Here is a 115059-nt window from a genome sequence, read left to right as displayed (position 1 = left end):
CGCTTGGGTCGCATCGGCCTCGGGCATCGCCTGCGCCTGGACGCCGGGCGCATGTGTCTCCGGCGCCTCGGGCTCGTTGCGCTGCGGCTGCGGCGTCAAAAGCTGTTCTTCATGCTCGGGATGCAGTGCCTGGTAACCGGCCATGAACTCGCGCACACGATGAGCAGCGGGGCGTTCCTGATCGGCGCCCAGTGCCATGCCCTGTTGTTGCCAGCGCGGTTGCGCGTCGACAGCCGCCGCTGATGCTCCCGATGCCGGCGTTTCATCACCAGCGCTACCAACGCTCACGGTCGCCGCGTCTGACGAAGAGGCCTCGTTGGGACGCACATCGGCCAGCGCACGGTGTAGGCTCGAGAACAGGAAGTCGTGCACCAGACGTCCATCGCGAAAGCGGACTTCATGCTTGGTGGGATGCACATTGACATCGACCACGTGCGGATCGAGTTCCAGGTAGAGCACGAAAACCGGATGGCGACCGTGAAACAGCACATCACGATAGGCTTGACGCACGGCATGGGCGACCAGCCGGTCACGCACGACGCGGCCATTGACGAAGAAATACTGCTGGTCCGCCTGCGCTCGGGAATGCGTCGGCAACCCGACCCAGCCCCACAGGCGTAAACCGGTCGCTTCGATATCCACATGCAGGGCATTGTCGAGGAAATTGCGACCCAGCAGCGCCCCAACACGTCGCTCCATCGCCGCCGGCTCATCACCCGCCCGCAGTTGGTGCACGACCTTCTGATTGTGCCGCAGCACCCAGGCGATGTCGTAGCGCGATAGCACCAGCCGCCGAAACGTCTCTTCGACATGGCCGAACTCGGTCTTCTCGGTACGCAGGAACTTGCGGCGTGCGGGCGTATTGAAGAACAGGTCGCGAACCACGACCGAGCTGCCACGCGGATGTGGCGCAGGGCTAACACGCGGCTCCATCTGACGCCCTTCGGCGACCACACGCCAACCCTCGCTCGGCTCATCCTGCGTGTTGGAAACCAGCTCGAGGCGCGAGACCGAACTTATCGAGGCCAGCGCCTCGCCGCGAAAGCCGAGACTATCTACGCCTTCGAGATCGTCCAGCGAGGCAATCTTGCTGGTGGCATGCCGTGACAGTGCCAGCGGCAGATCGTCCTCGGCGATGCCACGCCCATCGTCACGCACACGAATCAAGCGGGCGCCGCCAGCTTCGAGGTCGATCTCAATACGCTGGCTACCGGCATCGATGGCGTTTTCGGCCAACTCCTTCAATACCGAAGCGGGTCGCTCGACGACCTCGCCGGCCGCGATCTGGTTGGCGAGCCGGGGGTCAAGAATATGAATGCGTCGGGATTCAGTCATAACCGCCATTGTGCCTCGCGCATAGGGCTCACGTCATGTCGACGCTCAAGAATGAGGTATCTTCAACACTTGGCCCACGCGCAGAATATCGCCGCTAAGATCGTTGGCCTGCTTGAGAGCCAGCATCGTCACATCATGACGCGCCGCCACCTGAGACAAGGTATCGCCCCTTTGCACGCGATATTCGCCAGGGCCGCCGCCCCGCCCCTGATCGCGCTGCCAGGCCAGCAGACTGCTAGGCGGTGGATGGCGGCGAAAATGCGCGATGATTCCGTCGCCGATGGCATCCGCAATCTGCTCTTGAAACGCCGACGAGCGCAGCCTCTTTTCTTCGCCAGGATTGGAGATAAACCCGGTTTCGACCAACAAGGACGGGATATCAGGTGACTTCAGCACCACGAAGCCCGCCTGCTCGACTTGTGAGCGATGCAGATGATTGACGCGCCCCAGTTTATCGAGCACCTGTCCGCCAACGCTTAGAGAGTCATTCATCGTCGCGGTCATGGTCAGGTCGAGCAAGACACCACGCAGCACTTCGTCCTTGTCAGACAGATCGAGATTGCCATCGACACCGCCAATCAGGTCGGACCGGTTTTCCGTCTCGGCCAGCCAACGCGCACTCTCCGAGGTAGCCCCGTTCTTGGACAGCGCATAGACGGAGCTACCGGTGGGCCCTCGGCTCTTGACCGCATCGGCATGCACCGAGACGAAGAAATCGGCTTTCTGCTCGCGTGCCAGCAACGTCCTTTTGCGAAGGCCCACGTAGTAATCGCTATCTCGCGTCAGGAAGGCCTTGAACCCCGAGGTGGCACTAATATGTGCTTTGAGCTTGCGAGCGATGGCCAAGACGACGTCTTTTTCGTACGTACCGCTAGGCCCGATCGCGCCCGGATCTTCGCCCCCATGGCCGGGGTCGACGGCCACGATGATATCGCGCTTGGGATGAGGTTTCGCTTGGCTGTCGCGCTTGGCCAACGCCACGCTTGGAGACGTCCCTTCGGCCTCAGCCTGCATCAGCTCTCGCTCGGCATCCATTTCCTGATCGCGAATCATGGCTGCGATGGGGTCGACGGGCTCGTCCAGCGCGCCCTCGCCCGGGTAGTCGAGATCGACCACGAGGCGGTAACTATACTGATCGGTGGGCGGCAACAAGAAATGGTGCGGCTCTATCTTCCTATTGAGGTCGAAGACCACGCGCAAGTCATCGCCGTTGCGCCTCCCGGTGCGCAACGCCTCTATCGCACTGTCGCCCGTGTCGATATCGTCCGGATCGAAGGCCAGTTGCGCGTCCTTCAAGTCGACGACCAGCCGGCGCGGATCGTCGAGCTTGAACACGGAACTGTCCACCTCGTCGGACAAATCGAAGACCACGCGCACATGATCGGGCGCCGCCCAGAGACGGATATTGTCGACGTCAACGTCGGCGGCCTGCACAGGCGCCACATGACTTATCGCAAGCATCATCAGCACGGCAAGGCTCATCAGATGCCGGACGGCATTCAGGTGGCATCGCGTCTGCCAGGGCTTATCATGAAACGGCTTCAAACGTCGATTTCCTTGTCCTGACGAGTGGCGTGTAGTGCGGCGATCACGGCCTGGCCGTGCGGACTGAGTCCTTCGAGCGTGACGTGGCGGCCTTCACCTTCCAGGGCCAAGTGCACTACGAGATCGGCCCGGGGCAGCCATCCAGCACCTCGAGAAGGCCATTCGATGAGGCTCAGGCCATCCTCACCGAGCATGTCGCGTGCGCCCATGAACTCGAGTTCTTCGGGATCGCCCAATCGATAGAGGTCGAAATGATAGAGGCAGAGCCCATGCAACATGTAGGGCTCCACCAGGGTATAAGTGGGACTCTTGACGGCCCCCTCATGGCCATAGGCACGCAAGATGCCACGCGTCAGCGTCGTTTTGCCGGCCCCCAGCTCACCCTCGAGGTGTACTTGGCCGTGGCCATCCAGAGCATGCCCCAGCGCTTCACCGAAAGCGACATGGGTGGTTTCGTTGGGCAGAAAGCGTTGCATCTATCGTGGTATCTCGCGTTATCGCATGGCATCAAAGGGCCGTGGGTTGGCAATCGCGCGCACATAGGATGCCAGATCCGTAGCAACCAGACCACGCTCCCCCCCGTCTCGCGCCGCTGCATCAGCGGCCAGGGCATGCAGTAGAACACCATGCCGCGCCGCTTCGCCCGGCGTTTGGCCCTGTGCCAACAACGCCCCGATGATCCCGGAGAGCACATCGCCCATGCCGCCACTCGCCATGCCGGGGTTACCATACGGACACACGGCGACGCCGTGCGCGTCGGCGACGAGGGTGCCCGCCCCCTTGAGCACCACACTGCCCCCATAGCGCTCATGCAACGCCAGTGCCGCCGCGCGCCGGTCGGCCTGAATCTCGGCGCCGGACACACCCAGCAAGCGCGCGGCTTCGCCGGGATGCGGGGTCAGCACCCAGTCCTCGCGGCGCCGAGGCGCTTCTTCAGCCAGCCAGTTGAGCGCATCGGCGTCGAGAACGCTGGGCACGCCTGCGGCGAGCGCAGCTTGCCACAGTGCGTGTCCCCAGGCCTGACGTCCAAGCCCCGGCCCAACCACCAGGACAGTGGCTTGATCGAGCAGCTCGCGAATGTCCTCTGCCTTCCCCACGCCGCGCGCCATGACTTCCGGGTTGCGCACCAGACTTGCCGCAACATGCGCGGCATCAGTCGCCAGACTGACCTTCCCCGCCCCGCTACGCAGCGCGGCCTCGCTGGCCATCAACGTCGCGCCTCCGAAACCGGCGGCGCCGCCGATCACCAACACATGCCCGAAGTCGCCCTTATGGCTCCCCCGCAATCGAGGCGGGAGAGCCTGTTGCAACATGTCAGCCGCCTGCAGCTCCCCCAGTGGCACGAGATCATCATGCCCTTGGGGCGTCACCCCAAGCGTCTCGACACGCAGATCGCCGACATGATCCGCGCTGGCGCCGGTGTGCAAGCCAAATTTATCGGCGATGAAGGTGACGGTCAGACTGGCTTTTACTGCCACACCGCCGATACTCCCGGTCTGTGCCGAAAGCCCCGAAGGCATATCCACCGCCAGCACCGGGCGCGGCGCCGCATTGAGCGTCTCGATGGCAGTACGCATCGGTTCGCGAACGTCCCCCGTCGCACCGGTACCCAACAGCGCATCGATCACAACATCGCCGTTGATCACCGTCTCGGGGCGCCATTCGATGACATCCAGCCCCGCCTGCCAGGCCATTTCGTAAGCACGAGCCGCGTCACCGCTCAGCGTCGCGGGATCACGCAAGGCGACGAGCTGCACGTCGAGACCATCGCCCGACGCCAGGGCTGCCATCACATAGCCATCGCCGGCGTTATTGCCACCGCCACACAAGATGCTCAAGCGATGCGCTTCCGGCCAGCGCAAGCGCAGGGCAGCATACGCCGCCTGCGCGGCGCGCTGCATCAATTCGAACCCTGCCACTCCCTCGGCCATGAGGCGACGGTCCAGCGCCTGGACCTGAGCAGCGCCATACAAGGGATGCGGTGCTCTGCATGTCGTTGTCATGAATTGCCTCCTGTCTCACACTCGCTGGCGACAAGCATTTATTCCACGTAGCGATTGCGCTAGGGTGGCGCCCTCGCTTCACGGGGGTCTCGTCATGTCCTCATCTTCGCCCATCGATTATGCCGCGCTGGCCGATCGCATCCATACCTGGGGACGCGAACTCGGCTTCCAGCAGGTTGGCATCACCGACACCGACCTCGAGGCGCATGAGCGCTATCTCGAGCGTTGGCTCGCGGCCGGCTACCACGGCGAAATGCATTTCATGGCCAAACATGGCCATAAGCGCACGCGACCCGAGGAGCTCATACCCGGCACCTTGCGCGTCATCAGCGTGCGCATGGACTACCTGCCCCCCGAGGTGGAAACCACCAAGGTCCTCGGACAACCCGAGCGCGCCTATGTTTCACGCTATGCGCTGGGACGCGATTACCACAAGCTGATCCGCAAGCGCCTTGCGACCCTGGCCAAGCGCATCGAGGACGAAGTTGGCGCTTACGGCTACCGTGCCTTCGTCGATTCGGCCCCGGTCATGGAGCGCGCCCTGGCACAGAAAGCCGGCCTCGGCTGGTTCGGCAAGAATGCCATGCTGCTCAACCCCCAGGCCGGTTCGCTGTTCTTTCTCGGCGAGCTTTACACCGACCTGCCGCTACCGATGGACGCGCCCTTCGAGAGCGAGCATTGCGGGAAGTGCTCGAGCTGTCAGACGGCTTGCCCTACAGGCGCCATTGTCGATGACAAGGTCATCGACTCGCGGCGCTGCATCTCGTATCTGACCATCGAACTCGCCGGTTCGATCCCCGAAGAATACCGCAAGGCGATGGGTAACCGGGTATACGGCTGCGACGACTGCCAGTTGGTATGCCCTTTTACGCGCTTCACGCGTGCCTCGAAGGAAGAAGACTTCGCACCGCGCCACGACCTCGACCGCGCCTCGCTCATCCGCCTCTTCGCCTGGAGCGAAGAAGAGTTCCTGATGCGCACCGAAGGCAGCGCGATTCGCCGCATCGGCTACGAGCGCTGGTTGCGCAACCTTGCCGTCGGCCTGGGCAACGCGCCCTGGAGCGAACGCGTCGAAGGCGCCTTGCGTGCACGCCTAGCCTACCCTTCTGATCTGGTCCGCGAACACGTGCGCTGGGGGCTCGAGCAGCAGCGCCACAAGCGCGAGCAGTTGATCGTCAGCCAGGTCGAAGTCTAACTAGCAGCCTGCTCAGACGCGCAAAAATGTCTTGCGATAATGCGCCAGCTCGGCCAACGACTCGCGGATATCGTCCAGCGCCTGGTGCGTATTGCGCTTCTCGAAGCCGGCCAGGGCCTGCGGATTCCAGCGCTTGGCCAATTCCTTGAGCGTCGACACATCGAGATTGCGGTAATGGAAGAACTCGGCCAGCTCGGGCATTTCCCGCAGCATGAAACGACGATCCTGGTGCACGCTGTTGCCGCACATGGGTGAGCTGTTGGGCGTCACATAGGTCTTGAGAAACGCCAGCGTCTGGCGCTCGGCCTCGGCGGTATCGATATCACTCTCGCGGACGCGTTGCGTCAGCCCCGAGGCGCCATGCGTGCGCGTGTTCCACTCGTCCATCGCCTCGAGCAGCGCGTCCGGCTGATGCACCGCCAACACCGGCCCTTCGGCAATCAGATTCAGGTCGCCATCGGTGATCAAGGTTGCCACCTCGATGATACGCTCACAGGTGGGGTCGAGCCCGGTCATTTCCAGGTCGATCCAGATCAGCAGGTCGTTACGCGGGGCTTGCGGAGTGTCACTTGCCATGGGGGTCTCCATCGGGGCGCCACCTAGGGACAAGGGGACGCAATGAACGCTACAATAACGGGCATTGTACCCTGTCCCGAGAGCGCATGAGCAAACGCAAACTCAGCCGCCAGCAACGTTGGCGGGTCGAAAAGATTCAAGCCCAGCGCGCCGAGCGTGCCGAACGCCGCACCCAGCGCGACGACACCGCACTCGAGGCCGGCGATTACGGACCTGAGCGCCTGGGACGTGTCACCGCGCATTTCGGACGCACTCTGGAGGTGGAGGCCGAGGATGAACACGGCGACCTTCAGCGCCACCGTTGCCATCTGCGCGCCAATCTCGAGGGACTGGTCACCGGCGACGATGTGGTATGGCGTACGGCGAGCGACGGCAGTGGCGTGGTCGTGGCGCGCCAGCCACGCCGTAGCGTGCTCGAACGTCCCGACGCGCGCGGCCAGCTCAAGCCCGTGGCCGCCAATATCGCGCAGATTCTTATCGTCTTCGCCGTGGAGCCCGCACCGCATCCCAATCTCATCGACCGCTATCTCGTCGCCGCCGAGGCCACCGGCATTGCCCCGGTGCTGGTGCTCAACAAGACCGATCTGCTGCCCGACGAAGGCGGCGAGCTGCGAACTCTTCTGGCACGCTATCGCGAGTTGGGATATCGCGTGGTCAGCGCCTCCACCCAATGCGAGAACGGGCTCGATGCCCTGCATGCCTGCCTTACCGAACGCACCTCGGTGTTCGTGGGCCAAAGCGGGGTCGGCAAGTCATCCTTGATCGACCGCCTGCTGCCCGATAGGCAACTGCGCGTCGGTGCGCTCTCGGTGGACTCGCGCAAGGGCACGCACACCACCACCACGGCCACGCTCTATCATCTACCGGCGGGCGGCGAACTGATCGACTCGCCGGGCATTCGCGAATTCGGCCTCAGCCATCTTGACGAGCGCGACGTGGAACGCGGCTTCATCGAATTTCAGCCCTATCTGGGCCACTGCCGGTTCCGCGATTGTCGCCACCGCCAGGAACCGGGGTGCGCCTTGCGTGAAGCCGTGGAACGCGGCGACATTCTCGCTTCACGGTTCAATAGCTACCGACACATCGTCGATAGCCTGGAACTCGACCGTTCTCCATGAAGAACGCCCCATGAAAAACGCCTCGCCCCAAAAGGGAGCGAGGCGTCATGCGAACGGCAACCGAGCGCACCGGCAGGCTGGAAGGCGGCTCAACCGAGCGTATCGAGTCCACGTCGAATATCGCGCTTGAGGTCGTCCAGCGCTTCCAAGCCCACGGCGATACGCACCAAGCCTTCACTGATCCCCGCAGCGGCCTTCTGCTCGTCACTCAAGCGCGCATGCGTCGTCGTCGCCGGGTGCGTGACGGTGGTTTTCACATCCCCTAGATTGCCGGTGATCGACATCAGGCGAGAATGATCGATAAGCGCCCAGGCGCCGTCGCGACCGCCCTTCACCTCCACGCCCAGCACGGCACCGAAGCCGCTTTGCTGCTGCTTGGCCAGCACATGCTGCGGATGGCTTTCCAGGCCGCTGTAATGCACGCGGGCAATTTCCGGCTGCGCCTCCAGCCACTCCGCTAGAGCCAGAGTATTCTCGCAATGCGCCTTCATACGTAGCCACAGGGTTTCCAACCCCTTGAGGAAGATCCACGCATTGAAGGGACTCATGCAGGGACCGCAGGTGCGCACGACACCCACCAATTCCTTGAGCATCTCCTCGGGCCCTACCACGGCACCGCCGATGGCACGTCCCTGGCCGTCCAGATACTTGGTCGCCGAATGAATCACCAGGTCGGCACCCAGATCGAGCGGGCGCTGCAACACCGGAGTCAGAAAGCAGTTGTCGATGGCGAGCCAGGCGTCATGGCGATGCGCCAAATCAGCCAATGCGGCGATATCGACGACCTCGGAAAGCGGATTGGAAGGCGTCTCGGCGAACAGCAAGCGCGTCTGCGGCGTGATCGCGGCCTGCCAGGCGTCCAAATCGCCCAGCTCCACATAGCGGGTCACGATGCCTAGCTTGCCGAGATACTTGTCGAACAGGCTGACCGTGGAACCGAACAACGAACGCGAGGCGACGATTTCGTCGCCGGCCTGCAGGAAGGCCAGCGCCGTGGCGAGAATCGCCGCCATGCCGGAGCTGGTCGCCACGCACTGCTCACCCCCCTCGAGCGCCGCCAGGCGATGCTCGAAGGTGCGCACCGTGGGATTGGTGAAACGCGAATAGATGTTACCCGGTTCTTCACCGGAGAACTTGCGTGCCGCCTCGGCGGCACTGCCATAGACGAAGCTCGACGTGGGGAAGATCGGCTCGCCATGTTCCTGCTCGTGCGTGCGGTCGTGGCCGGCACGGATCGCCAGCGTGTCGAGCGCGAAGGCGTCGTCATGATCGTCATGCATGTCCCACCTCCTCAGTCTTCTTCTTCGACATCGTTATGCAGGTCGACCACGGCATGTACCGTATTGTCCTGATGTTTGGCCATATCGCTACGTGCGGCCTCGAGATCGGCCAGATAGGCGGCATCGATATCGCCGGTCACGTACTCACCATCGAAAACCGAGCAGTCGAACTCCTCGAGCGAAGGGTTGACCTCGCGACATGCCGCCTTGAGGTCCTCGAGTTGCTGATAGACGATACGATCGGCGCCAATCAGTTCCCCGACTTCCTCTTCGCTGCGCCCATGTGCGATCAATTCCGATGCCACCGGCATATCGATGCCGTATACGTTGGGATAGCGCACCGGCGGCGCGGCGGAGGCGAAATAAACCTTGCGCGCACCAGCCTCACGGGCCATCTGGATGATCTGTTTACACGTGGTACCGCGCACGATGGAATCGTCGACCAACAGCACGTTCTTGCCGGCGAACTCGACGTCGATGGCATTGAGCTTCTGACGGACCGATTTCTTGCGCTGCGTCTGCCCGGGCATGATGAAGGTCCGCCCGATATAGCGATTCTTCATGAAGCCTTCACGATACGTCACCCCCAGATGCTGGGCCAACTCCAGCGCCGAGGTCCGCGAGGTATCGGGGATCGGGATTACCACGTCGATGTCATGTTCCGGCCAGTCACGCTGGATGCGATCGCCCAGCTTGCGCCCCATCTCCATGCGCGTGCCGTAGACATAGGCGCCATCGAGGATCGAGTCGGGGCGCGCCAGATAGACATGTTCGAAGATACACGGCGTCAACTGTGGGCGGTCGACACACTGCTGGGTATGCACCCGATTGCCCTCGGTCTCGATGAAGATCGCCTCACCCGGTGCCAGGTCACGACACAGCTCGAAGCCGCCGACATCCAGTGCCACCGACTCGGAGGCAATCATCACCTCCTGCCCTTCTTCCGTGTCGCGGGTACCGTAGACCACCGGTCGAATCCCGTGGGGATCGCGAAACGCCACCATGCCGAAGCCATTGATGAACGCAACCGCAGCATAACCGCCCTGGCAGCGACGATGGACGCGACGTACGGCATCGAAGATGTCATCTGGCGAGAGGTCGTGCCCCTGCTTGCCCAGCTCGTGCGCGAACACGTTGAGCAGAACTTCCGAGTCGGAGCTGGTATTGATGTGGCGCAGGTCGGAAAAGAACAGCTCACGCTTGAGCTGTTCGGAATTGGTCAGATTGCCGTTATGCGCCAGCGAGATACCATAGGGCGAGTTGACATAAAACGGCTGCGACTCCGCTTCGCTCGACGAACCGGCAGTCGGGTAACGAATATGCCCAATCCCCATATTGCCGCGCAGACGCGTCATGTGGCGCGTATGGAACACATCACGCACCAGGCCATTGCTCTTGCGCAGCAGGAAGCGTCCCTCATGCCATGTCATCATCCCGGCGGCATCCTGGCCACGGTGTTGGAGCACTGTCAGCGCGTCATACAGCGACTGATTGACCGCCTGATTGGCCATGAGGCCCACGATACCGCACATTGTGCCTTTCCTCGCTTGCCTTGAGAGTAGCGAACGGCATGCGATGAATGCCGTTCGCGGTTAAAGCCTGTCACGCATCAAGACGCCTTCAGGGCGCCGTCGTATCCGATGATGCGTTCGATGCAGGTGCCTCGGGCGACGTTTCCAGCACTTGGCCAGCCGCCTCACGCCCCGTGTCACGCAAGGCACGTTCGGCACCCGAGGTGTCGATTTCCCACGCCTCCAGGCGGTCCACCGACCAGTCGCGCAATTGCTCGAAGGCCGGACGCAACTGCGCATTCTGCCATGCGGCGATCCCTGACAAGGGCGTCAACGTCAAGATGACCGTCGCCAGCACCAGGATCAAGGCACCGCGCGCAGCGCCGAACGTCGCGCCGGCCACACGATTGAAGAATCCCATGCCGACCCATTCGATGGCGGCGTTGATCATGCGGATCAAAAACCCGCAGAGCATGACGATGACGAAAATGACCAGCACGAAGCCCAGCACCAGGCGAATCTCGGGATGATCGATATAGGGCGCCATCATCTCGGCTACCGCCGGGGCGAACATCCGCGCGCCCAACAATGCCGCTACCCAGGCCGCCAGTCCCAACGCTTCGCGCACCAGACCCCGCATGAAACCGGCCAGCATGGAGACGGTCAATACCGCCAGGAAGGCCCAGTCGAGCCAGGTCAGCGTCATCACTCCTCCTGCACGCGAATCAACAGTCCCTGGATATTGGCGTCTTCCTTGAGCTCGGTGCGCACGCGCTCACCTTCATCGGAGGTTCCGAACGGACCGACGTACACCGTCGTCAAGTCATTGTCCCGCGGGCGCTGGTAGGCATCGAACCCTTGTGACGTGAGCTTTTCGACGAGCCGTGAGGCATTGTCCGGTTGCCCGAAACTCCCGACTTGAACCGCCCAGCCGTCTTGCACCTCGGACGTCGCTGGCGCCCCGTCGGTATCATCCTCTTGCGCTTGCGACGATGCAGATTGCTCGGCAATGGCGGCAATGGGATCGTCGTTCGTGGATCTCTCCTCGCCGGATGCCTCGCCGTCATTGGAGGCCGCTGGCTGAGAAGAAGCAGGCTGCGAAGAAGAATCGACATCGGATTGACCGAGCTGGGCGCCGGTCGCCGGCTCGACGACCTGGTCATTGCCGGCGTCTTCCTCGAGATTGGCGGGCGGCGCGGGAGAGTCGACATCGCGCTGATCCACAGGAATCGGCTGCTCGATGGTCAGTACCGGCTCGGGACGCTCGCTCCGCGGAGTCGGCTCATCGAGCAGCATGGGTAGGAAAATCACTGCCAACGCGACGAGGATGATCGCGCCACTGATGCGCTCACGCATTCCATATTTCATGACACACTCCTTGGGCTCGCCACGACCCCGAGTGATTCAAGGGTGGTCAAAGCCTCGGCGACGGTCCAGAACGAGCCGCAGACCAGCGCCTCGTCGCCATTGTCCATATTGGTGTGCAACCAGCGCACGCCAGCATCCGGCGACGCGGCGCAATGCAGCACCTGAGCGTCGCATGTCTTCAGAAAAGCGGCCAACTGCTCGGCATCGCGCGCGCGATCACCGCTCAATGATACCGCGACCCAGGCATCGATCTGCGGCGCCAACGCCTCGATCACACCCTTGGCATCCTTATCCGCCAGCATGCCCAGAAGACAAAGACGCCGCCCGCGCGGCGGGCGCTGCGCCAAGGCAGTAGCGACATAGGCGGCGGCATGCGGATTATGACCGACATCCAGACACCAGGGGCCCTGCCATTGCAGTCGCCCAGGCAGTACGGCTCGGTCAAAAGCCCGCTGGCATGCCGCCCCCTCCAGGGAAATGCCGGCCAGCGCCAATGCTTGTAATGCCGTCGCGGCATTGTCCAATGGCAGGTGGGGATCGGGAAGCGCACGCAGACTCAGGGCCTCGCCGGTGGCGGTTTCGCCCTGCCACTGCCAGCCATCGGCTGTGGCTTGCCAGTCGAAACGCTCGTCCAACGCGAAGACCGGCGCCGCCAGACTCTCGGCATACTGGCGCACACTCGCCGGCAAGGCGGTACTACCTAGCACTGCCGGGCGACCCGGACGCATGATGCCGGCCTTTTCCTGGCCGATGGTCTCGAGATGAGTGCCCAGAAAGGCGGCGTGATCTTGAGCCACGGTGGTGACCACCGCCACGTCCGGATCGATGACGTTGACTGCGTCCAACCGGCCGCCTAGCCCCACTTCGAGCAACGCGATGTCTGGTTGCTGGCGCATAATCAACCACAAGGCGGCCAAGGTGCCGACTTCGAAGTAGGTAAGGCTGATCTCTTCACCCGCAAGGCGCGCCGCGTCGACGGCCTCAAAGGCCTCGACCAAGGCGGCATCCTCGACCTCTTGTCCATCGAAGCACAGGCGTTCGTTGTAACGCTGTAGATGCGGTGATGTATAAGCGGCGCTGCGCCAGCCATGCTCACGTGCCAGCGCATCGAGCATGGCCACGGTCGAACCCTTGCCGTTGGTGCCGGCCACGGTAATGATACGTCCCGCCAGCGCTCTGGCATTGAGTCCCAGGCGCGTGGCAACCGCAGTGACCCGCTCGAGGCCCAGGTCGATGGCCACAGGATGCTGGCGCTCGAGGTGCGCCAGCCAAGCCTCCAGAGTGGTCGTGTCAGACATTCAGTGATCGGCCTGGGAGAACTCGTCCAGTGTACTTTGGGCCGGCGCCTCATCGGCCTCGCTGTCCTGGCCGAGACGCGACTGATGGGTCAGCTTGCGCATAACACCGCCCAGACGCTCTCGCATGTCATGACGATGCACGATCATGTCCACGGTGCCGTGTTCGAGCAGGAACTCGCTGCGCTGGAAGCCTTCCGGCAATTGCTCGCGCACGGTCTGCTCGATGACACGCGGCCCCGCGAACCCGATCAAGGCGTTGGGCTCGGCGATATTGAGATCGCCCAGCATCGCCAACGACGCGGACACCCCACCGAAGACAGGATCGGTCAACACCGACATGTAGGGCACACCCGCCTGCTTGAGCTTTTCCAAGGCCGCGGATGTCTTGGCCATCTGCATCAGCGAGAAAAGCGCTTCCTGCATGCGGGCACCGCCGGATGCGGCGAAGCAGACAAGCGGTACGCCTTCTTCCAGCGCTTGGGTCGCGGCACGCACGAACTTCTCGCCCACCACGGCCCCCATGGAGCCGCCCATGAAGCTGAACTCGAACGCCACCGCGACTACTGGCAAGCCATCGAGCTTACCGCGCATGGCAATCAAGGCATCGTTTTCGTCGGTGGCTTTCTGGGCCGCCGCCAAACGATCCTTGTACTTCTTGGAGTCGCGGAATTTGAGGCGATCACTGGGCTGCAGGTCGGCAGCGATTTCCTCGCGACCTTCCGTATCCAGGAACCAGTTGAGTCGTTTGCGTGCCGTCAGGCGCAGATGGTGATCGCACTTGGGACACACGCTTTGATGGCGCTCCAGCTCGGGAAGATAGAGCACCGCCTCGCAATTGGGGCACTTACGCCACAGGCCATCCGGCACGCTTTTCCGGCGATCGGTTCGCTGGGTACGGCTCATCGACGGCACAATTTTGTCTAGCCAGCTCATGGTTCTGAGACGCTTCCGTGTTGCTTGTCTGACGCATCGAGCCACGTCCGTGGCCCAATGCAGCGAATAATAGGGGCTCGCATGACCGGCTCAGCGATCCAGCGCATCGCGCATGTCGCCAAGCACAGCCTTGAGCGCCGCTGGTATGGCCTCGGGGCGTTCGGCGTTTTCGGCGATACGCGACACCAATGCACTGCCGACGATGACGCCATCGGCTACCCGGCCGACCGCCGCAGCGGTCTCGCCATCACGAATGCCGAAGCCGACACATAACGGCAAATCGGTCATCTCGCGTAGCGGCGCCAACTGCCGCGCCACGGCTTCAACATCCAACGACGCGGCACCAGTCACACCCTTGAGTGATACATAGTACAAATAACCCTCGCCGTGCGCACATATTGTAGCTGCCCGGGTGGACGAGGTGGTAGGGGCCAGCAGGAAGATCGACTGCAGACCATACTCGGCAAACAATGGCGCTATCGCCGTGGCTTCTTCAGGCGGCATGTCGACCATCAGCACGCCGTCGACGCCCGCGTCCCGCGCGCGCCGTACGAACGCTTCGTAGCCCATGCGCTCGATGGGATTGAGATATCCCATCAACACCACCGGCGTTGTCGAGTCGGTCTCGCGAAACGACGCGACCATGTCGAGCACATCGGCCAGACGCGTCCCATGCTTGAGCGCGCGCTCGCAAGCTTTCTGGATCACCGGGCCATCGGCCATGGGATCGGAAAACGGCACGCCCAATTCCAGCACATCGGCGCCCGCCTCGACGCAGGCGTGCATGAAGCCGACGGTATACTGCGGCGCGGGGTCACCGGCAGTGATATACGGAATCAAGGCGCGGCGCGACTGAGCCTTGAGCGCCGCAAAACGTTGATCGATACGATTCATAGTCATGCTCAAAATTCCAGGCCGTCGAGCTTGGCCACCGTGTGAATGTCCTTGTCACCACGCCCGGAAAGATTGACGACGATGTGCTGATCGGGGCGCATGGAGGCCGCCATCACCTTGGCATGGGCCAGCGCATGAGCCGATTCCAGCGCGGGCATGATGCCCTCGACGCGGGTCAACTCACGAAACGCCTCGAGCACCGCATCGTCGTTGGCGGCCACGTAGCTGACGCGACCGACGTCCTTCCACAGTGCGTGCTCGGGGCCGACGCCAGGATAATCGAGACCGGCGGAGATCGAGTGCGTATCCGACACCTGGCCACTCGCGTCGGACATCAGGTAAGTCCGATTGCCATGTAGCACACCGCTGGGCGCATTGGCCGTCAACGGTGCGGCGTGGCGCCCAGTTTCGACACCGTCGCCACCGGCCTCGACGCCGACCATGGCCACGTCTTCATCCTCGAGGAACGGATAGAAAAGGCCGATGGCGTTGGAGCCGCCCCCTACGCAGGCCACCAGGGCATCGGGCAGGCGACCGATCTGCGCCAAGCTCTGCTCGCGCGCCTCGCGACCGATCACCGCGGTGAAATCGCGAACCATGGCGGGATAGGGATGCGGCCCGGCCACGGTGCCGATGATGTAGAAGGTATCGTCGACATTGGTCACCCAGTCGCGCAGCGCCTCGTTCATGGCGTCCTTGAGGGTACGCGACCCGGACTCGACCGGGTGCACTTCGGCCCCCAGCAGACGCATGCGATAGACGTTGAGCTTTTGGCGCTCGACGTCCTCGGCACCCATGTAGATCTCGCACTTGAGGCCTAGTCGCGCCGCCACGGTGGCGGTGGCCACGCCATGCTGGCCGGCACCGGTCTCGGCGATGACGCGCGGCTTGCCGCTCTTCTTGGCGAGCAACGCCTGGCCGATGGTGTTGTTCACCTTGTGGGCGCCGGTGTGGTTGAGATCTTCGCGCTTGAGCCAGATCTGCGCACCACCGATCTTCTCGGACCATCGTTCAGCGTGGTACAGCGGAGACGGGCGGCCCACATAATGGGCCAGATCACGGTCGAATTCGGCCTGGAAATCGGCATCGTCACGAAGGCTCATGTAAACCTTCTCCAACTCTTCCAGGGCGAAGCTCAGAGTCTCCGAGACGAACCGGCCACCGTAAGGGCCAAAATGGCCTTGGGCGTCCGGCAGTCGGGTCAGGTCGCTGAACTTGGTCACGAATGACACCTCTATGGGGCTTGGGTATGGGACACTTGGGACAGAAATGCCCGGATGCTCGCGGGATCCTTGATGCCCTTGGCCGCCTCGACGCCTCCCGAGACATCGACGGCGTAGGGCCGCACCCGCTGAATGGCTTCGGCAACATTGGCTGCCGTCAAGCCTCCTGCGAGAATAACAGGTTTTGCCAGGTTTGCGGGGATTCGCGACCAGTCGAAGGTCTCGCCCGTCCCTCCCGGCATGCCGGGGCGATAGGCGTCCAGCAGCAGGCCGCGCGCGCCGGCATAACGCACAGCCTCAGCGTGCAAGTCGAGTCCGTCGCGCATGCGCAAGGCCTTGATCCAAGGGAGATCCAGATGCGCACACGCCTCGGCGGTCTCGTCACCATGCAACTGCACCAAATCAAGATGCCGCGCGCAACGCCGAATCTCGTCCAGCGGCTGGTCGACGAACAACCCCACGCGTGTCACGAAGGGCGGCACGCACGCCGCTAGCCGCGCCAGGCGCGCTTCGTCGATCGCCCGCACGCTGCCAGGCCACATCACGAAGCCCAGCGCATCGGCGCCCGCTGCCACAGCCGCTTCGATGTCTTCCTCACGCGTCAGGCCGCATATCTTGACGCGAGTTCGCTGCATCGGCGTCTTCATGACGACACCTCCCGACGCGGTGGATAGACGCGGCGCTGGCGACGCGCACGCGCCCACTCGCTATCCGGCAGCGTGCGCTCGCCGCTCCATTCCCCGACGAACGCCAGCAAATTCGGGCCAAGTGGCTCTTGTGGCAATTCGAAGCGCTCATCGTAGTACACGTCGACGAAGTGCAGCCCGCAACCCGGCGCCGTGACATTGCCCTGCGTTCGGTCGCGCAGCGCCAACAACTCGCCAGGATAGGTCGTCGGGTGATCGCCGCGCCCGACCGCCACCAGTGCGCCGGCGATATTGCGGATCATGTGATGCAAGAACGCGTTGGCCTGAATGTCGATGACGATCATCGGCCCATAACGCCGCACCTCGATGAAGTGCACATGGCGATGGGTGCTTTTCGACTGGCAGCCCGCGGCGCGGAAACTCGAAAAATCTTGCTCGCCGATCAACGCCTGGGCGGCGGTATGCATGCGCTCGGCGTCCAGTGGCTCACGGCACCAGGTCGCATTGGCGCGCTCGAGCACCGGCCGCGATGGCTGATTGAGAATCACGTAACGGTAGCGCCGCGCCAAGGCCGAGAGCCGCGCATGAAAATCATCGGCGACCGGCACCACCCAGCGCACCGCAATATCGCGCGGCAATTTGGCATTGGTGCCGAACAGCCAGGCTTTTTGTGTGCGGGACACCGGTGCATCGAAGTGCACCACCTGGCGCGTGGCATGCACACCGGTATCGGTGCGCCCGCTGCACAGCGCTTGCACCGGCGTATTGGCAATCTTCGAAAGCGCCGTTTCCAGCGCTGCCTGCACCGAAGGCGCTTGTGTGAGGCGCTGCCAACCACAGTACGCACTGCCATCGTACTCGACACCGAGTGCAATGCGCCCTTCCAGCGGCTGGCGGTCATCCTGGAATTCGAAGAAGGCCATCGATATCCGTCACGTTGAGTCTGGGGTATGTCGTGCAAACGTCTGCGTATAGCGCTCAGACGCCGTCGTATTCACGCATCAGCTCCCTGGCCTCGCGCGCCACGCCATCGTCCTCGGCGCGTGCAGCAACTTGCAGCAACGCCTTGGCCTGCGTGGTTTCGCCTTCGGCGGCCAGCAAATCCCGCGCCTTCTCCAGCGCGTCGGCTGGCGCCTCGACGGCGCGCCCATTATCCAGATGCGAGGGTTCGAACGCCACTTCCTCGACCTCCCAACGCGCAACATCATGTGATGACTCACCTGACTCATCGTACGAATCGGCCTCCGTCGAGGGTTCCACCTCGGGCAACTGATAATCCAGGCGCGTGGGCGCACCGGGAACCTCGGGCGGCTCGAACTCGAGCGGCGCGGCTTCCTCATCGGGACGTGCGGCCGGCGTTACCGCCTCCGCATCCTCATCCGACTCATCATGCGGCGTCTCGGGCTTCGCGTTGTCGGCAGGCACCGAGGCACCTTCGAATAGCGCGTCCATGTCGGAGGAAGACGCAATCGGTTCATGCGGCGCGCTGGCGGCTTGCGTGGCGACGACTTGACGATAATGCGTCACCAAGGCCTCAGCCTCACGGTGCGTTTCATCACTGACCGACGACGCGAAGCGCGCGGCCTCTTCCTCCAACGCATTGAGCTCGCCCAGTTCACCCAACACCGACAGCAATTTGAGGCGCAACTCGGCATTTTCCTGTGCCGCCAGACGCGCCTGTAGCCATTCACGCGCCTGGGTATAACGTCCATAGGCGATATAAATATCGGCCTCGTCGATGGTGGCCGTTTCGGGTACATCATCGTCACTCAGGATCGGACGCGCCTTGGCGGTAGGCTGCGTCGTCCCCAGCCGCGCCGCCACATCCTGATAGGTCGCTTCGCGACCGGTACGCCAACGCTGCCATCCCCAAAGCGCCAGCAATGCCGCCAGTACGATCAGCAACACCACCTGCAATGGTCCCAACCAGGATGACGACGCTTCATCACGCTGGGCAGTGTTTGGCGGCGTCTCGTCGCTGAGCGACGCTGCCTGCTCGCCGGACGATGCCGACGGGGTAGCGGATGCCGTCTGTGCCCGCAACGCCGCCACGCCGGTCACATCGACCGGCGGTAGCGCCGAGAGTGCTTCTAGACGCTCGGCCAGCGCATCACGTTCCCGCTCGACGTAGGCCATGCGCACGCGCAGCGCTTGCAATGCCGCCTCTAGCTCGGCCGCACGTCGAGAATCAGACTCTCCTGCGCGCGGCGGCGATGAAGCGGCATCCGGTGCGGGACGCGAGCTCTCGGCACCCTCGCGAACCGTCCCGACAACGCCCTGCGACGTCTCAGGTTGGGGCTGAGAAGTCGCGCGAGAAGTCGTCGGTGCATTGGCTTGCCGCGTCGACGTGCCCGCGGCTGCCGGCGACGCATCGGAAGAGCTCGCCAGGGCGTAGCCAGCCGGGTCGAGCAACAATGTCACCGGCTGCTGGATACGCCCTTGCGGCCATGACACCTCCAGCAATAATTCGAGATACGCGCGCTCTACCGGCGCCTGACTGCTGAGCGTGACGCGTGGCGGTGTGGTATCGCGCGATAAAGCGACATTCAGCGGCATCTCGAGCGCTTTATCATCCAGCCCCGCCGTCTCGAAGGCAGTCTCGTCCGCCAGACGCACCTTGAGTCGCTGAGGATCGACATCGCCGACACCGGAGAGCGTCAGTTCGGCGCGCAAGGGCTGATTGAGATAAGAAGTGACCTGCGGCGCTCCCACGCTTACCCCTAGTGCCACGGGGCTCATCACGACTAGGCACAATGCCAGAGCAATCTTGCGCAGCATGGAATCCTCAAGAACGACGTCAACGATGGCTGAAGTTTTATCATATCTTTTAACCAGCCACCTCATACCAGGCCTCGCCCAAACAAGACGGGCCCGCCTAAGCGGGCCCGTCGTTCAGATGGCAGTCAAGCATGGGCGCCCTCTCAGGGGCGCCCCATCTGTCACCGCGTGGCGATGATCCAAACGGCGTGAATGATGCCGGGAATATACCCCAACAACGTCAGCAGAATATTGAGCCAGAAATGCAGACCGAAACCGACCTGCAGGAAAACCCCCAGGGGCGGCAGCAAAATAGCCAGAATTATGCGGATAATGTCCATACATCCTCTCCTTGTGAATGCGTCCTTTCAGAGTCTTTCAAAGTAGTGTGGGGCGCCCCACTGGTGATATTCACCGCCTAGCATGATACGCAAGGGCATGACGCCCCGATAGCCTGGCTATTGCTTGCCACGAGGATCGCAATATTCGACTCCCGGCGCATGCGAATGCGCGTCGGGATCGATCTTCTGGCGCACCTCATCGGCGCCCGAGGCCAGCGTTTCGTGGTGACGCTCCCAATCTTCCCAATCATGCGGGGTACCACTGCGCGGGCGCTGGCTTGCCGCGCCCCGAGCGCGTGCCCAGGCCTGCTCTTCGAGGGTAGTGGGCTTGTCCTCTTCCTTATCGAGGCCGATTCCCTGCTTGGCCAAGTAATCACGTGCGTTCATGTTGCCTCCCGAAGAGCCGAACCCTGTCTATTACGTCTCGTGCCAATGATTTACGCCGCTTCTGCGCAGCGTCATTTTTTCACAATGCCACTATAGCCTATCCCTCTTACATGAAGGCATGAGACCGACTTTCAAGCCGCCACCCCTCCATCGTTTTTATCTATCAGAAATTTAATTTTAATCAAATTCATCATTGATCGACTCCTCGGCATACTACCCGCGCTTTCAGGTAGCCAAGCGACACGCGACGGCACGCTCATTTCACAACCGACGATTCAACGAGGACACAGGCATGGAAGTACGCAAGGTGGATGTCGCCATCATCGGCGCCGGAACCGCAGGTCTCGGCGCCTATCGTGCCGCCAAGGCACATACCGATTCGGTCGTGATGCTCGAAGGCGGCCCCTATGGCACAACCTGTGCACGCGTCGGTTGCATGCCATCCAAGTTGCTGATCGCGGCCGCCGAGACCGCACACCATGCCCGCGACACGGCACCCTTCGGCGTTAATGTCAGCGGCGAAGTTACGGTCGACGGACGGGCAGTGATGGACCGTGTTCGCCGCGAACGTGACCGCTTCGTGAGCTTTGTGATCGAGTCAGTCGACGGCATCCCCGACAGCGACAAGCTACGCGGTTATGCCCGCTTCGCCGATGCCAACACGCTGATCGTCGATGAAGAAATCCGCGTCGAAGCCGACAAAATCGTCATCGCCTCCGGCTCGCGTCCCACCTATCCCGGTTTCTTCGAGGCCGCCGGCGACCGCCTGGTGATCAACGACGACGTCTTCGAGTGGGAAAACCTGCCCGAGTCGGTGGCCCTGTTCGGCCCTGGAGTCATCGGTCTCGAACTGGGACAGGCGCTCCACCGGCTCGGCGTTCGTCTACGCATCTTCGGCGTGGGAGGCGCGCTGGGGCCACTCCAGGACACCGCGATTCGTGACTACGCCGAGCAAGCGTTCAACGACGAGCTTTATGTCGACCCCGACGCCACCGTCGAGTCTATCGAGCGTGACGGCGACAGCGTGGTCATCACCTTCATCGAACGCGAGACCGGTGAACACCTGACCGAGCACTTCGACTACCTTCTCGCCGCGACCGGGCGACGCCCCAACCTCGACAACCTCGACATCGAGGCTGCCCATCTCACGCTCGATGCCCGTGGCGTGCCGGTGTACAACCGCCACACGCTGCAATGCCGTAACGACCAAGACGCGCCCAGCCATGTATTCATCGCTGGCGACGTCAATCATGAGTTGCCGCTTCTCCACGAGGCCTCCGACGAAGGGCGCATCGCTGGCGACAATGCCGGTCGCTACCCTGATATCAGGGCTGGGCACCGCCGCACGCCACTAGGTGTGGTCTTCAGTGACCCGCAGATTGCCACGGTGGGGATGAGCTATCCTCAATTAGAAGCGCGCTATGGCGACTGTGAGTGCTTCGCCGTTGGCGAGGTGTCCTTCGAGGGCCAGGGACGTTCACGGGTCATGCGCATGAACAAGGGGCTGATGCATGTATATGCCGAGCAGGGTTCCGGGTTGTTCCTCGGCGCCGAGATATTCGGGCCGCGCGCCGAGCACTTGGGCCACCTGCTCGCTTGGGCACATCAGCAACGCCTGACTGTCAGCGAGATGCTGGAGATGCCGTTTTATCACCCGGTCGTCGAGGAAGGCTTGCGCACCGCGCTGCGCGACCTCAACGCCAAGCTCCAGTTGGGGCCGGCGATCGTCGAGCGCTGCATGGAATGCGGACCGGGGGACTGACGTTTCAATGCCACGCGCCGCGTGGTACCACGCTAACGGCATGACGTCAGCGGACGTCATGTACGTCGACGCCCAGGAGACCTGCCATGACGCGTTCATCCCCCGCCGTAGTCGGCGATATCATGATCGGCGATGGCTACCGAGTCACCGCCAACACCTCGATCTCGGCACTCGCCGATGGGCTGGCGCGCCACCGATTGCCCGGTGCGCCAGTCGTCGATGCGAAAGACCGCCTGATCGGCTTCATCTCGGAGCAGGATGTCCTGGGCCAACTGCTCGATAGCGCCTATCACTGCGGCCAACCCTCATTGGTCGGCGAATTGATGCGCGATGCGGTACTCACGGTGACGCCCGACAAGAGCATTGTCGACCTGGCCGAGTCCATGCGCGGCGAACGCCCCAAGGTATATCCCGTCGTCGATGACGGGCACGTCATCGGCCTGGTAACCCGTCGCGAGGTTCTCGCCGCCCTGCTGGTGATGCGCAACCGCTGCTGAGGCCAACACCAGCGTATAAAAAAACCGCCGTGCAAAGGCACGGCGGTCAATCGAGAACAGTAAGCTCAAAACGCATTTCCTAGCGACTGCCTGGAATCACGTTTCTTGCATTAACTCAGACCGTATTGCAGGCAAAAGTTCCCTCGCCTTTCGCATTTTTTATCGAGCGTTGCCATGGTCAAGCTTGCCAAGCCCTGTCTCGCTTGATTAACATCCCCTGCGTCGAGCGGGCATAGCTCAGTTGGTAGAGCATCAGCTTCCCAAGCTGAGGGTCGCGAGTTCGAGCCTCGTTGCCCGCTCCATTCCTTCTTCGTAAGTTCAGGCAGACCTCAGGGTCGCGAGCTGGTACGCCAGCCCGGTGGAACGCCACCCGGTCGTGCCTCGTTGCCCGCTCCATTCCTTCTTCGTAAGTTCAGGCAGACCTCAGGGTCGCGAGCTGGTGCGCCAGCCCGGCCGAGCCTCGTTGCCCGCTCCACTCCTTCTTCGTAAGTTCAGGTAGACCTCAGGGTCGCGAGCTGGTGCGCCAGCCCGGCCGAGCCTCGTTGCCCGCTCCATTCCTTGCTTGCGATTTCATCACGTCTTGAGAGTCACTGCGTCATGACGCGATCGCATGCTAGACTCGAAGCTTCGCATTCGTTTCGGCCTCTCACCGCATCATGCTACTTTTTTTACTGGTTTTCGCCGTCTGCCTGACGATCCTGGTCGGTACCGTGGCGATGCTGATGCTCAGCCGTACGCCACGCTATCGGACCGAGCCCGAGCACCTGCTAACGCTGTTCGACAAAACGCTGGACAAGCGCGTCAGCGTGGCCGAATGGCATACGCTGGTCGATTATCCGATTCGCCACGATGCCTATCTCGAAAGCATCCGCCGCCGTGCGCAGCATGTGATGGAGGAGCACGGTAGACCCTGGCAAGTCGTGCAGGGAGGCTGCCTGCTATCGCGTGCCGGGCGCGACGAACTCGAGGCGATACGTGACCATCTGCGTGCACGCCTGGCACTGCGAACGCCTGAACTAGAGGCCTGAGAATTGCGCCTCACGCGCCATGGGCGTGTATGGTAAGCTCACTGCGAAGCTCAGGAGGGTCGCCATGAGCAGCAGCATTCGTCTTACGCCGCTCGACAACACCGTCAAGCATCACGGTCATGCCTTTCATCAGATCGTCATCGGTCTGGCCGGCCACGCCGAATTCGAGATCGAGGGTCTGGGCGGTTCCATCGCACCCCTGTCCGGCTGCATCGTCCCGATCAATCACGTGCACTACTACGAAGGTATCGGTGACAACCGCCAGTTGATCCTCGACCTCCCGGATGACTCGCCTTCGCTGACCGGAGGCCATCGCGAACTGGCCAGCCTGTTCGATGCGCCACGCTATTTCACACTCGACGACCCCCTGCGCAACTATCTCAACTTCGTGGTGCAGGAAATGTCGCAGCCGCGACACGCCAATGGCGAATTGCTCGCCACCACCTTCTTGAGCTGCCTGCATGCTCGCCTCGCCGCGCCGACGACGCTCGACAGCGGACGTGCGCTGGATCTCGATACCATCGATCGCTACATCGACATCCACCTCGCCGAGCGCGTGACGGTCAAGGATCTGGCACGCTTGGCCTGCCTGAGCGAGGCACATTTCGGCGAGCGCTTTCGACGCCATACGGGGCTGACACCGTACCAATACTTGTTGCGCCGCCGCCTCGAGCGCGCGAGCACCCTGCTGCGAACCGCCGGCGCACCACTCAGCGAAATCGCGGCACGCACGGGATTCGCCAATCAAAGCGCCTTGTCGCACGCCTTTCGGCGCCATCATGGCCAGTCTCCCTCGCAATGGCGTCGAAGTGCCACCGTCTCCGTCACGACCACGCCCCCATAGACTAAGGTCTAAAATTCAAGCCCACCTCTGCACCTGCCGTGTTTTTTGACACAAACACCCGAGAAATTGGCAAGACCGGGCACGCTGACCCACTCTAAAGTCGACGCTATACAACATAACCAGGACGCCGATACTGGCGCCGACTCCGCACGCCTACCTTCATTATTGCGTCGCCGATCATCACGGGGTCATGACATGCAAAATGCCAACACCATGCTGGAAACCGCCACCTGGAATGACGATCTGGACACGCTGTTCGCCCGTGTCAGCGATTATTACAGCGTCGAGGAAGACGCCTATGTCGCCGAACTGGTCGCGTTCTTGCGTAACGAAGAGCAAGACTTCAAGCGGATCGCCACGCAAACCGCCGAGCTGGTGCGCGACGTCCGCGAGATGGATACGGCGGTCGATTCCATCGATGAGTTGCTGCAGGAATACAGCCTCGATACTCATGAAGGCTTGATGTTGATGTGCCTGGCCGAGGCCATGCTGCGCATTCCCGACAAGGCCACCGCCGACGCCCTGATCGAAGATAAACTGGGGCCCGCCGACTGGAAGGCGCACGTTGGCCAGAGCGAGTCGTGGTTCGTCAATGCTTCCACCTGGGGGCTGCTGATGACCGGCCGCGTCCTGCAGCTCGACCACCCTCGCGAAGGCAAGCCCGCCACCTTCATCAACAAGATGGTCAACCGCATGGGCGAGCCGGTGATTCGACGCGCCATGTATCAGGCGATGAAGATCATGGGCAAGCAGTTCGTGCTGGGGCGGACTATCGACGAGGCCCTGAAACGCTCGCAGCCGCTGTTCGACAAGGGCTATACCTACTCGTACGACATGCTCGGCGAGGCCGCGCGCACGCGGCCCGATGCCGATCGTTATTTCGACGATTACGCCCAGGCCATCGAACGGGTCGGCGCGACCAGCCGCAAGCTGGATGCCAAGACCCCAGCGCCCTCGGTGTCGATCAAGCTGTCAGCCTTGCATCCGCGTTACGAATTCGGACGCCGCCGCCAGATCCTCGAGGAACTCACCGACAGCGTTCGCCGGCTTGCCTCGCTGGCCCGCGAGAACAACGTCGCCATCACCATCGACGCCGAGGAAGCCGACCGCCTGGAATTGTCGCTGGAAGTCTTCCGCGACGTGTTCGAAAGCGATGTCTGCCGAGGCTGGGGGCACTTCGGGCTGGTGGTGCAGGCCTATTCCAAGCGTGTCTTGCCGGTTCTGCACTACATCAACCGTCTCGCCGATCAGTGTGGCGACGAAATTCCGCTACGTCTGGTCAAGGGCGCCTACTGGGATACCGAAATCAAAGAAGCCCAGCAGCAAGGGCTCGACGGCTATCCGGTCTTCACCCGCAAGGCGTGCACCGATGTCACCTACCTTGCCTGCGTGCATTTCCTGCTCTCCGAAAATACCCGGGGGCGCATCTTCCCGCAGTTCGCGACGCACAACGCCCACACCATCAGCACCATACTGGAGCTCGCCAATACGGGGGACCGACATTTCGAGTTCCAACGCCTGCATGGCATGGGCGAAGCGCTCTACGACGCCGCCCTCAAACGCGCGCCACAGGGCACTTACTGCCGTATCTACGCACCGGTAGGCGCGCACAAGGATCTCCTGCCCTACCTCGTGCGGCGCTTGCTGGAAAACGGCGCCAATTCGTCTTTCGTGCACCAGTTGGTCGATCCTCGCGTGCCCGTGGAAAGCCTCTGCGAGCACCCAGTAGAGACCTTGGCGCAGTACGATACTTATGCCAATCCACGGATTCCGCTGCCACGCGATATCTATGGCGAAAAACGCAAGAACTCCAAGGGCGTCAACTTGAACATCAACAGCCAATACCAACCGCTGATCGACACCATGGCGACATTCATGGATAGCGAGCACCACGTCAAACCGCTGCTGGCCTTCGACGTGGAAGACGATGCCGCACAGCGTCACGACGTGCTCAGCCCTTACGATACCCGCCAGCGCGTGGGCAGCGTGCAGTGGACCACCAGCGAACAGGCCCAGCGCGCCGTGGATGCCGCCTGGGCGGCCTTCCCGCGCTGGAGCGATACGCCAGTCGAAGAGCGTGCGCAGATCCTCGAGCGCTTCGCAGACTTGATGGAAGAGCACCTGGCCGAACTGATGACACTGTGCTCCCGCGAAGGCGGCAAGCTGCTCACCGATGGCGTCGATGAGATTCGCGAAGCGGTAGACTTCTGCCGCTACTATGCGATGCGCGCTCGCGAAATGTTTGACGCACCGATCCCGCTGCCCGGCCCGACCGGCGAGTCCAACGAGCTGATCCTGTCCGGCAAGGGCGTATTCGCCGCCATCAGCCCGTGGAATTTCCCGGTAGCGATTTTCTGCGGTCAGATGGTCGCCGCCGCCGTCGCAGGCAATCCGGTGCTCGCCAAGCCAGCCGAGCAGACCTCGCTGATCGCGCACCGCGTCGTGGAACTGCTCCACGAAGCAGGCATGCCGCGCGACGTGGTGCAATTGCTGCCCGGCGACGGCCCCACCGTGGGCAGCGTACTGACCGGTGACGCCCGCATCACCGGCGTCGTTTTCACCGGTGGCACGGACACCGCACAAATCATCAACCGAGCCCTCGCCGACCGCGAAGGTGCCGCACTGCCGACCTTGATCGCCGAAACCGGTGGCATGAATGCCATGATCGTCGACTCCACCGCGCTCCCCGAGCAAGTCGTCGCCGACGTGGTAGCCTCGGCCTTCCAGAGCGCCGGTCAGCGTTGTAGCGCCTTGCGTGTGCTCTATATCCAGGAAGACGTCGCCGACCACGTCATCGAGCTACTCAAGGGCGCCATGGCGGAGCTGCACATCGGCGATCCGCGCGACCTGGGTACCGATGTCGGCCCGGTCATCGACGAGGATGCCCATCGTCAGCTCAGCGATTACATCGTGCGCCTCAAGGAGGAGGGCCGCCTGGTGGCCGAGGCAACACCCGATGCCGACACTGCGGCGCACGGCCACTTCGTTGCACCGACTGCGTTCGAGATCGAGGGCATCGACACACTGGAGAGCGAGCAATTCGGGCCGATATTACACATAGCCCGGTACCGTAGCGCGGAGATCGACCAGGTCATCGATACCATCAACGCCAAGGGGTATGGCCTGACGTTCGGTATTCACAGTCGCAACGAATCCTTCGCCGCTGAAATAGCGCGAAAAATTCGAGTGGGCAATGTGTACGTCAATCGTAATATCATCGGCGCTGTCGTGGGCGTACAGCCTTTCGGTGGCCAAGGTCTGTCAGGCACTGGCCCCAAAGCGGGCGGACCGCATTATCTGCAGCGATTCGCCACGGAAAAGACACGCACCATCAATACCGCCGCTTTGGGCGGCAACGCGTCTCTTCTCGCGCTGGGAGACGAGTGATCTCCACTCGTCATCAAACAACAAACTGAGGGAACTCCATCATGGTCAAAACAACGCCACTATCGGCTTCGCCTCCGCGCTCTGCCTGTTCATGATGCTCGCCATCAGCGTTCTGAACCGTATGCGTACCCACAACCTGCCGGAGCTACATCCGGCCTAATAACTAAGATAATTAAGAACAGGAGACGTTTTTATGGCTATTGGTGTTTGGATCAGCCTATTTGCTTACTTTGCGCTCATGATCGGCATCGGCCTTTATGCCATGCGCACATCCACGTCCACGTCTGAAGATTACATGCTGGGTGGTCGAACCCTCAGTCCAAAAGTGGCGGCCCTATCGGCCGGCGCTTCGGACATGAGCGGCTGGTTGCTACTGGGGTTGCCCGGGGCAATGTTCGTCTCTGGCTTGGGCTCGGCCTGGATCGGGATCGGCCTGTTCGTGGGGGCATTCTTCAACTGGGTTCTGGTCGCACCACGCCTTCGTGAACAGACGGTTCACTATGGCAATGCGATCACCATTCCCGCCTTCCTGGCAAACCGGTTCCCGACACGGGCAATGTCGTTGAGGACGGTATCCGCTATCGTCATCGTCGTCTTCTTCGCAGTTTATACGGCATCAGGCCTGGTGGCAGGTGGCAAGTTGTTCGAAAGCGCGTTTTCCGGCGTCATCAACATCGGTGGACTGAGCGATTACGCAGCCGGCGTCGTCATCACACTAGGCGTGGTACTTGTCTATACGGTTGTCGGCGGCTTTTTGGCCGTGAGCATGACGGACTTCGTGCAAGGCTGCATCATGATGCTGGCACTGGTGATCATGCCGGCGGTTGTGATCTTCGGCGAGGGTGGCGGCGGTTTCGCCCAAGCCTCACAGACCCTGAATGAAGTCGATCCCACACTGCTATCGTGGACGGATGGACTGACCTTCATCGGTTGGCTGTCTGCGGTGGCTTGGGGTCTGGGTTACTTCGGACAACCCCACATCATCGTGCGCTTCATGGCCATTCGGTCTCTGAAGGATGTGCCCATTGCCCGTAACATCGGCATGAGCTGGATGCTCATTTCCCTGATCGGCGCCGTCTCTCTGGGGATATTCGGCCGGGCCTATGCAATCCGCAACGGTATGGAGGTCGAGGATCCGGAAACGATCTTCATCATCCTGGCGGACCTACTGTTCCATCCGCTGATCACCGGTTTCCTCTATGCCGCACTGCTTGCGGCGATCATGAGCACCGTTTCCAGCCAGCTTCTGGTGGCGTCTTCATCACTGACCGAAGACTTCTACCGCCTGTTCCTGCGTAAGCAGGCAACTGAAAAGGAAACCGTCACTATAGGCCGCGTGAGTGTCGTATTGGTTGGCTTGGTGGCAGCCTTCATTGCATCCGACCCGAACTCTCAGGTCCTGGGGCTGGTCAGTAACGCCTGGGCAGGCTTCGGTGCGGCATTCGGCCCGTTGATCATCCTGTCACTGATGTGGTCGCGCACGAATGGCGCTGGCGCCATCGCAGGCATGGTCGTGGGTGCCCTCACCGTCATGATCTGGATCTCACTGGGCTGGAACGCATCGTTCATGGGAGGTTCCGGTGTATATGAGATCATTCCTGGCTTCATCGCCTCCTTCATTGCCATCCTGGTGGTGAGCAATGTGACTAAAGATGCCGGGGAATATAAGCAAATCTCTCGCTAAAAGAGCGCGCATAGCGCACGCCGATTAGTGAAAGGGCTCCTGCGGGAGCCCTTTTTGATGGTCGGTCACGGGGGCGCACCAAAGGCCCAGAAGCGCGACGCCAGGTAAGTGAGCACCGGCACCATCAATGTCGCGATCGCCACGGCGATAAAGCCGCTTAGCGGGGTCACGGCCAATAAAGCAGCCAATACCCCGTTGTTAAGGGCGAATCCCAACGCCGCCACCAGGAAGAAACGCCTTGCCCGGCCACGCCGGCGAAAGGTGACGCGCCGATGACCGATCAACGACACCTGAAAAGCCGCCAAGAATGCCACGAGATTCGCCGCGAATTCGGACATACCCGGCCAAAGCCCGAGCAGCACGCCCGCCACTAGCAAATGCAGCCCCGTGGCGATGCCCCCGACGAGCCCGAAGCGCGCAGCAGTGCCAGCCTCCCCCACGAGCCGACTCATGACTCGTCGTCACCTCGACGACGCGACGCGCGTGGCGTCTCGCTATCCTCGGCGACCAGGTAGAGCGGCCGATGCTTGGCCTCGATGAAGAGCCGCCCCACGTACTCCCCCAACACGCCGATCGACAACAATTGCATGCCGCCGAAAAATAGGATCGCCGTCATCAGCGACGCATAGCCCGGCACATCACTGCCAAATAGCACCACACGTCCCACCAGCAACACGATATACAAGAAAGCGATCAAGGCGATCACCGCCCCGAAGTAGGACCAGATCCGCAGCGGCCAAGTGGAAAAGCTCACCACACCGTCCAGTGCGAAGTTCCACAGCTTCCAGTAGTTGAACTTACTCTGCCCGGTTTCACGCGAAGGGCGTGCGTAGTAAACCCCAGTGGTGCGATACCCCGGCCAGGAGAATAATCCCTTCATGAACCGGCTGCGTTCCGGCAAGCGGTTGATAGCCTCGACCACGCACCGATCCATGAGCCGGAAGTCCCCCGCGTTACGCGGAATCGGCGTCTCCGCCATGCGGTTGAAGAAGCGATAGAACAAGCCGGCAGTGGCACGTTTGGTATGAGTATCCTCGTCACGAGTACCGCGCACGCCATAGACCATGTCATAGCCTTCCTCACGCCACAGGCGCACGAACTCGAGGATCACCTCTGGCGGATCCTGAAGATCGACATCCATGGGGACGATGGCCTCACCACGGGCATGCGCGAGCCCCGCCGATAGCGCCGCCTCCTTGCCGAAGTTACGGGTCAACGAGAGGTAGCGCACGCGGGCGTCTCGCTCATGCGCGTGACGCAAGCTGGTCAGGGTCGCATCCTGCGACCCGTCATCGACAAAGAGCACTTCCCAGCGCGCAACATGGCCCTCAAGAGCGTCACGGATCGCTTGCAGAAACCCCGCTATGGCGGCTTCTTCGTTCATGACAGGCACCACGATGGACAACAGCCAATCAGCACCGGAGCCTTCTCCCTGCACCCTATCGCCCGCCGACGATGATAGTTCCATCTTTTCCTCCGCTTTTTAGCTCGACACGATCAACCATCGACTCAACGTCGACATCCCATCAACGCACGCCTTCGCAATGGGCGCTCTTGGCAGTTAAGAGGTTTTTCACCCTCTTGGCGAATGCGACCCTTTCGATGCCACGCCAGCCCTATGATGCCAAACGCGCCCATCATGGTGGATCAGACTCGCTCAACGGAAGAAAACAGTGTTTGAAAATTCTTCTGGACTTAAAAAACACTGTTTCCTATACTGCAAGCGTTGATACGGAAACGCCGTTCGATACGGCGCTGTAACCCAAAGGAGTGTCCCATGACCAAGACCAAACTTTTTTCCGCTCTCGTACTGGCCGGCACCTGCGCTTTCGGTACCCAGGCTGCTCTCGCCTATGACGCAGGCGACTTCTTCGTGCGCGGCGATATCGCCAAGAGCGATATCGATGACAGCCATGTCGATGACGAGAATGGCTTCATGGGTAGCGTTGGCTACCTCTTCCACGACAAGCTGGGTGTTGCCCTGAGCTCCAGTGAGAAGTTCGAGCACGACTTCTCGACCAATGGAGTCAACGGCGACTTCGAGCAGCGCCCGATCAATCTGACGCTGCAATACTATCCGCTGGGTGGCACTGACTCGCGCGTTCAGCCCTATGCCGGTGCCGGTGTCAACTACACCAAGTTTTCCAGCGAAAACCTCGCTAACGGCCAGAGCGCCGATATGGACGACTCTTGGGGTGCCGTCGGTGAACTGGGCGTCGACCTGTTCGTGACCGAGAACCTGGCCTTCAACGGCTTCGCCAGCTACACCGATGTGGATTCCGACGTCGACATCAATGGCAACTCAGCCGGCTCGATCGACCTGGACCCGGTCACCGTGGGTGGCGGTCTCAGCTATCGCTTCTAAGCAGCACACGTCAGTGCGCTGATAAAACGCCGGGCTCTGTGCCCGGCGTTTTCGTATCTGGCCATGCACCTCATGCCTCGGTAACGACTCGGTCGACCTCGGCCACGGCGTCGGTGACCACGCGACGCACGCTGGACGGAGCCTCTTTCAGATAGGTATCCACAGCGGGCGCGACATCACAGGACGCCGGCAACGGTGACTCGGTCTCGGCCAGCGTTTCGAGCCGCGCGACGAAGACATAGCGCAGCCACTGCGGCATCGCCATGGTATCGACGCAAAATGGCTGCTGGCTGGCGAAAGCCGCTGCGGATGGCTCTTCCACCCGCCACATATCGGCACTGCGTAATGTCGCGATCAAGTTTTCCAATGCTTTCATCAAGTCGTCATGAGCCGTCATCTCGTCTCCTGAAAAGGGTTGAATACTTCCCCATTATCGCGTTCACCATGGGCGATTGACCACCTCGTAGACGGTTTCTCCCCAGAAGGCCGTTTACCCACAGTTCATTGGGACGGGATTGTGGATAAACGTGGGACAACCTTCGTTTGCCCATGGATGACGCCGCTTGGCAGCAAGCGTTTATTTTTTGACCAACCTGGGGCTGGTCAGCGCCATCCTTGAACGCTACAGTGCCGGCCTCGATCCCGGAGGCAGCATGCAGTCGATCACCACGCTCAGTGAATTTTTCCAACGTACCGGTGCGGACGTACGCCTTTTCGACATGGGGCGCCGCATCGCACCTTTCGAATTCTCGCGGCTCGCCGAGTTCGAAGCCGGAGCCACCCCCTGGCCCTTGCCCTGGAACGGCCAAGCACGGCTGGCATGCGCGTTCCGTCTAGGCAACGATGCCGCAAGCGAGCCCTTGATCTGGTTCTTGGCCCTGCCCCTGGACGAGCAAGGCATGCTGGTCCCCGGGCCGCGCGACGCCTTCCTCGAGCGCCTCATCGAAACCTTGGGTCGCACGGTGGAAAGTGTCGGACGCGACGAGGCACCGCACATCGACAACTTGATGCGCGACAACCCATTGGTCTTTACCCCCGACCTTACACAACAAGCCATATTGCACGCCCAGGCCGCCCGCGACTTTGCCCAACCGGCCAGCAAGTACCATGCACCGGCCCACGCCTACCTGATCGATGCCGACACCAGCGTCGACTGGCAAATGCTCGGCCTGCAGGGAATTGCCGATCTCGTGGCCCGCCTCGAAAGCGTGGAAGAAGCTCGCCTGGCAGAGCGTATCCCCGTACTACCGGTCGAGGTCCTGCGGCCGCTTTGCTACTGTATGGAGCATCGAGACGTGGCCTCGGCATGCGTAGAGCCGCTTCGCGAACGTGCCGAAGCAGCAGCACGCGCGGGGGATCTCGAAACCGTATGCGCGGTGATTCGCGCCCTGGGCAGCAGCCACGATTCACGAGTCGGCGCCTGGTACGATACGCTACTCGATGACCCAGCGGCCTGCGGTCCCGATGTACTCGCCGCCATGGCCGCGCGTGGCTGGATGCATCTCGAGGATGAGCAACGCTTACCGCGGTTTCTCACCCGACTAGCGGAAACGCCACACGCTAACTTCACCGCACTGGTACGTGACCTGGCGCTTGTGCCACGCTTGCGCCTACCGGTATTAATGACGCTGCGCCAAGCGAGTGCCGACTCTCCTATCGGCCTACGCTTGGCCGAACTGGATCGTTGATGCATGAAAGCACCACCCTATCAAGCCAAGGCCGTCATCGGCCGGCGCGAAATGGTCACCCTGCCGGAGCTGGGCCTGACGCTGTGCGCTAAGATCGATACGGGAGCGCGCACCTCGGCGCTGCATGCCGAAGACATCGAGACATTCGAGCGGCAAGGGCATCTTTGGGTGCGTTTCATTACGCGCAGCGGTGGTCCCGACGCCCCATCGCATACGCTGGAACTCCCCCTGTACGACCGCCGCAAGGTCAGGAGTTCCAACGGGTTCGAGCAATGGCGCCATGTCATCCGAACGCACATGCAACTCGGGGGACTCGACTATCCTATCGAACTGACCTTGACCGACCGGCGTAGCATGCGCCACCCCATGCTGCTTGGACGGCGCGCGCTGCGCCGCCTTCTGGTCGCGCCCGGCGCGGCCTTCCTGCACGGCGAGCCTTGATCCCGCCGGCATCGCTATCGAGTGGAGACGACCATGCATATCGGCATTCTTTCACGCAATCGCAGACTGTACTCGACGCGGCGTCTGATCGAGGCTGCCGAAGCGCGCGGGCACACCGCCCGGGTGGTCGATACGCTGCGCTGCTATATGAACATCGCCTCACACCGGCCGTCGATTCACTACAAAGGCGAGGAAATCGAGCCGTTCGACGCCATCGTGCCGCGCATCGGTGCCTCCGTGACCTTCTACGGCTGCGCCGTGTTGCGCCAGTTCGAGATGATGAGCACCTATGTGCTCAACGACTCGGTGTCGATCACGCGCTCACGCGACAAGCTGCGCTCTCTGCAATTGCTGTCACGCAAGGGTCTAGGGCTTCCGGTCACCGGGTTCGCCCATTCACCGGACGATATTCCAGATCTGATCACCATGGTCAAAGGCGCGCCACTGGTCATCAAGCTGCTCGAGGGCACTCAGGGCATCGGCGTGGTCTTGGCGGAAACCAACCAGGCCGCCGAATCGGTCATCCAGGCCTTCATGGGCATGAAGGCCAACATCATGGTCCAGGAATACATCAAGGAGGCCAAAGGCGCCGATGTCCGCTGTCTGGTGATCGGCGACAAGGTGGTCGCCGCCATGAAGCGTCAGGCGCTTGAAGGTGAGTTCCGTTCCAATCTCCACCGTGGCGGTACCGCCAGTGTCATACGCATTACCCCGGAAGAGCGTTCCACGGCCATCCGTGCTGCCAAGGCGATGGGCCTGCGCGTCGCTGGTGTGGATCTACTACGCTCCAACCACGGTCCCGTGATCATGGAGGTCAATTCTTCGCCGGGCTTGCAGGGTATCGAAACCGCCACAGGCAAGGATATTGCCGGGCAGATCATCGATTACATTGCGAAAAATGGTGCCACCCCACGCAAAGCGCCTCCCAAACCCAAGGGCTAAGCAAGGCATCTCCCGTGTGCCGTGCCACACGGGGAAATTTTCTTGCTACCGGGGTAGCAAAACGCTGTTTCCACCCGCACAATTTGCGTCACCGGAGGAGGTGACCGCCCATGTTTCTCGATAATCGCCAAGTGGCGATGGACAGCGTGCTGGAAGCGCTGGCCGACAGTCTCGATTATTTCCAGGACAATTTCGAGCGCCTGCGTCCCGCGCTGCGCGATCGTCTGAAGCCGCATTATGAAGAGCGCGGCCAGGCCATGCGCGAGCTGCAGAAACTGGCCAAGGAACATCTCGATATTTTACCACGCGATGCCGACGTGGAGCGCGATGACTATCTCTGGCTATGGAGTCGTATCAAGAGCTTCGTGGGCAACGACAGCCAGGTGCTGCTAGGCGAGCTACTCGAGCAGGAGCGCGTGTTGATGCAAGCAATGGGCACGGCATTCACTCATCCCCTCCCTGATGCCGTAGAACCGGCGCTGGAGCGCTGCTGGAAGAATTGCCGGGCGTTGATCCGCGAACTCAATGCACAGCACAAGCGCTGATACCCATCTCGGGCACTATCACTCCTCCTTCTTGCGAATAGGCAACGTTTCAGGCGGCCCGAGAAAGTAAGGCACCCTATCCCATAGGTAGATATCACCGACGGTCGCTGCACGTGCCAACCATTCGCGTAGCCAAAGCTGCCACTCGCCTCCAACCCGACCGTCTGGCACAGCGCACCCTTCCGCCTTCAAACCGACCGCATCGGCGATGAACAGAGCACGCGGCAAGTGCCACGCCTGCGAGATCATCAGCACGTGCTCGGCCCCGAAGACACGGCGCGCCCGCACGACACTATCGAAGGTGCTGAAACCGGCATAGTCGAGCGTCATATCGTCACTATCGACGTTACGCGCACGCAATGAGCGCCACATCGAAACGGGCTCATTGTAGTAGCGCGTGCGATTGTCACCGGAAAGCAAAAGGTGCTGGACACGCCCCAGGCGCAGCAGTTGCGCTGCGGCTTCCATGCGCGCGGCGAAATAGGGATTGTGGCCGCCGCCACGAAGTCCTTCGGCGGTCCCGAAGACCAGTCCGACCGGCTCGGCATCGCACACGAGCGCATCGTGATGAATACGGCCAGCCGTCTTGGCGAACACCCAGACATTGAGCGCCACCACCACGGCGAACATGAAGATCACGCCGACAAGACACCACTTGAGCAGTCGCCATCCCCACCGGATCAGCCCCCGGCGACCGTTTTCTCGCGGCATGCGGATCTCCAACGAATAAGGGGCGTTAGCTACGCCCCACCATGAGAAAGAGAGCGACTAAGACCTCGTCCTAGAACATGCCCAGTTCCAGCCTCGCCTCCTCCGTCATCATCTCACGGCTCCAGGGCGGGTCGAAAACGATCTCGACGTGCACCTTGGACACTTGCGCAGCGCCCTGGAGCTTGCGTCGGGCATCTTCGGCGATCACCTCTCCCATGCCGCAGCCTGGCGCGGTCAACGTCATGCGAATGGTGACCATGGTCTCGCCACTTAGAAGATGCTCGATACGACACCCGTAGACCAAGCCCAGATCAACGATATTGACCGGAATCTCCGGGTCGAAACAAGTCCGCAACTGCGCCCAGATGAAGGCCTCGAGCTGCTCATCGCTGGCTCCCTCGGGAAGGGACGCACGCGACACTGCTTCGAGTCCCAGCGCATCGAGGTCGTGCCCCTCGATCAGGAACATGCGTCCCTCGAAGCCGACACTGACCGTTCCACCCTTGGCCTGCATCACCGAGACGATACTATCCTCGGTCAAGGTCACGCTCTTGCCGAAGGGAATCGAAATCGCCTCGACATCGCGCTGCAAGGGCATTTCTTGCCCCTTGTAGAGGCTTTGCAGTTGATCCATGCCGTCTCCGTTAGCGCACCATGGCGATGACTTTCTGTAAGGCTTCGACGAACGCATCGACCTCTTCCGGCGTGTTGTACGCAGCCAAAGAGGCACGACACGTCGCATCGAGTCCCATGCTGGCAAGCACCGGTTGGGCACAATGATGCCCGGTGCGGATCGCCACGCCAAGCTGATCGATCAGCAGGCCAATATCTTGGGAGTGGGCACCGTCGACCACGAACGAAAGAACACTCACCTTGTCCGGTGCCGTGCCGATCATGCGCAGGCCATCGACCTCCTTCAGCTTATCGGTGGCGCGTTCGAGCAGGTAATGCTCCCACGCCGCCATCAGGTCGATGCCGGTCTCCGCTATCCAGTCGAGCGCCGCCCCCAAGGCGATCACTTCCGCAATAGCCGGTGTCCCGGCTTCGAACTTGTGCGGAATCTCGCTGTAAACCGTGCCCTTCTCGAAAGACACGCGGCTGATCATCTCGCCACCGCCCTGCCAAGGCGGCATCGCCTCGAGCAAGGCCTCGCGGCCATAGAGAACGCCCACGCCGGTGGGGCCGTACGCCTTGTGGCCCGAGAACGCATAGAAGTCGACGTCCAGCGCCTGGACATCGACGCGTTGATGCGGCACCGCCTGGGCACCGTCGACCAGGATCAGCGCACCATGCTCATGCGCCGCGCGCGCCATTTCCGCTACCGGATTGACGGTGCCCAGCGCATTCGAGACGTGATTGACGCACACCAGACGCGTGCGCTCGCCCAGCATGTCCCGGTAAGCCGCTTGGTCGATCACGCCGCGCTCATCGACCGGAATCACCTTGAGCGTGACGTCCAGCGCCTCGGCCAGCATCTGCCAAGGCACGATATTCGAATGGTGCTCCATCAACGAGACGATGATCTCGTCACCCGGGCGCAGATTAGCCCGCCCCCAGCTATTGGCGACCAGGTTGATCGCCTCGGTGGTGCCGCGCGTGAAGACGATCTCGCGATGCGACGCCGCGCCCAGCCAAGCACGCACCTTCTCGCGCGTGCCCTCGTAAGCCGCCGTGGCCTCGTCGGCCAAGGTATGCAGCCCACGATGGATGTTGGCGTTATAGCGCCGATAGTAATCGTCCAGCGTATCGATGACCGCCGTCGGCGTCTGACTGGTCGCCGCGTTGTCCAGATAGATCAACGGCTTGCCGTGGACTTCCCGTTCGAGGATCGGGAAGTCGCTACGCACACGCGCCACATCAAGCATCGTCTCGGCAAAGGCATTCATGGGCTCAGGCCTCCTCAAGCGCGTCGGAAACCTCGACCAGATCCGCGAGATTGAAGCGCTCGGGCAATTTCCCCGCCACGGCACGCTCGACACGCTCGGCAATGATAGGCAGACGCACCTGATCCATCACCTCGCCCGCGAACGCCAACGTCAAGAGACCGCGCGCCATCTGCTCGTCGATGCCGCGTGTACGCAATGCGAAGACGGCCTCCTCGTCAAGCTGGCCGGTCGTCGCGCCGTGCGAGCACTTGACGTCGTCGGCGTAGATTTCCAGTTCAGGCTTGGTATCGATCTCGGCGCGATCGGACAACAGCAGGTTAGCGTTGTTCTGATACGCCTCGATCTGCTGGCTATCGCGCTTGACGATCACCTTGCCGTTGAACACGCCTCGGGCACGATCATTGAGAATGCCCTTGTAGTTCTCGTTGGAGAAGGTGTTCGGCGCGTTATGATTGACCAAGGTGTGATTGTCGACGTGCTGACGGCCTTGGACGAAGAATAAGCCATTGTAATTGGTCTCCGCGCCTTGCGCGTTGAGATCCGTGACCAAGTCGGTGCGCACCAGCGCGCCGCCCAGATTCAAATTGAACGACGTAAAGCGCGAATCACGGCCCTGCTCGACATGGATGCTCGCCACGTGCAGGTCCTCACTCGAGGCTTCCTGGAGCTTGTAGTGATCGACGATGGCGCCGCGTTCGAGCATGACTTCACTGACCACATTGGTGAAGTTGGCCGCGCCCGCCTCGCCGGCGTAATGCTCAACCACCGTGGACTGGCTGCGCGCGCCGGCCATCACCAACACGCGCGGATGACTCATCCGTGCCGATTCATTGGCACGCGAGGCGAAAACCACATAGATCGGCTTTTCGACCACAACGCCCTGACCGATACGCACGACCGCGCCTTCCTCGGAAAGCGCCACGTTGAGCGCGGTGAACGGCGAGAAGTCGACCCCTGCGAGACGCCCGATGGCGCCACCGATAGCCTCGTGGTTAGTGCGCATCGCCGTGGTCAAGGGCTCGACGGAAACGCCCTCGGGCAGGTCCGTCAGATCGGACAGGGCCGCCGAGAAGACGCCATCGACGAATACCAGACGATGCGCGTCCAGCGGCATGCCGAGTGCTGCGAAACGTGCCTCATCGAGTTCGGCGTCATCGGCTAACGTGAATTCGCCTTCGGCGATGCGACGAACGTCGGTATATTTCCAGGCCTCGTCACGCTTGGTGGGAAACCCTAAAGCTTCGAAGCGTGCCGCGCCGGCCTGGCGGCGTGCCGCTACCCAGGTCGGCTCGTCATCGGCTCGTTCGCCGAGCCGCTGTAGAAAAGCGTGTGCTGCACTCATGCCGCAGACTCCTCCAGCACCCATTCATACCCACGAGCTTCGAGCTCGTGGGCAAGTTCCTTACCGCCGGATTTAGCGATACGGCCATCCACCAGGACATGGACGCGATCCGGCACGATATGCTCGAGCAGACGCTGATAGTGCGTCACCATGAGAATCGCGCGATCGGCATTGCGCAGCGAGTTGATGCCCTCGGCGACCACCTTCATGGCGTCGATATCAAGCCCCGAGTCGATCTCATCGAGCATCGCCAGCTTGGGCTGTAATACCAGCATCTGTAGGATCTCGTTGCGTTTCTTCTCGCCGCCCGAGAACCCCTCGTTGACCGCACGCTGCAAGAAGCTGCCATCCATCTTCATGAAGCTCAACTGCTCGCGGACCAGCTTCATGAATTCCGGCGCCGGAATTTCCTCTTCACCACGCGCAACGCGCTGCGCGTTAAGGGCCGCCTTTAGCAAGTAGATGTTCTTGACGCCCGGAATTTCCACGGGGTATTGAAAGCCCAGCAGAATGCCGGCCAGCGCCCGCTCTTCGATTTCCATTTCCAGCAGGTTCTTGCCTTCGAACAGCACTTCCCCGCTGGTCACCTCATAACCGTCCTTACCCGCGATCACCGCCGACAGCGTCGACTTGCCCGCCCCATTGGGGCCCATCAAGGCATGAACCTCGCCGGGATTGACGGTCAAGTTCAGCCCTTTGAGGATTTCCGAACCGTCTACCGTGACATGCAGATCTTTGACTTCGAGCATCTTGATACCTTGCTTGCGTTCGAGTCGCCCGGCGACTCCGATACATGGGTTGAGACCTTGACTGTGCGCCTGTCGGTATATCGGGCGCGTTACCCGACAGCCCCTTCCAGCGTCACATTGAGAAGCGCCTCGGCTTCCACCGCGAATTCCATCGGCAGCTCCTGGAAGACATCCTTGCAGAAGCCGTTGACGATCATGTTGACGGCATCTTCTTCGGAAATGCCACGTGACTGGCAGTAGAACAGCTGATCCTCGCCGATCTTCGAGGTGGTTGCCTCATGCTCCACGGTCGCCGAGCTGTTGCCGATTTCCTGATACGGGAAGGTATGTGCGCCACAACGGTCACCTATCAGTAGCGAATCGCACTGTGTGAAGTTGCGCGCGTTCTTGGCGCGCGGACCGACCTTGACCAGGCCACGATACGCCTGATCGCTGCGCCCGGCGGCAATCCCCTTGGAGATGATGGTGGAGCGCGTCCCTTCACCGATATGAATCATCTTGGTGCCGGTATCGGCCTGCTGGCGACCGTTGGTCACCGCCACGGAATAGAACTCACCGACACTGTCCTTGCCGCGCAGCATGCAGGACGGATACTTCCAGGTGATCGCCGAACCGGTCTCGACCTGCGTCCAACTGATCTTGGAGCGATCGCCCCGGCAGTCGCCGCGCTTGGTGACGAAGTTGTAGATACCACCTTTGCCGTCTTCATCACCGGGATACCAGTTCTGCACCGTCGAATACTTGATGTAAGCATCTTCCAGCGCCACCAGCTCGACCACCGCCGCATGCAGTTGGTTCTCGTCACGCTGCGGCGCGGTACAGCCTTCCAGGTAGGACACCTGGGCGCGCTTGTCGCAGACGATCAGCGTACGTTCGAACTGGCCGGTATTCGCCGCATTGATGCGGAAATAAGTGGACAGCTCCATGGGGCATTCGACGCCCTCGGGCACATAGACGAAGGACCCGTCAGTGAACACCGCCGAGTTGAGCGCGGCGAAGTAGTTATCGCCCTGAGGCACGACACTGCCCAAGTACTGACGCACCAGCTCCGGATACTCGCGAATCGCCTCGGAGATCGAGCAAAAGATGACACCCGCTTCCGCCAGCTTCTCCTTGAACGTCGTGGTCACCGAGACCGAATCGAACACCGCATCCACCGCGACCCCGGCCAGCGCCGCGCGCTCGTGCAGCGGAATCCCCAGCTTCTCGTAGGTTTCCAGGAGCTTGGGATCGACCTCGTCGAGGCTCTGCGGCTTGTCTTCCTGCTTTTTGGGCGCGCTGTAATAGGAGATCGCTTGATAATCGATAGGCGGATAGTCGAGATGCGCCCAGGAAGGCGTGGTCATCGTCAACCATTGGCGATAAGCCTCCAGGCGCCATTCCAGCATCCACTCGGGCTCACCTTTCTTGTTCGAGATGAAAGCGATGGTGTTTTCATCCAGCCCCGGCGGTACGGTATCGCTTTCGATGTCAGTCACGAACCCTTGGGTATATTCGCGCTGAACAAGCTCTTCCATTTCCTGACTTGCCATGGTGTCTCTCCTCCCGAGCGGTATGCTCTCGGCGCGTGGCCATCGCCACGGCCCCGATATCGTCTAATCAAATCTCGGCGCGACTCGCCAAGGTCACGCTCTGTATGGGCAATTGAACGGGCAGTTTCAGCGGTGCTTCTTGGGCTAGATGCGCCAGGGTCACGCTGTCGAGCAAGGTGCGAATCGCCAGCGAGACACGCTGCCAGTTATCAGCGACGCCGCAGGTGTTGACCAGGTCGCAGTCGCCATCGGCGTGGCTACACTCAGTCATCGCTACCGGCCCTTCGATGGCGCCGATGATATCGGAGGCGGTAATGGACGCCGCCGGTCGCGCCAACCGATAACCGCCCAACGAGCCGCGCCGCGATTCCAGAAGCCCGGCTCTCACCAGCATCTTCAACGTCTTGCTGACGGTGGGGTGTGGCAACTGCACCGCATCGGCCAGCTCGGTGGCGGCGTGTGCCTGCTCCGGGTAACGCGCGATCTGCGCCATTACCACGGCGGCATAGTCGGTTAGCTTGGAAAGCTTCAACATGCCCTCACTCCACGGATGCTCTATTGAGGACCATTTTAGTCCTCTATGGATTCGATGTGAAGAGAGCCGGCGAGTTCGCGGCTTCGAACGCTATGTTAGCGTCAAGATAACGACCGTTCGCATCAATAATGACAATTATTACCATTTGAGAAGACTATCGGCGCTTGCCTTGGGCACGATTCACCCGCACATTCGAGACAGAACTTCAGTCGGATACCGTAATGCGACGTCACTTGACCCAGGAACTGCACAATTTCATCGAGCGCGGCCGCGACCGCCAACTGCGTCTCGCCGTTACCGGTCTTTCGCGAGCCGGCAAGACCGCCTTCCTGACCTCGCTGGTGCATCAGTTGCGTCATGCGGGCCTGGAAGCACGCCTCGACCTGTTGCGCGCCGCCCGCGAGGATCGCCTGCTTGGCGCCCAGCGGGTCGCTCAGCCCGATCTCGGTGTGCCGCGTTTTCCCTATGACGCCGCCATGGCCTCCCTCGACGGCACACCACCGCACTGGCCAGCGCCCACGCGGGGCATCAGTGAGCTGCGCCTGACCATCAAGCACCGTACACGGCGCGCCCGGGGCCTGCTGGGCGATACGGCGACGCTGACTCTCGACTTGATCGATTATCCCGGCGAATGGTTGCTCGACCTTCCTTTGCTCGAGCACGACTTCCTCAGTTGGAGCGAGACGCAGCAGACCACCATGGGCAGTGAGCGCCAACGCCTCGCCGCGACCTGGTTGAGTGCCGCCGAGGCCCTGGCGCCGGACGACGAAGCCGACGAAGGCCAACTCGCCGAGATCGCCAGCCATTACGCCGACGCATTGCGCGCCTCGCGCGAGGCCGGCTTCGCCGATCTGCAACCGGGGCGCTTTCTACTCCCGGGCGATCTGGAAGATGCGCCGGTGCTGCAATTTTTTCCGCTTCCCGGCGTGCGCGAAGCCAACCGCGCTGAACTCGACGCCTTGCCCGAGACAAGCGTCTACAAGACGCTGGCGCGGCGGTTCGACCATTATCGCCGCCACGTGGTCAAGCCGTTCTACCGTGAGCATTTCCGGCGCTTCGACCGCCAGATCGTACTGGTCGATGTGCTGGGCGCACTCAACGCCGGTCCGGAACGCTTCGAGGATCTTTCCCGGGCGCTGAGCACCCTGATGCGGAGTTTTGATTACGGCAAGCGCAGCCTGATGAGCCGATTGTTCTCGCCGCGCATCGATCGTCTGGCCATCGCCGCGACCAAAGCCGACCACGTCACGCCCGAACAGCATCCCAACCTCGTCTCCCTGCTCGAATCCCTGCTCGCCGAACCACTCAAGGACCTGCGCTATGCCGATGTGCCGGTGAAGGCGCTGTCCTTGGCGGCGGTGCGTGCCACCGAGCCACGCGAAGTGGATAATGACGGCCAACGCCGCGCGGCCCTGCGTGGCACCACCCTGGAAGGCGAGGATGTACTGCTGTTCCCCGGCGACGTACCGCCCCGCTTGCCTGAGCGCGACTTCTGGGCCCGCCAGGGATTCGACTTCACGGCGTTCCGCCCCCCTTATCGCGACACGCCCGAATTACCGCATGTCCGCATGGATGCAGCGCTCGACTGGCTGATTGGAGATAAATTGAAATGAACGAGCCGCGCCCCGGCCAACGTTTTCGCGTCGACCCAGAGTCCCCGCCCCGCTTTACGGCCACTCCAGAACCGGGGGAACGCTTTTCCCCGGACAGCGTTTCTCATCCGCTCGCCGCACAGGACGCCGTGCCGGACGTTCCCCTCGAGGCCAGCCTGGGCAAACCCCGCAAGCGCCGCTGGGGGCTCATGACCCTACTCGGCGGCTCCCTAACGCTGGGTGGTTTGGAAGTGGCACGCCAGCTATATACCGCCACCCTCGGCGGCGACTGGCTGGCAGGCGCCTGGAGCGCACTGGGTATATTGGCGCTGGGTTTGGGTGTCATGGCACTATTACGCGAGCTATGGCGTCTACGGCGTCTGAAGCGGCACACTCGATTGCGTGACCAACTCGACTCCCCCGAAGAGGCCACGCCCCACGACATGCAGACGCTCGCCGAACGCTTGCGGCGCCAGATGCAGCTAGGCGACGACGATCCTAACTGGCGCGCTTTTCAAGCCGCACATCAGCCGCACCACGACGCTCAGGAAACACGTACCCTACTGGCGCATCACCTCCTGGCCCCACGCGATCGTCAGGCACGCCGGTTGATCGCACGCATGTCCGGTGAAACAGCCGTCATGGTCGCCGTCAGTCCGGTCACTTTTTTCGATATGGCCTTGATGGCGTGGCGCAATATCGGCCTGATCGACCGCCTCGCCGCGCTCTACGGCCTGGAGCTCGGTTACGCCAGCCGCCTACGTCTGTTTCGCGCAGTGCTCTACAACATGGCCTTCGCCGGCGCCAGCGAAATCGCCACGGATGCCGGGATGGACCTGCTCTCGATGAACGTGGCCGGCAAACTTTCCACCCGCGCCGGCCAAGGGCTCGGCGCTGGCCTTCTCACCGCGCGGCTCGGCCTGCGTACGCTGCGCATGACACGCCCGATCCCCTTCGACGAGGGCGAAGCCCCACGCCTCGCTGACCTGCGCCGCGAACTCTGGCAGCGCCTGCGCCGACTGGAAACACAAGGCGATAACCAACAATCCACCTCGTCTTGATCCAGATCACGATGCGTCACGTACTGGTCAACTAGGCTAGATTGAGTGCACACGCGACCGCATCCAAGCGCTTCGCGAGTGCTGACTTTCATGCCAGCACATACGGAGGTTGCCATGTACTCGACCATCGTGGTTCCCGTCGACGGATCGGAAGCAGCCAGCACGGCGCTCGATATCGCCTGCAAGCTGGCCAGCGCCGACGATGCGCGCCTACATATCCTGCATATTCCCGAATCGCTGGCCCACGACACTCTCCTCGTCTGGGGCGTGGGCGCGGTCCCCATGGAAGCCAGCGCCGAACAACTCGAGCGCGCCGGCCGGCAACTGCTCGATGCCGCAACTCAGGCCGCCAGCGAACGTGGCATCACCAATGTCGAAGGCTCGCTACATCAGGGCGATCCGGCACGGGTGATCATCGAACAGGCCAAGACGTTGGACGCCGATGCCATCGTCATGGGCAGCCGTGGCTTGAGCGACATCGCCGGACTCGTCGTCGGCAGTGTCTCGCACAAGGTTTCACACACTGCTCCCTGCCACGTCATCAGCGTGCATTGAATCGCCGGGGCTCAGGTTAGCGCGAAGAACTCTCGCAACTGCCAGGCAACGCCATAAGGATGGTGATGGCCGATGCGTGCGGCGTCAGGAACGCGCCGCACCAATTCGGGATGAGCGTTTTCCATGATGAAGCCGTGGCCAGCCAAGGCCAGCATCTCGGCATCATTTAAGTTGTCGCCGAACGCCAGGCAGCGCGCCGCGGGTAGATCGAGATGCGTCAGCAGACGCTCCAGCGTGGCGCCCTTGTTGACGCCCTCCGCCATGATCTCCAGTGAATGGGACATCGAATAGGTAATGTGCAGTCGCGTGCCTAGCGTTTCGTCGATGCTCTGTTCCAACGACGCCAGCGCGACGGGATCGCCGATGCACAGCACCTTGCCCACCCCATTGCCATCATGGGCCTCCAGATCGGCAACCCGATAATGAAAACCGGTGTGTGCGTGCAAGGCCTTCAATTCGGGAGCCGACGCATCGATCAACCACTCATCGCCGGTATAGAGATTGAGCCGGATATCGGCATCGCGCGGCAGCTCGATCAACGCCCGCACCAGTTCGGCCGGCACCCACTGCTCGGCGAGCAGCGTATCGTCGGGGGCATAGAGATGCGCCCCATTGGTACTCAAGATATAGGCGGGAACGCCCAGCCGACGGCGGAATGCAGTAATGTCGTGAAAGTGACGTCCCGACGCCAGTGCAAAACGATGACCCTCGGCGGCTAGTGCCTGAAAGGTCTCGATGGTCAACTCATCGAGATCGTGCTCGGCATTGAGCAGGGTGTTATCCAGATCCGTAACAATCAGATGAGGCTGCATGCGGCTTCCCGGTTGGTTCTCGACACCCCAAGGTTATCGCATATCGGCCTGGAGTTGGGGACTGGCGTTAGCGCCACGTACGGTTGGTCAAGGTGCATCTCACAACAGGACAGCTCCGTATGCAGAACGCGCGATATCGACGCCCCCAACGCCAGTGTGGCCGATCATTCCGTGCTTTTTCCTTGAGTCGCCCAACTGTTCAGCATTTTCTGCGTGCGGAGCATGGCGGATAAATGCTGAACAGTTAAATGCCTAGAGAGCGCTATTCTCGTCACCTTCATCGGGCTTGGCCGAGCCTTGGTGCTCCAGCGGCGTGGCCCGGTCGAGGCGCGGATGGTTGTCGAGAAACTCGCGGTGCGGGTCGTCGAGGGCGTCCAGCGCCTGGAGGGTGTACGTCAGCGCATGGATCGCCGCCAGCACGTCCTGAGTATTGCCGGTCTCGGAGATGGTGTGCATGTTGCGGATCGGGAAGCCGATCGAGGTGGCAGCGCAATCCACCGCGGCCAACACGCCAGCCATGCCGTCGGTGCCTGTGTCGACGCCGACCATGTCACGCTGCATCGGAATGTCGTGCTGTTTGGCGGCGCTCTCGATGATCCGGTTGAGCTGCTCGCTGGCGATCGCGCCCACCGCCATGGTGAAGCCCTTGCCCATTTCCAGCGGCTGCATGCGTCGGTCGCCGATACCGGGTGCCGCCACGTAGTCGTGATTGACGTCGACGCCGATCAGCACGTCCGGTTCGAGCTCCCCGGCCAGCACACGGCTGCCGAAGCGGCCGATCTCCTCGTAGCTGGCAATGGCGAACATTACGCGCACCTGCCGGGTGCCGCCCGCCTCGGCGATCAGTCGTGCGACCTCGCTGGTGACGAAGCAACCCAGGCCGTTGTCCAGGTAGGCGCCGTAGAAGGTGTCGGGGCTGAAACCGGAGCGGATGGGACGATCCATGATGATCGAATCGCCGGGGCGCACGCCCAGATTCAATACCTGCTGCTTCTTGTTCTCGCCATGGATCTGCAGATCCAGGTAGATCTGCTCCTTCTTGATGCCACGGTCGCCCGAACGCACCGCCGGGTCGGCGAAATGAATGGCGCCCAGCGCCTCCACCGTACCGCCCTGGATCACCCGGTAGCTGCCGGGATTGTCGGGGTCTTCGCTGAACAGCTTGACCTCGTGGCCGATCAGCACCGTGGGCAGGAAGGAGTCGGTATTGATCCAGATCTTGCCGTCGTCGCCGATCGAGCGCACCTGCATGCGAATCTTGTCGGCGTGACCGATCAGCATCACCTTGAACATGTCATCACGGCCGGGGTGGGTATCCAGCACTACGCCGGCATGGCCCTTGAACTGGTGCAGCTGCCAATCGCTGGGGGCGAACGACTCGAAATGCGGCTTGAGCACGCCATAGGTCATCGCGCCCTCCAGCCCTACCGGGCTTGGTGCGTCGAGGATCTCGCGCATCAGCTTGAACTGCTGCTCCGGCATGGGCCGGTTCCAGGGTTGATTCGTCTCGCTCATTGCGCTCACTCTTTGTGCATTCAGTCTCTATAAAAGACTAGTTTGGCAGATTTAAGGCCACTAACTGAAGCCAAACATCACGACGCTGCGGCGTCATGGGCGTGGGCGTCTACGCGTCCGGTAGGTTCCAGGCATCTGGTGCGTCAATCCGTTTGTGAGAGCAGCGCGGCGCGCAGCTCTTCCGACAGCGGTGGCTCGGCCAGCCAGATACCGAAGTAGGCACGCGCCAGCGCAACGTCATCCGACTCGAAGCGCTTATCACCGTTCAGACTCAGACTCAGTCGTGGCACGTCTGGATTCCAGTCAAGCCTATAGAGGTCACCGTCAGTGACATCGGTCATTGCATTCTGGATCGCCTCTATCTTGGGGCGAATCGCCTCGCGTGCCTTCACCGCGTACTGTTTGTCCAGAGTGGCCCAAGTCGCCTCGCGAATATCCGCCACGTCCACATCGCGCCGATACTCGAGAAGCAGACTCATCGGCATCTCGGCGTTGATGATGGCATCCTGGCTAGCATCAGCCGGTGCATAAAGAGCCGCGTCATATACATCCCAGAACATATAACTGGCGGTGCCTGCCCCTTGCAAAACGAGTTCAGTCCCATCCAGTGACTTTTCAGCCGCAAACGACGCCGCGAGGGCTGAACTACCGCCCCAGCCAATCATGACTGCCAGCCCCAACCCTTGGATGAGGCCGGTTAAAACAGCGCGCATCGTCATGACGAACCTCCGTCTGTATTAGACTTGGTGTTAGCCAGATCCGTAACCACCAGATGAGGCTGCATGCGGCTTCCCGTTAGTTCTCGACACCTCAAGATTACCGCATATCGGCACGCCTCGCGTCGCCTGGAAAAGATGTGCAGGCACAGTGAATCAAGCCGATTCGTATTACCATAGCCTGTCGTATCGATGATCATCCTCTAAACCTGCACTACTCGCTCACCTTAGGTGGGCGGCTTTGTCAAGGAGACTCCATGGCTAACTTCGACCGCCGACTCGATATGGACGATGCCATGCGGCATGCTTTCGGCCTCTATCACCAGCGTATCGAAGAGGAAAAGCAAGGAAATAGTGGCCCACATCGCCATATGGCGGTAGGGCCAGCAGCCGGTCGTTTCATCAACTTGCTGGCCAGCAGCCTCGACGCACCGCACATTCTTGAGTTGGGCACTTCTCTAGGCTACTCGACGCTCTGGCTAGCCGATGCCGCCCGCGCTACGGGCGGCCGAGTGACCACGATCGAATTGGAAGCAGAAAAATCTGCGATTGCCAAGGAAATGGCTGAAGGCGCGGGGCTCGTCGAGTGGGTCGATTACCAAGTGGGAGACGCCCTTGCCTTGATCGACATCCTCGACGGGCCCTTCGACTTCGTGCTCGTCGACCATTGGAAGGACCTCTATCTACCGAGTTTCGAGGCCTTGCGCGACAAGCTCGCTCCCGGTGCCATCTTGGTGGCCGACAACATGATCCGTGGCGGCGGTGGCGATAGCAGCGGCCAGGCAGAATACGCTGCCGCCGTCCGCGCCATGCCGGGCATGACAAGCGTCTTGCTGCCGGTGGGCTCAGGGCTGGAAGTCAGCCGCTACGAACCTGCCTAGGCAGCGAAACAGTGCCCGTCACCCTTGACGACATCCATTCGCCATCGACAACCCGGAGCTCATCCATGCCTCGTGCTATCGAAATTCCCGCCGCAGACGGCACCATCGACGCGCATATCTTCACGCCCGGCAACGCCGATTGCCCTCTGCCGGCCGTGGTACTGTTCACCGACATTGGCGGCCTGCGCCCCTGCTATCACGAGAAAGCCCAGCGACTCGCCGATAACGGCTATGCCGTGTTGATGCCCAATGTCTACTACCGCGATGCGAGCGGACACATCGTGCCGGAGGGCAAGTCCTTCCGCGATCCGGATGTGCGCCCGACGCTGCTCGAATATGCCGGCCATCTCACGCCCGAGGCGCAATCCCGCGACTTCGTCGCCCTGCTGAACTGCATCGACAATGAGCCCGAGTTCGCGAACGGCAAGATCGGCGTGGTCGGCTATTGCATGACCGGCGCTTTCGCCCTGCGCATGGCGGCCGAACATACCGACCGCGTGGCTGCTGCAGCCGGTTTCCATTCGGCGCGACTGGCCGAGGCAGACGATCCGAACAGCCCCATGAGCGTCGTCGGGAATATCGAAGGGCGCGTCTATTTCGGTCACGCCGACAAAGACGAACTGCTGCCCCCCGAGCAAATCGCCCGCATGGACGAAGCATTAGCCACCGCCGGCGTGCACTTCACCACCGAACTCTACAAAGACGCCGCCCACGGTTTCACCGCCAAGGACGCCCCTTCCTACGATGCAGCCGCCGATGACCTGCACCACAAGCGACTGGCCCTGCTGTTGGAAGAGACGCTGTAGGGCCGAGTCGATAGGTGCGACGAAGGGCCCAGGACGTAAGTCGAGCAGAACCTTTATAAGATAGGCAGGGTGAGATGGAAAAATTTGATGTAGATTCCATCTAAACCCTCCCTATCGTAACCGCGATGCAAGGTGAAAACTCGAACGTCTACTTTCAAATTACTTCGTTGTCGTCACTTCTCGGTTTCCATAATTGATAGGCACCCACTCATAGCCCTCTCCGACCTTGCGAATATGGCCGATGCCAGGGAAAGGCATATGCGGCACGGCCACCAGATCCCGCTGCTTGGCAAAGTCGGCGAAGGCCGCTGTGCGGACTTTCCTCGCCTTCTTCTGATCGACGTCATAGGCAATCGTCACGGACGGATCGGGGAGTTGAACAGCCGCTACATGAACGATGTCGCCGGTGAAGGTAAGGGTCTGACCCTCGCTTTCCAATGTGAAGAATGCACTTCCCGGCGTATGCCCCGGATGAAGGGAGGCGATCAAGCCTGGCAGCACTTCGGTAGTTTTATCGAAGGTGTCGATCTTCCCGGCTTTGACATAGGGTTCGAGGATCGTTTCAGCCTGGTCAAAGTAATGTTGGTCATAGTCGGTCTGTTCTGCATGTTGAGGATCCAGGAAAAAGTCGACATCCGGTTTACCCACATGGACCGTCGCGCTGGGAAAAACGCGCTGGCCATCACGGGTTAGTCCGCCCATATGGTCGGAATGGACGTGGGTGAGTAAGACATCCGTGATCTGTTCGGGTTTTACGCCGGCCGCCTGCAAGCTCTCGATTAGCTGACCACCGAGTTTTGAACCGAAGAGTTGACCTACGCCGGTATCAACGAGGACAAGCTTGTTCCCTAGCTCTAGCAAAAATGCATTGATGGAGACCTCGACGGGATTGGTCAGGTACGCCTGCGCCAAGCGTTCGTCGATCTCCTTGTTGGTGATACCGTGCAGAATCTTGTGAAGGTTCTGCGGTACGCTGCCGTCGGAGAGAGCCGTTACCCGGACGCTTCCAATAGTGAAGGCATAAGTATCGGCGCCTTCATTCTGTTGGGCGATCCCCGGGGAGTGATTCAGAGTGGCGGTAGTGGCTGCAGAGACGGGTCCTGCGGCTGAAAGGCCCAGCAGTAGGGTGGAAAGTATGAGTGAACGTATCATCATGGGTCTGTCTTCCTGTTTCAGGTAGGTGTCAGAGACAGATCATAGGGGCCGGCGGGTCTGGCGAGAAAACGATGCCGGTTATACCTTGCATAACCCTCACGAATACTCATGGCCACGCTCGAAGTGAGCGAGGCTCCACAAAAGACGTGCTTTCATGCCCGACCGTTTGAATGATATCGATATTGGTCTGTTGATGGCCTTCGAAGCCCTGATCCAAGAGCGCAACGTCAGCCGCGCCGCAGACCGTCTAGGAATCAGTCAGCCGGCCCTTTCAGGGCGATTGACCCGTCTGCGGGCATTGTTCGGCGATCAGCTTTTCGTACCGGTGGCGGGTCGGGGCGTCATGCCAACGCCACGTGCCCAGGCATTGGGCGAGACATTGCCCAGGCTCCTGGGACACCTGCGCGAGTTCATCGGACATGCTCCCCATTTTGATCCGTCACAAAGCGACCGGACATTCGTGCTGGCAGCTTACGATAACCCTGCCGTCATGATTGGCCCCGACCTTGTTACGGCCTTGAAGCGAGTGGCGCCCCATGCCCGGATTACGTTCGTGTTGCCGGATCCCGAAACGATCACCCCGGCGCTTGATCGCGGGGACGTGGATATGGTCATCGGACTGCCCCGGACGGCAGACGAGGGCCTGATTGGCCGGACGCTGTTTTCCGATCAGTTCGTCACGGCACAGCGCCGGGGCCATCCACGGGGAAGTCAGCCGGTCACGCTGGACGAGTTTTGCGCCGCTGAGCATGTAGTGGTGTCGAGCGAGGGCGGGGGCTACGCGGGGCCGGTGGATCGTGCATTGGAGGCGCTGGGTCGGAAACGGCAGGTTAGTCTATCGGTCCAGAGTTATGCCCTAGCGCCGATCATCATGGCGGACAGCGATCACCTGTGTACGTTGCCCGGCCGCTTTCTCCAGCGCTTTGAATCCATGTTGGACCTGTTCACGCCACCGATGGAGATGGATTCATTTGAGCTTTATGCGCTTTGGCATCCACGCATGCGGGACGATCCAGCTCATCGGTGGTTTCGCGATCTGGTCGTTGAGGTCAGCGAGGGCATGAGCGATCGTTTCGCGACAAGATGCTAACCATACACTTAGGGGCATTTCTTGCTGGGTGGCGACGCCATCGATGCCGTAGAAACATGCCTTGTACTCGTATGTGGCAAGCAGCTGTGAAAAGGCCCCAACGGTGGGGCCAGGCACGATCAGTACGCGGATTATCCTCGATGCTCGTCAAGCCACCACTGTATATGCCCTGCGACTTCCACTGGCGCTTCCAGCGGCAGCAAGTGGCCGATGCCCGCCAGTTCATGTGTTTCCGGGGTCGGTAGAAAGGGCACGAGCCGGTCGGCGAGCACGGCTGGAGGATCGACACGGTCGCACTCACCGATCAACAGCAGGGTCGGCACATCGATGCATCGTGTCGTTTCGCTGATATCTTCGAGCATCGCCACTGCCGGCCAGGCAGCCTTGGCAGTGGGATCGCCGGCCAGGCTATCGAGGATGGCGCGCTCGCGCGTCGGCCCCACGAGCGACGTCTCTGTGAGTACATGATCGAGCGTCTCTTCGACACTCGCGCGGCTGTCATAGGCCGATTGCATAGCAAGACGCTGAGGCTCCGGAACATCCATTGGCAGGGCCGGGGACGATGCCACCAGCACCAGCTCCTTCAGCCAGGCCGGCCGCTGGCCCGCGAGATACTGGGCAATCTTGCCACCCATGGAATGACCGACCAGTACGACATCACGGAGCTGACGTGCTTCAATCATCCCGCCAACCGCCTCGGCCAGATCCGCAATCCGATATCCATTGCGCGACGGGCCGGACTGACCCCAGCCTGGCAGATCCGGCATGAGGCACAGGTTCCGCTCCCCAAGTGCCGCCGCTACGTCCATCCATGTGCGGCCAGAACCGCCCCAGTAGTGAAGAAACACGAGCGTGCGCTGCCCGGCGCCATGCTCCGCGACGTGAAGAACAGCGTTGTCTGTTTCGATCGTCATGGTTTGTACTCCGAATAGGTAAGCGGAGCTAGCATCATGAAGGCGATCGCCAGATGATAGAATGAGATAAATATGAGTTGGCGTCGATCATTAAGCGATGGAATAACAGGCATGGATCGTTTTCGACAAATCGAGATATTCATCGCGGCGGTCGAGCACGGCAGTATTGCTGCAGCCGGAAGAGCCTTGGGACTGTCGCCTGCCATGGCCGGCAAATACCTGAGCGCACTCGAGTCGGCACTGGGAACACGACTCTTGCACCGCAGCACTCGCGCGCTGTCGCTGACCGATGCCGGCCAGCAATATCTGGCGGCATCAAAACGAATCATGGAGGCGCTGGTCGAGGCAGACGCCGAAGCACGCGATGGCCGCAGCCAGCTTGCAGGAGAGATCCGACTGGGCGTACCCCGTGCCTTCGGCACCCAAAAGCTGGCGCCGATGCTGGCTGCGTTCTGCAGGGCCCATCCGCAGATTACGTTGAACCTGCACACGGATGAGCGCTACGCCGATCTGGTCGATGGCCGGCTGGACCTTGCCGTGCGCATCGGGCAACTCCCAGATTCGGCTTTGTATACTCGACCACTCGGCAGTATCCACATGGGCCTGGGCTGTGCGCCCGGCTTGCTCGGCGCTCATGAACGGCAAGAAATCTCGCTAATCCGCCGGTTACCGCGATTGGTCTTCACGGCGGCTCGCTCGCCCGGCGACTGGATGGTGCGCGATAGCGAAGATCGCGCGTACGCCATCGACGGCCCAGCCGCTATGCGCTCGGACGACATCACCTTGCTGGTTCATGCGGCGACCGAAGGCCTGGGTATCGTGTACGCGCCGATGTTTGCGCTCGACGAAGCACTGGAAGATGGCCATCTGATACAATTATTAGCCGATCATCGAACGACGCAACTCGGCCTGCAAATCGTCTATACCGATCGCCATCACCAGCCCGCACGAGTTCGTGCCCTGATCGACCATCTGACAGCCTGCTTCCAAGAGAAACGGGCATGATGCAGAAATACGCTCTGGCATAGGCTTTACCAGCCGCAAAAAAGCCGGGCAATTCTGCCCGGCCAAGCTGAGTAGCTCTCATACGACGCTGCTGTCAGCGATCCCCCAGGCTGGCGGCGACGCCAGGGGCGCGTTCGCCGAGCAGTATGTGAACCAGGCCGCTATCGATGCGTTGAATGCCTTGCGCACCGAGTGTCTTGAGCGCGGCTTCGTCGAGGCTCACGGCATCGGCGAGGCGTAGTCGTAGGCGGGTCATGGCCACGGCGGTGGCTTCCTGAACATTGCCACGCCCGCCTAACGCCACCAGCCAATGATCGAGTTGTTCGGCACTCAGTCGCACCACGCTAGCCATATCCGAGCCACTCCCCTCGCTGACCGCTGGTGCCTCACTCGGCGCGGCGCCTTCGGCATTCATGGCGGCGCGAATCTCGTCGGCAACGCCGTCGGCTATGGGTCCGAGGATTACCTGCAAGCCACCGCCGCGCAAATGCAGCACACCGCGTGCACCGAGTTGCTTGAGCGCCGCTTCATCGATGGCTTTGTCGTCGACGAGCACCAGTCGCAGGCGCGTGGTGCAAGCACCCACGCTGGTCATGTTGGCTGCCCCACCCAAGGCATGTACGAAAGCTGGGCCACGTTCCCCGAGATCGGCCGGGGCGCTGGTACTACCTGCGGTTTCCGGCTCGCGCCCTGGCGTGGGTAGGTCGAAGCGTACAATCGCCCAACGAAACACCACGTAATACAGTACGAAATAGCAAAGCCCCACCGGAATCATCAGCCAGCCATTGGTCGAGAGCCCATAGGAAAGCGCGTAATCGAAGGCCCCGGCCGAGAAGGTGAAGCCCAGTTTGACGTCAAGCAAGTTCATGATCACCAACGACAGCCCGGTGAGCAGCGCATGCAGCACGTACAAAAACGGCGCCAGGAACATGAAGGTGAACTCGATTGGTTCGGTCACGCCGGTCAGAAACGCGGTCAACGCCAGCGACAACAACAAGCCGCCGACCTGGGCACGGCGCCCCTTGGGCGCAGCGTGATACATCGCCAACGCCGCCGCCGGGAGGCCAAACATCATCACTGGGAAAAAGCCCGCCATGAAGCTACCCGCGCTGGGATCACCCGCGAAGAAGCGGTTGAGGTCGCCGGTCGCGCCATCGAAACTACCAAATACGAACCACACGAAGCTGTTGAGTACGTGGTGCAGCCCAGTGACGATCAGCAAGCGATTGAGCACACCGTAGACGAACAGCCCCAGATCGCCGGCGTCGATCAACCACTGGCCGAGGGTGTCGATGCCAGTCTGTACCGTCGGCCAGATCACCCCGAAAATCATCCCCAGGATGACCGCAGCGAGCCCGGTGACGATGGGAATGAAGCGCCGTCCGCCGAAGAAAGCCAAGTAATCGGGAAGCTGGATGTCTTTGAAGCGGTTATAGAGCAGGCCCGCCACGGCACCGATGATGATGCCTGACAGAACGCCCATATTGATGTCTTCGTTGAGCGTATGCAGGACCGCATCGAGCACCAGGTAACCGACGACACCCGCCAGCCCGGCAGCGCCATTGCTGTCGTTGGCGAAGCCCACCGCCAGGCCGATGGCAAAGATCAACGCCAGATTGGCAAAAATTGCGTCGCCGGCATTGGCGATGAAGGCGATGTCGAGTAGATCCGGCTGTCCCAGTCGCAGTAGCAAGCCGGCAACCGGCAGCACCGCGATGGGCAGCATGAGCGAGCGACCCAGCTTCTGTAGGCCGCCCATGATATCGAGTCGCATGATCGTTTCTCCCACTCTTGTTGTTGTCCAGAATGTCGTTGTTCCGAACGTCAGGCGCGTCAAGCGGTGACCGGTGCTTCCAGCCAAGCCTTGACTTGTGCGCGCACGGCGGCGCCATCGTCCAGCTCCAACCAGGCCGACAGTTGCTCAGCGAGTGCGCCAGCATCTAGCCCACGCAGTGAAGCCTTGACCGCCGGTATGCGGCTCGGCTCCACCGAGAGTTCCTCGACCCCCAGTGCCACCAGCACGGCCAATGCCAGCGGATCACCGGCAGCGGCGCCGCATACACCCACCGGGCAACGTCCGGCGGCACCTTCGACGGTGGCCTTGATCAGCCGCAATACCGCCGGATGCAGCACGTCGAGTTGTGCGGCGAGTCCGGGATCTTCACGGTCCATGGCCAGGGTGTACTGCGTCAGGTCGTTAGTGCCGATCGACAGGAAATCGGCCTCGGCGGCGAGGCTGGCGGCGCAAAGTGCGGCCGAAGGCACCTCGATCATCACCCCAAGTTGCGGCAGGCGACTCACGCCCAGTTCACTGGCCAGCGTTTCAAGTCGTTGACGCAACGCCCGCAACTCCCCAACGCCACTGACCATCGGCAGCATGATGCGCAGCGAGCCGAGTGGCTCGAGCGCGAGTAAAGCGCGTAACTGACTATTCAGCAGTGCCGCTTGGCTTGCCCACAAGCGAATGCCGCGCACACCCAGTGCAGGATTGGGAACGTTGGGCAGCGGTAGGTAGCTCAGTTGCTTGTCGGCGCCGATATCCAGCGTACGGACGACCACCGGCTTGCCGCTCATTGCATCGAGCGCAGCCTGATATTCCTCGCGTTGTTCGTCGACGCTCGGCGCGCGATCACGGTCGAGGAACAGGAATTCGCTGCGCAGCAGGCCGATGCCATCAGCCCCCTCCTGCGCAGCGATGCGCGCCTCGGCGCCGCCGGCGACGTTAGCGCAGACCTCGATAGTGCGCCCGTCACGGGTCGTCGCTGGCTTCCTTGCCGACTCGCGGGCAGCGCCTCGGGCCCGCTCACGCTCAGCGATACGCTCACGCATGGCCTCCAGGCTGTCGCTATCCGGCTGCGGTTCGAGCAAGCCGCGCTCGGCATCGAGAATCGCCATCTCCCCTTCGGCCGATTCCAGCATCGCGCCCATCGCCACCAAACACGGCAGGCCCCGGGCACGGGCGAGAATCGCCACGTGCGACGTGGTACCTCCCGCCACCAGGCAGATGCCCGCCGGACGCTGAGCGGCCAAGGCCGTCAGTTCCGAGGGCGTCAGATCGTCGGCGATGACGATGGCGTCGGCCGGCACCTGTGGGACGCTCGGCGCCGACCCCAGGCGCGCCATCACTTGGCGCTGTAGGTCGCGTAGGTCGGCAACCCGCGCCGCCAGCAGCTTATTGCCCGTCGCCTGCAGACGCGCCACTTCATCATCTAGGGCCTCCTTCCAGGCCTGCCCGGCACTGCGTCCGCTGTCGACGTAACCGTCGGCGGCCTCGCGTAGCGCCGGATCGTCGAGCCAGGCCAAGTGCGCCTCGAGGATTTCGGCTTCACTGCTTCGTCCGCTGCGCTTGGCTTGCCCCAGCGCCGTCTTGAGCGAATGATCGACGTTCTCCAATGCCACGCTCAGCGCCGCGCGCTCATGCGCCGGATCATCGCCGACTTGCGGTACCGTGGGTAATGCCGCCACATAATGATGCAGCGGCCCGACCGCGAGCCCTTGGCTGGCGACGAGCCCGGCCAACTGCCCTGCCCCAGCCTCGGCGGTAGGCAGCTCGGCGGCGCTGGAAGCCGGATCATCGACCTCGGCTTCGCTCAGCAGCCGCTCGGCGGCATCCAGCGCCGCCGTGGCGCGTTCGCCGCGTGCGATCAGCGTCACACGATCGCCTTCCACCAGCCCCATGTTCATCAACCGGCTCAGGCTGCGTGCATCGACGTGGGTTTCGCCGTAGACGAGTTCGAGATCGACATTCTGTTCGTGGGCGATAGCGCGCAGCCGGGCCGCAGGCCGTGCGTGCAGTCCGGCCGCCAGGGCCAGGATGACGTCGCGGGTCGCTGCCCGCGTTTGCTGGGGCGATGCCTCGACCGATTCAGGCGCGACGTTCGGTGAGGAGGCAGACGCCTCGAGACGCATGATCACCTCGCCCCGGCGCACTGTGTCGCCGCTGTGCTGTGTGCCATGAGACGTCAGACGCCAACCGGACGGTTCGGCGATAATCAATGGCGTGATCAGGCTCATCGCCTGCTGGGCGACCTGGTCGGCATCGAAACGTAGCAACGGCGCGCCAGCCTCAACCCGCTGACCGGCCTCGACCAGTAACTCGATCCCGGCACCGTCGAGGTTGACGGTATCCAGTCCCAGATGAATGAGCAGTTCGACGCCGCCCGCACTGCGCAGCGTCACCGCGTGGGCGGTACGTGCGCAGTGTACGATCTCGCCGTCGCAGGGCGCGTGCAGCGTAGCGCCCAGCGGATCGATGGCCAGGCCGTCGCCGAGAGTGCCCTCGGCGAAGACCGGGTCGGGCACCGCGTCGAGGGCGACGAGGACGCCGTCCACCGGTGCCAGGATGTCTAAGGATGAAGCCATGTTGCCTCCGGCATTGTTGTTGTCGAGAAAGCTGTTGTCGGGAAAGCTGTTATTGGAAAAGGAATCGAAAAGCGCTCAGCGCGTACGGGTTACCTTCTTGAGATGACGCGGTTGGTCGGGGTCGCTACCCCGTGCTACCGCCAGTTGGGCGGCCATGGCGTAGAAACTCTGGATGACCGACAGCGGCTGCAGCGCCGCATGGCCGGCGTCGGCAAGCGTCAGCTCACGCTGGGCGATGCCTGCATCGGCGGCCAGCAGCACCCGTGCGCCGACACTTTTGAGCCATTCGGCGAGCTCGAGCAGGCCGGCCTGCTCGGGCCCCGGCGGAGCGAACACCAGCACCGGATAGCCGGAACCGATCAACGCCATCGGACCGTGCTTGACCTCGGCACCGCTGAACGGCTCGGCCTGGAGGGCGCAGGTTTCCTTGAACTTGAGCGCCGCTTCCTGGGCGACGGCCAACCCCGCGCCACGCCCCACCACCATCAACTTGTCGGCATTGCGCAGTGCCTCGATGGCCGGCGACCACTCCTGCTCGGCCGCCACGCGTAGCCGTTCGGGTAGCGCCTCGAGCGCGGCGAGCAATGCGTGGTCCCGGTTCCAGTGGCCCAGCAACTGAGCGCAGGCCGATAGCGTGGCCAGGTAGCTCTTGGTCGCAGCGACGCTGCGCTCCGCACCGGCATGCAGCGCAATCTCGCGATCGCTGACCTCGCCCAGCGGCGACTGGGGCGTATTGACCAACGCCAGCGTCTGCGCCCCACCGGCGGCCAGCGCCTTCTGGGTCTCGATCAGGTCGGGGCTCTGCCCGGACTGTGAGATCGCCAGCGCCAGCTGGCCATCGAGCTTCCACGGCGCCCGCGCCAGGGTGGTCAGCGACGGCGGCAGCGAGGCCACCGGAATCCCTCGGCTCTGCATGCATAAATAGGCGAAGTAACTGGCAGCATGGTCGGAGCTACCGCGCGCCACGGTGACCACACCATGCGGATCGCATTGCCGCAGCCACTCGCCTAGTTCGGCCAGCGGCTGGGCGTTGTGGGTCAATTGAGCGGCGACTCGCTCGGGGGCATCGCGCGCTTCGCTGAGCATCATCGAACTCATGCATCGTCTCCTGGGCGGGTCGTTGGGACGTCTTCGGAATCCTCGCCAGCCACGCAATGGCCCTCGACATAGACACAGTCGACGGCCAGATCGCGGTCGAGCACCACGACGTCGGCGTAACAGCCATCGGCCAACCGGCCACGCTCGGGCAGGCCGAGAAAATCGGCGGGATGGCGCGATACGCGCTCACTGGCCTCGGCCAGTGACAGACCGATCTCGACCAGATTGCGCAGCGCCTGATCCATGGTCAGGGTACTACCGGCGAGCGTGCCGTCGGCGAGGCGCACCCCACCCAGGCATTTGGTCACCGCCTGCTCACCGAGGCGATATTCGCCATCGGGCATGCCGGCGGCAGCGGTCGAGTCGGTCACGGCATAGAGGCGCGGGATGCTTCTAAGCGCGACGCGAATCGCACCGGGATGGACGTGCAACAAGTCGGGAATTAGCTCGGCGAAATCGGCATGCGCCAGCGCGGCACCCGTCATGCCGGGATGGCGATGATGCAGGCCGGTCATGGCGTTATAGAGGTGAGTAAAGCCGCAGGCGCCGTGCTCCATCGCTGCCACGCCCTGTTCATAGGTGCCCAGGGTATGACCCAATTGCACGCGCACACCGCGCTCGCTCAAATGACGAATCAGGGCGTAATGCCCGGAGAGTTCCGGCGCCAGGGTGACCAGCCGAATCGGCGCCAAGTCGCATAGCGCGTCGATCTCGGCGATTTCGCCCGGCCGTGCGTAAGGTGGCTGAGCACCGAGCTTACCGGGATTGATATAGGGCCCTTCAAGATGCACGCCGAGTATGCGTGCGGCCTTGCCGGGTGACTGTTCCATCAAGGCACCGATTTCGCCAAGTACGTGGCGTATCTCGGCGTCGGTGGCGGTCATGGTCGTCGCCAAAAGGCTGGTGGTGCCAAAGCGCGCATGGGTACGCGCCAGCGTGGTCACCGCCTCGCCGCCTTCCATGGTGTCGGCGCCACCGCCGCCATGCACGTGCAGGTCGATGAAGCCGGGCACTATATAGGGCGCATCGTTGTCCGCCGGATCGACCGGCGCACCGTCAATGCGCGCGATACGTCCATCGCACCAGTGGATCTCGCCCAGGCGCCAGCCTTCGGGGGTGAGGATGTTGCCGTAATGCATTGGCTTACCTTTTTAACGCGCCCACAGACGCGCGTTCGCGTTAGTTATCGAGCCCGGTGAAGCTCGGTTTTTTATCGAGCCCGGTGCAGCTCGACCATGAAGTCGTAGTAATCGGTGCGGCAGTAAGTGATGGTCAACTCCGCCGGGCTGCCATCGGCGAGGTAGCCAAGGCGGGTGACCTTGAGCAGCGCCTCGCCCTCGGGGACTTCAGCCAAAGCGGCGAGCTCGGCGTCGGCATTGACGGCAGTCAGGTGCTGCAGGGCGCGCTCCACCGTCTTGCCGTGTGCTTCCAGCGTCGCGTAGAGCGACTGCCCGACGCCTTCCGGCTCGGGCAGTATCGATTCAGGCAGGCAGCTTTCCTCGACCGCCATCACCACGTCGTCGGCTAGGCGCAGACGCTTGAGACGCGCCACCTGAGTACCGCCACGCAGCCCAAGACGCAACGCCTCTTCGGTACTCGGCATGCCCAACTGGCGAGACAGCCAGCGCGAACGGGGCGTAAAGCCACGCTGCGTCAGCAACTCGGAAAAACTCGTCAGACGCGTCAATGGCTGATTGAAGCGTGGCGCGATGAACGTACCTGAACCATGCGTACGCCGAATCAGGCCCTGCTCGGCGAGGCGTTCCAACGCCTTGCGCGCGGTGATACGCGAAACCTCCAGCGTTTCAGCCAATGCGCGCTCTGAGGGTAACGCCTCGCCGGCCTGCCAGGCCCCCGCCTCGATGGCATCACCCAGCTGCCGCGCCAACTGATGATAAAGCGGCGTCGCCAGGTCGGGATCCAGCGTCATCTCGACAAAACGTGGGTCCATGAAGACGACCTCTCATGTCGGGTTCTGAATAACCAATATAGAGCCTCTTTAATACCAGTCAAATACCAATTGGTCTTGCAGTGGTATCTCTCAAGCCATCCCCCCTGTCGAAGGAAAACGTGAAGAGGCAAGAGAGAAAAGAAGGAAGAATGAAGCAGGGAGGGAGTGAAGGAATGGAGGAATGAAGGACGAAGCTGGTAGCTAAAAGCGTCTTTCGGGCTTGATTACCGGCGCCGAGAACCGCATGCAATAGTTATCGACATCACTGAGGAGAACCCCATGAAGACGCTAGTGATCGGTGCCAACGGCCAGATCGGCCGCCAATTCTGTGAACTCGCGCATCAGGCCGACGTGCCGATTCGGGCGATGATTCGCGATACGTCGCAGCAGGCGTGGTTCCAGGAGCGAGGTATCGAAACGGTGCTCGCCGATCTGGAAAGCAATTTCCGCCATGCTTTCTATGGCTGCGATCAGGTGGTTTTCGCGGCGGGCTCGGGCCCACATACCGGTCCCGACAAGACGCTGATGATCGATCTGTATGGTGCGCTAAGCGCGATCGATCTGGCTGCGTCGCTGGGCATCGGACGCTTCATCATGCTCAGCGCCATGCGTGCCGACCAAGTGCTTGAGGCACCGGCCAAGCTACGCCCCTACATGGCCGCCAAGCATGCCGCCGATGCCCATTTGCGTGCATCTCGCGTGCCGTACGTGATTCTCAAACCCGGCCGGCTGACCGACGATGCCGCGACACGGCGCGTCACGACCGACATCGCCAATGCCGATGACAACCGCATTTCACGCGCCAACGTGGCGCATGCGTTGCTCGAGGTAGTGCGCAACCGAGAACTGCGCCAGCACAAGTTTTCCCTGCTCGATGGCAATACGGCGATTGATGAGGCGCTGCGCTGATCCAGCGCTCGGCAAGACATCGCGTATATCCCCCGCTTTTCCCCGCCAGGCGTCGGTTGGCGGGGGATACACGAACCCGTATAGTATCGCCCTACTCCCCCCAACCGAATGTGTCTCGATGCTGCAGAACAACTCCGCGCTTGCCCAGCTCAAGCAACAGATTCGTGAAACCACCCCGCGTGTTCAAGGGGTGATCAAGGCCACCGATCGCGGCTTCGGCTTTCTCGAAGCCGAAGACGGTACCTCCTATTTCGTTCCGCCCCCCGCCATGAAGCAGGTACTGCATGGCGACCGCGTCGATGCGCTGATCAAGCAGGAGGGGGACAAGACCTCCGCCGAGCCCGACACGCTCCTCGAGGCGGGGCTCGAGCGTTTCGTGGCGCGACTGGTCAAGCGCGATGGGCGCCTCAGCGTCGTTCCAGACCATCCGTTGATCAATAACCAGTTGCGCGCACGCCTCAAGAACTCGCTCGACGAAAGTACGCTCGGTGACGGCGACTGGGTCGTGGCGCGCTTGGTGCGCCACCCGCTCAAGCCCGACGATCGCGGTTTTTTCGCCCAGGTCGACGAGCTAGTAGTCAAGGCCGACAACCCCGCCGTGCCGTGGCGCGTGACGCTGGCGCGTCATGCGCTGGAGCAAGCCTCGCCGCAGTTCGGCGAGCAGTGGCCGCTGCACGACGAAGGGCTTGAACGCGAAGACCTCACCGCGACGCCCTTTTTCACCATCGACGGTGAAAAGACACGCGACATGGACGACGCCCTGTACATCGAGACACGCGAAGATGGCTGGCGTCTCAGCGTGGCGATCGCCGACCCCACGGCCTACGTCCGCGAGGGCGACCCGGTCGATTTGGAAGCGCAGACACGGGCCTTCACGGTGTATCTGCCGGGCCAGAACGTCACCATGCTGCCGGAAACGCTCGCCAATGAGCTGTGCTCGCTGAAGGAAGGCGAGGATCGCCCGACCCTGGTTTGCACATTGGATATCCAGCGCGACGGCACCCTCGGCGACTATCGCTTCTTCGCCGCCAATGTCCGTTCGCATGCCCGCCTGGTGTATGACCAGATTTCCGACTGGCTGGAAGGCCAAGGTGATTGGGCTCCCGACGACGAGACCATGGCCACGCAGCTCAAGGCCTTGGCCGCGATGACCGAGGCCCGCAACGCCTGGCGCGAGGAACACACGCTGGTGTTCAAGGATCGTCCCGATTATGCCTTCGACGTCGATGACGCGGGCAACGTGTTGGCGGTGCGTATCGAGGAACGTCGCACCGCTCAGCGCATGATCGAGGAGTCGATGATCGCGGCCAACGCCTGCTGCGCCGATCTGCTGGCCTCGCGCGTGGGTCATGGCATCTTCAATGTGCACCAGGCGTTCGAACCCGAAAAGGCCGACCAGGCGATCGAGTTTCTGGCCACCCAGGACATCAACGTGGAACGCGAACAGTTGCTGGAGCTCTCGCGCTATCGCGAGCTGCGCCGCGCCCTAGAAGCACGCGAGGATGCCTGGCTCGACGCACGCCTGCGCCGTTTCCAGGGCTATACCAACATGTCCGCCCAGCCTGGCCCACACTTCGGGCTGGGACTGCCGGCATACGCCACCTGGACATCGCCCATCCGTAAGTACGGCGACATGGTCAATCACCGCTTGATCAAGCGCGTGCTCAAGGGCGAGGACGCGCCCGCCGAGGCCAGCCAGGCATTGACCGAGCAGCTCACCGAGCGTCGGCGTCTGAATCGCATGGCCGAACGTGACGTCAAGGATTGGCTCTACGTGCGCTATCTCGGCCCCTCCGCCGAAAACGGCGAGGTCTTCGACGCCGAGATCATCGCCATCAACCGCGGCGGCATGCGGGTTCGGCTCTCCGCCAATGGCGCCACGGCGTTCGTCCCGGCACCGTTCATGCACAGTGAACGCGACAAGGTCGTTATCGACGACAAGGAAGGCCGTATTCAGATCGAGGGCCAGCCGCGCTACAAGCTCGGCGACAGCGTTCAGGTCGCCCTGGCCGAGGCCGTCGAGACGACACGCTCGTTGGTCGCACGTCCCGCCGTCTGAAGCTGACCATGCCTTGCGTCACAAGCAGTGGACGCAAGGCATGGCATGTGCCAGCGTAATCTCATGACAGCGCGGTGACATTCCTACGACAAGCCCGTCAGGGTCCGAGCAGTCACTCCGTAACCAACCGGGAAGGTTTCAAGGAGTCACGCTTTGCATATCACCGATATCACGATGTTCTACGCCCCTGCCAGCGGTGGGGTGCGTACCTACCTCGAGGCCAAACGCAACCGTTTGGCGACACTGCCTGGCGTGACATCCAGCCTAGTGATTCCCGGCACCCGCCATGCGGTCAGTGAGTCCATTCATGAAATCCCCGCGCCACCGCTCCCCTTCAGCCAAGGGTATCGCTTTCCTCTGAAGCGAGAGGGCTGGCGGCGCGAATTGATCCAGATGGCACCGGATATCATCGAGGCCGGCGATCCTTATGTCACCGCCTGGGCCGCGCTCGATGCCGGCCGGGCCTTGGACGTGCCCGTGGTAGGGTTTTACCATTCCGACCTGCCTCGCCTGATCGGCAACCGTCTCGGGAATTGGACGCGCATGGCCCTCGAGCGCTATGTCGAAAACCTCTACCGGCATTGCAACCGTGTCCTCGCGCCTAGCCGCGTCATCGCCGATAAATTGCATGGCCTCGGCCTCGACAATGTCGCCCTGCAGCCACTTGGGGTCGACTTGAAAACCTTCTCGCCCCAACGCCGCCAAGATACCTACCGCCAGCGCTTGGGCCTCGATGACGCTACGCGCCTGCTGATCTTCGTGGGACGCGGCTCGCGCGAGAAGAACCTCCCGGTCTTGCTGGAAACCGCACGCCGTCTCGGCAAAGGCTACCACCTGCTGTTGATCGGGCCGCAGATGCCGCAGCGCGTTCCCGACAACGTCAGCGTCATCGGCCGCTACACGGCCACCGTCGATGTCGCCGAGTGGCTGGCAAGCAGTGACATGCTGCTGCATGCCGGTACTCAGGAAACGTTCGGCCTGGTCGCCCTGGAAGCCATGGCCAGTGGCATTCCGGTCGTCGCGGCACGCGCCGGTGCCCTGGCCGAGAACGTTCCCCTGGGCTGTGGGCTGCTCTGCGAGCCTCATTCACCGGACGACATGGCACGCGCCGTGCGCGAACTCAGCGCCAATGCGCCCGAGGAACAAGGGCGGCGTGCCCGCCTGCATGTCGAACGCCATCACGACTGGGATATCGTGGTCTCCAGCCTGATGCATCATTATCGTGAATTGACCGGACAGCGCGTCAACACGGAGAGTCTTCAGCATGGCTGATCGTCATCTTTCCCTCGTCCTCCATGATATCTCGCCGGAAACCTGGCCCGATTACGTCGACTTCGTGGCCAAGGTCGACGCCCTGGCACGTCGACACGGCCCGATCCCGATCACCTGGCTGGTAGTGCCCGATTTTCATCATCGCAGCGACTGTCGCCGCGATGGCGCCTTCCTTGAGCACCTGCAACGCCGCCGAGGCATGGGCGATGAACTGGCATTGCACGGCTATTACCATTGCGACGATGCGCCCTCGCCGCGCACGCCTCGCGACTGGTTCATGCGGCGTTTTTACACCTGGGAAGGCGAGTTCTACGCCCTCGACGAAGACGAGGCGGCACGACGACTGGACAAGGGCATAGAGCTCTTTCGATCGCAGGGCTGGCCTCTCACCGGCTTCGTGGCACCGGCTTGGCTCATGAGCCAAGGGGCGCGGCGAGCACTGGCTCAGCGCGACTTCTGCTACACCAGCGACCCGCAGCATCTGTATACGCTGCCCGACTTTACGCGTCTCGAGGCGCCGGGGCTGGTATGGAGTGCGCGTAGCGCCTGGCGTCGTGGCCTGTCACGCCTGGCCAGCGAAACGCAGCGCTGGTGTAGCCGCCAGGCACCGCTGCTACGCCTGGGACTGCATCCCGTGGACATGCGCCATGCCCGCGTTCAGGCCTACTGGCTCGCTGTCCTGGAGCGCCTGATCCACGAGGGACGGCGCCCCATCACCAAGTACGACTGGGTGACGGGGCAACGTCGGAGGGAGCAGCACGCCGCATGAAGCGCCTGGTGATATTGCTGGTTATCGGGTTGGTGGCGGCCATCAGCATCCCCCTATTGTTCGGAGGGCGCGCGCTTTTCGGTGAGCTCGCCGCATTTCCCTTGCAGCAACTGGCATTGATGCTGCTGCTGATCGTCATCTGCTGGAACATCAATGCATTGCGGCTTCGCTTACTGCTAGCGGGGCGCGCCGGACGTCTCGGCCAGACACGCGCGGTAGGCATCGTGATGTCCACCGAGTTTGCCATCTGCGCTACGCCCGGCGGCACCGGTGGCTTACTGACGCTCCTAGGCTTGTTGGCCCGGCGCGGCGTGCGTCCCGCCCAAGCCTCGGCGATCTTCACCGTCGATCAGTTGACAGACCTGCTCTTCTTTCTTTCCGCATTGATCGGCGTCGCGCTCTATGTCGTCATCGAGGCCATCGATCTCAACCTTGGCTGGCTGGTGGGTCTGCCGTCGTTGTTGCTGGTGTGCGGTTTCATCCTGCTATGGCTGGTCATACGCCACTATGGCCCTCTGCTCCAGATCACCGGCGGCTGGCTCGAGCGGCTCAAGGTCCGCCGCAAGGCACGCTTCGGATTCGCCCGCCGCTTGCTGCATTTCCGTAACGCCCTGATCGAGACGCTGCGCCTGCCTCGTCTGACCTTGTTGTCGGTTTTCGCCCTGTGCTGCGCTCACTGGATGCTGCGTTACAGTGTCCTGTATCTGGCCGTGAAAGGCCTGGGTGAGCACATCGATTGGGCCTGGACCTTCTTGGTACAGATGCTCTCCATGGCGGCGGGACAATTGAGCTTTTTACCCGGCGGCGCCGGGGGTGCCGAACTGACCTCCACCGCCTTGTTGGCGCCGTTGATCGGCAAACAAAGCGCCGCCGCCGCCGTGCTCATCTGGCGCTTCGTGACCTATTACTTCTACCTCATCGCCGGCGCGCCCGTCTTTATGGCGCTGGCAGGACGTGCCTTCGCCAAGCTGCTGTCCCGCCGTCGATAATCACTCGCCCGTTTTACGAACGACCCGTTTTTACGCAAAGCGGCGAATGCAGGCCATTTTCGTCACCCACCTAAAACGACGAAGGGCACCCCCGTAGGGATGCCCTTCGTCATGCTCACTGCCCGGCGCCCCACGGGCCGCCGGGACTAGAGGCGACTTACCAGCCAGTCGCTTCCTTCAGCGCATCGCCGATCTCGGCGAGCGAACGCACGGTCTTGACGCCCGCGGACTCAAGCGCCGCGAACTTCTCGTCCGCCGTGCCCTTGCCGCCAGCGATGATGGCACCGGCATGGCCCATGCGCTTGCCGGGAGGCGCCGTCACGCCCGCGATATAGGAAACCACCGGCTTGGAGACGTGCTCCTTGATATACGCCGCGGCTTCTTCCTCGGCGGTACCACCGATTTCGCCGATCATCACGATCGCTTCGGTCTGCGGATCTTGCTCGAACTTCTCGAGGATATCGATGAAGGTGGAGCCCGGGATCGGGTCGCCGCCGATGCCCACACAGGTGGACTGGCCGAAGCCATGATCGGTGGTCTGCTTGACGGCTTCATAAGTCAAGGTGCCTGAACGCGAGACGATGCCGACCTTGCCGGGCTTGTGGATATGCCCCGGCATGATGCCGATCTTGGTCTCGCCCGGCGTGATCACGCCTGGGCAGTTCGGCCCGATCAGGCGCACGCCCAGCTCGTCGCACTTGACCTTGACGTCGAGCATGTCGAGGGTCGGAATCCCCTCGGTGATGCACACGATCAGCTTGATGCCGGCGTTGGCGGCCTCAAGGATGGAGTCCTTGCAGAACGGCGCGGGCACGTAGATCACGGAAGCTTCGGCACCGGTCGTGTCGACGGCTTCCTTGACGGTGTTGAACACCGGCAGGCCGAGGTGCGTCTGGCCGCCCTTGCCCGGCGTTACGCCACCCACCATCTGGGTGCCGTAGGCAATCGCCTGCTCGGAGTGGAAGGTCCCCTGGCCACCGGTGAAGCCTTGGCAGATGACCTTGGTGCTTTTGTCGATCAGGATACTCATTACTTGCCCTCCGCTGCTTTGACGACCTGCTGGGCCGCGTCGGTCAAGCTGGTAGCAGCGATGATGTTCAGTCCGCTGGAGGCCAGTTTCTCGGCACCCAGCTCGGCGTTGTTGCCTTCGAGACGCACCACGACCGGCACGTTGACACCGACCTGCTCGACGGCACCGATGATGCCCTCGGCGATCATGTCGCAACGCACGATGCCGCCGAAGATGTTGACCAGAACGGCCTTCACGGAATCGTCGGAGAGGATGATCTTGAAGGCTTCGCCCACGCGCTCTTCGGTGGCACCGCCGCCAACATCCAGGAAGTTGGCCGGCTGCCCGCCGTTGAGCTTGATGATGTCCATGGTACCCATGGCCAGACCGGCGCCATTGACCATGCAGCCGATGTTGCCTTCCAGAGCGACGTAGTTGAGTTCCCACGCCTGGGCGTGCGCCTCACGCTCGTCTTCCTGGGACGGGTCACGCATGGCTTGCAGATCGGGATGGCGATACAGCGCATTGCCATCGAGGCCGATCTTGGCATCCAAGCAGTGCAGGTCGCCACTGTCGTTGATCACCAGCGGGTTGATCTCGAGCAGCGCAAGGTCTTTTTCCTCGAACAGCTTGGCCAGGCCCAGGAAGATCTTGGTGAACTGCTTGATCTGTGCGCCTTCCAGGCCCAGAGAAAACGCCAATTCACGCGCCTGGTACGGCTGAGCGCCGACCAGCGGATCGACTTCGGCCTTGAGGATCTTCTCAGGCGTCTCTTCGGCGACCTTCTCGATTTCAACGCCGCCTTCGGTGGAGGCCATGAAAACGATACGGCGCGTGCCGCGATCGACGACGGCACCCAGATAAAGCTCGTTGGCGATATCGGTGCAGTTTTCGACCAGGATCTTGGTGACCGGTTGACCCTTCTCATCGGTCTGGAAGGTCACCAGGTTCTCGCCCAGCCATTTTTCGGCGAACGCCTTGGCATCCGCAGCACTTTCGACCAGCTTGACGCCGCCCGCCTTGCCACGGCCACCTGCGTGAACCTGGGCCTTGACGACCCACTTGTCACCGCCAATCTTCTTGCACGCATCGGCAGCTTCTTCGGGGGTATCCACGGCGAAACCCTTGGACACCGGTAGACCATAATCGGCAAACAGCTGTTTGCTCTGATACTCGTGAAGGTTCATCGTGTCATGCCATTGGTTGCATGTGACTCGAATGGTAACGATGGCCTCGATCCGTTACAGCCTCAGGCCACCGCTACCCCTGTTCGCTCCCGCCTCAGCGGGAGCGACGCGTCTCTACACTGAAACGCTCGTCGAAGCGCTTATTTGCGCTTCTTGCGGTTGGCCATGTGAATGGCATGGCCATCCACCGCCAACGCCGCTTCGTGCACGGCTTCCGAGGTGCTCGGATGCGCATAGCAGGTCAGGGCCAGATCTTCGGCACTAGAGCCGAATTCCATGGCGATGACGCCTTGCGCAATGAGCTCCCCGGCATGCTGACTGATGATGTGCAGCCCCAGGATGCGGTCGGTCTCGGCATCGGCAATGACCTTGGCCATGCCTTCCGACGCATTGTTGGCCAGCGCACGTCCGTTGGCGGAGAACGGGAAGGAACCGGTCTTGACTTCAATACCGGCCTCTTTCGCGTCCTGCTCGTTCATGCCAACCCAGGCAACTTCCGGCGCGGTATAGATCACGCTGGGGATGGCGTCGTAGTTCATCTCGGCTTTGTGGCCAGCGATGATGTCGGCCACCATTACGCCTTCTTCGGAAGCCTTGTGCGCCAGCATCGGGCCACGCACCACGTCACCGATGGCGTAGACACCCGGTACGCTGGTGCGGCACTGGTCGTCGACGAACACGAAGCCGCGCTCATCGAGCTTGATGCCGACATCATCGCCAAGGATGCCTTCGGTGTAGGGACGACGGCCCACACACACGATCAGCTTGTCGAAGGTCTGTTCCTGCTCGCCGTTGGCGTCGGAATACTTGACCACGACTTCCTTGTCCTTGATCTCGGAGCCCGTCACGCGAGCTCCCATCTTGATGTCCATGCCCTGTTTCTTGAACAGCTTCTGGCCTTCCTTGGCAATGTCCTTGTCGACCATCGGCAGGAAGGCATCCATCGCCTCGAGGACCGTGACTTCACTGCCCAGGCGGTTCCAGACACTGCCCAATTCGAGGCCGATGACACCGGCACCGATCACGCCGAGGCGCTTGGGTACTTCGTCAAATTCGAGCGCACCGCTGGAATCAACGATCAAGCCTTCGGTCAAAGGCGTCGGCGGGATGTCGACCGGCACGGAGCCGGAAGCAATCACGATGTTCTCGGCATCGTAGGTGGCCGTCTCGCCATCTTGACCGGTGACTTCGACCTGCTTGTCGGAGACGACCTTGCCGGTGCCTTCCAGCGCCGTGACACCGTTGGCCTTGAACAGCGCGCTGATGCCGCCCACGTTCTTGGCGATGACGCCTTCCTTGAACTCCTGCATCTTGGCGATGTTGGGAGTCGGCTCGCCCACGTCGATGCCAATCTCGGCGTAATGGTCGCGGGCTTCGACGAACTTGTGAGAGGTTTCCAGCAAGGCCTTCGAGGGGATGCAGCCCACATTCAAGCAGGTGCCACCATGAACGGTCTTGCCTTCCTTGTTGACCCACTTCTCGACGCACGCGGTCTTCAGGCCCATTTGGGCAGCGCGAATGGCCGCCACATACCCACCAGGCCCGGCACCAATAACGATCACATCGAATTTATCGGCCATGAAATCATCCTGTTCGAATTCAATTAATTAGTCGCAACGCATTATTCGGCGACAACCATCACACGTCGAGCAAGAAACGCGCGGGATCCTCGAGCAGTTCCTTGATCGTGACCAGGAACTGCACCGCGTCCTTGCCGTCAATCATGCGGTGATCATAGGAGATGGCGAGATACATCATCGGACGAATCTCGACCTTGCCGTCGACGGCCATCGGACGCTCCTGGATCTTGTGCATACCCAGAATAGCGGTCTGTGGCGGATTGATGATCGGTGTCGACAGCAACGAACCGAAGATACCGCCGTTGGTGATGGTGAAGGTCCCGCCCTGCATGTCTTCGATGCCGAGCTTGCCGTCGCGACCGCGCTTGCCGAAGTCGACGATGCTCTTCTCGACATCGGCGAGCTTCATGCTGTCGGTATCACGCAGCACCGGCACGACCAGGCCTCGCGGCGTGGACACGGCAACACCGATGTCCTGATAGCCGTGATAGACGATATCGCTGCCGTCGATCGACGCGTTCACGTCGGGGAACCGCTTGAGAGCCTCGGTGCATGCCTTGACGAAGAAGCCCATGAACCCGAGCTTGGTATCGTGCGCCTTCTGGAAAGTTTCCTTGTACTGACTGCGCAGGCTCATCACCGCGCTCATGTCCACCTCATTATAGGTGGTCAGCATGGCGGCGGTCTGCTGCGCCTGCACCAGACGCTTGGCGATGGTCTGGCGCAGACGACTCATTGGCACGCGCTGCTCAGGGCGATCGCCCTCGACGGCAGGTGCCGGTGCAGCGGCGGCCTTGACGTCCCCACCAGTGGACTTGGCCTCCTTCTTGGCGGAGCCATCCTTGACGGCTTTTTGCACGTCTTCTTTCAGAACACGGCCGCCCTTGCCGGTGCCTTCGATCTTGCTGGCGTCCAGATCGTGCTCGGCGACCAGCTTGCGTGCCGCCGGTGCGAGGATCTTGTCGCCGACCTTTTCGTCACTGCCACCACCGGCGTCTTTCGACTCACTCGCCGTGTCGTCTGATGCGGCAGCCTCGCCACCCCCCGCATCACCGCCGGCGCCTTCGGCAAACAACGCGAGCACCGCTTCGGACTCGACCTGCTCGCCTTCCTGCACCTTGATTTCGCTGAGGGCACCATCGGCCGGCGCGACGACTTCGAGCACCACCTTGTCGGTCTCGATGTCCGCGAGGATCTCGTCGCGCTTCACCGCTTCACCGACCTGCTTGTGCCAGGTGGCCACGGTCCCTTCCTGAACGGATTCCGGGAAGCTCGGCGCTTTGACGTCATGCTGCTTACCTGACGCTGCCGGCTTGGCATCGTCAGACTTGGCCGCTGCCGAATCCTGCTTCTCGCCGGTCTCTTCTTTCTTCGAGTCCTCTTTGTTAGAGCCCTCAGCGGATTTAGAGCCTTCAGCGGGCTTTTCGCCGCCGCCTTCACTCGCGGCGCCCAGCATCCCAAGCACCTGCTCAGAGTCGCACGTATCGCCTTCTTCCACTTTGATTTCAGTCACGGTGCCGGCGTCCGGCGCCACGACTTCGAGAACGACCTTGTCCGTCTCGATCTCGACAATCAGCTCATCACGCTCAACGCTGTCACCGACCTTCTTGTGCCAAGTGGCGATAGTGCCCTCGGCAACGGATTCCGGGAAATTCGGCGCTTTGATCTCAGTAGCCATGTCGTTTCCTTAGTGTTTTCTCTCGATCCCGATGGAACGCCTCAGCCAGTAATGGCGTCTTCGACCAGCTGGCGCTGCTGTTCAACATGGACGGACATGTAGCCGGATGCCGGGGCGGCGGATGCCGGACGCCCCGCGAACTTCAGTTCACGCCCCAAGCCTTCCTGCACCATATCGGCCACCAGACGCATGTGATGCTGGCTTTGATACCAGGCGCCCTGGTTGAGCGGCTCCTCCTGACACCAAACGACCTGCTCGAGGTTCGGATAGGTCTTGAAGACCTCGTACAGCTCTTCCTTGGGGAAAGGATAGACCTGCTCCAAACGCACGATCGCAACATCATCGCTGCCATTTTCGGCACGATAGTTCGCCAGATCGTAGTAGACCTTGCCCGAACACAACACCACGCGTTTGACACTCTCCGCATCGAGCTTGCCTTGATCCGGCAGCACCATTTCGAAGCGGCCGTTGGACAGATCTTCCAGCGTCGAGGTTGCTTCCTTGTGACGCAGCAGGCTCTTCGGCGACATGATCACCAGCGGCTTGCGCAGCGGGCGGATCACCTGACGCCGCAAAAGGTGGAATATCTGAGCCGGCGTGGTCGGCATGCAGACCTGCATATTGTGCTCGGCACACAGCTGTAGGAAGCGCTCGAGACGCGCCGAGGAGTGCTCGGGGCCCTGCCCTTCATAGCCATGCGGTAGCAGCATGGTGAGCCCGCAAAGCCGTCCCCATTTGGTCTCGCCGGAGGAAATGAACTGGTCGATCACCACCTGTGCCCCGTTGGTGAAGTCACCGAACTGGGCTTCCCAAATGATCAAGGCCTTGGGCGTGGTCGTGGAATACCCGTACTCGAACGCCAGTGCCGCTTCCTCGGACAAAAAGGAGTCACGGATGGTGAAGCGCGGCTGGTCTTCCTTGATATGTTCCAGCGGCACATAGGTCGAGCCATCTTTCTGGTTATGCACGACGGCATGGCGATGGGAGAAGGTGCCACGCCCGGTATCCTGTCCCGTCAGACGAATAGGGTGGCCTTCATCCAGCAAGGTGGCGTACGCCAAGGTTTCGCCAAAGCCCCAGTTGATGGCCAGATCGCCAGCGGCCATCTTACGACGATCCTCGTAGATCTTGGCCACCTGGCGCTGGACCTCGACGTCTTCGGGAACCTCGCACATCTTGGCGGCTAGTTGCTGCATGCGCGTCATGTCGATCGAAGTATCGGCGTCGCCCGTCCACGTGTGCCCGAGATAAGGCGTCCAGTCGACGAATAGCTCGGTATTGGGCTCCTTGACCAGCGCATTGGCGACGTGATTGCCTGCCACCAAGTCATCGCGGTATTTCTCGACCATAGCAGCCGCGTCGTCGTCGCTGATCATGCCCTCTTGCACCAAGCGCGCCACGTAGAGTTCGCGCGAACTCTTGTGCGACTTGATCTTCTGGTACATCAGCGGCTGAGTCCCGGAGGGCTCGTCGGCCTCGTTATGACCGCGCTTGCGGTAGCAGACGAGATCGATCACCACGTCCTTGTTGAACTGGTAACGATAATCGACAGCCACCTGGGTAGCATGCACCACCGCCTCGGGATCATCACCATTCACGTGGAAGATCGGCGCCTGGACCATCTTGGCGATATCGGTGCAGTACTCAGTGGAGCGTGCATCGTCAGGCCGTGACGTGGTGAAACCGACCTGGTTATTGATGACGATATGCACGGTGCCGCCGGTCTTGTAACCGCGGGTCTGGGACATCTGGAATGTCTCCATCACCACGCCCTGGCCGGCAAAAGCGGCATCGCCATGCACCACCACCGGTAGCACCTTGGCGCCCTCGCCATCTTCGCGACGATCCTGGCGGGCACGCACGGACCCTTCGACCACCGGCGAGACAATCTCGAGGTGCGAGGGGTTGAACGCCAATGCCAGGTGAACCTCGCCACCTTCGGTCATCACGTTGGAACTGAAGCCCTGGTGGTACTTCACATCCCCGGAGCCCTGCTGGATGACTTTCTTGCCATCGAACTCGTCGATCAGTTCCGATGGACTCTTGCCCAGCAAGTTGACCAGCAGGTTGAGGCGGCCTCGGTGCGCCATGCCGATGACGACTTCCTTGGTGCCATAATTGCCCGTACGCTGGATGATTTCGTCAACCATCGGGATGAAGGTCTCGCCGCCTTCCAGACCGAAGCGTTTGGTGCCTGGATACTTGGACGCGAGATAGTTTTCCAACCCTTCGGCAGCCGTCAAACGCTCGAGGATATGCTTGCGTACATCGACGCTGTAGTCCGGCTTGGAACGCACCGATTCGAAGCGTTGCTGTAACCAACGCTTCTCGTCGGTGTCGACGATATGCATGAACTCGCAGCCAATGCTGCGGCAGTACGTCTTTTCCAGGACGTCGACGATTTCCTTGAGCGGCGCCTGGTCCTTGCCCAGGAACAGTGAGCCAGTCTGGAAGGACGTCTCCATATCAGCGTCGGTCAGCTGATGGAAGGAAAGATCCAGATCAGGAATCGGAGTCGGGCTGCGAAGCCCCAGCGGGTCGATATCGGCGCGCTGATGGCCGCGGAAGCGGTAGGCGTTGATCAGCTGGAGAACCTTGACCTGCTTTTTGTTCTCGCTGCTGTCAGCGACACCGGCGGCGGGCTTGCCACGACGATTTTGCGCCAACTGATAGAACTGATCGCGAATCGGACTGAGAGGAACGTCGTGAGAGGGGGCGCCTTCCGGACGAGGTAACTGATCGAAATAGTTACGCCATTCGTCGGGAACCTCAGAGGGCTCGACGAGGTATTGCTCGTAGAGCGCTTCCACGTAGTGGGCGTTGCCGCCGCTGACATGGGAAGTGCGCCACATCAACTCCATTATGCCTTCTTGCATCTCTTGGTCACCCTATGCACTGATGGGTGTTCTTGGCGCTGGCACGCCCGGACGTGCCGGCGTCACTTGGGACCTGCGGGAGCAGGTTGGCGTCATACGCGACGCTAGGGTCCACTTATCGTCAAAAGCCGGTGCGCAGGGCACCGGCTAACGGCGGTCGCGGGACCGGCTTCCTGCGACGCCATGTCGCAGGAAGCGGCTTGTTGCCAATGATAACAAGCCACGCGGCGCGATTTAAGTGGCATTAGACAGTAACATCTCACGAATCTTGCCAATCGCACGTGTCGGATTGAGCCCTTTAGGGCACACCGCCACGCAATTCATGATGCCACGGCACCGGAACAGGCTGAACGGGTCTTCAAGCCGCTCCAGGCGCTCACGCGTTGCGGTATCACGTGAATCGGCGAGAAAGCGATAAGCCTGCAGCAGGCCAGCCGGCCCTACGAACTTGTCTGGATTCCACCAGAAGGATGGGCAGGCCGTGGAGCAGCAGGCGCACAGGATGCACTCGTAAAGCCCATCTAGCTTTTCGCGTTCTTCCGGCGACTGCAACCGCTCCATCGTGGGCTCGGTGGTATCGTTCTGCAGATAAGGCTGGATGCTCTCATACTGCTTGTAGAACACCCCCATATCGACCACCAGGTCACGGATAACCGGCAAACCAGGCAGCGGGCGCAGCACCAACTTGTTGTCCTTGACCACCTCGGACAACGGCGTAACGCAAGCCAAACCATTCTTGCCGTTCATGTTCATGCCATCGGAACCGCAAACTCCTTCGCGGCAGCTACGCCGGTACGCCATGGAGCTATCCTGCTGCTTGATCATTTCAAGCGCATTGAGAACCATGATATCGCGACCCTGCGTATCCAGCTGGAACTCCTGCATGTAGGGCACGGAATCGGTTTCCGGGTTGTAACGATAAATGGATATCTGAAGCGTAGACATCTTGGACAACCCCTTAGTAGGTGCGGATTTTCGGCTCGAAGGTCTCGACGGTCTTCGGCGCAAAGTTCACGTCACGCTGCCCCAGCCGCTTCTCGACCGGGAAGTACATGGAGTGCTTGAGCCAGTTGGCGTCGTCGCGATCCGGATAGTCATAGCGCGAATGCGCGCCGCGGCTTTCCTTACGGTCCAAGGCGGAGATTGCCGTGGCCTCCGCCACTTCGAGCAGATTGTCGAGTTCCAACGCTTCGACACGCGCGGTATTGAAGGCATTGGATTTATCGGCCAGATGCGCGTTACCGATACGCTCGCGGAGGTCGGCCAGTTTCTTGACGCCCTCCTGCATGGTGTCTTCCTGACGAAAGACGCCAAAATCGTTTTGCATGACTTCCTGCAGCTCGGCACGCAATTCAGGAATTGCCTCGCCGCCGCTCGATTCATCCCAGCGGTTGATGCGAGCCATGGCACTATCGATATCGGACTGAGCCGCCTCGAGGTAATCGACACCTTCATTGAGCGCTTGCTCGATGAACATACCGGCTGCACGCCCGAAGACCACCAAGTCGAGTAGTGAATTACCGCCCAGGCGGTTGGCGCCGTGTACGGACACACATGCCGCTTCGCCACAGGCGAACAGCCCGTTGACGATCTGATCGTTGCCATCGGCGTCCTGCATGATCGCCTGGCCGTGGACGTTGGTCGGTACGCCGCCCATCATGTAATGGCACGTCGGCACGACCGGGATCGGGTCCTTGGCAGGATCGACATGGGCGAAGGTCTTGGATAGCTCGACGATGCCCGGCAGACGCTTGCCCAGCACCTCTTCACCCAGGTGATCGAGCTTCAGCATGACGTGATCACCGTTTTCGCCGCAGCCACGCCCTTCAAGGATTTCCATGACCATGGCGCGAGCCACGACATCGCGGCCAGCCAGGTCCTTGGCGTTCGGCGCATAACGCTCCATGAAGCGTTCGCCATCCTTGTTGATCAGGTAGCCACCCTCGCCACGACAACCTTCGGTAACCAAGACCCCGGCCCCGTAAATGCCGGTGGGGTGGAACTGCCACATCTCCATGTCCTGCATGGGGAAGCCAGCACGAAGCGCCATGCCGATACCATCACCGGTATTGATCAGCGCGTTGGTCGTGGACGCGTAGATGCGGCCCGAGCCGCCGGTCGCCAATACCGTCGCCTTGGACTTGATATGCACGATTTCGCCGGTCTCGATGCACATGGCGATACAGCCCACCACATCGCCATCGGCATTCTTGACCAGATCCACCGCGTACCATTCATTCAGGAATACGGTGTTATTTTTCAGATTGTTCTGATACAGCGTATGTAGCAGCGCATGGCCGGTACGGTCAGCAGCAGCGCATGTGCGCGCGGCCTGGCCGCCCTTGCCGAAGTCCTTGGACTGGCCACCGAAAGGGCGCTGGTAGATACGGCCGTTATCGAAACGCGAGAACGGCAGCCCCATGTGTTCTAGCTCGAAAACCGCCTTGGGGCCTTCGGAACACAAATACTCAGCGGCATCCTGGTCAGCGATATAGTCACCGCCCTTGACGGTGTCGTACATATGCCAGCGCCAATCGTCATTGGGATCGGCAGAAGCGATGGCGCAGGTGATGCCACCTTGGGCGGAGACGGTGTGCGAGCGCGTCGGAAAGACCTTGGACAGCACCGCGGTCTTCTTGCCGGACTTGGCCAGCTCAAGCGCGGTACGCAGACCGGAGCCACCGCCACCGATGATGATTGCGTCGAATGTCAGGCTACGCATATTGGACATGAATTAGGCTCCCCAAAGGACTTGAACGCCCCACACCAGAAAAACGAAGATGGCCAGCATGACGACCGCTTGAAATGCAAAGCGCGCACCCGCCTGCTTGAGATAGTCAGTGGACACCGTCCACAAACCGACCCATGCGTGCGCCGCGATGGAAATAAAGGCCAGCAGGGAGAAGATACGCATCCAGGTCTGCGAGAAGAGACCGCTCCATGTGGCGTAATCGAGCCCCGGATGGAACAGTAGATACAGGACCATGAATACGGCATAGATCGCCAGGATGATGGCCGAGACTCGCTGGATCAGCCAATCGGACAGGCCACTACGACCGAGGTTCGTGATGTTGGTTACCATACCCAGACTCCTGCCAAAACCACCAAGATGGCACTGATCACGACCGTGATCTGCGCCTTGCGATGTCCACCCTCGAGATCCACACCAATACCTGCATCCATCAGCAGGTGCTTGATGCCGGCCACGAAGTGGAAGCCCAACGCCGAGAGCAATCCCCAGGCGATCAGTTTGGCGAGCACGTTGTTGGCGAGGGTGTCACGCACTGCTTCGAATCCTTCGGGAGACGACAGTGACGCATCGAGGGCCCAAAAACCGAAGATCAACCCCACGAAGAGGATGACACCGGTAATGCGGTGGGCAATGGAGGTCAGTGCGGGAAGTGGAAATTTTATCGTCGTCAGGTCTAAGTTTACGGGTCTTTTGCTATTCACGGCTCATCACACTCTCTTGGCCCGCCAGCGGCTAGGGCTGTACCCGGTGCGGGCGGTGGTTTGAGGGGGAGGCCTTGGTCGAGGGCTTACATGACCAAGCCATGCTCCTGCCAGTCGCGCGGGATAAGATTATAAGGACCGGGGGATGCCATGACAAATGAGATAGCCCTTGCAGCCATCCCCATGGACGCGTCAAATAGGGTGGCACTTCCGGGTAGGAACCTTGCTCGCCCTCCTTTCTATCGCCACGCCGGGACACGCCATGCGCGGCGGCGCCAAGCTCACAGGCGCCCTAGGCCCAATTGACAATCCACCGCGTGGTTCTATAGTAGGCGCATTATTTTCGCTGGCATGGCAAGCAAGACAAAGACTTAGGTAAAAGAGGAGGCCATAATGGCTGACAGGAAAGCGCAGTTGACGGTAGAAGGGTTGGACAAGACGATCGAGTTCCCTGTCTACTCCGGCACCGTCGGGCCTGATGTGATCGACGTCCGCGGCCTGACCAGCGAAGGTCTGTTCACATACGACCCGGGCTTCGTCGCCACCGCCTCCTGCGAATCAGGCATCACCTACATCGATGGTGCTGCAGGCGTTCTTCTCCACCGCGGCTACCCCATCGGCCAACTGGCCGAGCATTCCAATTACGTCGAGCTCTGTTATCTGCTGTTGTTCGGAGAGCTCCCCAGCAAGGCGCAATACGACGACTTCGCGGCCACCGTGAGAAATCACACCATGGTCCACGAACAACTCGTCAACTTCTTCAAGGGCTTCCGTCGCGATGCCCATCCGATGGCGATCCTGTGCGGCGTCGTCGGTGGCCTGGCCGCCTTCTACCACGACAACCTGGACATCACCAAGGAAGAAGAGCGCCGCGTCAGCGCGATTCGCCTGATCGCCAAGATGCCGACACTGGCCGCGATGTGCCACAAGTACAACATCGGGCAGCCATTCAATTATCCGCGCAACGATTTGGATTACGCGGAGAACTTCCTCTACATGATGTTCGGCAACCCGTGTGAAAGTTACGAGGTCAACCCGGTTTTCGCCAAGGCCATGGATCGTATCTTCATGCTGCACGCCGACCATGAACAGAACGCCTCCACCTCGACGGTGCGTCTGGCGGGCTCGACGGGCGCCAATCCCTTTGCTTGCATCAGTGCCGGCATCGCCGCGCTATGGGGCCCGGCCCATGGTGGCGCCAACGAAGCCGTGCTCAACATGCTCGATGAAATCGGTGATGAGTCCGAGGAGAACATCCAGCGCTTCATCGACCGCGCCAAGGACAAGGATGATCCGTTCAAGCTGATGGGCTTTGGCCACCGCGTCTACCGCAATTTCGACCCGCGCGCCAAGGTCATGAAGGAAACCTGCGACGAGGTGCTGGGCGAACTCGGCATGGCCGACGACCCGCAGCTCAAGATCGCCAAGCGGCTCGAGCAGATCGCATTGGAAGACGACTATTTCATCGAGCGCAAGCTCTACCCGAACGTCGACTTCTACTCCGGCATCATCCTCAAGGCGATCGGCATTCCGACCAACATGTTTACCGTCATCTTCGCCATGGCCCGCACGATTGGCTGGACGTCTCACTGGAACGAGATGATCAGCGGTAGCTATCGCATCAGCCGCCCGCGTCAGCTCTATATCGGCCATTCCCAACGAGACTACCCAACCAAGTAACTTGCTCGCCAAAACCCGGCCGAGATACGCCTGGCCAGGTGACTATATGCAAGTGTCACGGACCGCCTTCAGGGCGGTCCGTTACGTTTGACACCACGCCTCCTCGCGCCCCTTACACTCTTCGCCCCCACAGTCTTGTTCTTCTAACCTGAAGCCGCTGGGCGTTTTCCACACTTTCTGTGGATAAACCTGTTCAAAACCTTTAGGTAGTTCGCCAGAAACACCATGACAAGGCGGTTACGCTCAAATCGATTAATTTTTGACCTAATATAAGTGCTTGAAAAACAGCATGTTTTTCAATAACGCGCAACATGACGGGCCTTAGCTGGCGTTATACACAACACGCAGACAAAGACGGTACGGCAGTGGACAAGGTCCCGGAGGTGTCAAGGGGAAAAACGTATAAAAACGTCTAATCACGAACGGGAAGCAGAGACAAAAAAAGACGCTTTCGCGTCTCCGATATCGCCACAACTGTAGGCAAGAAAAGGTGGCGTCCCATAGGGGGTTTGAACCCCTGTTACCGCCGTGAAAGGGCGGTGTCCTGGACCACTAGACGAATGGGACGCATTGTCTTGATGCTTGGTGGAGCCTAGCGGGATCGAACCGCTGACCTCAACACTGCCAGTGTTGCGCTCTCCCATCTGAGCTAAGGCCCCGCGCCTCAAGACGGTGCGTAGAATACTGATTCTACCTGGCTTCGTCAATATCTTTCGAGAAGGAAGAAGGAAGAAGGAAGAAGGAAGGCAGCATCTGGGTGTCCTTCCCACTTCAAGCTGCGTAGCAGCGTTCTTCCTTCTTCCAGGCGCGCAGCGCCGCTCTTCCAGCTCCGGGCGAAGCCCGGGAGCTTACAGTTCCCGATACTCTTTCTCGAAGCGCTTGGCCTGCTTCTTGGAAACGCCCCCCAGCACTTGGGTGGCATGACGCAGGCGCGCCCGTGTCATATCCGAGCCGAGAATTGCCATGGCGTCCAGCACCGAGGTGGAGGTCGCACTCCCCGTAACGGCGATGAAGACCGGCGCCAGGAACGCTTTCATCTTCATATTGAACGCCTCGGCCAAGAATTTGACCTCGTCAAGCAAGACTTCCTTGTGCCAACTGGAAACGCCTTCCAGGCGCCAGGTCAAAAACTGCAGCAACTTGAGCAAGTCCTCATTCTCGAGCTTAACGCTCTCGAAACTGGACGCCTCGAGCGGCGGCACCCCCGAAAAGAAATGCCCGGCCAGCGGCATGACATCGGAGAGCGTCGAGATTCGCGGACGTACCTGCGGCAAGATCTGACTGACGTAGTCTTCGTTGAAGGCCCACTCTCTCAGGGCTTCCAGCAAGGCTGCATCGTCCAGATCCTCGCGGATATAGACGCCGTTGAGCCAAGTGAGTTTCTCCAGGTCGAACACAGGGCCGCCCAGCGACACGCGCTGAATATCGAAGTTCTCCATCATTTCCGCGAGGGTGAACTTCTCGCGGTCATCGGGCATCGACCAGCCCATGCGGCCCAGATAATTGGTCACCGCCTGCGGCAAAAAGCCCATGTGCCGATAATAATTGATCGAGGTCGGGTTCTTGCGCTTGGATAGCTTCGACTTGTCCGGGTTGCGCAGCAACGGCATATGGCACAGCGTCGGCATCGGCCAAGCGAAGTACTCATACAGCAGCTTGTGCTTGGGTGCCGAGTTGATCCACTCCTCACCACGCATGACATGCGTGATGCCCATCAGATGGTCGTCGACGACATTGGCAAGGTGATAGGTCGGCATACCGTCGGACTTGAGCAGGATCTGGGCATCGACCTGTGCCCAATCGACTTCGATCTCGCCACGCAGCATATCGCTGACGATACAGCTCCCCTCGCCCGGTACCTTCATGCGCACCACGTAAGGCCACTGCTCGCGCTCGCGACGCGCGGCTTCTTCATCGCTAAGCGCTAGATCGGCGGGCTTGAGCGCCAGATGCAGCCCCGCCGCCTTGCGTGTCTCACGCAGCTCATCGAGTTCTTCGCTGGTCCGATAGCACTTGAACGCATGCCCGGCGTCGAGCAACTGCTGCGCATATTGCGCATAGATATCGCCACGCTCGCTCTGCCGGTAAGGACCATGAGGGCCACCGATATCGGGACCTTCATCCCACTCGAGTCCCAGCCAGCGCAGAGAGTCGAGGATCATCTGCTCCGACTCGGCCGTCGAACGTACCCGGTCCGTATCCTCGATGCGGAGAATGAACTGCCCGCCGTGCTGACGCGCGAAGCATAGATTGAACAGCGCTATATAGGCCGTGCCGACATGGGGATCGCCGGTCGGCGACGGCGCAATACGTGTACGTACGGTCATGAAGTTCCCGATCATTGGTGACTGACGATGGCATCATTATACGCATGCACCTACCCGGCATCAGCACCGTCGACATCTTCTTCACAAGGCCAAGTGCTCGCGAAACCACTCCGTGATGAAATCCAGATAAGCCCGAGTCTTGTCGGGCAGGTATTTGCGCGAGCGAAACAACACCAACATGCTGCCGTGCTCATTCCAATACGGCTGCAAGAGTGGCGTCAGCTGTCCCTCCTCCACCGCCGCGCGCGCCGCGAATGTCGGCAGATAGGCCAAGCCGAACCCCGCCTTGGCCGCTTCGACCACCCCCAGCAGATTATTGATCACCAGACGAGAGTTGGGCTCGATATCCAGCGGCTGTCCATTGAGCGAAAAGCGCCAGTGCGCACCGAGATCGTAATTGCCGTAGAACACTGTATCGAACTCGGCGATATCCTTGGGATGCAGCGGTCGCCCGACACGGGCCAAATAATCCGGCGCGGCGTAAAGGCCATAGACCACTTTGCACAGCGGGCGCGACACAAGGCTCGAAGGCGGCATTGGACCCATGCGAATGGCCAGGTCCACCGAGTCGTCGATCGGCTCGAAACGCTGATCCTCGAGCAGGATCTCCACCGACATCTCGGGATAGCGGCGCATGAAGGCCGTGGTCGGCGCCGCCAAGTACATGAAGCCGAAGCTCACCTGAGCACTGACCTTGAGTTGTCCCCGAGGTTGCGACGTCACCGACTGTACCTGCGCCTCCGCCGTCTGCAATTCCTCGATGACCCGCAACCCATGCTCGTAATAGATCTGCCCCGCCTCCGTGAGGCGCAGCGAACGTGTCGAGCGATTGAGTAGACTGACACTCAACTCATCCTCGAGCGCAGCCACACGCTTGGAAGCCAACGACTTGGAAATACTCAGACGCCGCGCCGCCGCGGTAAAACTGCCCGCTCGCACGACTTCGACGAAGACACGCAATGCATCCAGTGTCGTCACGTTGAAGATACTCCAGCCTGCTAGTTTCCAAATTAGAAACACTAGTTTTCGATTGTACCCTCTTATTATGCAAAGACCGACTGCCTATACTGGCCGCGTTCGGGCAAGCGATGTATCGCTCCCAACATGCGTGGCCTTTTCTCAGCAGAATCGCCACGCGCACGCTAGCGGCGCTCGATGGCTTCGGCTTTCCTGCGCCGTGTGGCGTCTTCAGTGAAACGAGCTTTTCTTTGCGCCACTAGGCTGTTCTCCGGGACGGCCGGCGCTCTTTTATCCCTCATTCTCTCCGTCCCCACACTGCAATCCGGATACAAGACATACGCACTACGTACTGTTCATATCCCCCAACCCGAAACATACTTTGCCATTGGCTGGATATGCTAACGCGTTCACCTCATGGCGAGATGTCTACATGGACGCACTGGGACCCCGGATCAAGCAGCTAAGGATAGACGCCGGCTTGAGCAAGGCCGCCTTGGCCAGACGTGTCGGCGTATCGGATGTCACGATTTCCTATTGGGAATCCGGCACGATCAAACAAGTCGGACACGAGCGACTCATCGCGCTGGCCGATGCACTGCATTGCCCGATCGAACGACTACTCGAAGATGGCACTGCCGCCACAACACATACGGCCTCTCAACGGATCACCGATGACGTGCCCGGCAAGGCACGCCTCTTGCTACACACCATGCCCCCGGTGCCGTGGGAAGCTCACACGCTCGCCGCCCCTCTTCCCGCCTCGGGCACCGCCATCGACGCCCTCGTTCGAGGGTGTTACCTCGTGACACCAGGTGCAGGCGAGACATTCGCCTATCTCGAGGAAGGCGATATCGCCGCCATTCTTCCCACCACCCACTTCCGGCAGGAAGGGCTTTACCTGCTCGAATGGCGGCACGCACTCACGATCCAACACCTAAGCCTGCCTGAACCGGAGACGTTGCGCATCGCCGACCCGGCGCACCACACTAGCGTCGATCCAAAGCAGCCATTCCCGTTTCGAATCGTGGGGCGCCTTCAGGCTCGCTGGCAACAACATGACATCAGCGCTTGATATTACCCGGCAGGCCGTCTCAGGAATTCAATGGATGACGTCTTGGTCCATACTGAGTGCATATCTCATCGACGGGAGGCATCATGATGAACGCCATTCTGCTGGTGATACTGTTCGCCTTGGCAGGGCCGGTGCTGGCTGATGACGACGGTCAAAGCGACTCGCTCAACGACAGTCGACAGCGCAACCAACTGCAACGTGACGTCAGTAGCGACCGCGCCACCACGATCGAACGCCGCCAGTCGCTGAACCGTAGCGAACACCGCGATGAACGTTTCGACGAGCGCCAGCGTCAAGAGCGTCAGCTCAAGCGCTCTCAGCGGCGTCTGGAAGACTCGCAACGCGAGCTCAGAAATCAGCGCAACCAGTCACCCTGACACAAAAAAACCCGACCAATACCGGCCGGGTTTTTATGCAAACCTGCATGTCCTTGCAGTTATCACGAACTTCCTGTCCGTGCCTCCATGCTTACCTAGGCGTCCTTTATACCTAGCTTCCTTGCTTTCCGCCCTTCCTTGGCGGACATGATCACCGTGGCAGAAGATCTCCAGCAGTAAAAATAACCTGCATTAAATAACTCCAATTTAATGTTCCAGGAAGTAACGCAGGCCGCAAAGGTGTCATTGCCCCTCATACAAGCTAACTCGACTCGGATCCGGAGCGATATTGCCGAGCTAGCCGTATGACGTACAATACGCGGCCACTGCATCCGCTATCGTTCTTAGCCAATCCCTTCACCGGAGGCCATAAATGATTGAAAAATCAGCGAAAGACTCGCTAGCGCGGGCCCGCCGGTTCTCCATCGCCCCGATGATGGATTGGACGACCCGCGACTACCGCGCGTTCGCCCGCACGCTGACGCGTGAAGCGCTGCTGTATACCGAAATGGTCACGACCGGGGCGATCCTGCATGGCTCACCGCGCGAGCGCTTTTTGGGGTATAGCGACGTGGAGCATCCGGTGGCGCTACAACTAGGCGGCAGCGATCCTGCTGCACTGGCGGAATGCGCCGCCATCGCCGAGGCCTGGGGCTACGATGAAGTCAATCTGAACGTGGGATGCCCTAGCGATCGGGTACAGAACAACCTGATCGGCGCCTGCCTCATGGAGCATCCGGACAAGGTGGCGGCGGCGGTCAGCGCCATGCAGGCGGCGGCCTCGATTCCGGTCACGGTCAAGTGTCGTATCGGCATCGACGAGCAGGATGAAGATGCCGACCTGGCGCGCTTCATCGAACGCGTCGCCGATGCTGGCTGCGAGGTCTTCATCGTGCATGCCCGCAAGGCCTGGCTCGAGGGGCTCTCGCCCAAGGAGAATCGCGACGTGCCGCCGCTCAATTATCCACGCGTGCATCGTCTCAAGGCGCAGTACCCCGATCTTCATATCGGTATCAACGGCGGTATCAAGACGCTGGACGAGTGCCAGGCACAGCTCGATCTCGTCGATAGCGTGATGATCGGACGTGAGGCGTATCAGAATCCCTGGTTACTGGCCGGAGTGGATGCCGCCATTTACGGCGGCGCCTCGCCAGTGCGTAGCCGCCATGCCGCCGCACGCGCTTTCCGTCCCTACATCGCCGAACGCCTGGCCGCGGGCGCCAAGCTCAATCACGTCACCCGTCACCTGCTCGGCCTGTTCCAGGGTTGCCCGGGTGGGCGTCAATTCCGTCGCCACCTGTCGGAAAATGCCCACCGTGCCGGCGCCGGGCTCGAGGTTTTCGACGCAGCGCTGGCCAAGGTGCGCGAGCTCGATACTGCAAGCGCCGTTGCCTGAGCCGACACTATAGCTCCTGACGCGTTTCGAAATCGGAGTGGAAGGTTTCAACGGCGTTTTCAGCCTCTTCGATTTCATCGAAGCGCGCCACATGAAATAGCGCTTCGCCTTCATTGGCGAGCGGCAGATTGCTCATGCCAATGACGATACCATCGGCGTTGGCGAGCACTTCCTGCTCGGCATTACCGAACGGGTCGGCAACGCGTCCCAGAACATCGCCCCGTGCGACGCGCGCGCCCAACCGCGCCCGGGGGCGTAGAATGCCGTCGATGGGCGAGCGAGCCCAACTCGAGCCATTGGCAACCTCCGCAACGGCAGGCGCATGCCGGCGCCGGTCGGTGGGTAGCATGCCCAGCAAGCGCATCACGCGCTGCACCCCTCTTACTCCCGGCGCGATCGCCCACTCGTCGAAGCGCAGCGCCTCGCCAGCCTCATAGGTGAGCACCGGCACGTCACGCGACTGCGCATATTCCCGTAGGCTCCCTTCGCGCAATTCGGCATTGAGAATCACCGGCACCCCAAACGCCTCGGCCATGGCCTGTGTTGCGGGGCGGTCCTTCATCTGTGCCCGCACCTGGGGGAGATTGGTACGATGAATCGCGCCGGTATGCAGGTCGACGATATGCGTTGCAAGATCGACGATCTGCTCGCGAAACAACGATGCGACGCGCGAGCCCAGGGAACCGGCCTCGCTGCCCGGAAAGCAGCGATTCAAGTCACGCCGGTCAGGCAAGTAACGCGTCTGCTGCACGAAACCGAAGACATTGACGATGGGCACCGCAATCAGCGTGCCTCGCAAGCGCGATAGCGATGCCAGCCTCAGCATGCGACGCACGATCTCGACGCCATTGATCTCATCACCGTGAATCGCCCCACACACCAACAGCACCGGCCCCGGCTGACGGCCATGAACGACCTCGACGGGAATATGCAGCGGTGCATGGGTGTAAAGCTTGGCCACCGGTACATCGATCTGTGCCCGGCTGCCGGGCGGAATACGCGTACCGGCGAGTTCGAAGGGAGCGCGAGCCATGAGTGTTCCTATACCGAAGATGGCGAATTCTTTATACCCGCCATGGCGCCTCATGACACCCCATTCATGCAAGCGATTCTTTGTTTAGGCGTCAACGAAGGGCGCGACGCATGCCAGCGCCGTAGGCTTTCGATCACTGGCATGACGTGAGAAATGCAGCATGCTCATCTCCGGAGAACCCCAAGGGCCTTCTTGGGCGGCGTGCTCTTAAAATATACCCAAGGGGGTATATCACAGGGTTGCCACCCCTTCGTAACGTTATCCCAACGCTAATGCTCAACTGGCCAGCCTTTAATAAAGGCCAGTAAGATACAACAACGTTTCGGGAGCAAACCGTGCAGGCAACGTCTCATCCCCATTCTTATTACGCAGCGTCCGCGAATGACAAGCGCGTGCGTCCGACCCTGCAGGGTCACGTGAAGGCAGACATCTGCATCGTCGGCGCTGGCTTTACCGGGATGTCTACAGCCCTCCACATGGCCGAAAATGGCTACAAAGTGGTTGTCCTGGAAGGCAGCCGCATTGGATTCGGTGCTTCCGGCCGCAATGGCGGACAGATCGTCAACAGCTACAGCCGCGATATCGACTTCATCGAGCACCATTACGGCCAGAAGGTCGGGGCAGAGATGGGGCGGATGGCCTTCGAGGGCGGCCGCATCCTACGTCGTATCGTCAAGGACTACGACATCCAGTGTGACTTGAAGGAAGGCGGTATTTTCGCCGCATGCAACCGCAAGCAGTTCGATGAGCTGGTCGAGAAAAAGAAGCTCTGGGAAGCCCACGGCCACGAACAATTGGAACTGCTCGACGAGAATGCCATCCCACACTACGTGGGTACCCAGCGCTACGTTGGCGGCCTGATCGATCACAGTGGTGGGCATTTCCACCCACTGAATCTGGTACTCGGCGAAGCCGACGCCGTGGAGTCCCTGGGCGGCACCATCTACGAGAACTCCTCGGCACTGCGGATTCATCAAGGCGACAAACCGATCGTCCATACCGCAGAAGGCGACGTTGAAGCAGACTACGTACTCGTCGCCGGTAATGCCTATCTAAATGGCCTGATGCCAAAGCTGGAATCCAAGGCCATCCCCTGCGGCACCCAGGTCATCGCCACCGAGCCACTGCCGGAAAGCGTGCGGCAATGTTTGCTACCGAAAGACAACTGCATCGAGGACTGCAACTACCTGCTTGACTATTTCCGCCTATCCGGCGATGGCCGGATGATCTACGGCGGCGGCGTTACCTATGGTGCCCGCGAGCCGGCGCAAGTCGAAGCCCTGATCATGCCGAAGATGCTCAAGACGTTCCCTGAGTTGAAAGACACCAAGGTGGATTTTGCCTGGACCGGCAACTTCCTGCTGACACTGACCCGCTTACCCCAATTCGGCCGCATCGGAAACAACATCTACTACGCACAAGGGTATAGCGGCCATGGCCTCACCTGCACCCACTTGGCAGGCAAAGTGATCAGTGACGCCATTCGGGGTCAGTCAGAGCGCTTCGATATTTTCGCCGGCCTGCCCCAGCACTCGTTCCCTGGCGGGCGGGCCATGCAGATTCCGCTGACCGCCATGGGAGCCTGGTACTACAACGTGCGCGACAAGCTCGGGATTTGATTTTTTAAAAATCAGCAATTACCGAAATGAATATCAAAAATCGGGCAGACATCTAAGCGATGAACTGGGCTATAAAGCTGAATAAGTGAAAAATAACTGACTCGCTAGCCTCTCCGAGGGACTTCCCCTCCGTGGCGCGAAACGTTTGCCGTATTCTCGTGAATTATTCAACAACAATAACTGGATGGAATCTATGTGCAGTACCGTCTCCGACACCCCCGCTTCGTGGTACCGGGCTTCCATCGCCGTCGAGCTCGACCCCACCATGCCCCATGAAGGCGAAACGAGGAGCGATGTGTGTGTGATCGGCGGTGGGGTGACAGGCTGCTCAACGGCCCTGCACCTGGCCGAGCGTGGCTACTCGGTGACATTGCTCGAAGCCGGCGATATCGGCCACGGCGCCTCCGGGCGCAGCGGTGGGCAGATCCTGCCGGGGCTGGGCACCGACATCACCACCGTCCAGCAGGCCCTGGGGCTAACTCGCGCCCGCGAGGTATGGGAGATGAGCCGTGAGGCGGTGCGCCTCACCGCCGAGTTGATCGAGCGCCATGCCATTCCCTGCGATCTGGCCTGGGGCTATCTTCACGCAGCGGTCAAGCCGCGGCATATCAAGGAGCTCACAGCCTTCCGCGAGCAGATGGCCCGTGACTACGGCTACGCCGCTCTCGAGTGGCTGGAGGGCGATGCCCTGCGCGAGCACGTCGTCACCGATGCCTATCCGGCAGCCCTATATGACCGCGAAGGCGGCCATCTTCATCCCCTCAACTACACGCTGGGCCTGGCCCGGGCGGCACAGCGCGCCGGGGTACGCGTGCATTCCCATAGCGCCGCACGATCGATCCGCCGAGGTAAGCCAGCCACGGTCACCACCGAGCACGGCAGCGTGACCGCCGATTTCGTCGTGCTGGCCACTAATGCCTATCACGACGACCTGATTCCGGAGCTCTCCGGTCGCGTCATGCGGGCCGCCAACTACATGATCGCCACCGCGCCACTGAGCGAGGCACAAGCGGCAAAGGTGCTACCGAAAAACGACGCCCTGGCCGATGCCAACTTCGTGCTCGACTATTACCGACTCAGCGCCGATCGACGTCTGATTTACGGCGGCGAGGTCAGTTACGACGGCCGGGAGCCCCCGCGCCTTCAGGCGCGCATGGACGCCAAGATTGCCCGGCTGTTCCCGGTACTCGAGGGGGTACCCATCGAGTACCGCTGGGGCGGCGATGTCGCGATCACCCTCAATCGAGCGCCCGATTTCGGTCGTCTGGGCGATAATCTCTACTATGCCCAAGGCTACTCTGGCCATGGCATGGCCATGGCCGGGCTCGCCGGCAAGCTGATGGCCGAGGCCATCGCCGGCCAAAGCGAGCGCTTCGATGTCTTTTCCGCCATGCCACATCGACACTTCCCAGGCGGTCATGCTCTGCGCAAGCCGCTGCTGGTGCTGGCGACCAATTTCTACAAACTGCGCGACCGTCTCTAAATAAGGCCAACGACAAGCGAAGAGGGTACTTCCATGAGCGAGACCATGACGGCGGAGACTGCCGACCATCCGGGCGCTCGCCCGGCCGCCAATGCACGTGGTCGGGCGAACCATAAAGCGTCTTCGATCGAGATGCAGGGCCTGCACAAGCGCTTCGGTCGCGATACCGTCGCCTTGGACGGCGTCGACCTGAACATCCGGGCCGGCGAGTTCTTCACCCTGCTGGGGCCGTCCGGCTGCGGCAAAACCACTCTTCTACGCATCCTCGCCGGACTCGAAGAGCCGGATGCCGGTTCGCTGGTGGTAGGCGGCAAGGACATCACCGAAACGCCTCCCCACCAACGCAGCGTCAATACCGTCTTCCAGTCCTATGCGCTCTTCCCGCATCTTTCGGTGCGCGAGAATTTGGCCTTCGGGCTAAAGATGCGCGGCATGCCAGCGGCTGAGCGCCACAGCAAGGTCGACGAGATCGCCGACTTCATCAAGCTCGGTGATCTGATCGATCGCCACGTCGATCAACTCTCCGGCGGCCAGCGCCAGCGCATCGCGCTGGCTCGAGCGCTGATCTGCGAGCCCGATGTCCTGCTGCTCGATGAGCCACTCTCGGCACTGGATGCCGGGCTGCGCAGCCAACTGCAGGTAGAGCTATTGCGGGTGCAGAAGCGACTCGGCATGACCTTCGTGTTCGTGACCCACGATCAGCAGGAAGCGATGGTCATGTCCGATCGCATCGCCGTGCTCAATGGCGGCACCATCCAACAGGTAGGCGCGCCGCGTGATGTCTACGAGCGCCCAGTGAATGCCTTCGTGGCACACTTCATGGGCCACGATAATCTTTATCCGATCAGCGCCCGCAAGAGCGACCGTTTGATCACGGCGCTGGGGGAACTGACCGCCGAGGAAGCCGGCGACGGCGAGCTGTTGCTGATCCGCCCCGAGACGCTGGATCTATTGCCTGGCGCGGTCGAGGGACCCAACCATCTGACGGCAACCGTAGCCGAAAGACTCTATCGTGGCAGCCATGCCGAGTTCCGCCTGGCCATCGCCGACACCACTTTGCAGGCCACGGTCAACAACCGCGGCCGTCACCTGCCTGAGGTCGGCGAAACGGTGACGGTGGTGGTGGCGCCGGAAGACCTGGTCACCCTGAGCGAGTGAGGAGGCGAGCATGTCCTATTCTGGAGCAGTACCCACTGCCCGCAGCCGGGCCATGGTCCGCGAGACCCGCCATCTGCTGTTCAGCGTGGCACCGGGCGCGGTGTGGATCTTCATCTTCCTGGTGTTGCCCAGTGCGTATCTGATGGGGGTCGCTTTCATGACCAACGGCCCCTATGGCCTGCCGCAGATGCCGCTGTCACTGGACGCCTTCGAGCGCCTAGCCGGTGTCGGCTTTCTAGGCTGGAGCCCGGGCAATCTCTACACCCTGCTGCGCTCACTGTGGCAGACCCTGGTATCGACGGTGCTGGTAGTGATCGTCGCCTATCCAGTGGCCTACTACATCACGACCTGTCGTGAAAAGTGGCGGCCGATCCTACTGCTGCTGGTCGTCGTGCCATCGTGGACCAATCAGGTGATTCGCGCTTTCGGCTGGATGAACCTGCTGGCACCGGGCACACCACTGTCCAGCCTGGCCGAGAGCCTCGGACTAGTGGCACCCAACATGGGACTCTATCCCTCCAACTTCGCGGTCACCCTGGGGCTGGTCTACAACTTCCTGCCCTTCATGGTGCTTCCGCTGTATGCCGCCTTCGAGAAGCTCGATACGGCACAGGTGCAGGCCGCACAAGATCTCTATGCCAGCCCGGTACGAGCCTTCTGGCATGCCGTCTTCCCGCAGACGCTCCCTGGACTACTGGCCGGTACGGTACTGGTCGCGATTCCCGCCTTCGGCATGTACGTGATTCCCGAACTACTCGGCGGCGGTAAAGGCATGATGCTCGGCAACCTGGTCGCCAACCAGTTCGCCGGAAGCTCCAATTGGCCACTGGGAGCCGCTGGGGCGATTTTGATGTTGATCGCGACATTCATCGGCCTGTTCGCCATGCGGCGTATTGGCAAGCGTCTGGGCGGCGGTGAGGAGGTAGTGATATGAGAAAGCGAACGCTTGCGCGCGGTCTCGCCGGCATCTGGTGGGTGACGCTGTTCTTCCTCTACGCCCCCCTGTTCGTGATCGTGCTGTTCTCATTCAATTCAGCCAACAGCACCGCCATTTTCGAAAACTTCTCGCTGGCTTGGTATCGCAGACTGTTCGGCAACGAGCAGATCATCAACGCCTTCGGCAATAGCCTGGTCCTGGCGGTGAGCTCTTCGATCATAGCGCTGGTGATTGGGTGCCTGATCGGCTACGGCATGTATCGTCACCGCCATCGCAAGCTGGGGTGGCTGATCGTGTTGATCTATCTGCCTATCGTGCTGCCGGATATCGTCTTTGGCATCTCCGAGATGGCCTTCTTCGTACAGATCCATGAATGGACCGGCCTGCTGCAGCCGGGACTCGGTACCATGATCATCGCGCATGTGACGTTCCAGATCCCCTTCGTGGCACTGATCGTCTACTCGCGCTTCGTAGGCCTGGACCCGACACTGTTCGAGGCTGCCAAGGACCTCTACGCATCGCCGATCAAGCGCGTGGTGCACTTCATGGTGCCCACCATCAAACCAGCGTTGATCTCCGCCTTCTTCTTGTCGTTTACGCTGTCGATCGACGACTTCGTGATCAGTTTCTTCACGGCAGGGCCGGAGAGCGCCACATTGCCGATCTATATCTGGAGCGCCATCAAGAAGGGAGTGACGCCCGAGATCAATGCGATTGCCACCCTGATGATCGGTGCGGTGGCCATGGCCGCCATATTCAGCATGCTATTCAACCGGCGGGGTCGCCGCTAGGCGCTTCCTGTCAAAACGATGTAGCACCAACAAAACGTAGCACCGAAGGAGAGCGAAACGATGAAAACAATGACCACAAGAATCGCCGCTACAATCGGGGGCCTATTGCTGGCCAGCGGCGTCCAGGCTCAGGAAGACAACAAGCTTTACCTGTTCAACTGGACCCAGTACATGGACCCAGCGATCATCACAGCCTTCGAGGAGAAATACGACGCCGAGGTGGTGCAGAACTACTACAACTCGCTGCCCGAGATGTTCGCCAAGCTCAATGCCGGCGGCGTATCGCAGTACGACATCATCGTCCCATCCAACTACTACGTGCCACGGCTCATCGAGACCGGCATGGTACAGAAGCTCGACAAGTCCAAGATCCCCAACTTGGACAATGTCATGGAGCAGTTCGAGAGTCCCAGCTATGACCCGCAGAGCACCTATTCGGCGCCCTACCAGTGGGGGGTGACCGGCCTGGTGTACAACGCCGAGACGTTCCCCGACGCCCCCAAGAGCTGGTCGTTGATGTTCGATCCCGAGGTCAATCCTGGATACCCTTTCGCACTGATGGGCGATGGGCAGGTCACCATGGGCGGCGCCTGTGCGCATCTGGGCCACGGCTATGACTGCACCGACACCGAGGCCTGGAAGGAGGCCGCCAGGTTGCTGATCGACACCAAGAATCGCAGCAACTTCAGCGGCTTCGTCGACGGCACGCCGAGTCTGCAACAACTGGCGCGTGGCGTGACGCACGTCGCCTTGAGCTACAACGGCGACTACCTCTTCTACAGCCAGGAAAACCCGGACTCTTTCGAGAACATCAAGTTCATGATTCCCGACGAAGGCACCGAGATGTGGGTCGACACCATGCTGATCCCCTCCAAGGCGCCCCATCCCGATCTGGCCCACAAGTTCATCAACTTCATCCTCGACGCCAAGATCGGCGCTCAGCTATCCAACTACAACTACTACGCCAGCCCCAATGCGGCGGCTCAGCCCTACCTCGACGACATACTGACCCAACCCCCTATCCAGCCGTCCGAGGAAGATATGCAGCGGCTGCACTTCACGCCCAGTCTCGAGGGCGAACAACTGCAGGTCTTCCAGCAGTTTTGGTCAGAGGTCCAGTCACGCTGAAACGACAGGCCCCGGCCACTCGGCCGGGGACCCATCTGCAGAGCAAGGAAATCCCATGAGTAACCGTCAGGAACACCCCCACTTCAACGACTGGTTTCAGACGCGCGGCATCACCGAGGTCGAATGCCTGGTCACCGACCTCACTGGCATTCTCAAAGGCAAGATCATGCCTGCCGGCAAGTACCTGGGCGGTGGTCGCCCACGACTGCCGGACTCGATCTTCATCCAGACCGTCACCGGCGGCTATCCCGATGACGATGACATCCACTTCTGGAACCCTGCCGAGCGGGATATGGAGCTGGTGCCCGACCCCAACGCCATCTTCCTGGTGCCCTGGGCCGATGATGCTACCGCCCAGATCATCCACGATTGCCACTACCTGACCGGCGAGCCAGTAGAGCTTTCCCCCCGCCACGTGCTCAAGCGGGTGTTATCCTTCTACGAGGCGCGCGGCTGGAAGCCGATCGTCGCGCCCGAGGTCGAGTTCTTTCTGGTCAAGACCAATACCGACTCCGACTATCCTCTGGAGCCGCCGATCGGTCGCAACGGCCGTCAGGAGAGCAGCCGGCAGTCGTTCTCCATCGATGCGGTCAACGAATTCGATCCGCTTTTCGAGGAAATGTACGACTACTGCGATGCCATGGACCTCGACCTGGATACTCTGATTCACGAAGAAGGTGCCGGGCAGATGGAGGTCAACTTCCAGCACGGCGACCCCCTGCGGCTGGCCGACCAGGTGGTGATGTTCAAGCGCGCCTTGCGCGAAACGGCGCTCCGTCACGGCATGTATGCCACCTTCATGGCCAAGCCGATGGCCAATGAGCCGGGCAGTTCGATGCATCTCCATCAGAGCCTGTTGGACGCCGAATCCGGTGATAATCTGTTCGCCGGCGAAAACGGCAAGTCCAGCCGATTGTTCCAGCAGTTCATCGGTGGGCTGCAGCACTACCTACCCTCGGCCATGCCGCTACTGGCGCCCAACGTCAACTCCTACCGCCGGCTGATGCGCACCGAGACCAGCGGCTCGGCGCCGACCAACGTCGAATGGGGTACCGACAACCGTACCGTGGGCCTACGGGTGCCGGTCTCGACGCCCGAGGCGACGCGGGTCGAGAATCGTCTGGCGGGGGCCGATGCCAATCCTTATCTGGTCATGGCAGCCTCGCTGGCATGCGGCTATCTCGGCATGCTCAGCCAGCTCGAGCCACGTCCGCCGATGATTGGATCGGCTTGGTCCGGCGGCCACACACTGCCTGACGATATCCGTCCGGCGCTGGATATGCTGAGCGATTGTCAGCCGCTGGCCGAGGTCCTCGGCGAGCGTTTCACCAACAGCTACCTGGCGGTCAAGCGCGCCGAGCACCGCGAGTACTTCCAGGTGATCAGCTCCTGGGAGCGCGAGCATCTTCTTCTCAGAGTCTAGGCTTATTTTTCGTGACACCCACCGACCACCTCGCCCATCCAGCCAGCCTGACCTGGCACCATCATCTGGCCAGGCTTTTCCAAGCCGTCGCAGGCAGTGGCTTTCCGCTCCTGTTGGAACAGACGCTGCGCGAGCTGGTCGGTTTCGATACCATCTTGATCAATACGTATAAAGGACAACGACGGCCGCTGCTGATCCACGACAATTACCCACCGACGCGGCGCGAACAGGGCATCGAGCGCTATTTGAACCATGCCTTTCTGCTGGACCCGTTCTTCAAGGCCGTCCATGACGGACTGGAGAGCGGCGCGCAGCGGCTGCGCGAGCTAGCCCCGGATCGTTTCGAGAGCAGCGACTACTATCATCACTACTATCGCGCCTTGGGGCTCACCGACGAGATCGGCTTGTTCGCAAGGGTCGACACTGACGTCGTCATGGTGGTGTCACTGGGGTTTCGCGACGATGCCCCAAGGATCACCCGTCGGGATATGCTGGCGTTACGCCATATCTCGCCAGTGCTGGAAGTGCTGCTCGGGGAATACTGGAAGTGGCAGGAACACCGCTTCCACCAATGCCTGGCCGAGCGAGAACCGGTGGAGGAAGCCTTCGATAGCTTCGGGCGGGAACGCCTGACGGCACGTGAACGGGATATCGTGCGTCTGCTGCTGGCCGGTCACTCCACCAAGTCGGCAGCACGTGAACTGGGCATTAGCGACGGCACCGTCAAGGTCCATCGTAAGCACGTCTACCAGCGTCTCGAGATCTCCAGCCAGTCGCAACTCTTTCGGCTTTTCCTCGACCATGTGGCGCTGGTCTCACGACGCCAGGCAGAACAGTAAGTAGGCTTCCAACCGCACTCAGCCATATCGCCATGAGGGTGCCCTTCCTTGGGCTTGCCTCCCTTCCTCATTGGCACCAGTCACTGCCGCTCGCGTCTCGTGACAGTACTCAAGGCGCGGGCATCAGCGATATCCAGACGGTCTTGAGATCGGAGTATTCCTCCAGCGAATGGTGTGACTTGTCACGGCCATTGCCGGACTGCTTGACGCCGCCAAAGGGGACCGTCTGGTCCATATCCGCCCAGTTATTGACGAACACCTGGCCCGAGCGTAGCCGCCGCGTGACACGCATGATGCGATCGATGTCCTGACTCCACAGGCCTGCGGCGAGGCCGTAGTCGCTGTCGTTGGCCAGCCGCACGGCTTCTTCCTCGGTATCGAAGCCGAATACCGCCAATACCGGGCCGAATATTTCCTCCCGGCCAATGGTCATGGCGTCGGTCACGCCGTCGAACACCGTCGGGCCGATGAACAGGCCCTGACCATTCGGCCCTTCGCCGTCCATCGCTTTGCCACCGGTCCGTAGCGTCGCGCCTTCTTCGACGCCCTGGCGGATGTAGTCGAGCACCCGCTGGTACTGGGTCTGATCGACCATCGCCCCCATGAAGCTCGCCGGGTCCAATGGATCGCCGGGCTGCATGCTTTCGGCGGCGGCCAGCACTTTGTCGACGAAGCGCTCGCGAATGCTGTTTTCGACTAATAGCCGCGAGCCGGCGATGCACACTTCGCCCTGGTTGTGAAAGATCGCGGCGGCGGCATGCTCCGCCACTTGGTCCAGGTCCTTGCAGTCGGCGAAGACCACATTCGGGCTCTTGCCGCCGCACTCTAGAAAGACTTTCTTGAGGTTCGACTGGCCGGCGTACTGCATCAGTTGCTTGCCGACCCCGGTGGAGCCGGTAAAGGCCAGGCAGTCGACGCCCATCGACAGTGCCAATGCCTTGCCCACGGTGTGGCCGAAACCGGGCAACACCTGAAAAACGCCGCGCGGCAAGCCGGCTTCGCGCGTCAATTGAGCGAGGCGCAATGCCGACAGCGGCGACTTTTCCGAGGGCTTGAGGATGACACTGTTGCCAGCCGCCAGCGCCGGGCTGATCTTCCAGGCGGTCATCATCAACGGAAAGTTCCAGGGTACGATCGACGCCACCACACCGAGCGGCTCGCGTAGTACCAATCCCAGGCTGTCCTCACCGGTGGGGGCGATCTCGCCATAGAGCTTGTCGATGGACTCGGCATGGTGACGAATGCAGCCGATAGCACCGGCCATGTCCCCCATGGCGCTCGACACCGGCTTGCCCATGTCCAGACTGTCGAGCAGCGCCAACTCGTGCTGGTGCAACTCCATCAGGTCGGCGAGACGCAGCATCGCGGCCTTGCGTTCCCCCGGTGACGCACGCGACCACTCGCCGCTCTCGAAGACACGTCGCGCGACCGCCACTGCTGCCTCGGCGTCAGCGGCATCGCAGCTGGCTACCTCAGCGAGCGTCTCGCCGGTGGCTGGATTAAGCGTCGTGAAGGTCTCGCCGCTGACAGCGTCCACGAAGGTATCATCGATATAGGCACGCGCCTCGAGGCTCTTTTCGACACTCAGGCGCTCGGCCAGCGTCCGCCAATCGGCATGGGTTTCGGGAATTGAGGCTATGGATTGAGTCATGTCGTTCTCCCCAGGTCAGGACACGCGATTGACGCGTTCAAGGATGGCATCGCAAAGCACTTGAGTGCCTGCGGCACAGTGTTCCGGCGTGGCGTATTCGGCCTCGTTATGGCTGATGCCGTCGCGGCAGGGCACGAAGATCATGGCCGTCGGCGCCACCCGCGACACATAGACGGCATCATGACCGGCCCCGCTCATCATGCGACGGTATTTCAGCCCCTGCTCACGGGCGCCGCGTTCCACCGCAGCGACGCACTCGGGGGCGAACTCGACCACCGGCGAGGCCCAGATCCGCTCCTGGGCCACCGTGACGCCGCAGGTCTCGCCCACCTCGGCAAGTAGCCCTTCGAAATACGTTTGCAACGCGTCAAGTTCGCTCTCTACCACATGGCGCAGGTCGATAGTGAGCTTGACGTCGCCCGGGACCACATTGCGTGACGCCGACACGATCTCCAGACAACCACAGGTCACTTTGGTATCGCCGCTATCGTCCGCTAGGGCATGGGCCTGCAGACGGTCGACAAGGCACGCCGCTGCCGCCAGCGCATCGCGGCGATAGCGCATGGGGGTCGGGCCGGCATGGGCCGATTGGCCCGAAAGCGTCACGTCGAACCAGCGCATGCCCTGAACGCCGGTTACCACGCCAATGGTCTCGCCCTCTTCCTCGAGCACCGGCCCCTGCTCGATGTGCACCTCGAAGAAACTGTCCAGGCGTGGCTCGCCTACCGGCGACTCGCCGGCATACCCGCAAGCCTCGAGGGCCTCGCCGAATGTCACGCCGTCGCGGTCCTCGCGGGCCAGCGTCGACTCGACGCTGAACGCACCGGCATAGGTGCCGGAAGCGACCATGGCCGGCGCGAAGCGGCTACCTTCCTCGTTGGTCCAGACCACCAGTTCCAGCGACCGCTCGGTGGCGATGCCCTGGTCCGCGAGGGTACGCAACACTTCGAGTCCGGCCAGGACACCGAGAATACCGTCGAAGCGCCCGCCCTTGGGCTGGGTGTCCAGATGACTGCCCATGGCCACCGGGTCGAGGTCGTCGCGCTTGCCGGCGCGGCGAATGAAGAGGTTGCCGACGCGGTCGACCCGCCAGGTACAGCCGAGCGACTCACACCAGTCGAGCAGCAAGCGTCGTCCGGCGGCATCCTCCGGCGTCAAGGCTAGGCGGCAACTACCACCGTTCTCGGTCGGGCCGATCTCGGCCATTGCCATCAGGCTGTCCCATAACCGTTGGCTGTCAATGGAAACCGCCATGAGGTACCCCCTTTGTGCTTGTTAGGTGTTTGAATCATTGAACACATTAGGCGGCTCTCCGGTCGTTGCGATATACCCCTATCAGGATATATTCCTGCCCTCCCCTTCCTCGCTAATCTCGTTTGCGAACGCAACGATGCATCACAACGACTCTTCACAACGACGCATCGCGGCCACCCATCACGGCAATGAACGCTTTTAACTGGCGAGACGAGACCATGAACACCGAGACCCGTACCCACGATGCCCAAGCGCTATGGCAGAAGGACAAGGATCACTTCATCCACCCATTCACCGACTTCAGCACCTTTCACGAGGAAGGCTGTGACCTGATCACCGACAGTGACGGCATCTACGTGCAGGACGCCCACGGCAACCGCTTCATCGACGGCATCGCCGGGCTGTGGTGCGTCAACGTCGGCCATGGCCGAGCCGAGATCGGCCAGGCCATGGCCGAGCAGGCCACGCGCATGGCCTACTTTTCGACCTTCAACAACCTCTCCAACGTGCCGGCCACGCTACTCGCCGACAAACTCGCCGAGCTGGCGCCCGCGCACCTCAACCACGTCTTCTATAGCTGTGGCGGCTCGGCGGCCAACGACGCCACCATCCGTCTGGTGCATTACTACTTCAACCGGATCGGCAAGCCGGCCAAGAAGCGCATCATTTCACGCAACAACGCTTACCACGGCACCACCTACCTCGCCTCGACCCTGACCGGCATCGCCAGCAACAACTGGGACTTCGATACCCTCGATCACCTGGTCACCCATCTGAGCGAGGCCAACTGCTACCGCCGCCCCGAGGGGATGAGCGAGGCCGAGTACTGCGATCAGCTGGTCAAGGAGTTCGAGGAAACCGTCGCCGAGATCGGCGCCGACAACATCGCCGCCTTCATCGCCGAACCGATCATGGGTGCCGGCGGCGTGCTGGTGGCACCGAAGGGCTATCACAAGCGCATGCAGGCGGTGTGTCGCGCCAACGACATCCTCTACATCGCCGACGAGGTAGTGACCGGTTTCGGTCGTCTGGGACACTTCTTCGCCTCCGAAGAAGTGTTCGAGACCCAGCCCGATATCATCAACTGCGCCAAGGGGCTGTCGTCCGGCTATGCACCACTGGGCGCGACGCTGATCTCCGACGAACTCTACGAAGTGCTATCTACCCCGCAGGGACCGGGCGGCGTGCTGAGCACCGGTTTTACCTATTCCGGCCATCCGGTGAGCTGCGCGGCGGCACTTAAGAACATCGAGATCATCGAGCGCGAGGGGATCTGCGAAAACGTCCGCGAGGTGGGCCCCTATCTCGAAGAGCGCCTGCATTCGCTGTCGCATCACGCCACAGTGGGCGACGTGCGCGGCAGCCATTTCATGATGTGTCTCGAGAATGTCGCCGACAAGCAGAGCAAGGCGCTATTCCCGGTGGAGGCGCGGGTCGGTGACCGGATCGCCTTCGAGGCACAGAAGCGCGGCCTCATCATTCGTCCGGTAGGTCATCTCAACATCGTGTCGCCCCCACTGATCTGGACGCGGGAAACCGTCGATCGCGTGGTGGATATCCTCGACGCGGCGCTGACGGCCACGACCAAAAGCCTCGAAGCCGACGGCTATCTCTAATCCTCGCCGGGTCTGACACGGCCCGGCACGCTCCGCGCTTTCTCAACAACCACAAAACGAGCCAACCAACCATGGACACTTACGGACTCTGGAGCCTGTTTCCCACCCTGATTGTGCTGATCATGGCCATCGTCACCCGCCGCACCATCGAATCGCTGATGACCGGCGCGCTGGTTGGCATGTTGATGATCGACCCGACGAGTGTGGTGACCCAGGCCTCTGACACGCTGCTCACGGTGCTCGGCAACGATACCGTGACCTGGATCATTCTGGTCTGCGGGCTGTTCGGCAGTCTGATCGCACTGCTGGTGCGTACCGGCGGCGTGCTGACCTTCGGCGACGTCATGACCCACCGTATCCACGGCCGGCGTCAGGGGCTGCTGACCACCTGGATCCTCGGTCTGGCCATTTTCGTCGACGACTACCTCAACGCCCTGGCGATCAGCGCCTCGATGAAGAAGATCACCGACCGCTTCAAGGTTTCGCGGGAGATGCTCGCCTATATCGTCGACTCCACCGCCGCGCCGATCTGCATCCTGGTACCCTTCTCCACCTGGGCGGTATTTTTCGCCGGTCTGCTCGAGGACAACAATGTGACCGGCAGCGGCATGGGCCTCTACATCGAATCGATTCCCTACATGTTCTACGCCTGGATCGCCGCTGCAGTGGTGCCCCTGGTAGCGATGGGCTGGATCCCCGCCATCGGCCCCATGAAGACGGCCGAGTTGCGCGCCAGTGGCGGTCAGGTGATGCCCGACGGCGCCGAGGAAAACGCCTTGGAGGTCGAGGACGAAGGCCAGCGTCGCCCGCACCTGCTCAACTTCCTGCTGCCCATCGCCAGCCTGATCTTCTTCACCTGGTATTTCGACATCGACATCCTGCGCGGGGTGATCGTGGCCTTGGCCGTGACACTGGTACTGATCTTCAGTCAGCGCCTGATGAGCTTTCATGCCACCTTCGACACCGCGCTCGAGGGCTTCAAATCGATGCTGATGCCGCTGGGTACGCTGGTCGCCGGCTTCACGCTCAAGGAAGTCAACGACGGCCTGGGGCTCACCGAATACGTGATCCAGACCCTGCAACCGCTGATGACCGCCCAACTGCTGCCGGCGGTAAGCTTCGTCACCATGGCGTTCCTGGCCTTTGCCACCGGCTCGTTCTGGGGGCTCTTCGCCGTGGCGATGCCCATCGTGCTGCCGCTGGCGAGTAGCGTCCACGCCGAGATGCCACTGGTGATCGGCGCGCTGATCTCGGCCAGCGCCTTCGGCAGCCACGCCTGCTTCTACGGCGACTCCACCGTGCTCTCGGCCCAGGGTAGCGGCTGCACGCCGATGGCTCATGCCCTGACACAGCTTCCCTATGCGCTTATTGCCGCCTTCCTGGCCATGCTGGTATTCCTGGCGGCAGGCTATCTTTGAGGTTCGTCATGAACGACACATACATTACAACTGAGCGGCGCACCGCCACTCCCGCCGAGCTGGGCTTTTCCATGCCCGCCGAGTTCGCCGCGCACGACGCCTGCTGGATGCTCTGGCCGCAGCGTCCCGACAACTGGCGCTACGGCGCCAAGCCGGCTCAGGCGGCGTTCGTCGCTGTCGCTGAGGCAGTCGCCGAGAGCGAGACGGTATTCGTCGGCGTTAACGACGATCAATACGAGAACGCACGCAACCAGTTGCCGGCCCACGTCCGGGTGGTCGAGCTTTCCAGCAACGATGCCTGGATGCGCGATGTCGGGCCAACCTTTCTGACGCATCCGGATGGTCGCCTGGCAATGGTCGACTGGGAATTCAACGCCTGGGGCGGGCTCAACGGTGGGCTCTACTTCCCCTGGGACAAGGACCGCCGCATTCGCCAAAAAATCGCCGAGATGCTCGGTATCGAACGCTTCATCACCCCGCTGGTGGTCGAGGGTGGCGCGATCCACGTCGACGGCGAGGGCACCCTGATCACCACGGAGGAGTGCCTGCTCAACCCCAACCGCAATCCCGATCTCGACAAGGCCGAGATTGAACGGCTGTTGAGCGTCTACCTGGGTGTCGAAAAGGTCATCTGGCTACCGCGCGGCTGTTTCCAGGACGAGACCGACGGCCACGTCGACAACCTGTGCTGCTTCGTTGCCCCCGGCGAGGTGGCGCTGACCTGGACCGACGACGCGAGTGACCCACAGCAAACTATCTCCCGCGAGGCCCTGGCGATTCTCGAAGCTGCCACGGACGCCAAGGGGCGGAAGATTACCGTGCACAAACTGCCGATGCCCGGCCCGCTGACCATCGCCGAGACCGAAGCCAGCGGCGTCGACCGGCTGAGCAGTTCGCGCCCGCGCCAACCCGGCGACCGCATGGCCGCCTCCTACGTCAATTTCTATATCGGCAACTCGGTGGTGGTAATGCCCAAACTCGATCCGGCCTATGACGACGCGGCACGAGTCATCCTCGAGAGATTGTTTCCAGACCGCCGGGTGGTCGCGGTCGATGCCCGCGAAATCCTGCTGGGCGGCGGCAACATCCACTGCATCACCCAACAGCAGCCCCGGGCCTGACCCTGTCAGGCACTATCGTACGACAAGCCTATGCAGCAGGATGGCCATGTCAGATACGCTCGACGACGCCTACTCTGTTGAAGAGCAACCCTGCTGCAAAAAAGCGGCCATCCAGTGGGCGACCTGCAGTGAGTCCGTACGCGCAGACGCCCCATGGAGCTTGGTCAGCGCCGGGTCGGTCGCCGTCGACGGAATCGGAGCGTCACGGCGTGCCTGAAGCAACTGGGTTTCGAACGCCACATTGAATTCCGGATGCGCCTGAAGGGTCAGGATACGGTCATCGTACTGAAGTGCCGCAAACGGGCAGAACGACGAAGAGGCAATGACCTCGGCCTGCTTCGGCTTGCTCAGCACCTGGTCCTGATGCACTGCATTCAGCGTGAATTGGCCACCCAGGGCGTCCAGTTCCGGCACGCTTTTGTCCAGTTGATAGGTATGCAGGCCCACGCCCCAACCTTGCGGATACTGGTTAACGTCGGCACCAAAGGCCTCGGCCACGATCTGGTGGCCAAAGCAAATGCCCACGATCGGACGGCCGGTGGCGTAGATTTCCAGAATCAGTTCTTTCAAGCGTGCCATCCAGGGCGTCTTGTCACAGACGCTGGATTTTGAGCCGGTGATGAGCCAAGCATCACAGGCATCGGCTGATTCGGGAAAGATATCGTCCCGGACATCGAAGGTAATGAAGGTAAAGTCATAACCGGCTTGCCCAAACAAGTGAACGAACATATCAGCATAGGAACCATACGTTTCGATCAGGTTGTCCGGCGTCGTGCCGGTGGCCAGTATGCCGACTTCCAGCGTCATGACGGATTCCTCGCTCACGGTCTCGCCGTGCATGTATTCAGGACCTAGCCAGGATCAGAGCAATCCCAGATAGGCCTCGTATTCAACATCGGAGATGCGCTCATTCAGGCGAAGGCGCTCCTGGCGTTTGGCGTGCGCGTATACACACACGAACTCTTCTCCCAGGTATCCCCTCAGTTTCTCACTCTGGTCGAAGCGAGTGATGGCGTCCTGCCATTCACAAGGCAACGGATATTGGGAATTCTCTTCGGCGTAGGCATCACCTTCCACCGGGGCATCTGGCTCGAGCTCGTTTTCCATGCCATGCAGCGCACCGGCGAGAATGGCCGCCAGCACCAGATACGGATTGGCATCCGCACCGGCCACCCGGTGTTCGATCCGCCGCGCCAGATTGGGGCTTTCCGGCACACGCAGCGCCACCGTCCGGTTCTCGTAACCCCAACTAGCATGGGTCGGGGCATAGGCGCCTGGCATGAAGCGACGATAGGAATTCAGGTGCGGCGCGAATACCAGCATGCTCTCCGGCATCGATTGCATCAGCCCGGCGATGGCATGGCGCAGTAGGTCACTGCCCTGCTCGGTGCCATCATCGAAGACATTGTGACCGTCGCGGTCGAGCAGGCTGAAATGCGCGTGAAAGCCGTTGCCGCTTTCCTCGACATAGGGCTTGGCCATGAAGGTAGCCGCATAACCGTGGCGACGGGAGACGCCGCGTACGAGACGCTTGAACATAATCGCCTGATCGCCCGCATTCAACGGATCGGCCACATGGTTGAGATTAACCTCGAACTGCCCCGGCCCCATCTCGGCAATGATGGTATCCGCGCCTATACCCTGCACCTGGCAGGCCTCGCGAACATCGGCAAAAAACGCCTCGAAGCCATCCATTTCCTCAACGGAATAACCTTCCGTATTGGCCAGGCGGCGTCCTTTCCCCTCTGTCAGTGCCGGCGGAATCGGCCGCTGAGTCCTCTCCGACTCGGCATCCATCAGATAGAACTCAAGCTCGGTGGCCATCACCGGTGTCAGCCCCTTTTCGGCGAAGCGATCCACCATGCGCTTGAGCACCTGGCGAGGATCGGCCTCGAAGGGCGTGCCATCGGGGTTGAACATCATCGCCAGCATCTGGTCACGCGGCGCTTCCGACCAAGGCACCGGGATTGGCTCTGCTGAGACAGGCATGCAAATACCATCACTGTCGCCGGTCTCGAATACCAGCCCATTGGCCAGTACATCGGCGCCCCAGAAATCAAAGCCCACCACCGAACGCGGCAGTTTGAGCCCTTCCTTGCGGACCTTTTTCAAACCGCTGGCTGGCAGGCGCTTGCCGCGTAAATTCCCGTTCAAATCCGTGATGAAGAGATCCAGATCGCGGGTCTTGTCCTGTTTGTTATTCGTCGCCATACGCGTGACTCTTGAATGCTTTTCGAAAATCAGAGCATCAAGATATCCCATCCAGATAGCGGTGTATCTATCACCCCAGGGGTATCCGGTCGGTGGAAGACGTCATTTATCTCTGCCTGCCGCATGACCCGAAGGCGAGCCGGACTGGTGCCGGTCCACCATCTAGCTTAGCCTTGGGGAAATCCCCGATAACGCCCTGCCGGCGGCGTACAAGAGCAAGGACAAGCGATGCGAGATCGCGTCAATCAGATACAGACCAATGAGAGTTGGCAGAAAAACTTGGCCGTACTCATCGAGCATCAGCGACTGCGCAGTTTTCCGGCGATGCTGGAGGCCTTCCTGTCGACCCTGTGTTTCTTCGACACGATTCTGCTCCTGACCTACAAGAAATCGCTGCGACCGATTCTCGTACATCCTTCCGATCCAGCGGAGCAGAGCGACACCCTGCGCCAGTACATCAACCATGCCTATGTACTCGACCCACTTTTCCACGCCATCAAGGACACCGCATCCCCCGGCATCGTGCGACTTGCCGACATCATGCCGGACTCATTCAAAAGCACTGAGTACTATCAAACCTGCTATCAGAACTTCGGGCTGGTGGATGAGATCAATCTATTGATCCGTCTGGATGACGAAGTGACCTGCGCCATCACGCTCGGGCGCAAAGCCTCGCTGGAAAGCATTTCGCGCACTGAGTTGAATGCCCTACAAGAGTTTCACCCGGTCATCAGCGCGCTCATGCGTCAGTTCTGGCAGACCCAGTCCGACGAGTTCCTGCAATACGGCCGTTCCGACGGCCCCATGAAGCGCGCGCTGCGCACTTTCGCCAGCGGTGTGCTGACTCAGCGTGAACGGGAAATTACCGATCTCATCCTGCGGGGTTTTTCTTCCCAAGCGATTGCCGACCACCTGAAAATCAGCGTCGGCACGGTAAAGGTGCATCGCAAGAACATCCATTCGCGACTGAACACCTCCACTCAGGCTGAGATTTTCACGCAGTTCATCAACCACCTGAATCACCTGGAAGAACATCACTAGGCGGGCCGGTCAAGCGCATAAGCTGAATCTTACGTTGAGCCGGATGCCCCTCCGGGACCGCAAGACCTCAGATACGCGTGCGCCGGTGGCGATATAGCCACGCGACATCACTCATGAACGAGTACAACAGCAATACCAGCGCCAGGCCCACACTCAACATGGCCCAGAAGGGCGAGACCCAAGGCAGCAACGCTGCCAGCAGGCTGACCACCTGCCACACGCAAACCACCTTGCGGCGTAAACTCGACGGCAACGGCCGCCGCAACCATGTCCAGGCATATCCTGCCGCGACGAAGACATATCGCAGCGCCCCACACAACAGCACCCAACCGCCCAGCTTGTCGAGCACCACGAGCGCGCAGCACAACACGGCGATGAAGAAGGCATCCAGCTCCATGTCAAACCGGGCGCCGAAGGCAGTGGCGGAATGCGTATGTCGTGCCACCCAGCCATCGAGGCCATCCAAGCACAAGGCCAACAATGCCAGCCCTCCCATTTCCAGCGCATGACGCTGCATAAAGGCGGGAAACGCCATGCTGCCGGCCAGCAGTGCGATCAACACGCCCCGCAGCAAGGTCACGCGATTGGCCCAGCCCAGCCAACGCAATGCTACTGGCCAACCCCATACGATCATGACTGCCATCGCCAGATACACACCTCCTACCGTCCAGCCAAGCCCAGGGGGCGCCGCCAAATGCCACTGGAGGGTTTCCACCAACAGCCCCACCAGGCACAAGCCCAACAGTAGTTCCAGTACCGCCGGCAACCCATGTACCCACGATACCCTGCGACCAATGGCGTGGCGTGATGTGTCACGCATGACCTTTTCTCCCCAACGTCTGCGTTTAACTATGGCAGAGGGCCCCATAAACAGCGCGATTTTCACTACGCTGATAGCACTCGAACCTTAAAATAAAATGGTACACAAACACCTCTATGTACAATACCTGTACATGAATGGTGTCATGGACGATACTCAAGGTGAATAAGGAGATTTGCCATGCTCGCAGCGAACGCCCAGGCCTTTTGGATACAGGCACCGGGGCACGGTGAAATTAGACAGCACGCCTTGCCCACCCGCCAGACGCATGAGCTGTTGGTCAGAACACGCTACAGCGCCGTCAGCCGCGGCACCGAGAGCCTGGTTTTTCAAGGCAAGATCCCGGAGAGCGAATACACCCGCATGCGCGCGCCTTTTCAGGAAGGGGATTTCCCGGGGCCGGTCAAATATGGCTATGCCAACGTCGGCGTGGTCGAGGAGGGGCCGGAGGCTTGGTGCGGTCGCGAGGTCTTCTGTCTCTATCCTCATCAGACACGTTACGTCGTTCCCATCGAGGCCGTCGTGCCCCTGCCCGAGGACCTTCCCGCCACACGCGCGGTCCTCGCGGCCAACATGGAAACCGCCGTCAACGCTTTGTGGGACGCCGCCCCACGCGTCGGCGACCGGATCAGCGTTGTCGGCGCCGGCGTGGTCGGCAGCCTGGTCGCCTGGTTATGCCAACAAACGGCGGGGGTTCGCGTGCAACTGCTCGACATCGATGCCGGTAAGGCCGAATTGGCCGCGGCGTTGGGCTTGCCCTTTCGCCACCCGCACGATGCCGAGGCTGAACAAGACATAGTGATCAACGCCAGCGGCAACCCGCATGGCTTGCGCAGCGCCCTTGAACTGGCGGGATACGAAGCAGAAATCATCGAACTGAGCTGGTTCGGACGCGACGAAGTTGCATTGCCCCTCGGCGAGGCTTTCCATTCGCAGCGGTTGACGCTGCGTGCCAGCCAGGTCGGCGGTGTCTCGCCAGCACGACGCGCGCGACGCAGCCATGCTCAGCGTCTACAACTAGCCCTGACGCTACTCCGCGATGCCCGTCTCGATGCCTTGATCGACGGAGAAAGCAACTTCCTTGATCTACCCGCTGCCTTGGCACGACTGAGCGACGCGGATCGCCCGGCACTGTGCCATCGCATACGCTATTCGTGACACTGCCACTATGCGACGACACCCACGTAATACGCATAACCGGTAATACATGGCAATACAAAAGGAGCCACACGGATGTTCAGCCTGACGGTTCGAGACCATTTCATGATCGCGCACAGCTTCAACGGCGAGATCTTCGGCCCCGCGCAACGCTTGCACGGCGCCACCTATGTGGTCGATGTCGCCTTCAAGCGCCCCGAACTCGACCGCGACGACCTCATCGTCGATATCGGCCTGGCCAGCCAGACGCTTTCCCGCGTTCTGAGCGAGCTCAATTTCAACAACCTCGACGAGGTTCCCGAATTCCAGGGGCGCAACACCACCACCGAATTCATGGCCAAGGTGATTTTCGAGCGGCTCGCCCACGCCATCCGCCAGGGCGAACTCGGCGAGACCGGGCATGGTCTGACGGCCCTCGGCGTCACGCTGCATGAATCGCATATCGCCTGGGCGAATTACGAGGGCGCGATATGAGCCATCCCGTGACTCTGATCGTTGCCGGCGACCCAGCGCAGTTGACCGGCGGCTACGTCTACGATGCGCGCGTCGTCACGGCCCTGCGCGAACATGGCTGGCCGATCGAGGTCATCGGCCTCGAGGGGCGTTTTCCCGAACCCGACGCCACGGCAAAAAAGGCACTGGAAAACGCTTTAGCGGCCCGGCCCGCAGGCGCCCATGTAATTATCGACGGACTCGCGATGGGCGGGTTACCCGACGTGCTCGAAGCTCATGCCCAGCGCGTGACGCTCACCGCCCTGGTTCACCATCCGCTCGCCGACGAAACCGGTCTTGGCGACGCCGAACGCGAGCGCTTCTTGATCAGCGAAACGCGCGCGCTTTCGGCGGTGCACAATGTCATCGTCACCAGCCCTTTCACCGCTCGGCGTCTGGCGGATTTCGAGGTAGGGCCGGAGCGCTTGCACGTGGTCGAACCCGGCGTTATGCGCGCCGTCCCGGCCCATGGTAACGCTGAGGTGCCTCGCCTTTTGTGCGTGGCCACGGTCACCCCGCGCAAGGGACATGATGTGCTCGTCGAGGCGCTGGCCACACTGACCGATCTGCCCTGGACATGCGACTGCATCGGTGGCCTGGACCGCGCGCCGACGCATGTCGAGGATGTCCAGGCACGTATCGCCACCCACGGCCTGGAAGAACGTATCCACTTGCTCGGCGAGCGATCCGCCGAGGCGCTGGACGAGGCCTATCACGCCAGCGATATCTTCGTGCTGCCCTCGCATTACGAGGGATACGGCATGGTCGTCAGCGAAGCCCTGGCACATGCCCTGCCCGTGATCACCACCACCGGCGGCGCACTCGCCCATACTCTTCCCGACGATGCCGGGCTAAAGGTGCCACCCGGCGATGTCGAGGCGCTCGCCGCTGCGCTGCGCGAGATGCTCAGCGACCCCCATAAACGTCAAGCATGGCGCGAAGGCGCCGAGCGCGCCCGGGGCTCGCTGCGTGACTGGTCGCAGGTCGGTGCGGCCTTCGCCACCGCCTTGCAACGAGGCGCCGCATGAACACTGCCGGTACGTTCAGCGAGTCCTGGCTGGCGAGGCGCGAGCAAGCCGATCACGATGCCCGCGCCATGGCGCCCTTGCAGGCCACCGTCGACTGGCTTGCCACGCGTGAGCGCCACGCTCCCTGGCAACTACTCGATCTCGGCAGTGGCAGCGGTGCCAATGTGCGCTATCTCGCGCCTCGCTTGCCGGGGCCCCAGCACTGGCATCTAATCGATCATGACGATTCTCTGCTGGGCCATGCCGTGGGGCGCTGTCAGCCCTTGCGCGATAACGCGGGCACATCCATCCACGTGACCACACACCAGCGCGACCTGCATGCGCTCGACACGTCTTGGTTCGCCGGTATCGACCTCGTTACCGCCTCGGCACTGTGCGATCTGGTCAGCGCCACCTGGGTCGAGGCCCTGGCCGATGCCTGCGCGGCTCATCACGCCGCGACATTGATCACACTCAGCGTGGACGGCAACATTCGTTTCCAGGCCGATGACGTGATGGTCAATGATGACGAAGATGCCTGGCTCTTCGAGATACTCGCCGCGCATCAACGCCGCGACAAAGGCCTCGGCCCTGCGCTTGGCACCACGGCGCCCCAGGCATTGATCGCAGCCTTCACCGCCAGAGACTTTCACATCGTCGACGCTGAAAGCCCCTGGCGCCTGACGCCGGCGCAGCGCCCCCTGGCGCTGAGCCTCATCGACGGCTGGGCCGCCGCCGCCCGTGAGCAAGCGCCGCATGATCGCCAGCGCATCGAGCGCTGGTGGCAACACCGCCGGGAGGCCCTCGACCGAGGGCATCTCGACCTGCTCGTCGGGCACCGCGATGTGTTCGCCGCCCCGGAGCCACCCCATGCGTCCCGCTAACGCGACCCTCGCACGTCTGGGCGTCAGCCTGGTGCTGCTCGGGGTCATCGCTTGGCAGCTCGACGCTCGGGCACTACGTGACGCCTTCGTTGCCCCCGCGCCGGGCTGGCTGTTGCTGGCATTGGCCATCAGCGTGCCCCAGGTCGTGCTCTCCGCCTGGCGCTGGCGCCTGACCGCCCGGCGCATGGGTCTGACGCTACCGCTACGCCGTGCCGTGGCGGAATACTACGTGGCTACCTTTCTCAACCAGGTACTGCCGGGCGGCGTCATCGGCGATGCCTCGCGGGCCTGGCGCCATGCCCGGTCGAGTAGCGACCGACCACGAGCGTGGCGCGCCGTCATCATCGAACGCCTCTCAGGCCAACTGATGCTGGCACTGATCGCCATCGTGGGGCTGCTAGCTTCGCCGACCTTGCGCGATAGCGTGCTCAGTGGCCTTGCTCGGCTGGGTAATGCCCCTGTTGTACTGACGACGGGGATCATCGTGCTGAGCGGGCTGGCGATCTGGGGTTATCGCCGCCCGCCGACCTGGCTGCGCGACACGCTGGGCGATCTCAGCACCGCCCTGGTCGCCTCGCGCATGTGGCTCTGGCAATGCCTCAGTTCCCTGGGTGTGGTGGCGAGCTATATCGCCGTCTATGCCATCACCGCCCGTGCCATTGGGGCCGATATCGACCTCGCCACCCTGTTGCCACTGATTCCGCCGGTGCTGATGGTCATGGCGATTCCCCTCTCGGTAGCCGGTTGGGGGCTACGTGAGAGTGCCGCCGCACTGGTGTGGATAGGCGCCGGGCTCGATCCCGCCCAGGGCGTGGCCATTTCGCTGATCTACGGAGTCATCGTGCTGATCTCGAGCCTGCCAGGTGCCTGGCTACTCTGCCACCGGCGTCGCCAGCGTCGAGACCATGACACCTCGGCAGGCGCCCCACTAACGAGCAAGAGCGGAGGAGGCTGCCATGCGCGATAACGCAGAGGGTATTTACAAAAGGCCTGCACTCGACAATCCGGCGTTAAAATCGGCCTCAAAAGACTCATTTACCCCATGTAAACTCCGTGTTTTCGGCCAATTTTGCCTTGTCTTGCCATCGTTCGCCTGTTTTGTAAACACCCTCTTACCCCACGTGACCGGGACGCAGCGTCAGATCGAAAAGCGTGTCGTCGCCCATCGCAAACGTGCGACATGGCGGACGCAGGGCGGCATCGAGGGTCTCGATCTCGGCCAGGCTCACCGCCGGACGCCCCGAACCGATCAACAGTGGCGCCACGACCACATGCAAACGATCGAGCTGACCATCCGCCAGGAAGCGCGACACGGTCTGTCCGCCGCCCTCGATGAGCACGCGGCGAAGACCACGTGCCGCCAGGGCGTCGAGCAGCGCCGACGGCGTCAGATCGGCCGCGTCCTCGGGCACCAGCGATTCGACATGCGCGCCCAGGGTATCGCGCGGCAACGGATGCCGAGTGATATGCAACGTGGGAGCGTCACTGCATTGGAGTACACCGCTGGTCGCGGGCACGCGGCCATTGGGGTCGAGAATCACGCGTACCGGGTTATCCCCCGTCACATGCCGCACGGTGAGCTGCGGGTCGTCGGCACAGGCCGTACCCGCCCCGATGACCACGGCATCGACCAGCGCACGCAAGCGATGCAGATGCACACGGCTCGCTTCGCCGGTGACGTAGTGCGAGGCGCCGGTGATCGTGGCGATACGTCCATCGAGACTCTGACCGAGTTGCGCGATGACGAAACGCCCGGGCGTGGCGCTGCTCGGCAGCAGGCTATCGAGCAGCGCCGTCGCCTCCGCCGTGACCGGGCCCTCGGCCTGCCAGGCGCCGCCGCGCCAGATTCGCAGCCGGCCGCTCGCCAGCGTCAACGCCGCATGGGCGTCCCAGTCCTGGCGTCGAGCCTCGCAAATCCCATGCCAGGCCAGCGCCACATCGAGTGTCGCAGGGCTCATACGGTCTCCCGTGCCGTGTGCCAACGAAAGTGTCATGACACGTCATCGAAGCATTACGACGCGCAAAAACCAAGGAGAGGCTCATGAGACAGGTAGAACGTGCGATCTTCGACTTGCGCCGCGGCCTGCCGGTCGTGCTGCACACCCCGCAAGACGCCGTCTTGATCCAGCCACTGGAAGGCATCGACGACACCGCCCTGGCCACGCTCGCCGATATGGCCGGCCACGCGCCAAGCCTGGTGATCACCACGCATCGCCTCGCCCGACTGGGCGCAATTGCTCCCGATGACGCCGACGCAGTAAGCCTGCCACTCGGCACGCATCACCGCGCCAGCGATGTCGTCGCCTGGGCCATGGCCGCCATGGCCAAGCCCCCGAGTGCCCATCCGCCCGAGCCCGCTTCGGTGGCGGAAACGGCCGCGCTGGGTTTGATGCGGCGCGGCCTGCTGGTCCCTGCCGCGCTCAGCGCCCGGGTCGATGCGACACAGCGCGATGCCCTGGCCGCGCTCATCGACGACGGTACTCTGCTCGGTGTGGCCCTCGACGACGTGCAACGCTACGG

General features: G+C 61.5%; 103 protein-coding genes and 3 tRNA genes (2 of these 106 running past the window's edge). 48 read left to right on the top strand and 58 right to left on the bottom strand.

The window, feature by feature from the left end; genetic code table 11:
- From mutL to OP494_RS02280, 4 genes are all read right to left on the bottom strand, one after another.
- On the bottom strand, positions 1–1335 hold the 5' portion of the coding sequence (mutL, locus tag OP494_RS02295) for a DNA mismatch repair endonuclease MutL (RefSeq protein WP_280539184.1). It extends 597 nt beyond the left edge of the window; the window shows 1335 of its 1932 coding nt (coding positions 1–1335); it begins with the start codon at positions 1333–1335; its stop codon lies beyond the left edge, outside the window.
- Positions 1336–1380: 45 nt separating this feature from the next.
- Positions 1381–2799, bottom strand: a complete 1419-nt coding sequence (locus tag OP494_RS02290; RefSeq protein ID WP_280539183.1) for an N-acetylmuramoyl-L-alanine amidase — start codon at positions 2797–2799, stop codon at positions 1381–1383.
- Positions 2800–2876: 77 nt separating this feature from the next.
- Positions 2877–3356: a tRNA (adenosine(37)-N6)-threonylcarbamoyltransferase complex ATPase subunit type 1 TsaE gene (gene tsaE, locus OP494_RS02285; RefSeq protein ID WP_280539120.1), complete on the bottom strand. Its 480-nt coding sequence runs from the start codon at positions 3354–3356 to the stop codon at positions 2877–2879.
- An 18-nt stretch (positions 3357–3374) separates the two neighbouring features.
- Positions 3375–4883 (bottom strand): NAD(P)H-hydrate dehydratase, encoded by a 1509-nt coding sequence (locus tag OP494_RS02280; protein ID WP_280539119.1) that lies wholly within the window; start codon positions 4881–4883, stop codon positions 3375–3377.
- A 94-nt stretch (positions 4884–4977) separates the two neighbouring features.
- On the opposite strand from OP494_RS02280, the gene queG reads away from it, so the two are divergent.
- On the top strand, positions 4978–6078 hold the full coding sequence (gene queG / locus OP494_RS02275; RefSeq protein WP_280539118.1) for a tRNA epoxyqueuosine(34) reductase QueG: 1101 nt from the start codon (positions 4978–4980) through the stop codon (positions 6076–6078).
- A 12-nt stretch (positions 6079–6090) separates the two neighbouring features.
- Here the strand turns inward: queG and orn are convergent, their stop codons facing one another.
- Entirely contained in the window at positions 6091–6654 is a 564-nt protein-coding gene (orn, locus tag OP494_RS02270; protein WP_280539117.1) for an oligoribonuclease, read from the bottom strand.
- Between the two features lie 86 nt (positions 6655–6740).
- On the opposite strand from orn, the gene rsgA reads away from it, so the two are divergent.
- Positions 6741–7772, top strand: a complete 1032-nt coding sequence (rsgA, locus tag OP494_RS02265; RefSeq protein WP_280539116.1) for a small ribosomal subunit biogenesis GTPase RsgA — start codon at positions 6741–6743, stop codon at positions 7770–7772.
- A gap of 89 nt (positions 7773–7861) precedes the next feature.
- Here rsgA and OP494_RS02260 read toward each other — a convergent pair whose 3' ends face one another.
- From OP494_RS02260 to OP494_RS02200, 13 genes are all read right to left on the bottom strand, one after another.
- Positions 7862–9052: an O-succinylhomoserine sulfhydrylase gene (locus OP494_RS02260; RefSeq protein WP_280539115.1), complete on the bottom strand. Its 1191-nt coding sequence runs from the start codon at positions 9050–9052 to the stop codon at positions 7862–7864.
- Between the two features lie 11 nt (positions 9053–9063).
- Entirely contained in the window at positions 9064–10584 is a 1521-nt protein-coding gene (gene purF / locus OP494_RS02255) for an amidophosphoribosyltransferase (RefSeq protein ID WP_280539114.1), read from the bottom strand.
- A gap of 88 nt (positions 10585–10672) precedes the next feature.
- Complete coding sequence (locus OP494_RS02250) at positions 10673–11269, bottom strand: CvpA family protein (protein WP_280539113.1); 597 nt, start codon at positions 11267–11269, stop codon at positions 10673–10675.
- Positions 11269–11931, bottom strand: a complete 663-nt coding sequence (locus OP494_RS02245; RefSeq protein WP_280539112.1) for an SPOR domain-containing protein — start codon at positions 11929–11931, stop codon at positions 11269–11271. The genes OP494_RS02250 and OP494_RS02245 overlap by 1 nt, the downstream gene beginning before the upstream one ends.
- Positions 11928–13229 (bottom strand): bifunctional tetrahydrofolate synthase/dihydrofolate synthase, encoded by a 1302-nt coding sequence (folC, locus tag OP494_RS02240; protein WP_280539111.1) that lies wholly within the window; start codon positions 13227–13229, stop codon positions 11928–11930. The genes OP494_RS02245 and folC overlap by 4 nt, the downstream gene beginning before the upstream one ends.
- Entirely contained in the window at positions 13230–14162 is a 933-nt protein-coding gene (gene accD, locus OP494_RS02235) for an acetyl-CoA carboxylase, carboxyltransferase subunit beta (RefSeq protein WP_280539110.1), read from the bottom strand.
- 90 nt (positions 14163–14252) lie between these two features.
- Positions 14253–15056 (bottom strand): tryptophan synthase subunit alpha, encoded by an 804-nt coding sequence (trpA, locus tag OP494_RS02230; RefSeq protein WP_280539182.1) that lies wholly within the window; start codon positions 15054–15056, stop codon positions 14253–14255.
- An 8-nt stretch (positions 15057–15064) separates the two neighbouring features.
- On the bottom strand, positions 15065–16279 hold the full coding sequence (gene trpB, locus OP494_RS02225) for a tryptophan synthase subunit beta (protein ID WP_280539109.1): 1215 nt from the start codon (positions 16277–16279) through the stop codon (positions 15065–15067).
- A gap of 11 nt (positions 16280–16290) precedes the next feature.
- On the bottom strand, positions 16291–16926 hold the full coding sequence (locus OP494_RS02220) for a phosphoribosylanthranilate isomerase (RefSeq protein ID WP_280539108.1): 636 nt from the start codon (positions 16924–16926) through the stop codon (positions 16291–16293).
- A complete protein-coding gene (truA, locus tag OP494_RS02215; protein ID WP_280539107.1) occupies positions 16923–17849 on the bottom strand; it encodes a tRNA pseudouridine(38-40) synthase TruA in 927 nt (308 codons plus the stop codon). Before truA ends, OP494_RS02220 begins: the two co-directional genes overlap by 4 nt.
- Before the next feature lie 55 nt (positions 17850–17904).
- Positions 17905–19704 (bottom strand): hypothetical protein, encoded by a 1800-nt coding sequence (locus OP494_RS02210; protein WP_280539106.1) that lies wholly within the window; start codon positions 19702–19704, stop codon positions 17905–17907.
- Between the two features lie 161 nt (positions 19705–19865).
- Positions 19866–20024, bottom strand: a complete 159-nt coding sequence (locus OP494_RS02205) for a YqaE/Pmp3 family membrane protein (protein ID WP_040244018.1) — start codon at positions 20022–20024, stop codon at positions 19866–19868.
- 117 nt (positions 20025–20141) lie between these two features.
- Positions 20142–20411, bottom strand: coding sequence for a hypothetical protein (locus OP494_RS02200; protein WP_178999462.1), 270 nt, complete (start codon positions 20409–20411; stop codon positions 20142–20144).
- Between the two features lie 292 nt (positions 20412–20703).
- On the opposite strand from OP494_RS02200, the gene OP494_RS02195 reads away from it, so the two are divergent.
- From OP494_RS02195 to putP, 7 genes are all read left to right on the top strand, one after another.
- On the top strand, positions 20704–22173 hold the full coding sequence (locus OP494_RS02195) for a dihydrolipoyl dehydrogenase (protein WP_280539104.1): 1470 nt from the start codon (positions 20704–20706) through the stop codon (positions 22171–22173).
- A gap of 86 nt (positions 22174–22259) precedes the next feature.
- Positions 22260–22670, top strand: coding sequence for a CBS domain-containing protein (locus OP494_RS02190; RefSeq protein WP_040244021.1), 411 nt, complete (start codon positions 22260–22262; stop codon positions 22668–22670).
- Positions 22671–22896: 226 nt separating this feature from the next.
- Positions 22897–22972 (top strand) — tRNA-Gly (locus OP494_RS02185).
- Between the two features lie 354 nt (positions 22973–23326).
- On the top strand, positions 23327–23698 hold the full coding sequence (locus OP494_RS02180) for a hypothetical protein (RefSeq protein WP_280539103.1): 372 nt from the start codon (positions 23327–23329) through the stop codon (positions 23696–23698).
- A gap of 64 nt (positions 23699–23762) precedes the next feature.
- The gene (locus OP494_RS02175) at positions 23763–24542 is read left to right on the top strand and encodes an AraC family transcriptional regulator (protein ID WP_280539102.1); all 780 of its coding nucleotides are present in this window, start codon (positions 23763–23765) and stop codon (positions 24540–24542) included.
- Positions 24543–24737: 195 nt separating this feature from the next.
- Positions 24738–27929 (top strand): bifunctional proline dehydrogenase/L-glutamate gamma-semialdehyde dehydrogenase PutA, encoded by a 3192-nt coding sequence (putA, locus tag OP494_RS02170; RefSeq protein ID WP_280539101.1) that lies wholly within the window; start codon positions 24738–24740, stop codon positions 27927–27929.
- 193 nt (positions 27930–28122) lie between these two features.
- Entirely contained in the window at positions 28123–29613 is a 1491-nt protein-coding gene (gene putP, locus OP494_RS02165) for a sodium/proline symporter PutP (protein ID WP_280539099.1), read from the top strand.
- Between the two features lie 65 nt (positions 29614–29678).
- On the opposite strand, the gene OP494_RS02160 is transcribed toward putP, so the two are convergent.
- Both OP494_RS02160 and OP494_RS02155 read right to left on the bottom strand, forming a co-directional pair.
- On the bottom strand, positions 29679–30065 hold the full coding sequence (locus OP494_RS02160; RefSeq protein ID WP_280539098.1) for a GtrA family protein: 387 nt from the start codon (positions 30063–30065) through the stop codon (positions 29679–29681).
- Positions 30062–31081: a glycosyltransferase family 2 protein gene (locus tag OP494_RS02155; protein ID WP_280539097.1), complete on the bottom strand. Its 1020-nt coding sequence runs from the start codon at positions 31079–31081 to the stop codon at positions 30062–30064. The genes OP494_RS02160 and OP494_RS02155 overlap by 4 nt, the downstream gene beginning before the upstream one ends.
- Positions 31082–31390: 309 nt before the next feature.
- Here OP494_RS02155 and OP494_RS02150 point away from each other — a divergent pair, with 309 nt between their 5' ends.
- Positions 31391–31978: an OmpW family outer membrane protein gene (locus OP494_RS02150; protein ID WP_280539096.1), complete on the top strand. Its 588-nt coding sequence runs from the start codon at positions 31391–31393 to the stop codon at positions 31976–31978.
- 70 nt (positions 31979–32048) lie between these two features.
- Here the strand turns inward: OP494_RS02150 and OP494_RS02145 are convergent, their stop codons facing one another.
- Positions 32049–32375 carry a YqcC family protein gene (locus tag OP494_RS02145; protein WP_280539095.1) on the bottom strand — a complete coding sequence of 109 codons (327 nt, stop codon included), beginning with the start codon at positions 32373–32375 and terminating at the stop codon, positions 32049–32051.
- Between the two features lie 256 nt (positions 32376–32631).
- Here OP494_RS02145 and OP494_RS02140 point away from each other — a divergent pair, with 256 nt between their 5' ends.
- The 4 genes from OP494_RS02140 (at position 32632) to OP494_RS02125 (ending at position 35594) form a co-directional block, all read left to right on the top strand.
- A complete protein-coding gene (locus tag OP494_RS02140) occupies positions 32632–33666 on the top strand; it encodes a DUF3549 family protein (RefSeq protein WP_280539181.1) in 1035 nt (344 codons plus the stop codon).
- Between the two features lie 3 nt (positions 33667–33669).
- Positions 33670–34107 (top strand): RimK/LysX family protein, encoded by a 438-nt coding sequence (locus OP494_RS02135; protein WP_280539094.1) that lies wholly within the window; start codon positions 33670–33672, stop codon positions 34105–34107.
- Between the two features lie 33 nt (positions 34108–34140).
- Positions 34141–35049 (top strand): 30S ribosomal protein S6--L-glutamate ligase, encoded by a 909-nt coding sequence (gene rimK / locus OP494_RS02130; RefSeq protein WP_178999450.1) that lies wholly within the window; start codon positions 34141–34143, stop codon positions 35047–35049.
- A 110-nt stretch (positions 35050–35159) separates the two neighbouring features.
- Positions 35160–35594 carry a hypothetical protein gene (locus OP494_RS02125; protein ID WP_040244032.1) on the top strand — a complete coding sequence of 145 codons (435 nt, stop codon included), beginning with the start codon at positions 35160–35162 and terminating at the stop codon, positions 35592–35594.
- Between the two features lie 18 nt (positions 35595–35612).
- On the opposite strand, the gene OP494_RS02120 is transcribed toward OP494_RS02125, so the two are convergent.
- The 7 genes from OP494_RS02120 to OP494_RS02090 all read right to left on the bottom strand — a co-directional run bounded on the left by OP494_RS02120 (position 35613) and on the right by OP494_RS02090 (position 42349).
- Positions 35613–36305, bottom strand: coding sequence for an ElyC/SanA/YdcF family protein (locus tag OP494_RS02120; RefSeq protein ID WP_040244034.1), 693 nt, complete (start codon positions 36303–36305; stop codon positions 35613–35615).
- Between the two features lie 70 nt (positions 36306–36375).
- A complete protein-coding gene (sufT, locus tag OP494_RS02115; RefSeq protein WP_040244036.1) occupies positions 36376–36939 on the bottom strand; it encodes a putative Fe-S cluster assembly protein SufT in 564 nt (187 codons plus the stop codon).
- Between the two features lie 10 nt (positions 36940–36949).
- Entirely contained in the window at positions 36950–38191 is a 1242-nt protein-coding gene (locus OP494_RS02110; protein ID WP_280539091.1) for a cysteine desulfurase, read from the bottom strand.
- 4 nt (positions 38192–38195) lie between these two features.
- Positions 38196–39533 (bottom strand): Fe-S cluster assembly protein SufD, encoded by a 1338-nt coding sequence (gene sufD, locus OP494_RS02105; protein ID WP_178999448.1) that lies wholly within the window; start codon positions 39531–39533, stop codon positions 38196–38198.
- Positions 39530–40282: a Fe-S cluster assembly ATPase SufC gene (gene sufC / locus OP494_RS02100; RefSeq protein WP_178999447.1), complete on the bottom strand. Its 753-nt coding sequence runs from the start codon at positions 40280–40282 to the stop codon at positions 39530–39532. Before sufC ends, sufD begins: the two co-directional genes overlap by 4 nt.
- Positions 40283–40371: 89 nt before the next feature.
- Positions 40372–41814 carry a Fe-S cluster assembly protein SufB gene (gene sufB, locus OP494_RS02095; protein ID WP_178999446.1) on the bottom strand — a complete coding sequence of 481 codons (1443 nt, stop codon included), beginning with the start codon at positions 41812–41814 and terminating at the stop codon, positions 40372–40374.
- A gap of 67 nt (positions 41815–41881) precedes the next feature.
- The gene (locus OP494_RS02090; RefSeq protein ID WP_040244045.1) at positions 41882–42349 is read right to left on the bottom strand and encodes an SUF system Fe-S cluster assembly regulator; all 468 of its coding nucleotides are present in this window, start codon (positions 42347–42349) and stop codon (positions 41882–41884) included.
- A gap of 221 nt (positions 42350–42570) precedes the next feature.
- On the opposite strand from OP494_RS02090, the gene OP494_RS02085 reads away from it, so the two are divergent.
- The 3 genes from OP494_RS02085 (at position 42571) to OP494_RS02075 (ending at position 45557) form a co-directional block, all read left to right on the top strand.
- The gene (locus OP494_RS02085) at positions 42571–43962 is read left to right on the top strand and encodes a YcjX family protein (protein WP_280539089.1); all 1392 of its coding nucleotides are present in this window, start codon (positions 42571–42573) and stop codon (positions 43960–43962) included.
- The gene (locus tag OP494_RS02080; RefSeq protein ID WP_280539088.1) at positions 43959–45002 is read left to right on the top strand and encodes a TIGR01620 family protein; all 1044 of its coding nucleotides are present in this window, start codon (positions 43959–43961) and stop codon (positions 45000–45002) included. Before OP494_RS02085 ends, OP494_RS02080 begins: the two co-directional genes overlap by 4 nt.
- 114 nt (positions 45003–45116) lie before the next feature.
- Positions 45117–45557 (top strand): universal stress protein, encoded by a 441-nt coding sequence (locus OP494_RS02075; RefSeq protein WP_178999443.1) that lies wholly within the window; start codon positions 45117–45119, stop codon positions 45555–45557.
- An 11-nt stretch (positions 45558–45568) separates the two neighbouring features.
- Here OP494_RS02075 and OP494_RS02070 read toward each other — a convergent pair whose 3' ends face one another.
- From OP494_RS02070 to OP494_RS02060, 3 genes are all read right to left on the bottom strand, one after another.
- Positions 45569–46369 (bottom strand): Cof-type HAD-IIB family hydrolase, encoded by an 801-nt coding sequence (locus OP494_RS02070; RefSeq protein ID WP_280539087.1) that lies wholly within the window; start codon positions 46367–46369, stop codon positions 45569–45571.
- 252 nt (positions 46370–46621) lie between these two features.
- Complete coding sequence (locus OP494_RS02065) at positions 46622–47884, bottom strand: M20/M25/M40 family metallo-hydrolase (RefSeq protein ID WP_280539086.1); 1263 nt, start codon at positions 47882–47884, stop codon at positions 46622–46624.
- Between the two features lie 143 nt (positions 47885–48027).
- The gene (locus OP494_RS02060; protein WP_280539085.1) at positions 48028–48603 is read right to left on the bottom strand and encodes a chalcone isomerase family protein; all 576 of its coding nucleotides are present in this window, start codon (positions 48601–48603) and stop codon (positions 48028–48030) included.
- A gap of 254 nt (positions 48604–48857) precedes the next feature.
- Here OP494_RS02060 and OP494_RS02055 point away from each other — a divergent pair, with 254 nt between their 5' ends.
- Entirely contained in the window at positions 48858–49481 is a 624-nt protein-coding gene (locus OP494_RS02055; protein ID WP_247639401.1) for an O-methyltransferase, read from the top strand.
- A 65-nt stretch (positions 49482–49546) separates the two neighbouring features.
- Entirely contained in the window at positions 49547–50287 is a 741-nt protein-coding gene (locus OP494_RS02050) for a dienelactone hydrolase family protein (RefSeq protein WP_280539084.1), read from the top strand.
- 159 nt (positions 50288–50446) lie between these two features.
- On the opposite strand, the gene OP494_RS02045 is transcribed toward OP494_RS02050, so the two are convergent.
- Entirely contained in the window at positions 50447–51442 is a 996-nt protein-coding gene (locus OP494_RS02045; RefSeq protein WP_280539083.1) for an MBL fold metallo-hydrolase, read from the bottom strand.
- Positions 51443–51596: 154 nt separating this feature from the next.
- On the opposite strand from OP494_RS02045, the gene OP494_RS02040 reads away from it, so the two are divergent.
- Positions 51597–52532: a LysR family transcriptional regulator gene (locus OP494_RS02040; RefSeq protein WP_280539082.1), complete on the top strand. Its 936-nt coding sequence runs from the start codon at positions 51597–51599 to the stop codon at positions 52530–52532.
- Between the two features lie 131 nt (positions 52533–52663).
- Here OP494_RS02040 and OP494_RS02035 read toward each other — a convergent pair whose 3' ends face one another.
- Entirely contained in the window at positions 52664–53446 is a 783-nt protein-coding gene (locus OP494_RS02035) for an alpha/beta hydrolase (RefSeq protein WP_280539081.1), read from the bottom strand.
- Between the two features lie 111 nt (positions 53447–53557).
- Here OP494_RS02035 and OP494_RS02030 point away from each other — a divergent pair, with 111 nt between their 5' ends.
- A complete protein-coding gene (locus tag OP494_RS02030; RefSeq protein ID WP_280539080.1) occupies positions 53558–54451 on the top strand; it encodes a LysR family transcriptional regulator in 894 nt (297 codons plus the stop codon).
- 94 nt (positions 54452–54545) lie between these two features.
- Here the strand turns inward: OP494_RS02030 and nagE are convergent, their stop codons facing one another.
- The 5 genes from nagE to OP494_RS02005 all read right to left on the bottom strand — a co-directional run bounded on the left by nagE (position 54546) and on the right by OP494_RS02005 (position 61862).
- Entirely contained in the window at positions 54546–56225 is a 1680-nt protein-coding gene (nagE, locus tag OP494_RS02025; RefSeq protein ID WP_280539078.1) for an N-acetylglucosamine-specific PTS transporter subunit IIBC, read from the bottom strand.
- 59 nt (positions 56226–56284) lie between these two features.
- Positions 56285–58813: a phosphoenolpyruvate--protein phosphotransferase gene (ptsP, locus tag OP494_RS02020; RefSeq protein WP_280539077.1), complete on the bottom strand. Its 2529-nt coding sequence runs from the start codon at positions 58811–58813 to the stop codon at positions 56285–56287.
- 75 nt (positions 58814–58888) lie between these two features.
- Complete coding sequence (locus OP494_RS02015) at positions 58889–59911, bottom strand: SIS domain-containing protein (protein WP_280539076.1); 1023 nt, start codon at positions 59909–59911, stop codon at positions 58889–58891.
- The gene (gene nagA, locus OP494_RS02010) at positions 59908–61050 is read right to left on the bottom strand and encodes an N-acetylglucosamine-6-phosphate deacetylase (protein ID WP_280539075.1); all 1143 of its coding nucleotides are present in this window, start codon (positions 61048–61050) and stop codon (positions 59908–59910) included. Before nagA ends, OP494_RS02015 begins: the two co-directional genes overlap by 4 nt.
- Before the next feature lie 71 nt (positions 61051–61121).
- Positions 61122–61862 carry a GntR family transcriptional regulator gene (locus OP494_RS02005; protein ID WP_280539074.1) on the bottom strand — a complete coding sequence of 247 codons (741 nt, stop codon included), beginning with the start codon at positions 61860–61862 and terminating at the stop codon, positions 61122–61124.
- A gap of 279 nt (positions 61863–62141) precedes the next feature.
- Between OP494_RS02005 and OP494_RS02000 the strand changes: the two genes are divergently transcribed.
- The 5 genes from OP494_RS02000 (at position 62142) to OP494_RS01980 (ending at position 67860) form a co-directional block, all read left to right on the top strand.
- A complete protein-coding gene (locus tag OP494_RS02000) occupies positions 62142–62771 on the top strand; it encodes an SDR family oxidoreductase (protein ID WP_280539073.1) in 630 nt (209 codons plus the stop codon).
- Between the two features lie 118 nt (positions 62772–62889).
- A complete protein-coding gene (locus OP494_RS01995; protein ID WP_280539072.1) occupies positions 62890–64830 on the top strand; it encodes an exoribonuclease II in 1941 nt (646 codons plus the stop codon).
- A 153-nt stretch (positions 64831–64983) separates the two neighbouring features.
- Positions 64984–66102, top strand: coding sequence for a glycosyltransferase family 1 protein (locus tag OP494_RS01990; protein ID WP_280539071.1), 1119 nt, complete (start codon positions 64984–64986; stop codon positions 66100–66102).
- Positions 66095–66871 carry a polysaccharide deacetylase family protein gene (locus OP494_RS01985; protein ID WP_280539070.1) on the top strand — a complete coding sequence of 259 codons (777 nt, stop codon included), beginning with the start codon at positions 66095–66097 and terminating at the stop codon, positions 66869–66871. Before OP494_RS01990 ends, OP494_RS01985 begins: the two co-directional genes overlap by 8 nt.
- A complete protein-coding gene (locus tag OP494_RS01980; RefSeq protein WP_280539069.1) occupies positions 66868–67860 on the top strand; it encodes a lysylphosphatidylglycerol synthase transmembrane domain-containing protein in 993 nt (330 codons plus the stop codon). The genes OP494_RS01985 and OP494_RS01980 overlap by 4 nt, the downstream gene beginning before the upstream one ends.
- A gap of 157 nt (positions 67861–68017) precedes the next feature.
- Here the strand turns inward: OP494_RS01980 and sucD are convergent, their stop codons facing one another.
- The 9 genes from sucD to sdhC form a co-directional block, all read right to left on the bottom strand.
- On the bottom strand, positions 68018–68890 hold the full coding sequence (sucD, locus tag OP494_RS01975; protein ID WP_040244074.1) for a succinate--CoA ligase subunit alpha: 873 nt from the start codon (positions 68888–68890) through the stop codon (positions 68018–68020).
- Positions 68890–70056 carry an ADP-forming succinate--CoA ligase subunit beta gene (gene sucC, locus OP494_RS01970; RefSeq protein ID WP_040244076.1) on the bottom strand — a complete coding sequence of 389 codons (1167 nt, stop codon included), beginning with the start codon at positions 70054–70056 and terminating at the stop codon, positions 68890–68892. The genes sucD and sucC overlap by 1 nt, the downstream gene beginning before the upstream one ends.
- A gap of 140 nt (positions 70057–70196) precedes the next feature.
- Positions 70197–71636 carry a dihydrolipoyl dehydrogenase gene (gene lpdA / locus OP494_RS01965; RefSeq protein WP_280539068.1) on the bottom strand — a complete coding sequence of 480 codons (1440 nt, stop codon included), beginning with the start codon at positions 71634–71636 and terminating at the stop codon, positions 70197–70199.
- A 58-nt stretch (positions 71637–71694) separates the two neighbouring features.
- Positions 71695–73314 carry a 2-oxoglutarate dehydrogenase complex dihydrolipoyllysine-residue succinyltransferase gene (gene odhB / locus OP494_RS01960; protein WP_280539067.1) on the bottom strand — a complete coding sequence of 540 codons (1620 nt, stop codon included), beginning with the start codon at positions 73312–73314 and terminating at the stop codon, positions 71695–71697.
- Between the two features lie 41 nt (positions 73315–73355).
- Positions 73356–76190, bottom strand: coding sequence for a 2-oxoglutarate dehydrogenase E1 component (locus tag OP494_RS01955; protein WP_075369622.1), 2835 nt, complete (start codon positions 76188–76190; stop codon positions 73356–73358).
- Between the two features lie 234 nt (positions 76191–76424).
- Positions 76425–77135 (bottom strand): succinate dehydrogenase iron-sulfur subunit, encoded by a 711-nt coding sequence (locus tag OP494_RS01950; RefSeq protein WP_075369621.1) that lies wholly within the window; start codon positions 77133–77135, stop codon positions 76425–76427.
- A gap of 13 nt (positions 77136–77148) precedes the next feature.
- On the bottom strand, positions 77149–78921 hold the full coding sequence (sdhA, locus tag OP494_RS01945) for a succinate dehydrogenase flavoprotein subunit (protein WP_040244085.1): 1773 nt from the start codon (positions 78919–78921) through the stop codon (positions 77149–77151).
- Between the two features lie 3 nt (positions 78922–78924).
- The gene (gene sdhD, locus OP494_RS01940) at positions 78925–79272 is read right to left on the bottom strand and encodes a succinate dehydrogenase, hydrophobic membrane anchor protein (protein ID WP_246968821.1); all 348 of its coding nucleotides are present in this window, start codon (positions 79270–79272) and stop codon (positions 78925–78927) included.
- Positions 79266–79643 carry a succinate dehydrogenase, cytochrome b556 subunit gene (gene sdhC, locus OP494_RS01935; protein WP_097022418.1) on the bottom strand — a complete coding sequence of 126 codons (378 nt, stop codon included), beginning with the start codon at positions 79641–79643 and terminating at the stop codon, positions 79266–79268. Before sdhC ends, sdhD begins: the two co-directional genes overlap by 7 nt.
- A gap of 393 nt (positions 79644–80036) precedes the next feature.
- Here sdhC and gltA point away from each other — a divergent pair, with 393 nt between their 5' ends.
- A complete protein-coding gene (gene gltA / locus OP494_RS01930; protein WP_280539062.1) occupies positions 80037–81323 on the top strand; it encodes a citrate synthase in 1287 nt (428 codons plus the stop codon).
- Between the two features lie 491 nt (positions 81324–81814).
- On the opposite strand, the gene OP494_RS01925 is transcribed toward gltA, so the two are convergent.
- From OP494_RS01925 to OP494_RS01910, 4 genes are all read right to left on the bottom strand, one after another.
- A tRNA-Glu gene (locus OP494_RS01925) sits at positions 81815–81890 on the bottom strand.
- A 16-nt stretch (positions 81891–81906) separates the two neighbouring features.
- Positions 81907–81982 (bottom strand) — tRNA-Ala (locus OP494_RS01920).
- A 189-nt stretch (positions 81983–82171) separates the two neighbouring features.
- Positions 82172–83650 (bottom strand): glutamate--tRNA ligase, encoded by a 1479-nt coding sequence (gene gltX, locus OP494_RS01915; protein ID WP_280539061.1) that lies wholly within the window; start codon positions 83648–83650, stop codon positions 82172–82174.
- An 81-nt stretch (positions 83651–83731) separates the two neighbouring features.
- Positions 83732–84628: a LysR family transcriptional regulator gene (locus OP494_RS01910; RefSeq protein WP_280539060.1), complete on the bottom strand. Its 897-nt coding sequence runs from the start codon at positions 84626–84628 to the stop codon at positions 83732–83734.
- A 412-nt stretch (positions 84629–85040) separates the two neighbouring features.
- On the opposite strand from OP494_RS01910, the gene OP494_RS01905 reads away from it, so the two are divergent.
- From OP494_RS01905 to dusA, 3 genes are all read left to right on the top strand, one after another.
- Positions 85041–85682, top strand: coding sequence for a helix-turn-helix transcriptional regulator (locus OP494_RS01905; RefSeq protein WP_280539059.1), 642 nt, complete (start codon positions 85041–85043; stop codon positions 85680–85682).
- An 83-nt stretch (positions 85683–85765) separates the two neighbouring features.
- Positions 85766–86059 carry a hypothetical protein gene (locus OP494_RS01900; protein WP_280539058.1) on the top strand — a complete coding sequence of 98 codons (294 nt, stop codon included), beginning with the start codon at positions 85766–85768 and terminating at the stop codon, positions 86057–86059.
- A 373-nt stretch (positions 86060–86432) separates the two neighbouring features.
- Positions 86433–87455 carry a tRNA dihydrouridine(20/20a) synthase DusA gene (gene dusA / locus OP494_RS01895; RefSeq protein WP_280539057.1) on the top strand — a complete coding sequence of 341 codons (1023 nt, stop codon included), beginning with the start codon at positions 86433–86435 and terminating at the stop codon, positions 87453–87455.
- Positions 87456–87462: 7 nt separating this feature from the next.
- Here the strand turns inward: dusA and OP494_RS01890 are convergent, their stop codons facing one another.
- Positions 87463–88488, bottom strand: a complete 1026-nt coding sequence (locus tag OP494_RS01890; protein WP_280539056.1) for a succinylglutamate desuccinylase/aspartoacylase family protein — start codon at positions 88486–88488, stop codon at positions 87463–87465.
- 335 nt (positions 88489–88823) lie between these two features.
- Here OP494_RS01890 and OP494_RS01885 point away from each other — a divergent pair, with 335 nt between their 5' ends.
- The 8 genes from OP494_RS01885 (at position 88824) to OP494_RS01850 (ending at position 97866) form a co-directional block, all read left to right on the top strand.
- Positions 88824–90107, top strand: coding sequence for an FAD-binding oxidoreductase (locus tag OP494_RS01885; protein ID WP_280539055.1), 1284 nt, complete (start codon positions 88824–88826; stop codon positions 90105–90107).
- A 193-nt stretch (positions 90108–90300) separates the two neighbouring features.
- On the top strand, positions 90301–91590 hold the full coding sequence (locus OP494_RS01880) for an FAD-binding oxidoreductase (RefSeq protein WP_280539054.1): 1290 nt from the start codon (positions 90301–90303) through the stop codon (positions 91588–91590).
- Between the two features lie 33 nt (positions 91591–91623).
- Positions 91624–92748, top strand: a complete 1125-nt coding sequence (locus OP494_RS01875; protein WP_280539053.1) for an ABC transporter ATP-binding protein — start codon at positions 91624–91626, stop codon at positions 92746–92748.
- A 10-nt stretch (positions 92749–92758) separates the two neighbouring features.
- Positions 92759–93682: an ABC transporter permease gene (locus tag OP494_RS01870; protein ID WP_280539052.1), complete on the top strand. Its 924-nt coding sequence runs from the start codon at positions 92759–92761 to the stop codon at positions 93680–93682.
- Entirely contained in the window at positions 93679–94476 is a 798-nt protein-coding gene (locus tag OP494_RS01865) for an ABC transporter permease (RefSeq protein WP_280539051.1), read from the top strand. Before OP494_RS01870 ends, OP494_RS01865 begins: the two co-directional genes overlap by 4 nt.
- A gap of 60 nt (positions 94477–94536) precedes the next feature.
- Entirely contained in the window at positions 94537–95604 is a 1068-nt protein-coding gene (locus OP494_RS01860; RefSeq protein WP_280539049.1) for a spermidine/putrescine ABC transporter substrate-binding protein, read from the top strand.
- 55 nt (positions 95605–95659) lie between these two features.
- Positions 95660–97027 (top strand): glutamine synthetase family protein, encoded by a 1368-nt coding sequence (locus OP494_RS01855; protein WP_280539048.1) that lies wholly within the window; start codon positions 95660–95662, stop codon positions 97025–97027.
- A gap of 11 nt (positions 97028–97038) precedes the next feature.
- Complete coding sequence (locus OP494_RS01850; RefSeq protein ID WP_280539047.1) at positions 97039–97866, top strand: helix-turn-helix transcriptional regulator; 828 nt, start codon at positions 97039–97041, stop codon at positions 97864–97866.
- A 109-nt stretch (positions 97867–97975) separates the two neighbouring features.
- On the opposite strand, the gene OP494_RS01845 is transcribed toward OP494_RS01850, so the two are convergent.
- Together OP494_RS01845 and OP494_RS01840 are read right to left on the bottom strand one after the other, a co-directional pair.
- A complete protein-coding gene (locus OP494_RS01845; RefSeq protein ID WP_280539046.1) occupies positions 97976–99517 on the bottom strand; it encodes an aldehyde dehydrogenase in 1542 nt (513 codons plus the stop codon).
- A gap of 15 nt (positions 99518–99532) precedes the next feature.
- Complete coding sequence (locus OP494_RS01840; protein WP_280539045.1) at positions 99533–100771, bottom strand: M20 family metallo-hydrolase; 1239 nt, start codon at positions 100769–100771, stop codon at positions 99533–99535.
- A gap of 218 nt (positions 100772–100989) precedes the next feature.
- On the opposite strand from OP494_RS01840, the gene OP494_RS01835 reads away from it, so the two are divergent.
- From OP494_RS01835 to aguA, 3 genes are all read left to right on the top strand, one after another.
- On the top strand, positions 100990–102387 hold the full coding sequence (locus tag OP494_RS01835; protein ID WP_280539043.1) for an aminotransferase: 1398 nt from the start codon (positions 100990–100992) through the stop codon (positions 102385–102387).
- 71 nt (positions 102388–102458) lie between these two features.
- Entirely contained in the window at positions 102459–103805 is a 1347-nt protein-coding gene (locus tag OP494_RS01830; RefSeq protein ID WP_280539042.1) for a Na+/H+ antiporter NhaC family protein, read from the top strand.
- A gap of 8 nt (positions 103806–103813) precedes the next feature.
- Positions 103814–104926, top strand: coding sequence for an agmatine deiminase (gene aguA, locus OP494_RS01825; protein ID WP_280539041.1), 1113 nt, complete (start codon positions 103814–103816; stop codon positions 104924–104926).
- Positions 104927–104995: 69 nt separating this feature from the next.
- On the opposite strand, the gene OP494_RS01820 is transcribed toward aguA, so the two are convergent.
- On the bottom strand, positions 104996–105751 hold the full coding sequence (locus tag OP494_RS01820; RefSeq protein ID WP_348521690.1) for a glutamine amidotransferase: 756 nt from the start codon (positions 105749–105751) through the stop codon (positions 104996–104998).
- A gap of 36 nt (positions 105752–105787) precedes the next feature.
- Positions 105788–107137, bottom strand: a complete 1350-nt coding sequence (locus tag OP494_RS01815) for a glutamine synthetase family protein (protein WP_280539040.1) — start codon at positions 107135–107137, stop codon at positions 105788–105790.
- A 228-nt stretch (positions 107138–107365) separates the two neighbouring features.
- On the opposite strand from OP494_RS01815, the gene OP494_RS01810 reads away from it, so the two are divergent.
- Positions 107366–108178 (top strand): LuxR C-terminal-related transcriptional regulator, encoded by an 813-nt coding sequence (locus OP494_RS01810; protein WP_280539039.1) that lies wholly within the window; start codon positions 107366–107368, stop codon positions 108176–108178.
- A 67-nt stretch (positions 108179–108245) separates the two neighbouring features.
- On the opposite strand, the gene OP494_RS01805 is transcribed toward OP494_RS01810, so the two are convergent.
- Complete coding sequence (locus tag OP494_RS01805; protein ID WP_280539037.1) at positions 108246–108998, bottom strand: CDP-alcohol phosphatidyltransferase family protein; 753 nt, start codon at positions 108996–108998, stop codon at positions 108246–108248.
- A 180-nt stretch (positions 108999–109178) separates the two neighbouring features.
- Between OP494_RS01805 and OP494_RS01800 the strand changes: the two genes are divergently transcribed.
- The 5 genes from OP494_RS01800 to OP494_RS01780 all read left to right on the top strand — a co-directional run bounded on the left by OP494_RS01800 (position 109179) and on the right by OP494_RS01780 (position 113506).
- The gene (locus tag OP494_RS01800) at positions 109179–110156 is read left to right on the top strand and encodes a zinc-binding alcohol dehydrogenase (RefSeq protein WP_280539036.1); all 978 of its coding nucleotides are present in this window, start codon (positions 109179–109181) and stop codon (positions 110154–110156) included.
- Between the two features lie 75 nt (positions 110157–110231).
- Complete coding sequence (locus tag OP494_RS01795; protein ID WP_280539035.1) at positions 110232–110630, top strand: 6-carboxytetrahydropterin synthase; 399 nt, start codon at positions 110232–110234, stop codon at positions 110628–110630.
- Positions 110627–111676 (top strand): glycosyltransferase family 4 protein, encoded by a 1050-nt coding sequence (locus OP494_RS01790; RefSeq protein WP_280539034.1) that lies wholly within the window; start codon positions 110627–110629, stop codon positions 111674–111676. The genes OP494_RS01795 and OP494_RS01790 overlap by 4 nt, the downstream gene beginning before the upstream one ends.
- On the top strand, positions 111673–112539 hold the full coding sequence (locus tag OP494_RS01785; protein WP_280539033.1) for a class I SAM-dependent methyltransferase: 867 nt from the start codon (positions 111673–111675) through the stop codon (positions 112537–112539). Before OP494_RS01790 ends, OP494_RS01785 begins: the two co-directional genes overlap by 4 nt.
- Positions 112526–113506, top strand: coding sequence for a lysylphosphatidylglycerol synthase transmembrane domain-containing protein (locus OP494_RS01780; RefSeq protein ID WP_280539032.1), 981 nt, complete (start codon positions 112526–112528; stop codon positions 113504–113506). The genes OP494_RS01785 and OP494_RS01780 overlap by 14 nt, the downstream gene beginning before the upstream one ends.
- Before the next feature lie 145 nt (positions 113507–113651).
- Here OP494_RS01780 and OP494_RS01775 read toward each other — a convergent pair whose 3' ends face one another.
- A complete protein-coding gene (locus OP494_RS01775) occupies positions 113652–114497 on the bottom strand; it encodes a RibD family protein (protein WP_280539031.1) in 846 nt (281 codons plus the stop codon).
- Between the two features lie 83 nt (positions 114498–114580).
- Here OP494_RS01775 and OP494_RS01770 point away from each other — a divergent pair, with 83 nt between their 5' ends.
- Positions 114581–115059, top strand: the 5' portion of a protein-coding gene (locus OP494_RS01770) for a GTP cyclohydrolase II (protein WP_280539030.1). The gene runs 676 nt beyond the window's last position; only the first 479 of its 1155 coding nucleotides appear in the window; its start codon is at positions 114581–114583; the stop codon falls past the right edge of the window.

The sequence above is a fragment of the Chromohalobacter sp. 11-W genome, from assembly GCF_029889905.1.
Classification (GTDB): Bacteria; Pseudomonadota; Gammaproteobacteria; order Pseudomonadales; family Halomonadaceae; genus Chromohalobacter.
The sequence above is the reverse complement of the archived record's forward strand: the minus strand, read 5'-3'. Positions and strand labels throughout refer to the sequence as shown.

What these genes read in the sequence shown, in the direction of transcription:
- OP494_RS02290 (WP_280539183.1), bottom strand. Translation starts at nt 2,799, where the DNA reads ATGATGCTTGCGATAAGTCATGTGGCGCCTGTGCAGGCCGCCGACGTT.
- tsaE (WP_280539120.1), bottom strand. Translation starts at nt 3,356, where the DNA reads ATGCAACGCTTTCTGCCCAACGAAACCACCCATGTCGCTTTCGGTGAA.
- OP494_RS02280 (WP_280539119.1), bottom strand. Translation starts at nt 4,883, where the DNA reads ATGACAACGACATGCAGAGCACCGCATCCCTTGTATGGCGCTGCTCAG.
- queG (WP_280539118.1), top strand. Translation starts at nt 4,978, where the DNA reads ATGTCCTCATCTTCGCCCATCGATTATGCCGCGCTGGCCGATCGCATC.
- orn (WP_280539117.1), bottom strand. Translation starts at nt 6,654, where the DNA reads ATGGCAAGTGACACTCCGCAAGCCCCGCGTAACGACCTGCTGATCTGG.
- rsgA (WP_280539116.1), top strand. Translation starts at nt 6,741, where the DNA reads ATGAGCAAACGCAAACTCAGCCGCCAGCAACGTTGGCGGGTCGAAAAG.
- OP494_RS02260 (WP_280539115.1), bottom strand. Translation starts at nt 9,052, where the DNA reads ATGCATGACGATCATGACGACGCCTTCGCGCTCGACACGCTGGCGATC.
- purF (WP_280539114.1), bottom strand. Translation starts at nt 10,584, where the DNA reads ATGTGCGGTATCGTGGGCCTCATGGCCAATCAGGCGGTCAATCAGTCG.
- OP494_RS02250 (WP_280539113.1), bottom strand. Translation starts at nt 11,269, where the DNA reads ATGACGCTGACCTGGCTCGACTGGGCCTTCCTGGCGGTATTGACCGTC.
- OP494_RS02245 (WP_280539112.1), bottom strand. Translation starts at nt 11,931, where the DNA reads ATGAAATATGGAATGCGTGAGCGCATCAGTGGCGCGATCATCCTCGTC.
- folC (WP_280539111.1), bottom strand. Translation starts at nt 13,229, where the DNA reads ATGTCTGACACGACCACTCTGGAGGCTTGGCTGGCGCACCTCGAGCGC.
- accD (WP_280539110.1), bottom strand. Translation starts at nt 14,162, where the DNA reads ATGAGCTGGCTAGACAAAATTGTGCCGTCGATGAGCCGTACCCAGCGA.
- trpA (WP_280539182.1), bottom strand. Translation starts at nt 15,056, where the DNA reads ATGAATCGTATCGATCAACGTTTTGCGGCGCTCAAGGCTCAGTCGCGC.
- OP494_RS02220 (WP_280539108.1), bottom strand. Translation starts at nt 16,926, where the DNA reads ATGAAGACGCCGATGCAGCGAACTCGCGTCAAGATATGCGGCCTGACG.
- truA (WP_280539107.1), bottom strand. Translation starts at nt 17,849, where the DNA reads ATGGCCTTCTTCGAATTCCAGGATGACCGCCAGCCGCTGGAAGGGCGC.
- OP494_RS02210 (WP_280539106.1), bottom strand. Translation starts at nt 19,704, where the DNA reads ATGCTGCGCAAGATTGCTCTGGCATTGTGCCTAGTCGTGATGAGCCCC.
- OP494_RS02205 (WP_040244018.1), bottom strand. Translation starts at nt 20,024, where the DNA reads ATGGACATTATCCGCATAATTCTGGCTATTTTGCTGCCGCCCCTGGGG.
- OP494_RS02200 (WP_178999462.1), bottom strand. Translation starts at nt 20,411, where the DNA reads ATGAACGCACGTGATTACTTGGCCAAGCAGGGAATCGGCCTCGATAAG.
- OP494_RS02195 (WP_280539104.1), top strand. Translation starts at nt 20,704, where the DNA reads ATGGAAGTACGCAAGGTGGATGTCGCCATCATCGGCGCCGGAACCGCA.
- OP494_RS02190 (WP_040244021.1), top strand. Translation starts at nt 22,260, where the DNA reads ATGACGCGTTCATCCCCCGCCGTAGTCGGCGATATCATGATCGGCGAT.
- OP494_RS02180 (WP_280539103.1), top strand. Translation starts at nt 23,327, where the DNA reads ATGCTACTTTTTTTACTGGTTTTCGCCGTCTGCCTGACGATCCTGGTC.
- OP494_RS02175 (WP_280539102.1), top strand. Translation starts at nt 23,763, where the DNA reads ATGAGCAGCAGCATTCGTCTTACGCCGCTCGACAACACCGTCAAGCAT.
- putA (WP_280539101.1), top strand. Translation starts at nt 24,738, where the DNA reads ATGCAAAATGCCAACACCATGCTGGAAACCGCCACCTGGAATGACGAT.
- putP (WP_280539099.1), top strand. Translation starts at nt 28,123, where the DNA reads ATGGCTATTGGTGTTTGGATCAGCCTATTTGCTTACTTTGCGCTCATG.
- OP494_RS02160 (WP_280539098.1), bottom strand. Translation starts at nt 30,065, where the DNA reads ATGAGTCGGCTCGTGGGGGAGGCTGGCACTGCTGCGCGCTTCGGGCTC.
- OP494_RS02155 (WP_280539097.1), bottom strand. Translation starts at nt 31,081, where the DNA reads ATGGAACTATCATCGTCGGCGGGCGATAGGGTGCAGGGAGAAGGCTCC.
- OP494_RS02150 (WP_280539096.1), top strand. Translation starts at nt 31,391, where the DNA reads ATGACCAAGACCAAACTTTTTTCCGCTCTCGTACTGGCCGGCACCTGC.
- OP494_RS02145 (WP_280539095.1), bottom strand. Translation starts at nt 32,375, where the DNA reads ATGACGGCTCATGACGACTTGATGAAAGCATTGGAAAACTTGATCGCG.
- OP494_RS02140 (WP_280539181.1), top strand. Translation starts at nt 32,632, where the DNA reads ATGCAGTCGATCACCACGCTCAGTGAATTTTTCCAACGTACCGGTGCG.
- OP494_RS02135 (WP_280539094.1), top strand. Translation starts at nt 33,670, where the DNA reads ATGAAAGCACCACCCTATCAAGCCAAGGCCGTCATCGGCCGGCGCGAA.
- rimK (WP_178999450.1), top strand. Translation starts at nt 34,141, where the DNA reads ATGCATATCGGCATTCTTTCACGCAATCGCAGACTGTACTCGACGCGG.
- OP494_RS02125 (WP_040244032.1), top strand. Translation starts at nt 35,160, where the DNA reads ATGTTTCTCGATAATCGCCAAGTGGCGATGGACAGCGTGCTGGAAGCG.
- OP494_RS02120 (WP_040244034.1), bottom strand. Translation starts at nt 36,305, where the DNA reads ATGCCGCGAGAAAACGGTCGCCGGGGGCTGATCCGGTGGGGATGGCGA.
- sufT (WP_040244036.1), bottom strand. Translation starts at nt 36,939, where the DNA reads ATGGATCAACTGCAAAGCCTCTACAAGGGGCAAGAAATGCCCTTGCAG.
- OP494_RS02110 (WP_280539091.1), bottom strand. Translation starts at nt 38,191, where the DNA reads ATGAATGCCTTTGCCGAGACGATGCTTGATGTGGCGCGTGTGCGTAGC.
- sufD (WP_178999448.1), bottom strand. Translation starts at nt 39,533, where the DNA reads ATGAGTGCAGCACACGCTTTTCTACAGCGGCTCGGCGAACGAGCCGAT.
- sufC (WP_178999447.1), bottom strand. Translation starts at nt 40,282, where the DNA reads ATGCTCGAAGTCAAAGATCTGCATGTCACGGTAGACGGTTCGGAAATC.
- sufB (WP_178999446.1), bottom strand. Translation starts at nt 41,814, where the DNA reads ATGGCAAGTCAGGAAATGGAAGAGCTTGTTCAGCGCGAATATACCCAA.
- OP494_RS02090 (WP_040244045.1), bottom strand. Translation starts at nt 42,349, where the DNA reads ATGTTGAAGCTTTCCAAGCTAACCGACTATGCCGCCGTGGTAATGGCG.
- OP494_RS02085 (WP_280539089.1), top strand. Translation starts at nt 42,571, where the DNA reads ATGCGACGTCACTTGACCCAGGAACTGCACAATTTCATCGAGCGCGGC.
- OP494_RS02080 (WP_280539088.1), top strand. Translation starts at nt 43,959, where the DNA reads ATGAACGAGCCGCGCCCCGGCCAACGTTTTCGCGTCGACCCAGAGTCC.
- OP494_RS02075 (WP_178999443.1), top strand. Translation starts at nt 45,117, where the DNA reads ATGTACTCGACCATCGTGGTTCCCGTCGACGGATCGGAAGCAGCCAGC.
- OP494_RS02070 (WP_280539087.1), bottom strand. Translation starts at nt 46,369, where the DNA reads ATGCAGCCTCATCTGATTGTTACGGATCTGGATAACACCCTGCTCAAT.
- OP494_RS02065 (WP_280539086.1), bottom strand. Translation starts at nt 47,884, where the DNA reads ATGAGCGAGACGAATCAACCCTGGAACCGGCCCATGCCGGAGCAGCAG.
- OP494_RS02060 (WP_280539085.1), bottom strand. Translation starts at nt 48,603, where the DNA reads ATGACGATGCGCGCTGTTTTAACCGGCCTCATCCAAGGGTTGGGGCTG.
- OP494_RS02055 (WP_247639401.1), top strand. Translation starts at nt 48,858, where the DNA reads ATGGCTAACTTCGACCGCCGACTCGATATGGACGATGCCATGCGGCAT.
- OP494_RS02050 (WP_280539084.1), top strand. Translation starts at nt 49,547, where the DNA reads ATGCCTCGTGCTATCGAAATTCCCGCCGCAGACGGCACCATCGACGCG.
- OP494_RS02045 (WP_280539083.1), bottom strand. Translation starts at nt 51,442, where the DNA reads ATGATGATACGTTCACTCATACTTTCCACCCTACTGCTGGGCCTTTCA.
- OP494_RS02040 (WP_280539082.1), top strand. Translation starts at nt 51,597, where the DNA reads ATGCCCGACCGTTTGAATGATATCGATATTGGTCTGTTGATGGCCTTC.
- OP494_RS02035 (WP_280539081.1), bottom strand. Translation starts at nt 53,446, where the DNA reads ATGACGATCGAAACAGACAACGCTGTTCTTCACGTCGCGGAGCATGGC.
- OP494_RS02030 (WP_280539080.1), top strand. Translation starts at nt 53,558, where the DNA reads ATGGATCGTTTTCGACAAATCGAGATATTCATCGCGGCGGTCGAGCAC.
- nagE (WP_280539078.1), bottom strand. Translation starts at nt 56,225, where the DNA reads ATGCGACTCGATATCATGGGCGGCCTACAGAAGCTGGGTCGCTCGCTC.
- ptsP (WP_280539077.1), bottom strand. Translation starts at nt 58,813, where the DNA reads ATGGCTTCATCCTTAGACATCCTGGCACCGGTGGACGGCGTCCTCGTC.
- OP494_RS02015 (WP_280539076.1), bottom strand. Translation starts at nt 59,911, where the DNA reads ATGAGTTCGATGATGCTCAGCGAAGCGCGCGATGCCCCCGAGCGAGTC.
- nagA (WP_280539075.1), bottom strand. Translation starts at nt 61,050, where the DNA reads ATGCATTACGGCAACATCCTCACCCCCGAAGGCTGGCGCCTGGGCGAG.
- OP494_RS02005 (WP_280539074.1), bottom strand. Translation starts at nt 61,862, where the DNA reads ATGGACCCACGTTTTGTCGAGATGACGCTGGATCCCGACCTGGCGACG.
- OP494_RS02000 (WP_280539073.1), top strand. Translation starts at nt 62,142, where the DNA reads ATGAAGACGCTAGTGATCGGTGCCAACGGCCAGATCGGCCGCCAATTC.
- OP494_RS01995 (WP_280539072.1), top strand. Translation starts at nt 62,890, where the DNA reads ATGCTGCAGAACAACTCCGCGCTTGCCCAGCTCAAGCAACAGATTCGT.
- OP494_RS01985 (WP_280539070.1), top strand. Translation starts at nt 66,095, where the DNA reads ATGGCTGATCGTCATCTTTCCCTCGTCCTCCATGATATCTCGCCGGAA.
- OP494_RS01980 (WP_280539069.1), top strand. Translation starts at nt 66,868, where the DNA reads ATGAAGCGCCTGGTGATATTGCTGGTTATCGGGTTGGTGGCGGCCATC.
- sucD (WP_040244074.1), bottom strand. Translation starts at nt 68,890, where the DNA reads ATGAGTATCCTGATCGACAAAAGCACCAAGGTCATCTGCCAAGGCTTC.
- sucC (WP_040244076.1), bottom strand. Translation starts at nt 70,056, where the DNA reads ATGAACCTTCACGAGTATCAGAGCAAACAGCTGTTTGCCGATTATGGT.
- lpdA (WP_280539068.1), bottom strand. Translation starts at nt 71,636, where the DNA reads ATGGCCGATAAATTCGATGTGATCGTTATTGGTGCCGGGCCTGGTGGG.
- odhB (WP_280539067.1), bottom strand. Translation starts at nt 73,314, where the DNA reads ATGGCTACTGAGATCAAAGCGCCGAATTTCCCGGAATCCGTTGCCGAG.
- OP494_RS01955 (WP_075369622.1), bottom strand. Translation starts at nt 76,190, where the DNA reads ATGCAAGAAGGCATAATGGAGTTGATGTGGCGCACTTCCCATGTCAGC.
- OP494_RS01950 (WP_075369621.1), bottom strand. Translation starts at nt 77,135, where the DNA reads ATGTCTACGCTTCAGATATCCATTTATCGTTACAACCCGGAAACCGAT.
- sdhA (WP_040244085.1), bottom strand. Translation starts at nt 78,921, where the DNA reads ATGTCCAATATGCGTAGCCTGACATTCGACGCAATCATCATCGGTGGC.
- sdhD (WP_246968821.1), bottom strand. Translation starts at nt 79,272, where the DNA reads ATGGTAACCAACATCACGAACCTCGGTCGTAGTGGCCTGTCCGATTGG.
- gltA (WP_280539062.1), top strand. Translation starts at nt 80,037, where the DNA reads ATGGCTGACAGGAAAGCGCAGTTGACGGTAGAAGGGTTGGACAAGACG.
- gltX (WP_280539061.1), bottom strand. Translation starts at nt 83,650, where the DNA reads ATGACCGTACGTACACGTATTGCGCCGTCGCCGACCGGCGATCCCCAT.
- OP494_RS01905 (WP_280539059.1), top strand. Translation starts at nt 85,041, where the DNA reads ATGGACGCACTGGGACCCCGGATCAAGCAGCTAAGGATAGACGCCGGC.
- OP494_RS01900 (WP_280539058.1), top strand. Translation starts at nt 85,766, where the DNA reads ATGATGAACGCCATTCTGCTGGTGATACTGTTCGCCTTGGCAGGGCCG.
- dusA (WP_280539057.1), top strand. Translation starts at nt 86,433, where the DNA reads ATGATTGAAAAATCAGCGAAAGACTCGCTAGCGCGGGCCCGCCGGTTC.
- OP494_RS01890 (WP_280539056.1), bottom strand. Translation starts at nt 88,488, where the DNA reads ATGGCTCGCGCTCCCTTCGAACTCGCCGGTACGCGTATTCCGCCCGGC.
- OP494_RS01880 (WP_280539054.1), top strand. Translation starts at nt 90,301, where the DNA reads ATGTGCAGTACCGTCTCCGACACCCCCGCTTCGTGGTACCGGGCTTCC.
- OP494_RS01875 (WP_280539053.1), top strand. Translation starts at nt 91,624, where the DNA reads ATGAGCGAGACCATGACGGCGGAGACTGCCGACCATCCGGGCGCTCGC.
- OP494_RS01870 (WP_280539052.1), top strand. Translation starts at nt 92,759, where the DNA reads ATGTCCTATTCTGGAGCAGTACCCACTGCCCGCAGCCGGGCCATGGTC.
- OP494_RS01865 (WP_280539051.1), top strand. Translation starts at nt 93,679, where the DNA reads ATGAGAAAGCGAACGCTTGCGCGCGGTCTCGCCGGCATCTGGTGGGTG.
- OP494_RS01860 (WP_280539049.1), top strand. Translation starts at nt 94,537, where the DNA reads ATGAAAACAATGACCACAAGAATCGCCGCTACAATCGGGGGCCTATTG.
- OP494_RS01855 (WP_280539048.1), top strand. Translation starts at nt 95,660, where the DNA reads ATGAGTAACCGTCAGGAACACCCCCACTTCAACGACTGGTTTCAGACG.
- OP494_RS01845 (WP_280539046.1), bottom strand. Translation starts at nt 99,517, where the DNA reads ATGACTCAATCCATAGCCTCAATTCCCGAAACCCATGCCGATTGGCGG.
- OP494_RS01840 (WP_280539045.1), bottom strand. Translation starts at nt 100,771, where the DNA reads ATGGCGGTTTCCATTGACAGCCAACGGTTATGGGACAGCCTGATGGCA.
- OP494_RS01835 (WP_280539043.1), top strand. Translation starts at nt 100,990, where the DNA reads ATGAACACCGAGACCCGTACCCACGATGCCCAAGCGCTATGGCAGAAG.
- OP494_RS01830 (WP_280539042.1), top strand. Translation starts at nt 102,459, where the DNA reads ATGGACACTTACGGACTCTGGAGCCTGTTTCCCACCCTGATTGTGCTG.
- aguA (WP_280539041.1), top strand. Translation starts at nt 103,814, where the DNA reads ATGAACGACACATACATTACAACTGAGCGGCGCACCGCCACTCCCGCC.
- OP494_RS01815 (WP_280539040.1), bottom strand. Translation starts at nt 107,137, where the DNA reads ATGGCGACGAATAACAAACAGGACAAGACCCGCGATCTGGATCTCTTC.
- OP494_RS01810 (WP_280539039.1), top strand. Translation starts at nt 107,366, where the DNA reads ATGCGAGATCGCGTCAATCAGATACAGACCAATGAGAGTTGGCAGAAA.
- OP494_RS01805 (WP_280539037.1), bottom strand. Translation starts at nt 108,998, where the DNA reads ATGCGTGACACATCACGCCACGCCATTGGTCGCAGGGTATCGTGGGTA.
- OP494_RS01800 (WP_280539036.1), top strand. Translation starts at nt 109,179, where the DNA reads ATGCTCGCAGCGAACGCCCAGGCCTTTTGGATACAGGCACCGGGGCAC.
- OP494_RS01795 (WP_280539035.1), top strand. Translation starts at nt 110,232, where the DNA reads ATGTTCAGCCTGACGGTTCGAGACCATTTCATGATCGCGCACAGCTTC.
- OP494_RS01790 (WP_280539034.1), top strand. Translation starts at nt 110,627, where the DNA reads ATGAGCCATCCCGTGACTCTGATCGTTGCCGGCGACCCAGCGCAGTTG.
- OP494_RS01785 (WP_280539033.1), top strand. Translation starts at nt 111,673, where the DNA reads ATGAACACTGCCGGTACGTTCAGCGAGTCCTGGCTGGCGAGGCGCGAG.
- OP494_RS01780 (WP_280539032.1), top strand. Translation starts at nt 112,526, where the DNA reads ATGCGTCCCGCTAACGCGACCCTCGCACGTCTGGGCGTCAGCCTGGTG.
- OP494_RS01775 (WP_280539031.1), bottom strand. Translation starts at nt 114,497, where the DNA reads ATGAGCCCTGCGACACTCGATGTGGCGCTGGCCTGGCATGGGATTTGC.